The organism is Streptomyces sp. NPDC008125, from assembly GCF_042957125.1.
In the GTDB taxonomy this organism is placed as follows: domain Bacteria; phylum Actinomycetota; class Actinomycetes; order Streptomycetales; family Streptomycetaceae; genus Streptomyces.
This window is the reverse complement of record NZ_JBIBHR010000013.1, coordinates 1-115,343: the sequence shown is the minus strand read 5'-3', so window position 1 is coordinate 115,343 and position 115,343 is coordinate 1. Positions and strand designations below refer to the sequence as shown.

76 protein-coding genes and 3 pseudogenes (1 of these 79 running past the window's edge) are annotated in these 115,343 nt (G+C 71.4%); 46 read left to right on the top strand and 33 right to left on the bottom strand.

Annotated features, from left to right (window positions below):
• The 13 genes and pseudogenes from ACFZAX_RS22655 to ACFZAX_RS22595 form a co-directional block, all read left to right on the top strand.
• Positions 1-781 carry the 3' portion of a Rossmann-like domain-containing protein gene (locus tag ACFZAX_RS22655; RefSeq protein WP_390963734.1) on the top strand. It extends 95 nt beyond the left edge of the window, so only the last 781 of its 876 coding nucleotides appear in the window; its start codon lies off the left edge, out of view; its stop codon occupies positions 779-781.
• Complete coding sequence (locus ACFZAX_RS22650; protein ID WP_390963733.1) at positions 778-1,896, top strand: pyridoxal-phosphate dependent enzyme; 1,119 nt, start codon at positions 778-780, stop codon at positions 1,894-1,896. Before ACFZAX_RS22655 ends, ACFZAX_RS22650 begins: the two co-directional genes overlap by 4 nt.
• A complete protein-coding gene (locus tag ACFZAX_RS22645) occupies positions 1,797-2,255 on the top strand; it encodes a putative leader peptide (protein WP_390963732.1) in 459 nt (152 codons plus the stop codon). Before ACFZAX_RS22650 ends, ACFZAX_RS22645 begins: the two co-directional genes overlap by 100 nt.
• 486 nt (positions 2,256-2,741) lie before the next feature.
• Positions 2,742-3,041, top strand: a pseudogene (locus ACFZAX_RS22640) (acyl-CoA dehydrogenase family protein); the annotation flags it as partial.
• Positions 3,042-3,120: 79 nt separating this feature from the next.
• Positions 3,121-4,269, top strand: coding sequence for an LLM class flavin-dependent oxidoreductase (locus ACFZAX_RS22635; protein ID WP_390963731.1), 1,149 nt, complete (start codon positions 3,121-3,123; stop codon positions 4,267-4,269).
• A 129-nt stretch (positions 4,270-4,398) separates the two neighbouring features.
• Positions 4,399-4,647, top strand: a complete 249-nt coding sequence (locus ACFZAX_RS22630) for a hypothetical protein (RefSeq protein ID WP_390963730.1) — start codon at positions 4,399-4,401, stop codon at positions 4,645-4,647.
• 624 nt (positions 4,648-5,271) lie between these two features.
• Complete coding sequence (locus tag ACFZAX_RS22625) at positions 5,272-6,303, top strand: ABC transporter permease subunit (RefSeq protein ID WP_390963729.1); 1,032 nt, start codon at positions 5,272-5,274, stop codon at positions 6,301-6,303.
• Positions 6,300-7,106: an ATP-binding cassette domain-containing protein gene (locus ACFZAX_RS22620; RefSeq protein WP_390963727.1), complete on the top strand. Its 807-nt coding sequence runs from the start codon at positions 6,300-6,302 to the stop codon at positions 7,104-7,106. Before ACFZAX_RS22625 ends, ACFZAX_RS22620 begins: the two co-directional genes overlap by 4 nt.
• Positions 7,107-7,231: 125 nt before the next feature.
• A complete protein-coding gene (locus tag ACFZAX_RS22615; RefSeq protein WP_390963726.1) occupies positions 7,232-8,251 on the top strand; it encodes a transporter substrate-binding domain-containing protein in 1,020 nt (339 codons plus the stop codon).
• Positions 8,252-8,321: 70 nt separating this feature from the next.
• Positions 8,322-9,431 carry an FAD-dependent oxidoreductase gene (locus ACFZAX_RS22610; RefSeq protein ID WP_390963725.1) on the top strand — a complete coding sequence of 370 codons (1,110 nt, stop codon included), beginning with the start codon at positions 8,322-8,324 and terminating at the stop codon, positions 9,429-9,431.
• Between the two features lie 65 nt (positions 9,432-9,496).
• Positions 9,497-10,270: a GNAT family N-acetyltransferase gene (locus tag ACFZAX_RS22605; protein WP_390963724.1), complete on the top strand. Its 774-nt coding sequence runs from the start codon at positions 9,497-9,499 to the stop codon at positions 10,268-10,270.
• 66 nt (positions 10,271-10,336) lie between these two features.
• Complete coding sequence (locus ACFZAX_RS22600; protein WP_390963723.1) at positions 10,337-11,572, top strand: LLM class flavin-dependent oxidoreductase; 1,236 nt, start codon at positions 10,337-10,339, stop codon at positions 11,570-11,572.
• Positions 11,569-12,918, top strand: coding sequence for an NtaA/DmoA family FMN-dependent monooxygenase (locus ACFZAX_RS22595; RefSeq protein WP_390963722.1), 1,350 nt, complete (start codon positions 11,569-11,571; stop codon positions 12,916-12,918). Before ACFZAX_RS22600 ends, ACFZAX_RS22595 begins: the two co-directional genes overlap by 4 nt.
• 135 nt (positions 12,919-13,053) lie before the next feature.
• Here the strand turns inward: ACFZAX_RS22595 and ACFZAX_RS22590 are convergent, their stop codons facing one another.
• Positions 13,054-16,347 (bottom strand): S8 family serine peptidase, encoded by a 3,294-nt coding sequence (locus ACFZAX_RS22590; RefSeq protein ID WP_390963721.1) that lies wholly within the window; start codon positions 16,345-16,347, stop codon positions 13,054-13,056.
• Between the two features lie 747 nt (positions 16,348-17,094).
• Here ACFZAX_RS22590 and ACFZAX_RS22585 point away from each other — a divergent pair.
• Positions 17,095-18,237, top strand: a complete 1,143-nt coding sequence (locus ACFZAX_RS22585) for a DNA glycosylase AlkZ-like family protein (protein WP_390963719.1) — start codon at positions 17,095-17,097, stop codon at positions 18,235-18,237.
• A 50-nt stretch (positions 18,238-18,287) separates the two neighbouring features.
• Here ACFZAX_RS22585 and ACFZAX_RS22580 read toward each other — a convergent pair whose 3' ends face one another.
• The 6 genes from ACFZAX_RS22580 to ACFZAX_RS22555 form a co-directional block, all read right to left on the bottom strand.
• Entirely contained in the window at positions 18,288-19,361 is a 1,074-nt protein-coding gene (locus tag ACFZAX_RS22580; protein ID WP_390963718.1) for an endonuclease/exonuclease/phosphatase family protein, read from the bottom strand.
• A complete protein-coding gene (locus ACFZAX_RS22575) occupies positions 19,358-19,858 on the bottom strand; it encodes a MarR family transcriptional regulator (RefSeq protein WP_390963717.1) in 501 nt (166 codons plus the stop codon). Before ACFZAX_RS22575 ends, ACFZAX_RS22580 begins: the two co-directional genes overlap by 4 nt.
• Before the next feature lie 688 nt (positions 19,859-20,546).
• On the bottom strand, positions 20,547-21,914 hold the full coding sequence (locus ACFZAX_RS22570) for an NtaA/DmoA family FMN-dependent monooxygenase (protein WP_390963716.1): 1,368 nt from the start codon (positions 21,912-21,914) through the stop codon (positions 20,547-20,549).
• A gap of 10 nt (positions 21,915-21,924) precedes the next feature.
• The gene (locus ACFZAX_RS22565) at positions 21,925-23,040 is read right to left on the bottom strand and encodes an LLM class flavin-dependent oxidoreductase (protein WP_390963714.1); all 1,116 of its coding nucleotides are present in this window, start codon (positions 23,038-23,040) and stop codon (positions 21,925-21,927) included.
• Complete coding sequence (locus tag ACFZAX_RS22560; RefSeq protein ID WP_390963713.1) at positions 23,033-24,484, bottom strand: MFS transporter; 1,452 nt, start codon at positions 24,482-24,484, stop codon at positions 23,033-23,035. The genes ACFZAX_RS22565 and ACFZAX_RS22560 overlap by 8 nt, the downstream gene beginning before the upstream one ends.
• A gap of 211 nt (positions 24,485-24,695) precedes the next feature.
• Complete coding sequence (locus ACFZAX_RS22555; protein WP_390963712.1) at positions 24,696-24,836, bottom strand: putative leader peptide; 141 nt, start codon at positions 24,834-24,836, stop codon at positions 24,696-24,698.
• A gap of 275 nt (positions 24,837-25,111) precedes the next feature.
• Here ACFZAX_RS22555 and ACFZAX_RS22550 point away from each other — a divergent pair, with 275 nt between their 5' ends.
• Together ACFZAX_RS22550 and ACFZAX_RS22545 are read left to right on the top strand one after the other, a co-directional pair.
• Complete coding sequence (locus tag ACFZAX_RS22550) at positions 25,112-25,936, top strand: DUF1684 domain-containing protein (RefSeq protein WP_390963711.1); 825 nt, start codon at positions 25,112-25,114, stop codon at positions 25,934-25,936.
• A gap of 199 nt (positions 25,937-26,135) precedes the next feature.
• Complete coding sequence (locus tag ACFZAX_RS22545; protein WP_390963710.1) at positions 26,136-27,161, top strand: pyridoxal-phosphate dependent enzyme; 1,026 nt, start codon at positions 26,136-26,138, stop codon at positions 27,159-27,161.
• Positions 27,162-27,258: 97 nt separating this feature from the next.
• On the opposite strand, the gene ACFZAX_RS22540 is transcribed toward ACFZAX_RS22545, so the two are convergent.
• The 3 genes from ACFZAX_RS22540 to ACFZAX_RS22530 form a co-directional block, all read right to left on the bottom strand.
• Positions 27,259-28,809, bottom strand: a complete 1,551-nt coding sequence (locus ACFZAX_RS22540) for a polysaccharide lyase family 1 protein (RefSeq protein WP_390963709.1) — start codon at positions 28,807-28,809, stop codon at positions 27,259-27,261.
• Positions 28,810-29,050: 241 nt separating this feature from the next.
• The gene (locus tag ACFZAX_RS22535; protein ID WP_390963708.1) at positions 29,051-29,176 is read right to left on the bottom strand and encodes a hypothetical protein; all 126 of its coding nucleotides are present in this window, start codon (positions 29,174-29,176) and stop codon (positions 29,051-29,053) included.
• Positions 29,177-29,927: 751 nt separating this feature from the next.
• Positions 29,928-31,037, bottom strand: a complete 1,110-nt coding sequence (locus ACFZAX_RS22530; RefSeq protein WP_390963706.1) for a hypothetical protein — start codon at positions 31,035-31,037, stop codon at positions 29,928-29,930.
• Between the two features lie 607 nt (positions 31,038-31,644).
• Between ACFZAX_RS22530 and ACFZAX_RS22525 the strand changes: the two genes are divergently transcribed.
• On the top strand, positions 31,645-33,168 hold the full coding sequence (locus tag ACFZAX_RS22525; protein WP_390963705.1) for a glycosyl hydrolase family 18 protein: 1,524 nt from the start codon (positions 31,645-31,647) through the stop codon (positions 33,166-33,168).
• Between the two features lie 525 nt (positions 33,169-33,693).
• On the top strand, positions 33,694-35,193 hold the full coding sequence (locus ACFZAX_RS22520; RefSeq protein ID WP_390963704.1) for a peptide ligase PGM1-related protein: 1,500 nt from the start codon (positions 33,694-33,696) through the stop codon (positions 35,191-35,193).
• A gap of 68 nt (positions 35,194-35,261) precedes the next feature.
• On the opposite strand, the gene araA is transcribed toward ACFZAX_RS22520, so the two are convergent.
• The gene (gene araA / locus ACFZAX_RS22515) at positions 35,262-36,773 is read right to left on the bottom strand and encodes an L-arabinose isomerase (protein ID WP_390963703.1); all 1,512 of its coding nucleotides are present in this window, start codon (positions 36,771-36,773) and stop codon (positions 35,262-35,264) included.
• A 54-nt stretch (positions 36,774-36,827) separates the two neighbouring features.
• Positions 36,828-38,474 (bottom strand): ribulokinase, encoded by a 1,647-nt coding sequence (locus ACFZAX_RS22510; RefSeq protein ID WP_390963883.1) that lies wholly within the window; start codon positions 38,472-38,474, stop codon positions 36,828-36,830.
• Positions 38,475-39,150: 676 nt separating this feature from the next.
• Between ACFZAX_RS22510 and ACFZAX_RS22505 the strand changes: the two genes are divergently transcribed.
• The 7 genes and pseudogenes from ACFZAX_RS22505 (at position 39,151) to ACFZAX_RS22475 (ending at position 48,033) form a co-directional block, all read left to right on the top strand.
• Positions 39,151-40,146, top strand: coding sequence for a substrate-binding domain-containing protein (locus ACFZAX_RS22505; RefSeq protein WP_390963702.1), 996 nt, complete (start codon positions 39,151-39,153; stop codon positions 40,144-40,146).
• 175 nt (positions 40,147-40,321) lie between these two features.
• A complete protein-coding gene (locus ACFZAX_RS22500) occupies positions 40,322-41,881 on the top strand; it encodes an ATP-binding cassette domain-containing protein (RefSeq protein WP_390963700.1) in 1,560 nt (519 codons plus the stop codon).
• A complete protein-coding gene (locus ACFZAX_RS22495; protein WP_390963699.1) occupies positions 41,878-42,978 on the top strand; it encodes an ABC transporter permease in 1,101 nt (366 codons plus the stop codon). The genes ACFZAX_RS22500 and ACFZAX_RS22495 overlap by 4 nt, the downstream gene beginning before the upstream one ends.
• Positions 42,975-44,000, top strand: coding sequence for a galactofuranose ABC transporter, permease protein YjfF (gene yjfF / locus ACFZAX_RS22490; RefSeq protein ID WP_390963698.1), 1,026 nt, complete (start codon positions 42,975-42,977; stop codon positions 43,998-44,000). Before ACFZAX_RS22495 ends, yjfF begins: the two co-directional genes overlap by 4 nt.
• Positions 44,001-44,056: 56 nt before the next feature.
• Positions 44,057-45,178, top strand: a complete 1,122-nt coding sequence (locus tag ACFZAX_RS22485; protein ID WP_390963697.1) for a galactose-1-epimerase — start codon at positions 44,057-44,059, stop codon at positions 45,176-45,178.
• Between the two features lie 152 nt (positions 45,179-45,330).
• Positions 45,331-47,838, top strand: a pseudogene (locus tag ACFZAX_RS22480) (beta-L-arabinofuranosidase domain-containing protein); the annotation flags it as partial.
• Positions 47,839-48,033, top strand: a complete 195-nt coding sequence (locus ACFZAX_RS22475) for an RICIN domain-containing protein (protein ID WP_390963881.1) — start codon at positions 47,839-47,841, stop codon at positions 48,031-48,033.
• Positions 48,034-48,092: 59 nt separating this feature from the next.
• Here ACFZAX_RS22475 and araD read toward each other — a convergent pair whose 3' ends face one another.
• Entirely contained in the window at positions 48,093-48,812 is a 720-nt protein-coding gene (araD, locus tag ACFZAX_RS22470; protein ID WP_390963696.1) for an L-ribulose-5-phosphate 4-epimerase AraD, read from the bottom strand.
• Positions 48,813-49,255: 443 nt separating this feature from the next.
• On the opposite strand from araD, the gene ACFZAX_RS22465 reads away from it, so the two are divergent.
• From ACFZAX_RS22465 to dhaL, 6 genes are all read left to right on the top strand, one after another.
• A complete protein-coding gene (locus tag ACFZAX_RS22465) occupies positions 49,256-50,293 on the top strand; it encodes a substrate-binding domain-containing protein (protein ID WP_390963880.1) in 1,038 nt (345 codons plus the stop codon).
• A 969-nt stretch (positions 50,294-51,262) separates the two neighbouring features.
• On the top strand, positions 51,263-54,667 hold the full coding sequence (locus ACFZAX_RS22460) for a CARDB domain-containing protein (RefSeq protein WP_390963695.1): 3,405 nt from the start codon (positions 51,263-51,265) through the stop codon (positions 54,665-54,667).
• A gap of 154 nt (positions 54,668-54,821) precedes the next feature.
• Entirely contained in the window at positions 54,822-55,850 is a 1,029-nt protein-coding gene (locus ACFZAX_RS22455) for a bile acid:sodium symporter (RefSeq protein ID WP_390963694.1), read from the top strand.
• 56 nt (positions 55,851-55,906) lie between these two features.
• Complete coding sequence (locus ACFZAX_RS22450; RefSeq protein ID WP_390963693.1) at positions 55,907-56,554, top strand: endonuclease; 648 nt, start codon at positions 55,907-55,909, stop codon at positions 56,552-56,554.
• Between the two features lie 174 nt (positions 56,555-56,728).
• Positions 56,729-57,727, top strand: coding sequence for a dihydroxyacetone kinase subunit DhaK (locus tag ACFZAX_RS22445; protein WP_390963692.1), 999 nt, complete (start codon positions 56,729-56,731; stop codon positions 57,725-57,727).
• A gap of 53 nt (positions 57,728-57,780) precedes the next feature.
• The gene (gene dhaL / locus ACFZAX_RS22440) at positions 57,781-58,455 is read left to right on the top strand and encodes a dihydroxyacetone kinase subunit DhaL (RefSeq protein WP_390963690.1); all 675 of its coding nucleotides are present in this window, start codon (positions 57,781-57,783) and stop codon (positions 58,453-58,455) included.
• A gap of 24 nt (positions 58,456-58,479) precedes the next feature.
• Here dhaL and ACFZAX_RS22435 read toward each other — a convergent pair whose 3' ends face one another.
• Both ACFZAX_RS22435 and ACFZAX_RS22430 read right to left on the bottom strand, forming a co-directional pair.
• Positions 58,480-59,061, bottom strand: coding sequence for a restriction endonuclease (locus ACFZAX_RS22435; protein ID WP_390963689.1), 582 nt, complete (start codon positions 59,059-59,061; stop codon positions 58,480-58,482).
• Between the two features lie 203 nt (positions 59,062-59,264).
• Positions 59,265-59,474, bottom strand: coding sequence for a hypothetical protein (locus tag ACFZAX_RS22430; RefSeq protein WP_390963687.1), 210 nt, complete (start codon positions 59,472-59,474; stop codon positions 59,265-59,267).
• A 481-nt stretch (positions 59,475-59,955) separates the two neighbouring features.
• Here ACFZAX_RS22430 and ACFZAX_RS22425 point away from each other — a divergent pair, with 481 nt between their 5' ends.
• A complete protein-coding gene (locus ACFZAX_RS22425) occupies positions 59,956-61,551 on the top strand; it encodes a hypothetical protein (protein WP_390963686.1) in 1,596 nt (531 codons plus the stop codon).
• Between the two features lie 195 nt (positions 61,552-61,746).
• Here ACFZAX_RS22425 and ACFZAX_RS22420 read toward each other — a convergent pair whose 3' ends face one another.
• Positions 61,747-62,433, bottom strand: coding sequence for an HAD-IA family hydrolase (locus ACFZAX_RS22420; RefSeq protein WP_390963685.1), 687 nt, complete (start codon positions 62,431-62,433; stop codon positions 61,747-61,749).
• 573 nt (positions 62,434-63,006) lie between these two features.
• Between ACFZAX_RS22420 and ACFZAX_RS22415 the strand changes: the two genes are divergently transcribed.
• Complete coding sequence (locus tag ACFZAX_RS22415; protein WP_390963684.1) at positions 63,007-63,693, top strand: ScbR family autoregulator-binding transcription factor; 687 nt, start codon at positions 63,007-63,009, stop codon at positions 63,691-63,693.
• Between the two features lie 114 nt (positions 63,694-63,807).
• Here the strand turns inward: ACFZAX_RS22415 and ACFZAX_RS22410 are convergent, their stop codons facing one another.
• A complete protein-coding gene (locus ACFZAX_RS22410) occupies positions 63,808-64,434 on the bottom strand; it encodes a methyltransferase domain-containing protein (RefSeq protein ID WP_390963682.1) in 627 nt (208 codons plus the stop codon).
• 301 nt (positions 64,435-64,735) lie between these two features.
• Here ACFZAX_RS22410 and ACFZAX_RS22405 point away from each other — a divergent pair, with 301 nt between their 5' ends.
• Complete coding sequence (locus ACFZAX_RS22405; protein ID WP_390963680.1) at positions 64,736-65,416, top strand: AroM family protein; 681 nt, start codon at positions 64,736-64,738, stop codon at positions 65,414-65,416.
• Positions 65,417-65,429: 13 nt separating this feature from the next.
• Here the strand turns inward: ACFZAX_RS22405 and ACFZAX_RS22400 are convergent, their stop codons facing one another.
• On the bottom strand, positions 65,430-66,212 hold the full coding sequence (locus tag ACFZAX_RS22400) for an IclR family transcriptional regulator C-terminal domain-containing protein (protein ID WP_390963679.1): 783 nt from the start codon (positions 66,210-66,212) through the stop codon (positions 65,430-65,432).
• Positions 66,213-66,463: 251 nt separating this feature from the next.
• Here ACFZAX_RS22400 and ACFZAX_RS22395 point away from each other — a divergent pair, with 251 nt between their 5' ends.
• Positions 66,464-68,140, top strand: coding sequence for an OPT/YSL family transporter (locus ACFZAX_RS22395; RefSeq protein ID WP_390963678.1), 1,677 nt, complete (start codon positions 66,464-66,466; stop codon positions 68,138-68,140).
• Positions 68,141-68,196: 56 nt separating this feature from the next.
• Entirely contained in the window at positions 68,197-69,261 is a 1,065-nt protein-coding gene (locus tag ACFZAX_RS22390; RefSeq protein WP_390963676.1) for a DUF917 family protein, read from the top strand.
• A 102-nt stretch (positions 69,262-69,363) separates the two neighbouring features.
• Here ACFZAX_RS22390 and ACFZAX_RS22385 read toward each other — a convergent pair whose 3' ends face one another.
• Positions 69,364-72,225, bottom strand: a complete 2,862-nt coding sequence (locus tag ACFZAX_RS22385; protein ID WP_390963675.1) for a M4 family metallopeptidase — start codon at positions 72,223-72,225, stop codon at positions 69,364-69,366.
• 409 nt (positions 72,226-72,634) lie between these two features.
• On the opposite strand from ACFZAX_RS22385, the gene ACFZAX_RS22380 reads away from it, so the two are divergent.
• Both ACFZAX_RS22380 and ACFZAX_RS22375 read left to right on the top strand, forming a co-directional pair.
• Positions 72,635-73,642 (top strand): LuxR family transcriptional regulator, encoded by a 1,008-nt coding sequence (locus ACFZAX_RS22380; protein WP_390963674.1) that lies wholly within the window; start codon positions 72,635-72,637, stop codon positions 73,640-73,642.
• Between the two features lie 117 nt (positions 73,643-73,759).
• Positions 73,760-74,707, top strand: a complete 948-nt coding sequence (locus ACFZAX_RS22375) for a helix-turn-helix domain-containing protein (RefSeq protein WP_390963673.1) — start codon at positions 73,760-73,762, stop codon at positions 74,705-74,707.
• Between the two features lie 91 nt (positions 74,708-74,798).
• Here ACFZAX_RS22375 and ACFZAX_RS22370 read toward each other — a convergent pair whose 3' ends face one another.
• Together ACFZAX_RS22370 and ACFZAX_RS22365 are read right to left on the bottom strand one after the other, a co-directional pair.
• Complete coding sequence (locus ACFZAX_RS22370; protein ID WP_390963672.1) at positions 74,799-78,476, bottom strand: S8 family serine peptidase; 3,678 nt, start codon at positions 78,474-78,476, stop codon at positions 74,799-74,801.
• Between the two features lie 187 nt (positions 78,477-78,663).
• The gene (locus tag ACFZAX_RS22365; protein WP_390963670.1) at positions 78,664-82,398 is read right to left on the bottom strand and encodes a S8 family serine peptidase; all 3,735 of its coding nucleotides are present in this window, start codon (positions 82,396-82,398) and stop codon (positions 78,664-78,666) included.
• Positions 82,399-82,626: 228 nt separating this feature from the next.
• On the opposite strand from ACFZAX_RS22365, the gene ACFZAX_RS22360 reads away from it, so the two are divergent.
• Positions 82,627-83,517: a helix-turn-helix transcriptional regulator gene (locus tag ACFZAX_RS22360; RefSeq protein ID WP_390963669.1), complete on the top strand. Its 891-nt coding sequence runs from the start codon at positions 82,627-82,629 to the stop codon at positions 83,515-83,517.
• A gap of 33 nt (positions 83,518-83,550) precedes the next feature.
• Here the strand turns inward: ACFZAX_RS22360 and ACFZAX_RS22355 are convergent, their stop codons facing one another.
• On the bottom strand, positions 83,551-87,681 hold the full coding sequence (locus tag ACFZAX_RS22355) for a S8 family serine peptidase (RefSeq protein WP_390963667.1): 4,131 nt from the start codon (positions 87,679-87,681) through the stop codon (positions 83,551-83,553).
• Between the two features lie 316 nt (positions 87,682-87,997).
• On the opposite strand from ACFZAX_RS22355, the gene ACFZAX_RS22350 reads away from it, so the two are divergent.
• Positions 87,998-92,269 carry a S8 family serine peptidase gene (locus ACFZAX_RS22350; protein ID WP_390963665.1) on the top strand — a complete coding sequence of 1,424 codons (4,272 nt, stop codon included), beginning with the start codon at positions 87,998-88,000 and terminating at the stop codon, positions 92,267-92,269.
• 122 nt (positions 92,270-92,391) lie between these two features.
• On the opposite strand, the gene ACFZAX_RS22345 is transcribed toward ACFZAX_RS22350, so the two are convergent.
• On the bottom strand, positions 92,392-93,843 hold the full coding sequence (locus ACFZAX_RS22345) for an MFS transporter (protein ID WP_390963663.1): 1,452 nt from the start codon (positions 93,841-93,843) through the stop codon (positions 92,392-92,394).
• The gene (locus ACFZAX_RS22340) at positions 93,836-94,282 is read right to left on the bottom strand and encodes a MarR family transcriptional regulator (protein ID WP_390963662.1); all 447 of its coding nucleotides are present in this window, start codon (positions 94,280-94,282) and stop codon (positions 93,836-93,838) included. The genes ACFZAX_RS22345 and ACFZAX_RS22340 overlap by 8 nt, the downstream gene beginning before the upstream one ends.
• A gap of 265 nt (positions 94,283-94,547) precedes the next feature.
• On the opposite strand from ACFZAX_RS22340, the gene ACFZAX_RS22335 reads away from it, so the two are divergent.
• The 3 genes from ACFZAX_RS22335 (at position 94,548) to ACFZAX_RS22325 (ending at position 98,212) form a co-directional block, all read left to right on the top strand.
• Positions 94,548-95,288, top strand: coding sequence for an alpha/beta fold hydrolase (locus ACFZAX_RS22335; protein WP_390963661.1), 741 nt, complete (start codon positions 94,548-94,550; stop codon positions 95,286-95,288).
• Between the two features lie 385 nt (positions 95,289-95,673).
• Positions 95,674-97,269: an alkaline phosphatase D family protein gene (locus tag ACFZAX_RS22330; protein WP_390963660.1), complete on the top strand. Its 1,596-nt coding sequence runs from the start codon at positions 95,674-95,676 to the stop codon at positions 97,267-97,269.
• Between the two features lie 10 nt (positions 97,270-97,279).
• Positions 97,280-98,212: a discoidin domain-containing protein gene (locus ACFZAX_RS22325; protein WP_390963658.1), complete on the top strand. Its 933-nt coding sequence runs from the start codon at positions 97,280-97,282 to the stop codon at positions 98,210-98,212.
• A 153-nt stretch (positions 98,213-98,365) separates the two neighbouring features.
• On the opposite strand, the gene ACFZAX_RS22320 is transcribed toward ACFZAX_RS22325, so the two are convergent.
• The 8 genes and pseudogenes from ACFZAX_RS22320 to ACFZAX_RS22285 form a co-directional block, all read right to left on the bottom strand.
• On the bottom strand, positions 98,366-100,816 hold the full coding sequence (locus ACFZAX_RS22320) for a PA14 domain-containing protein (RefSeq protein ID WP_390963656.1): 2,451 nt from the start codon (positions 100,814-100,816) through the stop codon (positions 98,366-98,368).
• A 219-nt stretch (positions 100,817-101,035) separates the two neighbouring features.
• The gene (gene mmsB / locus ACFZAX_RS22315) at positions 101,036-102,280 is read right to left on the bottom strand and encodes a multiple monosaccharide ABC transporter permease (protein WP_390963654.1); all 1,245 of its coding nucleotides are present in this window, start codon (positions 102,278-102,280) and stop codon (positions 101,036-101,038) included.
• Positions 102,277-103,848: a multiple monosaccharide ABC transporter ATP-binding protein gene (gene mmsA, locus ACFZAX_RS22310; protein WP_390963879.1), complete on the bottom strand. Its 1,572-nt coding sequence runs from the start codon at positions 103,846-103,848 to the stop codon at positions 102,277-102,279. Before mmsA ends, mmsB begins: the two co-directional genes overlap by 4 nt.
• A gap of 62 nt (positions 103,849-103,910) precedes the next feature.
• Positions 103,911-105,020 (bottom strand): multiple monosaccharide ABC transporter substrate-binding protein, encoded by a 1,110-nt coding sequence (gene chvE / locus ACFZAX_RS22305; protein ID WP_390963653.1) that lies wholly within the window; start codon positions 105,018-105,020, stop codon positions 103,911-103,913.
• Between the two features lie 751 nt (positions 105,021-105,771).
• Positions 105,772-105,945, bottom strand: coding sequence for a hypothetical protein (locus ACFZAX_RS22300; protein WP_390963652.1), 174 nt, complete (start codon positions 105,943-105,945; stop codon positions 105,772-105,774).
• A 214-nt stretch (positions 105,946-106,159) separates the two neighbouring features.
• Positions 106,160-106,384, bottom strand: a pseudogene (locus tag ACFZAX_RS22295) (hypothetical protein); the annotation flags it as partial.
• Entirely contained in the window at positions 106,366-106,701 is a 336-nt protein-coding gene (locus ACFZAX_RS22290) for an SUKH-4 family immunity protein (RefSeq protein WP_390963651.1), read from the bottom strand. The gene ACFZAX_RS22290 and the pseudogene ACFZAX_RS22295, both read right to left, overlap by 19 nt.
• 105 nt (positions 106,702-106,806) lie before the next feature.
• Entirely contained in the window at positions 106,807-107,259 is a 453-nt protein-coding gene (locus tag ACFZAX_RS22285; RefSeq protein ID WP_390963650.1) for a nuclear transport factor 2 family protein, read from the bottom strand.
• 243 nt (positions 107,260-107,502) lie between these two features.
• Here ACFZAX_RS22285 and ACFZAX_RS22280 point away from each other — a divergent pair, with 243 nt between their 5' ends.
• Positions 107,503-110,583 carry a BTAD domain-containing putative transcriptional regulator gene (locus tag ACFZAX_RS22280; protein ID WP_390963878.1) on the top strand — a complete coding sequence of 1,027 codons (3,081 nt, stop codon included), beginning with the start codon at positions 107,503-107,505 and terminating at the stop codon, positions 110,581-110,583.
• A gap of 287 nt (positions 110,584-110,870) precedes the next feature.
• Here the strand turns inward: ACFZAX_RS22280 and ACFZAX_RS22275 are convergent, their stop codons facing one another.
• Positions 110,871-111,083 (bottom strand): hypothetical protein, encoded by a 213-nt coding sequence (locus tag ACFZAX_RS22275; protein WP_390963648.1) that lies wholly within the window; start codon positions 111,081-111,083, stop codon positions 110,871-110,873.
• A 349-nt stretch (positions 111,084-111,432) separates the two neighbouring features.
• Between ACFZAX_RS22275 and ACFZAX_RS22270 the strand changes: the two genes are divergently transcribed.
• Together ACFZAX_RS22270 and ACFZAX_RS22265 are read left to right on the top strand one after the other, a co-directional pair.
• Positions 111,433-112,764 carry a helix-turn-helix domain-containing protein gene (locus ACFZAX_RS22270; RefSeq protein WP_390963646.1) on the top strand — a complete coding sequence of 444 codons (1,332 nt, stop codon included), beginning with the start codon at positions 111,433-111,435 and terminating at the stop codon, positions 112,762-112,764.
• 222 nt (positions 112,765-112,986) lie between these two features.
• Positions 112,987-115,343 (top strand): AMP-binding protein (locus tag ACFZAX_RS22265; RefSeq protein ID WP_390963645.1); only part of this gene is annotated, 2,357 nt, incomplete at its 3' end.

Genomic DNA, 115,343 nt, shown 5'->3' with positions numbered 1-115,343 from the left:
CGGCGGGGCGTTCGGCCCCTTCCCGGAGACCCTGCGGATCTCCTCGGCGTTCATCACCCACCAGGCCGTACGCCACGACGGGCGGCACACCGGCTACCGCAACGAAGTGCTGAGCCTCCGGCTGGCCGGGGCGGTGGGTTCGTGCGCGGTGGAGCCCGGCTCGCTGCCCGGCGACGTCGTGGCGGAGTGTGCCGGGGCCGATGCCCGGCGCCTGCTCGGGCACCGGCTGCTGCCGGTGCGGGTGGCCGCTCTGGACGCCTACCTGATGCACGTCCGTCCGCACGGGCCCGCCTCCGGGGCCGTGGACTTCCCTCTGCCGGGGGGAAGTTCGCTGCTGAGGTCGCGCGCCCGGGCCCGGGCCGTCGTGGGGTTGCTGCCGCTTCGCCCGGGAAGCACCGTGTTGGTGGTGGGAGTCGTCAACTCGCTGCTGGAGGCGTTGCGTGGGCGCGGACTGGCCTACGTCCCGTGCGACTTCAAGGGCGGCACGACGGAGTGGAGCGAGCCCGTGACCACGGACGCGGTCGAGGCTCTGGAGAGCTGCGACGCCGTGCTCGCGTCCGGAATGACTCTGGGCAACGGCACGTTCGAGGATCTGCGGATCCGCGCCGCACGGCAGGTGAAGCCGCTGGTGATGTTCGCCCAGACCGGCAGCGCGATCCTGCCCCGGCTCCTCGGGGCGGGCGTCACCGCGGTGTGCGCCGAGCCGTACCCGTTCTTCTGGCTCGACGGCGGCCCGGGCTCCGTCCACCTCTACGGCGGGCGCGCCGGAGGCACTCCGTGACCATCGCCGTCCATGCCCCGGTGGGGAACCGCGCGCTGCTCGACCTCGTGGGACGGACCCCGCTGGCGCGCATCACCACCGATCTCGCCGGGACGCACGCGGGATTCTGGGCGAAGCTCGAAGGACTCGGCGTCGGGGGCATGAAGGCGCGCCCAGCGGTCTCGATGCTGCTGGGCGCCCGCGAGCGCGGCGAACTGTCGCCCGGTGCGCCCGTGGTGGAGTCGACCTCCGGAACGCTCGGGATCGGGCTGGCCTTCGCCGGACAGGCCCTGGGGCACCCGGTGACCTTGGTGGTGGATGTCGAACTCGAACCCTCCATAAGGAAGTTGCTGCGCGCCTACGGAGCCCGGCTGGAGTTCGTGGACCGTCCCGCACGCCAGGGGGGCTGGCAGACGGCCCGCCTGGTACGGCTCCGCGAACTGCTGGCACGGACGCCGGGGGCGTACTGGCCCGATCAGTACGGCAACCCCGACAACGTGGCCGGTTACGCCTCGCTCGCGGCCGAACTCGCGGCCCGGCTCGACCGGATCGACATCCTCGTGTGCAGTGTCGGCACGGGCGGCCACAGCGCCGGAGTCGCCGGACCTCTCCGCCTGTGCCGGCCCGGCCTGCGGCTCATCGGGGTGGACGCGGCGGGGTCGACGATCTTCGGCCCGCCGGCCCGCCCGCGCCTGATGCGCGGCCTGGGCAGCAGCATCCGCCCGCGCAATGTCGCCTACGAGGCGTTCGACGAGGTCCACTGGGTCGGTCCGGCCGAAGCCGTGCACGCCTGCCGCCGTCTCGCCACCGGGAACTTCGTCAGCGGCGGCTGGAGCACCGGAGCCGTTGCCCTCGTGTCCGCCTGGGCGGCCCGCACCCACCCGGACGCGGTCGTCGTCACGGTCTTCCCCGACGGGCCCGAGCGCTACCTCGACACCGTGTACGACGACGGCTTCACCGCCGCCCAGGGCCTCGGCGAACCGGTCGGCCGCCCGGTGGAAGTCCCTCACCCGTCAGTGGCGTCGGGGTCGGGGGGATGGACACGCTGCAGGGCCGTCGGCGGACCGCGCGTCCCGCGTACCTGGAGCGGGCGGCCCGAGTGGGACTCGCCCGGAGCCACACGTCCCGTCTCGTAAGAGGGGCGCCGCCGCGGAGGGCGGCAACCGCCGCTTCCGAAGGAGCAGGTGGGAGGAGAACCCAACCAACCGTTCGCCGATACCGCCTCCCGCCGACGGCCCGGCTGCCGGTACGCTCCTTGACGGGAGCGGACAGCGGGCGGCCGGGAAGGCCGCGCGGACCCCGTTCCCCGGTGGCCCGGGTTCCCCGTTCGGCGGGTGGAGCGGGGCCCGGCCGGACAGCTCCACCCCCTCCCAGCGGATCGGTGACCATGGACAAGCGAGTGGACCTCACGCGGCGGCGGCATGTCGACCTCGCGCGTGTTTCCAGCGCCGTCTGTCGCCTCTGCCACGGCTGTCGTCCCGGCCACGGGTGCTGACCACTTAGCCGTAGCGAGTCCCGCTGGGCTTCCGGGCTTCTTCCGCCCGTTCCGTCTCCTTGGCCGCACTCTGCTCGTGCGTCCCGTCGGCCCCTTCGCGTGGAGGTGCGGCGGGGGCGGAGCATGCCTGTCGTGGTCAAGCGCGACGTCCGGTGACGAACCGGCCGGTGAAGGCGTTCCGGTAGCCCGGTGCGCCGCGACGCGTCCTCACCCTCGCCGCGGGTGCACAGGTTTCCCGATCGCCACGGCACGGGAGCCCCCGTGCTCTCCCCGCCCGAGTTCATCGCTCCCACGCCACCGCCCGCACGTCCGCGCCCGACCTCCGGAGTACCGATGACCGCTTTCGCCGCCCCTCCCCCCGTCTCCGCCGACGGCCCGGCCGCCGGTGGCGCGTCCGCCGATGGCCCGTCCGCCGCCCATGTGGTCCGCGACGACGCGGAGGCACTCGCCCTCGTGTCCGAACTGGCCGCCGAGTTCCGCACGGGCGCCGCCGCGCGGGACGCGGAGCGCCGTCTGCCGCACGCCGAACTCGCCCGCCTCTCCGCCGCCGAGGCCTCCCTCGCGGTCGCGGCGGCGAAGGTCGTCGCCGCGGAGGCGGCGGTCGAGACCGGCTCGGCGCTCTTCGAAGTGGCGGGTACCCGTGCGGCGCTCGACTCCCTGAATCTGCACCGGCACTGGCGCGACGCCCGGACCCACACCCTGCACGACCCGACGCGCTGGAAGGTGCAGCATCTGGGCCGTTGGACGCTCAACGGCACCCGCCCACCCCGCCACGGACTCCTCTGACCGGCGCCCGTTCCCCGCCCCGCACCCCCCCGCCCCGCCCCGCCGCATCCGGCTCCCCGCACCGAAAGGGCCCTCCCCCATGTCTCTCACGTTCCACTGGTTCCTTCCCACCAACGGCGACAGCCGGCACGTCGTGGGAGGCGGTCACGGCACGCCGGTCACGGCGGCGGGCGGCGACCGCCCGCCGAGTGTTCCCTACCTCACGCAGATCGCGCTCGCGGCCGAGCAGCTGGGCTTCGTCGGTGCGCTCACACCGACGGGCGCCTGGTGCGAGGACGCCTGGCTCACGACGGCGTTGGTCAGCCGGCACACCGAGCGCCTGAAGTTCCTGGTGGCCTTCCGTCCCGGATCGGTTTCGCCGACCCTCGCGGCGCAGATGGCGTCGACGTACCAACGACTCACCGGCAACCGGCTGTTGCTGAACATCGTCACCGGTGGTGAGAGCCACGAGCAGCGTGCCTACGGCGACTTCCTGGACAAGGAGGGGCGGTACGCGCGCACCGGCGAATTCCTGCACATCGTGCGGGAGTTGTGGAAAGGCGGCACCGTCGACCACGCGGGCGAGCACCTGCGGGTGGAGGATGCCAAGCTGGCACGGGTGCCCGACCCCGTCCCCGAGATCTACTTCGGCGGTTCGTCCCCCGCCGCCGGTGTGGTCGCGGCCCGGCACAGTGACGTCTACCTCACCTGGGGCGAGCCGCCCGTGGCCGTCGCCGAAAAGATCGCCTGGATCAGGAAGCTCGCCGCCGAGGAAGGGCGGACCGTACGTTTCGGCATCCGGCTGCACGTGATCACCCGGGACACCTCCGAGCAGGCGTGGGCCGAGGCCGGACGACTGCTGGACGGCTTCGACGAGCAGACCATCCGGTCCGTGCAGGAGGGCCTCGCGCGCAGCGAGTCGGAGGGGCAGCACCGGATGCTCGCGCTGCACGGCGGCGGCCGGGACGGACTGGAGATCCATCCGAATCTGTGGGCCGGCATCGGGCTGGTGCGCGGGGGTGCGGGCACGGCCATGGTCGGTTCGCACGAGGAGGTCGCCGATCTGATCACCGAGTACCGGGCCCTGGGTATCGAGGAGTTCGTCCTGTCGGGATACCCGCACCTGGAGGAGGCGTACTGGTTCGGGGAAGGCGTCCTGCCGGTCCTGGCGCGACGCGGGCTCTGGAAGCACCCGTTCGCGAGCGCAGCCGCGCTCTCGGCCATCGTTCCGTTCGCCGGGCGGCAGTGAGCCGGGCCGGTTCCGCACCCGAGGTGGCGGCGCCGGGGGGGTCGGTCCCGTGCTGCTCGCCCAGGTGCCGGTCCCCGCGGCGGCGCCTTCGGTGATCGGGGCTGCGGCTGGGACAGGCCAAGGTGGCTCTTGCTGGTCGCGGCCGAGCTCATCGCCTCGTCGATGGCTCCCGGGCTCCTCCTGATGGGTAGTCAGGACACCGGGCGGACCGACGTCCCGCTGCTCGCGATCGTGCTGCCGACCCTGCTCGGCAAGGCGACGGACGCGGTCCTCGGGGCGGTGGAGGGCCGTGGCCAGGAGATGGACGTGACCGCACGGTCCGGCGTCGTGCGCCGGGAGGTGCTCCGGCTGCCGTGGTCGCCGTATGACCGGGCATGAAGCCCGTGTTACAGGATCACGAAATGAACGCCGTGCGACGCGGCGTCCGGCATCGTTGCGGACGTCGCGACAAGGGACTCACCTGATGCCGTTTCCGCTGGTCAGGATGGTGTCAGCGGGTCCACCCAGCACGGTGGAACCACCCCTTTACACCTGTTCACACGACTCCGGATCATATTGACGCCTTCTCCCTCGGATGGATTAACTGACGCCGGACCGGCCCGGTGATTCCCCGGCGGTCCGGCGGCCACGGTCCCGTGGACCGCCCGTTCCACCGAACGTGTCCCAGCGGCGCGCTCACTGCGGCAGAGAGACCAGGATGACCAGCATGGAGAGCGCACCGGAGAGGACGGCAGGCGTCCGCGGCCTCCGCTCCGCCGTGCCGTCCGCCACGCTGTCCCCTTCCTCCTCGCGTACGCAGTCGCACGAGTGCGGTGCATGCCGCTCGTGTACCTGCGGGCTGCCGGCCTGCGCACCGCACTGCGGCTGCTGACCGGCCGGACCACGTCCGCCCGCCCCCTCCGCGTCTCCCCCGCACCCTGCCCGGACTCCGGCCGGGGTTCCCGACCCGGCCCGACCGCGTGCCGCACGCCGTCCGGCCGCCCTTTGACCGCTGGAGCACCCATGCCCGAGACGTCCGCGCCCCCGGAAGATCCGGTCACCGCCGGGTCTCCCTCCGCCCCGCCCGGAGAGCCCCCGGCCCCGAAGGCCGCCGCCCGCGCCGCCTCGGCACACGATCCGCGTCTTGCGGCCGAGCGGGTGCTGCCGCTCCGCCACCCGTGGCGGTGGGTACTCACCGCGGTGGTCGTCGTCCTGGTGGCGCAGTTCGTCCACGGGCTGGTAAGCAACCCGTTCTACCAGTGGAGCCGGTTCTCGTACTGGTTCTTCCGCCCGGTGGTGCTCGACGGCCTGCTGATCACGCTCGAAGTCGCCGCTCTCAGCGCGGTGTTCGGCCTGATCGGCGGAGTGATCCTCGCGCTGGGACGGCTGTCGCCCAATCCGGTGCTGCGATCGGTCTCCTGGGTCTACATCTGGCTGCTGCGCTCGGTACCGCTGATCGTCGTGCTCCTCTTCCTCTACAACTTCAGTGCGCTGTATCAGACGTTGAGCCTCGGGGTTCCGTTCGGGCCCGCCTTCTTCGAGTTCGACGAGTCCCGGCTCGCCACCGACATGACCGTCGCCGTGGTCGGCCTCAGCCTCAACGAAGCCGCGTACGCGGCCGAGGTGGTCAGGTCCGGCGTGCTCTCGGTGGACCAGGGCCAGCACGAGGCGGCCTCGGCGCTCGGGCTGCCGCGCGGATACCAGTTCCGCCGCATCGTCTTCCCCCAGGCGCTCCGGGTGATCGTGCCCTCCTACGTCAACCAGCTGATCGGCCTGGTCAAGGGCACCTCGCTGGTCTTCTACGTCTCGCTGCTCGACCTGTTCGGCACCGTCCAGAGCCTCGGCTCCACCTACTCCGGGGACATCGTCCCGCTGCTGCTGGTGGCGACGCTCTGGTACGTGATCCTCACCAGCGTCATCTCGGTGATCCAGTTCTACGTGGAGCGCCACTACTCGCGCGGCGCGCTGCGCACCGTACCCCCGACCCCGTTGCAGAAGCTCCGGGCCGGTGTTCGCGCCGCCCGCTCCAGGATCGCGATCGGATCGAGCATATGAGCGTCATCGCCCCCCGGAGCACGAAGAGCCCCGCCCGCGCCGAGCCGGTGGCGGTGGAGATCCACCAGGCCCACAAGTGGTTCGGTGAGCACCAGGTCCTGCGCGGTATCGATCTGACGGTCGAGCCGGGATCGGTGACGGTGATCCTCGGGCCGTCCGGGTCCGGCAAGTCGACGCTTTTGCGTACGGTGAACCACCTGGAGAAGCTGGACATCGGCCATGTGACCGTCGGCGGCGAGCCGATCGGGGTACGGCATCACCGCGGCCGGCTGAAGGAACTGCCCGAGCGCACCATCCGGGCGCAGCGCAGCCGGATCGGTTTCGTCTTCCAGAACTTCAACCTGTTCCCGAACCTCACGGTGCTGGAGAACGTGGCCGCCGCGCCCACCGCCATCGGTCTCGCCGACCGCGACGGCGCCCGCGAGCTGGCCCGTGCCCTGCTCGACCGGGTGGGGCTGGCGGACAAGGCGGACAGCTATCCCCGTCAGCTCTCCGGGGGTCAGCAGCAGCGGGTGGCCATCGCCCGGGCGCTCGCCCTGGAACCCGGAGTGATCCTCTTCGACGAGCCGACCTCGGCGCTCGACCCGGAACTGGTCGGGGAAGTCCTGTCCGTCATCAAGGAGCTGGCGACCGGCGGCACGACGCTGATCGTGGTGACCCACGAGATCGGGTTCGCCCGCGAGGTCGCCGACCAAGTCGTCTTCCTGGACCAGGGCGTGATCGTCGAGCAGGGCAAGCCCTCCGACGTGCTGGACAACCCGCGCGAGGCCCGCACCAGGGAGTTCCTGGGCAAGGTCCTCTGACTCTCCGCACACCGGACCGTGAACCGATCGAACGTCAGCCGCCTGTCGGAGTAAGGCCCCTGCGCCGATACTCCCCTCCCCCACACGTCCATTCACCTGTGCTCCATCACCCTCAAGGAACCGACATGTCCCGCCGCAGATCCCGTCTGTCCACCCTCGCCACCGCCGGCACCGTCCTGGCCCTCGCCGCCGGGCTCAGCGCCTGCGGTGACAGCGACACCGAGGACTCCGTCGGCGCTTCGGCCGCCGCCAAGGGATCGGTCGTCATCGGCGCCGCCTCGAACGGGGCGGCCGAGGAGATCACGCTGGACGTCCCCGAGGTCGCCGCGATCCGCGCCCAGCTGCCCAAGTCCGTCATCGAGGACGGGAAGTTCACCATCGGTCTGGGGATGCTTCCCGCCGGCTCCGCGCCACTCGGTTACGTCGGTGACGACCAGAAGACGATCACCGGCTCCGAACCCGACCTCGGGCGCCTGGTCGCCGCCGTCTTCGGCCTGAAGGCCGAGCCGAAGAACGCGACCTGGGAGAACCTGTTCGTGGGGATCGACAGCGGGCGCACCGAGGCCGGCTTCTCCAACATCACGGACACCGAGGAGCGCAAGAAGAAGTACGAGTTCGCCTGCTACCGCCAGGACAACCTCGGGTTCGAGGTGAGCAAGGAAGCGAGCTGGGACTTCGGCGGCGACTACAAGAACCTGGCGGGCAAGACCATCGCCGTGGGCTCCGGCACCAACCAGGAGAAGATCCTGCTGGAGTGGCGGGACAAGCTGAAGGCCGAGGGCAAGAAGCTCGTCGTCAAGTACTTCGCGGACAACAACAGCGCGTACCTGGCGCTGAACTCGAAGAAGATCGACGGGTACTTCGGCCCCAACCCGGCCATCGCCTACCACGTCACCCAGTCCGCGAGCACGCCGCAGGCCACCCGCAGCGGCGGTACGTACTCGGGTGCCGGGGCTTCGCTGCAGGGGCTGATCTGCGCCACGGCGAAGAAGGACAGCGGGCTCGCCAAGCCGCTGGCGGATGCCATCAACTACCTGATCGAGCACGGCCAGTACGCGAAGTGGCTGGAGGCGTGGAACCTCAAGGACGAGGCCGTGCAGAAGGCCGAGGTCAACCCGCCGGGCCTGCCGATCACCAACTCCTGATCCATCGGGGCCGGACCCCGGCCGCACCGGGGTGCGGTCGCACGCACGACAGCAGAGAGGAAGACCCGTCATGGCACCCAGTGTGGTGATCGTCGGCGGCGGAGTCATGGGCGCGGCGGCGGCCTGGCGGCTGGCGGCACGCGGCCATCGGGTCACGGTGCTGGAACGGTTCGGACCCGGCCACGACCGGGGAAGCTCGCACGGCAGTTCCCGCATCTTCCGGCTGACGTACGCAGACCCCTGGTACGTCGGACTCGCCCTGCGGGCGCTGCCGCTGTGGCAACGGCTGGAGGAGGAGTCCGGCCGGCCGGTGCTGACGGTCACCGGGGCGATCGACCACGGGTCGCCCCGGGTCGTCGGGGAGCTGGCCGCCACGCTGGCGGCGGCGGGCCGTCCGGGGCAGGTGCTCAGCCCGGCCGAAGCGGCCGAGCGCTGGCCCGGGCTGCGCTCCGACACGGCCGTGCTGCATCACGCGGAGGGCGGGCGGCTGCACGCCGACGACGCCGTGGCGGCGCTGCTCGCGGCGGCGTCGGGCCTCGGCGCGGACGTCCGGCACGGGGTACGGGTGCGCGGCGTGCGTCCGACGGGAAGCGGCGTCACCGTCGGGACCGACCAGGGTGGCCCGGTCGTCGCGGACGCGGCCGTGGTCGCGGTCGGCGGCTGGTCGCCGTCCGTGCTGCCCGACGTGGTGGACGGGCTGCCGCCGCTGCGGGTCACCCAGGAGCAGCCGTTGCACTTCGCGGTGGACGGTGCGCTGGAGTGGCCGGCCTTCGTGCACCACCCCGGCGCCGGGTTCGACGAGCCGGGCGGGGTGTACGGACTCGGCAGCGCGGACGGCGTCAAGGTGGGGTTCCACGCGGTCGGTCCGGTCGTCGACCCCGACCTCCGGGACCGCACCCCCGATCCGGTGGCGGTCGACCGGCTGGAAGCGTACGTACGCACCTGGCTGCCCGGCCTGGCTCAGGCCGTATCCGAACCGGTCACCTGTCTCTACACGTCCACCCCCGACCACGACTTCGTGGTCGACCGGCGGGGCCCGGTGACGGTGCTCGCCGGTTTCTCGGGTCATGGATTCAAGTTCGCCCCCGTCATCGGCGAGCTGGCGGCGGACCTGGTCGAGGGCCGGCCGGGGGCCCGGCGGTTCGCCCTCGGTCGCGCCCTGCCCGGCACCGTCGGTTGACCCGGCCGACCCCGCCCACCGTGCCGGAAGACGGCATGGTCCCACCGAAGGAAGAACGGCCTCACATGTCCACCGATGTCCAGCCACCGCACATTCTCCCCAGGTCCGAACCCGTTTCCGCCCGGCCCACGCCGTCCGAACCGCACGTGCTGGACAACGCCGCCTGGGCCGCTCTGACCGGAGCGCACCGTCGCTTCGCGGAGATCGTCGGCTCCGCCGCCCGCTACCAGACCGACGTCGCCCCCTTCGTGGCGCTGAGGGACTCCTCGGACCCGCGGGCCTGGGACGACCTGGCGGCGCTCCTCGGGCCCGGCGCACAGACGGCGGTGACCGGGCTCGGCAGCGTGCCGGACCACTGGGAGACCGTGGAGGAGGCGGGGGGTGTGCAACTCGTCGCGGACACCCTGGTCACGGGCTCCGATCCGGAAGCCGTCCGGCTGACCACGGCCGACGTCCCCGAGATGCTGGACCTGGTGGGGCGGAACAGACCGGGGCCGTTTCTCCCGCGCACCATCGAGCTCGGCGCGTACTGGGGAATCCGGCGCGGCGGAAAGCTGGTGGCGATGGCCGGGGAGCGGCTGCGGCCCCCCGGCCACACGGAGATCAGCGCGGTCTGCACGGACGCCGAGCACCGCGGCGAGGGCCTCGCGACCAGGCTGGTCCGCCATGTGGCCGACGGCATCCGGGACCGCGGGGACGTTCCGTTCCTGCACGCGGCGGCCACCAACGAGAACGCCATCCGCCTCTATCTCTCGATCGGCTTCGCCCTGCGCCGGCGCAATCTCTTCGCCGTGGTCCGCGTCCCCGGCGGTGACCCCGCCGTCGCGCCGGGGAACTGACCCCCGGAGCGGACCGGCCGCGCCTCCCCGTACTTCACAGCCGATCAGGAAAGGCACTTCCCCGCCATGTCGCAGTCTCCCTCCTCACCCCCCGAACCCCTCCATCTCGCCGTGGCACTCGACGGCACGGGCTGGCACCCCGCGTCCTGGCGCGAGCCGGGGGCCCGCGCCTCCGAGCTCTTCTCCGCCGGGTACTGGCTGGACGCCGTGCGGGAGGCGGAGCTCGGCCTTCTCGACTTCGTCACCTTCGAGGACGCGCTGTCCCTCCAGTCCACCGACCCGACCGCCGACGACCGGCGCACCGACCAGGTGCGCGGCCGTCTCGACGCGGTGCTGATCGCCTCCCGGGTGGCGCCGCTGACCCGGAACGTCGGGCTGGTGCCGAGCGTGGTGGCCACCCACACCGAGCCGTTCCATCTGGCGAAGGCCATCGCGACGCTGGACTTCGTGAGCGGTGGCCGTGCCGGGGTCCGGGTCAAGGTCTCCGCCTCGCCCCACGAGGCGGCCCACTTCGGCCGCCGGGACCTGCCGCCGTTCCGTCCCCAGGACTATCTGCTGCCAGAGACGCAGGTACTGGTCCGCGAGCTGTTCGCCGAGGCCGCCGACTACGTCGAGGTGCTCCGCAGGCTCTGGGACAGCTGGGAGGACGACGCGGAAATACGCGATGCCGCCACCGGCCGGTTCATCGACCGTGAGAAGCTGCACTACATCGATTTCGAGTCCACGCACTTCAGCGTCAAGGGCCCCTCGATCACGCCGCGTTCGCCGCAAGGGCAACCGCTGGTGACCTCGTTGGCCCACACGTCCCTTCCGTACGAGCTGGTGGCCGGATCCACCGACGTCGGTTACGTCACCCCGCACGACGCCGCCGAGGCGCGGGCGGTGACCGAGGAGATCCGGGCCGCGCAGGAGGCGGCCGGGCGGGACGAGGAGACCGTCCATGTCTTCGGGGACCTGGTGGTCTTCCTCGACGAGACGGCCGGCAAGGCGGAGGAGCGCCGACGGCGTCTCGACGACGTGGCGGGCGCTCCGCTGACGAGCGACGCCGAGATTTTCACCGGCACCCCCGCCGGGCTCGCCGATCTGCTGCTGGACTGGCAGCGGGCGGGCCTGAGCGGGTTCCGGCTCCGTCCGGCGGTCGCGGCCCACGACCTGCCGGCCATCAGCCGGGGGCTGGTGCCCGAGCTCCAGAGCCGTGACGCGTTCCGCCGCGCGTACGAAGCCGACTCGCTGCGCGGCCTCCTCGGCCTCTCGCGTCCCGCCAACCGTTACGCCCGGGTCCGGGCCGGAGGACAGTCATGAGCGACAACCTGAAGCAGATCCACCTCGCGGCCCACTTCCCCGGGGTCAACAACACAACGGTCTGGTCGGACCCGGAGGCCGGCAGTCAGATCGACTTCGCCTCCTTCAGCCATTTCGCGCGCACCGCGGAGCGTGCCAAGTTCGACTTCCTGTTCCTGGCCGAGGGGCTGCGGCTGCGCGAGCAGGGCGGTGCGATCTACGACCTGGACGTGGTGGGCCGTCCGGACACCTTCGGCATCCTCGCCGCGCTGGCGGCGGTCACCGAGCGGATCGGCCTGGCCGGCACGATCAACTCCACCTTCAACGAACCGTATGAGGTGGCACGGCAGTTCGCCTCCCTGGACCACCTCTCGGCCGGCCGTGCGGCGTGGAACGTCGTCACCTCCTGGGACGCGTTCACGGGCGAGAACTTCCGCCGCGGGGGCTTCCTCGCGGAGGAGGACCGCTACACCCGCGCCGAGCAGTTCCTGCGGGCCTCCTGGGAGCTGTTCGACTCCTGGGCCGAGGACGAGGTCCTCGCGGACGCGGAGAGCGGGCAGTTCCTGCGCAGCGCGGACGCCGGTACGTTCGCCCACCGCGACCAGCACTTCGACATCGCGGGCCGCTTCAACGTGCCGCGCTCCCCGCAGGGCCGCCCGGTGATCTTCCAGGCCGGCGACTCCGACCAGGGCCGGGAGTTCGCGGCGGCCACCGCGGACGCCATCTTCAGTCGGCACTCCGCCCCGGAGCCCGGCCGTGCCTTCTACCAGGACGTCAAGGGCCGGCTCGCCCGCCACGGACGCGAGCGGGACGACCTGTTGATCCTGCCCGCGGCCACCTTCGTACTGGGCGACACGGACGCCGAGGCGGAGGAGCGCGCGCACGAGGTGCGGCGCAGTCAGGTCAGCGGCCAGACCGCGATCAAGTTCCTGGAGCACGTGTGGAACCGGGACCTGTCGGGTTACGACCCGGACGGGCCGCTGCCCGAGATCGACCCCGACACCGGTGAGCACACGGTGACCCGGGGCCGGGCGAGTGTGCGGATGGTCCGCGATCCGCTGGCGACCGCGGCCGAGTGGCGGCAGCGTGCGAAGGCGGAGGGCCTCTCCATCCGGGAGCTGGTGATCGAGACCAGCGCCCGGCAGACCTTCATCGGCTCGCCCTCGACGGTCGCGCGGGCGGTGAACGACTCGGTGCAGAGCGAGGTGTCCGACGGCTTCATCCTCGCCCCGCATCTGGTGCCCGGCGGTCTGGACGAGTTCGCCGACACGGTGGTCCCGCTCCTCCAGGAGCAGGGCGTGTTCCGTACGGAGTACGAGGGGACGACGCTCCGGGACCACCTGGGGCTGCGTCCGCCGAAGGGCTGACCGGCCGGCGGGCTCCGGGCATCGGCCACACCCCGTGTCGGACCGCGGCAGTATCAGCAGCGGGGGTGCGCCGCCTGTTCCTGCTCCGTCGGTGCGAGCGGGCCGGTTTCCTCGGACACCGGCCCGCTCGACGCCCTACCGGCCGGACTTGTTGACCTGGAAGGCACGGGTGACGGTCTGCTCCACCGCGCTGCCGTCGCTCGCCGTGGCCGTCGCGCGCAGCGTCGCGTGCGCGGCACCCGCGGGCGCTGTCAGGTCGGCGTGGGCGGGTGTTCCGTGCCCACCCCGGGTGAGCCCGACGCGGCGCCAGGTGACGCCGTCGTCCCAGCTGACTTCCAGCCGCGCCGGACCGACCGTGGCCGCCGTCGCCCCCGGGGCCCGCTGGACCGCCACGTCCACGCGCGTCGTGGCGTGGCGGGCCGCGCCGCCGGACGCGTCGAGGCCGTGCGGCGTGAAGCGGACGGCCATGAGCGGCAGGATGGTTCCCGCGCCGTCGTCGGTGTCCGAATCGAAGGTCCACTCCGACCGCACACGCGTCGACAGCGCGGCATAGGACTGGTCACGCGTGAGGTCCGCGGTGAGCGTGTAGTGACCGGGACCGGCCGGAACGGCGGTGGACCTGCCGGTGCCGACGGCGTTCCAGGTGTTCACCTTCTCACCGTTCCTGGCCAGCGTGAGCGTGCCCGACGCACCCCAGTCGCTGCCGCCCCTGCTGCCGTCGCCGTCCACGAACCATGGTGTCGCCGTCCACACCATGCTGTCCCCGACCCGGTAGAAGGGCGCGGCCGGGAGCGCCGGTCCGACCACCGCGGCCGCGAATTCCAGGCGGTCCACGGCGCTCCGGCCGAAGGCCCGCGCCGGGGTCGCGATGGACTGGCGGCCGGCGATCGTGGCCCGGTCGAGCCACTCGCCGGCCGTACGGTAGTCGTGCACGGCCGAGGGGAAGCGGACCTGCTGGTCGATGAAGAGCGGCAGCAGGCTGTCGTCGTCGGGGGCGGCCGCCGTGGTGCCCGCGGCGGGGGTGCCCTGGGCGTCGAGGTGCACGCGCACGTCGGTCAGATCGCGGCGCCCTACGGAGAAGGAGGGCCGGGCGGGGACGCCGTGGCTCCAGTCGCGCGTCACGTGGTAGAAGAAGGGGCTCGGCGCCGACGAGGAGGCGCCTTCGGCCGCGAACACGGCGAACGTACGGTATCGGGCGTCCGCCTCGTCGAACGGTGTCGCGTACAGCGACTGTCCGGCGAGCGCACCGGTGGTGACCACGCTCAGCGTGTACGTTCCGGCACCGGCGGGCAGTGCGAGCGCGGCCTGCACGGCCGTGGCCCGGGCCCGTGGATCGTGGACGTCCGCGCCGACCGGGGCCGCGGTGCGGGCGTCGAGACCGACCGCGGTGTCCGTGACGGGCGTGACCGAGGTGACTGCCATCGTGGTGGTGCGTTCGGTGCCGGTGCCGCTGGTGATGGTCATTCCGATCCAGTACTGCGCCTCGGGTACGGAAACCGATCCGGTGCCCGCGTTGACACGGACCGGGTAGCGGTCACCGGTCCAGCGGTTGACCACCAGGGCGGTCCCGGTCGCCGGGGTGCCGTCGCGCTGCTGTGCGTGGAGCGTGAGCCGGTGCGTGGGTATCGGGCTGTCGACGCCGAGGATCGTACGGGTGACGGGCGTGCCGTCCTGCGAGGCGGTGAGGATCGCGGACCACGGGCCGTGGGGCAGCAGAGCGGCGCGGGTGGTGACGGTCGCGGTCGCGGTGCCGTGTGCGGGGACCGTGACCTTGTCGCGGTCGACGGCGAACTGTTCGGCGTTGCCGGGCTGGGCGGTGGGCGACAGCGGCCGGTCGAGGGTGAGGTCGAGCGTCGTGTCGCTGTCACCGGAGTTGGTGAAGGTGACGGTGTGCTCGGCGTTCCTGCCTGCCCCCTCCGCCCAGTCAGGAGTGGTCGTCAGGTTCGCGGGAGAGGCGAGGACGGTCTGCCGGACGGCGCGGCCCGCGTCCACCCGGCCGGTGCCCTGTTGGTGGGCCGAGCGCTTCGCATCCGGTTCGGCGCTGTTCATGAGTGCCGTCTTGATCTGCTCACCGCTCCAGCCGGGGTGCGCCTGGGCGACGAGCGCGGCGGCGCCCGCCACGTGCGGCGTCGCCATCGACGTACCGCTCTTGGCCGTGTGACCGCCGCCCGCCTTGGCCGCGACGATGTTGACGCCGGGCGCGGTGATGTCGGGCTTCACGGCGTTGTCGCCGACGCGCGGACCCCGGCTGGAGAAGGCGGCCAGCTGGTCGTCGGCGTCGACCGCGCCCACGGCGAGCGCCGCGTTCGCGATGGCGGGCGCGCCGACCGTGGCGGTCCCGTACTCGCCGTCGTTGCCCGCGGCGACGACGAAGAGCGTGCCGGTGCTCGCCGACAGGTCGTCGATGACCGCGATCGCCGGATCCGTCTCGTCCGCGGGGCCGCCCAGGCTCAGGTTGACCACCTTGGCGTGGACGGTGTTGACGGCCCAGTCGATGCCGGCGAGAAGCGCGGACGTGGGGCAGGAGCCGGTGCTGTCGCAGACCTTTCCCACAGCGAGTGAGGCGTCCGGCGCGACACCGCGGTACGTGCTGTCGACACCGGCGATGGTGGACGCCACGTGGGTGCCGTGGCCGTTGTCGTCCTCGGCGGTGGCGCCGCCGAGGAAGTTGGCCGACACCGTCACCCGGCCGGCCAGGTCGGGATGGTCGGAGTCGTAGCCGCTGTCGAGGACCGCGACCGTGACCCCTTTGCCGGTGTATCCGTCTCCCCAGGCCTGGGGAGCGTTGATCTGGGGGACGCTTCCGTCCAGGGCGATGTGCATCCGGCCGTCCAGCCACAACTTGTTCGCCCCTCCCGCGAGCGAGCGGCCGGTACCGGACGTCAGGCGCTTCCAGGTGGTGGCGGCGTCGGCGCTGCCGCGCGGGTCGAGTGCGGTCAGACCGAGGCGGGAGATCGCGCTCCCCGGGCGTGCCGCGCCGCCGGCCGCCGCGCGGGCCTTGTTCGCGGCACCCGGGCCCTTGGCGTGCTGGACGATCAGCCGCACCGCGCCTCGTGCTCCGGTGCCCTGGGTGCCGTATCCGGCTTCCAGCAGTGCTTTGACGTCGAAGAGCCGGGGGTCGAGCCGGCCGGCGGCGAGCAACGGCTCGGCGTCGGCCGGAACGACGCTGACATCGTCGGACCCCGTGGAACTGGTCGTGAAGGTGACGTTCGCACGCCCGGGTGCGGGGGTGACGGTGGCCGAACGGATATCCGCACCGGAACGCTCGACCGTCACGGCGTCGCCGGTGGGCAGTGGCACCGTGAGGGTGGTGACAGCAGGTGTGCGGGGACCGGCGGCCGGAGCGGCCGGACCCGCCGCGTGGGCGGCGGAGGCGGGTACGAGTGCCGCCATCAAGCCGGCGACGGCTGCGATGGATCTGACATGCACGGAGAGGACCCCCAAAGATCACGGAAGCGGGACGCGTCCGATCGTGACAGCGGGTGTTGCCATCAACTCCGCTTTTTGAGTGGCGACTTGGCGACGCGTCGCAGATCCGCCACCGCAGGGTGCGCCGGGAAGGGCCGCAGAATCGCCCGCTGCCCCGCGTACGGCCGGCGTCGGCGGGAGGCACTCGACGCGGGCGGCCTGGAGGGATGCGACTCCGTCCCGCCGTCCACGAGAAGAGATACTCGCCGCGCACACCTGCGGTCTGCTGCGCCGGAAGCTCTGCACACTGCTGGGTCAAGTACGCCACGCCCGGGGCCGGTTCGGCGCGATGATGTGGGCCCCGGTCCTCAACGACCTCGTCGTGATCGCCGTCTTCGGCCTGCGCCGCAGGCCGGCCGCGCCGGGCGGGCGGGGCCGAGCGCCCTGGCGGTCAGCGACGTCGTGGGCGCGGGTCCGGCTGGTCGTGGCCTCTCTGCCCGCCGCCGCGCTCGCCTTCGGTACGGCCAGGGCCTGCGCCGGGGCCGGCGATCCGGTGGCCGCCCCGGCCGGAGCGGCAGCCCTGGTGCAGGGGGGTCGCCCCGCTGACGCGCCCGCCGCGCCTGCGGGAGACCGGCGCGCTGCTCGCGTCCGCGCGGAAGCGGCTTCACCGTTGAGGGGATGCGGCGGAACCTGGCCGTGACGGTCCACGAGACCGTGCCGCGAGCGGCACCTGCCCGCGCCGGGGCGGAACCCGGCACAATGCCCGCCATGAAGATCACCGCGCGCGAACTGAACCGGGCGACCCTCGACCGCCAACTGCTGCTGCGGCGGGAGCCGCTGGACGCCGCCGAGGGGGCGCGCCGGGTGCTCGCCCTGCAGGCTCAGCAGCCCGCCTCGCCGTACGTCGCCCTGTGGAACCGGCTGGCGGGCTTCGATCCGGCGGAGCTGGACGCGGCGTTCACCGAGGGCGTGGTGGTCAAGGCGACGCTGATGCGGATCACGCTCCACGCGGTGCACGCCGAGGACTACCGGGTGCTGCGCGAGGCGATGCAGCAGACGCTGTACGCCTCGCGGCTCGGGTTCCGGTTCGCGGCGGCGGGCCTCACCCCGGACGACGCCTTCCGACTGGTGCCAGAACTGCTGGAGTTCGCCGAACGGGCGCGCACCGTGAAGGAGTTGGAAGCATGGCTCGAAACGCGGGTGGGCGCCGGCAAGAAGGCCGGGGCGCTGTGGGGGCTGCGAGGTTACGCTCCCCTGCTGCACGCCCCGGCGGGCGGGCCGTGGTCGTTCGGGGCCAGAACGTCGTACGTGGCGGCGGCGTCCCTCCCGGCGGCCACGGGGCAGGAACACGTGCCGGAGGCGATGCGCCACCTCGTGCTGCGCTACCTGAAGGCGTTCGGCCCCGCTTCGGTCGCGGACGTGGCGCAGTTCGCCATGGTGCGGCGCGGACCGGTGCGGGAGGCGCTGCGGGCTCTCGACGGTGTCGTCGAGCAGCTCGAAGGGCCGGACGGGACGGTGGTGTTCGACGCCGTCGGGGCCGGTCGTCCGGAGGCCGGAGTCCCGGCACCGCCCCGGCTGATGGCGATGTGGGACAGCGTGCTGCTGGCGTATGCCGACCGCAGCCGGGTGATCCCCGAGGAGTACCGGCGCGAGGTGATCCGTGTCAACGGTGACGTACTGCCGACGGTGCTGGTCGACGGTTACGTCGCGGGGGTGTGGCGTCCGGTCGACGGCGGTGTCGAGGTGACGGCTTTCCGCGATCTGGATCCCGCCGTCTGGGAGGCGCTCACCGAGGAGGCCCGCTCCTTGAGCACTCTGCTGGCGGACCGCGATCCCCTGGCCTACAGCCGCTACCGCCACTGGTGGACCAAGCTGTCCGGCTCGCAGGTCCGGGTCCTGGCTCCCCGGTGACCCGTCCCGGACCCGCCGCGGTCCCGGGCGGGGCGGGGCGGTCCGGCGGGTCAGCCCGCGACCGGGGCGGCCGCCCGTTCCGGGAGGACCGCGAGCTCCGCGACGACGGCCCGGTGGTCCGTCCCCGGCAGGGTGCGTTCGCGGACGGAGACCCCCGCGAGTCCGGAGCCGTGCAGCACGTGGTCCAGCTGGACGAGAGGAGGCACGATCCCCGCGCCGACGGGCCAGGTCGGCGCCCAGCCCTCGCCGAGTTCGGCATGGGTGTCGGTGAGTCCGGCGGCCAGCAGGGACCGCATCGGGGCGTGGTCGAGGGTGGCGTTGAAGTCACCGAGAAACACGGCGTCGGGTCCCTCGTCGCGTGCCAGAACGGCGAGGGAGTACATGTCCCTACTCCATCGCCCAGGGTTCCCGAGCGGGTAGTAGGTGTGGACGGCGACGAGCCGGACGGTGCGTCCGCCGACGGTGGTTCCGGCGATGGTCTGCGGCCACACGGTGTCGATGTCCGTGGTGTCCGCACCGGTCAGCGGGGTGCGGGAGTAGATCGAGGAGTCGTACTCGGGGTGCAGCGCGTGGTACGGCAACAGGGCATCGAGGCCCGCCCGGTCGAGCGCGTCGAGCCCTCGCGCCGGTGTCTGCTCCACGGCGAGTACGTCGATCCGCTCGGCGCGGACCATCTCCACCACCGCTGCCGGGTCCACCGCCCCCTCGTCGGTGTTGAGGGTCGCCACCCGCAGGCGGGCGGCCGACGGCGGGACGGTGACGGAGTCGGAGACGAACCTCGGCGCCACCAGCCAGACGTGGGCGACGATCAGGAGCAGCGCCACGGCCGCCGCACTCCAGGACCGCACCGCCCGAACGGAGGTGGTGAGGACCAGTACCAGCAGTGCCAGGACAGCCGTGTGGGGGAACAGCACCATCGGGACGGCGAGGTACGTGCCCGCGTCCCGTCCCGTCAGCCGTACGGCGAGCAACGCGGCGGGGACGGCGAGGACGACCCCGCAGGCCGCGAGCGCCCAGAACCGGCCGCGCGCCGTGCGCCGCCGGGGCCGCCCACCGGGGCGGTGTGAACCGGCCTCGCCCGCAGGGCCCGTGCTGTCGGCGCCCAGCGCCGTACCGCTCCTCACGAGCTCTGCTCCGAGGCATCCAGCACGCGCCGGAGCAGCGTGGTGAGGGTCTCCCGTTCGTCCGGGGCGAGGACGGCGAGAAAGACGTCCTGGGAGGCCTCGGCGACGAGCCGCACCCGGCGCTGGAGGTCCGCCCCTTCCTCGGTCAGCGCGACGAGCTGGCGGCGGCGGTCGGCCCGGTCCCGCTCCCGGCGCACCAGCCCCCGCTCCTCGACGGCGTCGAGGTACCCGCCCAGGTGGCTGCGCTGGAATCCGAGCCGGTCCGCCATGACGTGCTGGGGCAGCGGGCCGAAGTCGGCGAGCGCCGTGAGGGTGGCGAAATGCGGAAGCCGCAGGCCGTGTCGGCCCACCGCGTCCACCAGCGCCTCGTGCCCGAGGCGCGCCACGTGACTGGCGAGATAGGAGGGCAGCGCGAGGAGGCCGGGCGGCCGTGGCACGGGTGTCGCGCCCGTTGCCGGAGAGCCCGTGCCGCGCCCGCGTACGAGGTGTTCGCTCATGTGTGCACGATACAGGGGCAGTTGCCGACCGTAAGAATGACGTCGCGCGATGATTCCTTGGCGACATCGATGCGGCGTCCGACCGCCTCGACCACTCGACCGCGAACTGGTCGCCCGCAGCGGAGGGGATGACCGACGGGAAGGGGCTGGCGGCCGTGGTGCTTCACGCCCCCTTCCTCCCCCTCTCGCGTACGAGGAAGGCGCACCGATCGAGTCGACGGCGGGGTTCGGCACCGGCCGGCGACCTCCGGAACCTGGGGGCGGACAGAACGGATGACGCGGGCGCCCGGCAAGCGCGAGCACTACGCGCTCCCGCGTACCTGGGCCGGGTCCCGGCCGCCTCCGGACTGTTCTCGCCCGGACTCGCTCCGCTGACGTACTGCCTCTCGGGCGTGGCCGCCGCCACCTCGGGAACGCGACCGGTATGCGTCGCCGGCGCCGCGACGGTGGCGGGCGGGTCCGTCGCCGGGCTGTGCTTCCGGTCGCCGCGCCGCACTGCCGCACTGCCGCACTGCCGCACTGCCGCACTGCCGCACTGCCGCACTGCCGCACTGCCGCACTGCCGCACTGCCGCACTGAGAAGGTTGATCCGGACGCCCCCTGCCGCTCGGTCATGCCCCGTCCTGGCCGGCGGCGTCGGGTACGGTCCCGCCGGCCCGTGCCCCGCGGGCCGGCGGGACCCGCCCGGTCAGCCGCCGATCGCGGGGAACGGCGGCAGGTCCAGGTGCTCGCGCAGGGTGGTACCCCGGTACTCGGTGCGGTAGATGCCCCGTTCCTGGAGCTCCGGGACGAGCTTGTCGACGATGTCCGTGACGGAGGCCGGAAGCAGGTGCGGCAGGAGGTTGAAGCCGTCCGCCACCCCCTCGCGCACGTACCGGCTCCACTCGTCGGCGATCGACGCGGGGGTACCGACGAAGGAGGGGTGCCCAGGTGACACCTCTGTCACCAACGCGCGTATGGAAAGGCCGCGTTCGGCGGACAGCTCACGCCACTTCCTGATGGTCGCGAGCTTGCCGCTGCGCTGCTCGACGGCGAGGGTTCCCCGGGAGGGGTCGAGTTCCTGGTCGCTCGGTTCGATGTCGGGCAGCGGGCCGTCGGGGTCGTAGCCGGACAGGTCGGTGCCCCAGTACTGCTCCAGGAAGGCGATCGAGCGGGGGCCGTTGATCTGTTCGCCGCGTACCCAGCGGGCCTTCTCCTCCGCGTCGGCCGGGGTGTCACCGATGACGACGTTGGCGCCGGGCAGGATGCGCAGCGAGTCGGGGGTACGGCCGTGGCGGGCCAGCCGGTCGCGGAGATCGGCGGCGTAGGCGGTGGCCTTGCCGAACTCGGCGTTGGCGGAGAACACCACGTCGGCGTGGCGGGCGGCGAGTTCACGGCCGCCGGGTGAGTCACCGGCCTGGAAGAGGACCGGCCGGCCCTGGCTGCTGCCCGGGACGGTGGCGGTGGCCCGGAACCTCACGAGGTCGGTTCCGCGCTCGACCGGGCCGATGGCACCGGGCACCGCCCAGTGCGCGGCGCTCCCGTCCCGGGCGATCGCGTCCGGCGCCCAGGAGGCCCAGAGCTCCTTGGCCGCCTCGACGAACTGCCCGGCGCGCTCGTAGCGGCGTTCGTGCTCCAGCCAGCCGCCGTGCCGGAAGTTGGCTCCGGTCCAGGCGTTGTCGGTGGTGACGATGTTCCATCCGGCGCGGCCCTCGGAAAGCAGGTCGAGACCGGCCAGTCGGCGGGCGAGGTCGGCCGGGTAGTTGTACGTGGTGTTCTGGGTGGCCACCAGCCCGATGCGGGTCGTGACGGCCGCCAGCGCGGAGAGCTGGGTGATCGCGTCGGGCCGGCCGGCCACGTCCAGGTCGAAGACCCGGCCCCTGTTCTCCCGTACGCGCAGCCCCTCCCCCAGGAAGAACGCGTCGAACAGACCGCGTTCGAGGATCTGGGCGATCTCGACGAAGGTCTCGACAGCGGTGTGCGAGGGGGCGTCCGGGTCGGACCAGATCAGTTGGGGTCCGACGCCGGTGTAGAACACGCCGAGGTGGAGCTGGGGTCGGGGGTTGGGTACGGTCATGTCGGTCACCTCAGGCGTTTGTGGCCGCCGGGGCGGCGGCGAACCGGTTGGCGGGGCGGGGAAGGCCGAGCGTGTCGCGCAGGGTGTCGCCGGCGCGCGGTACGGGCCGCTCCCCGGTCTCCGCCAGGGCCGGCAGCACCCGCTCGGTCAGGACCGGCACGTCGACGGCGAGCACGGCCGGGTGCAGTCTGACCCCGTCGACCAGTCCGGACAGTTCGCGCAGCAGACCGACCAGGGCCTCGGGCGAGCCGACGTGGCGCAGCCGACCGGTCTCCGGCCACGGGGCGGCCCCGTTCAGGGCGGCGAGCCGGCCGGCCGCAGGGGCGTCCGCGTCGAGGACCACCTCCACCTCGGCGAACACCAACGGCGCTCCGGCCTCCTTGGCCGCGGTGGCGCGCTCCGCGAGGGCGGGGAGGCCGGGCCGGCCGACGAGTACGACGTCGGCGCGGGCGTCCGCGTCCAGCTCGTCCGGGACCAGCACGACGAGTCCGCCCTGCGGGGGGCGTGGGGTGATCAGGGGGCCCTTGACCGAGAAGGAGGGGCCCTCGAAGTCGACGGGGTGCACCCGGTCCGCGTCGAGGAAGCGCCCGGTGGCCAGGTCCTTGATGACCGCGTCGTCCTCCCAGGAGTCCCACAGCGACCGGGCGGTGTCGATGACGTCGGCGGTCTCGCGGGCCAGCTCGGCGGCGGAACGTACCGGCTCGCCGACGGTGGCGGCGGCGTCCGCTCCGTTCGCCGCGCCGACGACCCAGGCGCCCCGGCCGTGCGAGGCGTGGTCCAGGCTCGCGAGCTGGGTGGCGAGGTGGAACGGTTCCGTGGTGGTGATGTGCAGGGTGGGCGCGAGACCGATCCGGTCGGTCAGCGGCGAGACGTACGCGGCCCGGGTCCCGGCCTCCACCCGGCCGGCCGGTCCGCCCGGCGCGCCCGGCGGCAGCGGCGAATCCGCGAAGGTGACGAGGGCGAAGCCCGCGTTCTCGGCCGTGGTCACCACGTCCCGCAGGGCCCGCGGTCCGAGGACCGCGGCGGGCGGGCGTCCCGAGTACCGCCAGGACGCGGGGTGGGCGCCGTCGCCGTCCGCCTCCAGGGCGAGGTACAGGCCGAGGGGCCCGGTGTCGTGATCAGTCATGAGGATTGCCTCCGGTCGAAGGGGGTCTGGGAACGCACGGGTCGGCGTGCGCCGACGAGAGGGACGGCGCCGGCTCCCGGGGCGGGGAGGCGGTACGGGTACGGGCGCGGAGGGAGGCCACGGCCGGACCGGCCGCCACCCACGCCCGGGAGGCCGGGCCGGGGGCGGCGATTCCCCGCCGCCGGGAGAGCAGGAGCGCCACCGCCAGAGCGGAGAGCACGGCGACCGTGGCTCCCGAGGCGAGCCCCCACCGCACCCCCGCATGCTGGGAGACCCAGCCGATCGCGGGGCCGCCGAGCGGGGCGCCGCCCATCGAGACGACGGTGTAGACGGCCATCACCCGGCCGCGCATGGCGTCGGTGACCTCCGACTGGACGAAGGCGCTGACCGCGGTGTTGAGGGTCATCAGAGCGAATCCGGTGGGCAGCAGCAGGATCAGGAAGGTGGTGTAGGAGGGCATGAGCGCGGCCACCGCCTCGCTCGCGCCGAACAGGACGGCGCCGACGACCACGGTCCGTACCCGGGGCGCCGCGCGGCGGGTCGCGGCGAGCGTCCCGGCGACGGTGCCCACGGACAGTGCGGTCGACATGAAGCCGAGTCCGCCGGAGCCGACGTCGAAGACCCGCCCGGCGAACAGGGTGAGCGTCGTGGGGAAGTTCACCGCGAAGGTGGCCACCAGGCCGAAGAGGGCCAGCACGCCCGCGAGTTCGGGCCGGGCGGCGACGTACCGCAGGCCCTCGGCGCCCGCGCCCGACCATCGCGCGCGCTTCACGGTCCCCTGCCCGCTCACGAGCCCCGGTCCACGCGACGGTCCGGCCCCGAAGGTGCCGGGCGGAGGTGCCGGACGGGGCCGGATCGTCAGCAGCCCCAGGGTCACGGCCACGAAGGAGACGGCGTTCACCGCGAACACCCCGCCCGGGCCGATGAGTCCGATCAGCACTCCGGCGATCGCGGGTCCGATCAGCCGGGCCGCGTTGAGCGACAGGATGTTGAGCCCGGCCGCGTTCGGTATCAGCGAGAGGCCGACCAGCTCCGTGACGAAGGAGAGCCGTGCGGGGTTCTCCACGGTGAACACGCAGCCGAGGCCGAACGACAGCAGATAGACCGACCAGAGGGGCGCGTGGCCGGTCAGCACCGCGACCGTGAGGAGTACCGCCTGGACCGCGTACAGGGACTGCGCCCACAGCAGGAGGGTGCGACGGTCGTACCGGTCGGCGAGTACCCCGCCCCACAGGCCGAAGAGCAGGACCGGGGCGAACTGGAGACCGGCCGCCCAGCCGACCGCCGTTCCACTGTGCGTGAGGTCGAAGACGAACCAGTCCAGGGCCACACCCTGCATCGCGGAGCCGATGTTGGAGACCAGGCCGGTGCTCCAGTAGATCCGGTAGTCGCGGACACGCAGCGCGGTGAACACCCCTGTTCGTGCGGTGTTCTCGGGCACCATGATCCTCTCGTTCGGGGCGCGCGGGAAGCCGGGCGCGGCGGTCGCGCTTTCGCGTGACCACGTGAAAAGTGACGGAGCATCACGACAGCGGGAAGGTCGCGCGGGAGCACCGGCGGACGCGGAGAATGTTCAGCCCTCGCCGAGGGACCTCACGGTCGGCGGGGTACGAGGAGCGGACACGTGTCGCGCGGGACGGCCGCGGAGGGCGCGCTCAGCGGCGCGGGACGGGGCCCGTACACAGCGCGCTGCTCACCCTGAGCAGATCGACGTGGCGCCGGACGACGCGGAACGCGAACGACCCGCCTGGGTGCGGAAGACGGCTGCCGTGATCCCTGAGGAGTCGCGCCCGCACGCCGGTCACCTCGCACTCTTCGGGTCGGTCGGCGGTCCGGTCCGGCCGCCGATGCGCGGGATCACCACGTGGGGACTCGGGTGATCTCGTTGCAGGCTAACCCCTGGCGACTCGCCGGACAATGCCGCTCCGGAGCACCGCACCGGTTCGCGGAATCCGTTCATACTCCGTTCGCAGAATCCGGGAATGAAGCGCGTACCGGGAGGAGTTGCGCTCTGGAGAACCGCACAGCCGCCCCGCGGGCCCTGCCCGCCGCACAGCACGAGGGAGCGCACATGACCGTCCCGCAGACCGACCCGGAGACGTTCGCCGAGGAGTGGGAACTGTGGCACCGCGAGAAAGAAGAGCAGCTCGCCGGCCCCCACGGGTTCCTCGCGATCACGAGTCTGCGCTGGCTGAGCGCCGAGCCGGAGCGCTTCGAGGATGCCCCGGGCGCCTGGTCCACCTCGGCCGAGGGAGTGGTGGTGGAGCTGGCGGACGGCGAGGAACTGATCTTCGACGGTGCGACGGTGACGGGGCGTCACTCCTTCGGGGTCATCGCTGAGCGCGACAGCCTGTACCCGGCGTACGGCGATGCGGTGATCGAGGTCGCCAAGCGCGGCGGGCACGACATCGTGCGCCCCCGCCACCCCGAGAACGTCCTGCGCACCGCTTTCACCGGCACCCCCGCCTTCGCCCCCGCCGCACGGTGGGTCCGCCCCGGCACGTTCATCCCCTTCGAGGAGCCGCGTCCGGTGACGGTCGGTGCGGCGGTCGAGGGTCTGGAGCACGTCTACGACTCCCCCGGCCAGGTCGAGTTCGAGCTGGGCGGCGAGACGCACCGGCTCACGACGTTCAACGGCAAGCGTCCCGGCTCGCTGATGGCGCTGTTCACGGACCGCACCTCCGGTGTGACGACCTACGCGGCGAACCGCTCCGTCCAGATCGGTGCTCCCGACGAACAGGGCGCCGTCCGCATCGATTTCAACCGTGCCGCCAACCTTCCCTGCGCCTACACCGACCTGGCGACCTGCCCCCTGCCGCCGAAGGAGAACCGTCTCCCGGTCGCGGTCGAGGCCGGCGAGCGCATCCCCGTGGAGCGCGGCGGACCGGCCGCCTGATGCCCCGCCCGGCCCGCCCAGGTCTCCTTCTCGTCGCGGCGTCCGGGCTGCCACGTTCGGGGGCGTCGCCGACGGGTGACGCCCCGGCCCCCGCACGCCCGGCCTGACGCGGGATGCCCGGCGCGGCGTGCGTCGGCCGCCCGCGCCTTCCCGGATCATCCGGTGGCATCAGCTTCAGCAGACGCAAGGAGCACCGCAGATGGACGTCCACGACTCACTGGCCGACGCGGTCGGCAACACCCCGCTGGTACGCCTCAACCGCGTCACCGGCACGGCTCTCGCACCGGTCTACGCGAAACTGGAGTACGTCAATCCCGGCGGGAGCGTGAAGGACCGCATCGCGCTCTCCATGGTCGAAGCGGCGGAGAAGCAGGGGCTCTTGGGGCCCGGCGGGACCATCGTCGAGGGCACGTCGGGCAATACCGGGGTCGGCCTGGCCATGGTCGCCGCGCAGCGGGGCTACCGGTGCGTGTTCGCGATCCCGGACAAGAGCAGCGCGGAGAAGGTCGCGGTACTGCGCGCGTACGGCGCCGAGGTCGTCGTCTGCCCGGGCAACGTACCGCGCGAGCATCCCGAACACGTGCACGCCACGGCCGTCCGCATCGCTGCCCGGACTCCGGGCGGCTGGCTCGCCAACCAGTACGACAACCCGGCGAATCCTCAGGCCCATTTTCGCACGACCGGGCCGGAGATCTGGCGGCAGACGGAGGGCCGGATCACCCATCTGGTGTCGGGGGTCGGTACCGGCGGCACCATCACGGGAACCGGCGAGTACCTCAAGGAGGTCAGTGGCGGGAGGGTGACGGTCGTGGGCGCCGACCCGGAGGCCTCGGTCTACTCGGGCGGCGACGGCGGCCCGTACCACGTGGAGAGCATCGGCTACTTCCGTCACCCGGAGACGGTGGACGACAGCTGGCCCGAGTCCTTCCACCCCTCGGTGGTCGACCGCTACGAGCGGATCAGCGACCGGGACTCGCTGCTGACCGCCCGGCGCCTGGCGCGTGAGGAGGGACTGCTGGTCGGCGGTTCCGCCGGTACGGCGGTGGCCGGCGCGCTGCGGGTGGCGGCCGGTCTGGGCCCGGACGACCTGGTCGTGGTCCTGCTGCCGGACTCCGGGCGCAACTACCTCTCCAAGGTCTTCGACGACGACTGGCTGCGGCAGCTCGGCCTGCCGGAGGACGAGGGGGTGTCGGCCGACGCGCGCACGGTCCCGTCGCAGGGCTGAGCCGGGTCTCCCGCGCGTTCACGGCGTCACCGGCGGGAACGCCGGTGGGGGCCGGGACCGTCGTGTTCGACGGTCCCGGCCCCCACCGGTCCCTCTGTCAGGCGTACGTCTCGAACTCGGCGACCTTCGGGGTGCCGCTGGAGCTGGTGATCTCGAAGGTGACCTTGCGCAGCGAGGCCGAGGCGAACGAGATGGTGCCCACTCCGCTGCCCGAGGTCAGGACAGCGCCGGTGTCACCGTTGAGGACCCGCCACGAGCCGATGCTGGAGCCGGACGCCTCGCGGATGTTGACCGAGGAGACCGTGGTCGCGGCGTCCCACTTGACCGAGACGGAGCCCGTCGAGCCGGAGGGCGACCAGTAGGTGCTCAGGTTGCCGTCCTTGACGTTGCCGTAGCTGGTTCCGCTCGCCTTGCTGGAGCCGTCGGCACCGCCGGAGAGGCTGAGGTTGGTGCCGCTGGGCTGCGTCGGTCCGGTGGTCGGCGACGGCGTTGCCGTGGTGGGGCTCGGCGTGGGCGTGGTGGGGTTGCCGGTGGGGGTGGTCGGCGTGCAGTTGCCGTCCGAGACCTGGAGGCCCTTGTTGGCGCCGGCCGTCTGGGTCACGATGCTCGGCACGCAGCCGGCCGCGTCGAGGCTGTAGGAGTACGGGATACTGACCGTGGTGTTGGAGGTGGGGTTGGGCCCGGCCGGGTTGTTGTCGGAGGCGTGGGCGGACCAGGTCACGTTGTCGAAGGTGTTGCCGCTCACCTGCCAGTAGCCGGCCGCGTCGGTGTAGAAGGTGCCCAGGACGTCCTTGGAGTCCTTGAAGTAGTTGTTGTCCACCTTCGCCTTGGCCCCGGCGCGGGAGTTGATGCCCGACTCGTTGAGGTTGACGTAGTAGTTGTTGTAGATGTGCGCGATGCCGCCACGCAGCAACGGGGTGCGGGAGTCGAGGTTCTGGTACAGGTTGTGGTGGAAGGTGATGAAGCCGTTGGAGAGTTCGGTCTCGCTGGACCCGATGAGGCCGCCTCGCCCGGAGTTGCGCAGGATGCTGTAGGACAGCGTCACGTACTGCGTGTTGTCCTTCATGTCGAAGAGGCCGTCGAACCCTTCGGCCTCGCCGCCCGAGGCCTCCAGGGTGGAGTGGTCGACCCAGACGTTGCGGACGTCGCTCTCCATGCCGATGGCGTCGCCGCCGTTGGAGGTGGGCGAGCCGGACTTCTTGACGTTCTTGACCGTCACGTTCTGGATGATGATGTTGCTGGACTGGCGTATGTGGATGCCCAGTTGGTCGAAGACGGCGCCGCTTCCCACACCGACGAGCGTGACGTTGCTGATCTGCTTGAGTTCGATCACACCGGCCGCGGTGTTGCAGCTGTCGCCCGACACCTTGGCGGTGTTGGCGTGGTTGATCGTCCCCTCCACCTGGATGGTGATCGGGGTGCTGCTGGTGGCGCGACCGCACAGGGCCTGGTGGATCTGGGTACCGGTGGTCGCCTTCACGACCTGCCCGCCGGCCCCGCCGGTGGTCCCGCCGTTCTGGGTCGCGTAGCCGGTGACACCGCCGGTCGCGGCCGATGCCGAGGGCATCGACACGATGACGCCGGTCGCCGCCGCCAGGGCCGCCGTGGCCACTGCCGCGGAGAGTCGCAGTGCGACTGCTTTCCTCATTCTGGTGTCTCCCTGTTCGTCTTCGAATACGGGGTTGAGCATTGACATGCTCATGCCATTCATGAAGCCGTACCGAGCCCGCCGACACACACCGGTTACGCTCCGACCACCCCTGGCGCGGGCTCGATCGCGCCGGTCGGATCGATTCGGCCGTTCTGCCGCGACCCATAGGCCTGCACTGCCGGCGGCACCGGCCGCGGGGTCTCCGCGTCCGCACCACCGCCCACTCCCGCCGCTCACGTCACACCGGGGCGAGAACACCGCCCGGTGGACCACCGCCGGGAACTCCGACGGCGTGACCGGCCATCCGCTGCAGGAAGTCGTCGCTGCCCGAACCGTGACGGACGGCGTGGCGGGCATGGATCATGGCGTACACCCTTCACTCCGTGGCGCGGCGACGTCCTGGATGCGGCACCGTTCCGGATCGGTGGCGGCTCGCCGGTGAAGTCGCCTGCGGATGAGGTGACTTCACGTTCACCGGTGCGGGGCCCTGGAGAGGGAAAGCGCTTTCTGAACGCGAGGATAGGGCGGCCGTCGCGAGGCTGGCAAGGTTCTGGACGCGTACGGAAATGAGCGCCACCGCGACCGGCGACCGAAGCCGGCCCACCCGCCGGGCCCATGCAAGGTCGTCCCGCACCACGAACCGGGTTCACACCCCTGAACGCCCCTGGCGTGCCGACCGATCCTCACCAGGAGGGCGCGGACCAAGATGTCCGCAGCTCACGACCGTGATCCGACCGTTCTTCGCGAAGGAACGCGACACCTCGCCCGGCGGCCGGAATCAACGCCTCCGCTCTGCCTGCTGGACGAGCGGGCGCCCCTCGGAACCAGTCGTCCGAAGATCCCGGACTCCCGAAAATTTCCGCCGGCGCGCTCCCTGGTACATGCCGAGGGGCGCGCGGATCGCCGCCGGGGAGGCCGCGCGAGGGCCGCTCGGCCCGTCCGTCCGCCCCGGCCCGTGGAGAGCGCGCGCCCCACGGGCGACCCGTTCTCGGCTGCCGTCCATGACGGGCTCGGGCGCACGGCACGACGTCGGTCCCGGGAGCCTGACCGCTCCCGGGACCGACGCAGTGGCTGGGTGGTGTCCGGCCTTCGTCCGCCGGAGACCGTCTACGGCGTCAGAACGCCGAGGTGTACGCGGTGAAGAACGGGGCCTTCACCGGAGTCCCGCCAGGACCGAAGCAGTTGACGGGGAGCTGCACGGTGCCGCCCGACCTGGCCCAGGGGGCGTACAGGCCGCAGTATCCGGGCCCGCTGCCGTAGGCGGTGGCGTGCGCGGTGTCCGAGGGGACGGCGACCGACGGGAGGGTGACGACGAAGGGCGCTCCCGAGCCGCCGAGGGTGTTGGTGGCGCCGGTGGAATTGTAGTTGGTGAGAGCGGGCAGCGATCCGTTGTACCAGAGGTAGCCGAACGACTTCGGCGGGAAGGCCGGCCCGTGGACCGCCCGCAGGTAGGAGTAGCTCAGCGTCCACTTGGCGTCGTACGGGGCGTCCGACGCGTCGTAGCAGGCGACCACCGCCGTCTGCCCGGTGGCTCCCGGCGCCCAGTCGGCCACCTTGCAGTGCGCGCCCTGCCTCGGGTCGACCGCGGTGACCTGGAAGTCGCCCGCGTAGCTGGACTGTCCGAGGCCGGGGAGCCACGCCTTCCAGATGCCGGTCGAGCCCTTGCTCACCGTGTTCACGGCGGAGGTGGAGTTGTACTGGGTGAGTACCGCGCCGCTGGTGTCGGAGTAGATGTAGCCGTACGAGCCGCTCGGTGTGGCGGGCGCGCCGCTGCTGGTGGTGTACAGGACGGTGAAGGTGGAGTTGTCCGGTGCGCCGCTCGGGAGATAGCAGTTCACGAAGACGTCTTCGCCGGTGCCCACCTGCTTCCAGGCGGCGATCTGGCACCAGTGGGCGGTGCTGTTGACCGCGGTGGCGTGGGCGATCCCGCCCGTGCCGCCGATCAACGGGAAGTGCGCCACGTACGAGCCGAGGCCGAGCTGGTCGACCTTGACGGGGTTGGCCGACGGCGAGGTCCAGCTGCCCCACTGGCGGGTGGGGTCGGGCACGTAGCCGGAGGGCGGCGTCGGGTTGTCCAGGTAGGCGAACCCCCAGCGGTCGGGGACGGCGGCCTGCGCGGCTCCGGCGGTCGGAAGGGCTGCCGCCAGCAGGGCGGCCAGCATCCCCATGATGAGCAGAACGGCTCGAACGCGTCTGTTCGTCGGTGCTGCGGTGCGGACGTGCATGGGCGTGCCCCCTGTGGGTGAGGTCGGTGCTGCCTGCGCGGTCCGTGCTGTGGCTCGGGTCGGGCGTACGCCGGCGCGCCGCAGCGAACGCGGCATGATCCCGCGCCCGCCGGTGAGCCGACGAGGTGTCACCGGTTCGGAGCCCGGCGCTCAAGGTGCCAGAAGAAGGGTCCGCCGCAGCCTTGCCGCGTCAGCCGTTCTGGGAACCCGCACATCCGCCCCGGGCACCCCGGAGGCCACTCCCCCACCGTGGGCCGCCGTGCGCGCCGGGCCGTCCGGCCGATTCCGGGTGGTCTCCCGTCGCAGTGCCTCCATCCCGTCCCCCCACCCCCTCCGAGCGCCACCGCCCGCCGTGGCCGGAACAGGCACCTGGACCCCGAACCAGCCTCCCCGAAGGCCAAGTTGGCCAAATGCCGGTAAAAACGCGGTCGAGTGGTCCAGCCCCCGGGGCACCTCCCACCAGCGAAAAGCCCACCCCGAGAGAAATTGGTCCACTCCCGACTTGGTCCAGACCATTGACGTGCATCTGCCACCGCCGATTCCATGCACCATGCCGCTACCGGAAGGCCGTCGGCGGCTCTTGCCCCTCCTCACAGCTGGGACATCCATGAGACTCACGCGCTCGCTCCGCACGGTCGTCACCGCCACGGTCACGGCGGTGGCCGCCGCCGGCCTCACGCTGATCGGGGGGCCGGCCCAGGCGGCGACGCCTCTCCCCTCCCACGTCTTCGCCCCGTTCTTCGAGACGTGGACCGGCGACAGCCCCGCCGCGCTGGCCGCGCAGTCGGGCACCAAACACCTCACCATGGCGTTCCTCCAGACCGCCACGCCCGGTTCGTGTACGCCGTACTGGAGCGGGGACACCGGGATGCCGATCGCCACGTCCTCCTTCGGCAGCGACATCAAGACCATCCAGGCGAACGGCGGCGACGTCATCCCGTCCTTCGGCGGGTACACGGCAGACACCACCGGCACCGAGATCGCCGAGAGCTGCACCGACGTCAACCAGATCGCGGCGGCCTACGAGAAGGTCGTCACCACGTACGACGTGACCCGCCTCGACATGGACATCGAGGTCGACTCCCTCGGCAACACCGCGGGCATCGACCGCCGCAACAAGGCCATCAAGATCCTCCAGGACTGGGCCGCCGCCAACGGGCGCAAGGTCGAGATCTCCTACACCCTGCCCACCACCACCTCGGGCCTGGAGTCCAACGCGCTCGCCGTGCTGCAGAACGCGGTCAAGAACGGGGCGCGCGTCGACGTCGCGAACCTCATGACGTTCGACTACTACGACAACGCCACGCACGACATGGCGAACGACACCCAGACGGCGGCCCAGGGACTCGTCAACCAGCTCGCGGTCCTCTACCCCGCCAAGACCTCGGCCCAGCTGTGGAACATGGTCGGCATCACGGAGATGCCCGGTGTCGACGACTTCGGCCCGGCGGAGACCTTCACCCTCGCCAACGCCACCCAGGTCTACAACTGGGCCGTCTCGAAGGGCATCAACTTCCTGTCCTTCTGGGCCCTCCAGCGTGACAACGGAAGCTGCCCCGGCGGCGCCGCCGCGGACGGCTGCTCCGGAATCCAGCAGAACACCTGGGACTTCTCGCACATCTTCGCGCCCTTCACCGGCGGCACCACCACGACCCCGGCCAACGACTTCTCGCTGAGCGCCACCCCGGCCTCCGGCTCGGTCACCGCCGGCGGCTCGGTCACCAGTTCGGTGAAGACCGCAGTGACCGCGGGTTCGGCGCAGTCGGTCGCCCTCAAGGTCACCGGCGCCCCGGCGGGTGTCACCGCGTCGCTCAGCCCCGCCTCCGTGACGGCGGGCGGCAGTTCCACGCTCACCCTGGCGACGACGTCGGCCGCCGCCTCGGGTACGTACACGATCACCGTGACCGGCACCGGCGCGTCCGGAAGCCGCACCGCGACCTACTCGCTCAAGATCACCGGCGGTGCGACGACCCCGTGCACGGCCACCCCGTGGGCCGCGGCGTCGATCTACACCGGCGGCCAGACGGTCTCGTACCAGGGCCACACCTGGAAGGCCCAGTGGTGGACGCAGGGCGAGGTGCCCGGAACCACCGGACAGTGGGGTGTGTGGGTGGATCTCGGCGCCTGCTGAAAAGGCGGGACGATCGCCCGTCCCGAGCCCCGGGGCCCTGAAAGTTCCTGAGGTCCCGAGCGCACGCGAACAGATCCGGACAGGGTCGGCAGCACGTCTGCCGGCCCTGTTTCCGTTGTTCTCCTTCAAGCACCCGCGGAAGGAGTCGGCGAAAAGCGGCCTTGTACACACGGGGCCCCTGGGGCAAAGTTAAGTGGTTGTTTCCTCCGTTTCACGGAAGGGGCAGAACATTCACGGAACCGCCGCTCACCGTCTCGTTCCGGTCGTCCACATGCACGTCCGAGGCCTTTTCCCGCGCGTTTCGTACCCTGTCGCGTTCTGCTCGATACGGCTCGTCACCGCACGCTTCGAGGCCGCGGGGCCCGTCCCGCCGGGATTTTCCGCGCCCTCCGAAAATTTCGTCCGGACATTTGATCATCGAACACGGATTCCTCTTCGTCGATTTCCCCACCCGTGCCCCCGAGGCAGTCTCCCGAGTTGTCGCCTTGCACAGTCCCATCCGGCACCCGTAGCTTCGAGGACGCTGTGACCGAAACGCATCGACGCCCCACGGCCCGAATCCACATCGAGAGCCGGGAATGCAGCCCCGAGGTGCTGGAGCGACTGACCGGCGCGACGTACTTCCCCGAACGGCTGCTGGGGCCCGCGATCGTCACCACGGTCTGCCGTGCCGGTGGCCATCTTCTCTACGTGACGGCGCCGAGTGTGATCGACGGCGAGGAACAGATCGACTACTACCTCGGGCTCCTCCTCGGCGGCACGCCCGCCGCGGACCGTGAGCACGTGCGGCGCCTGCGCGAACTCGTAACCGTACTGCCGCTCGACGACGCCACCACCCGCTGGCTCAGCACCAAGGTGCTCGACCCCGTCAACCCGCGCGCAGCCGAAGTACGCTCCGAACTGCGGAAGTTCGCCGATCAGCACCGGAGCTCCGGGGCGGACGTACGGCTGAGCTACTTCGAGCCGTCCGAGCCGCTCGAAGAGCTGGCCCGCGAGCTGGACCTGCCGGGTACCCAGCCCTCTTCCGTCCATATCCCGCTGGGAACCAAGCACTCCGGCCGGCAGATCTTCGCCGCCGCCGGGATCCCCGTACCGGCGGGCAGCGGGGTGTGCCACGACCCCGGGGCACTCGCCTCGGAGGTCGCCCGCCTCGCCGCGACCGGGCTGCGCGAGCTGGTGCTGAAGCTGGACAGCACGGCGTTCGGCGGGGGCCTCGGCAACGCCCTGCTCACCCTCGACGACGGCATCACCTCACCGGGTGGCGACACTGTCGAGGGCCGGGTCGCGAAGGCGCTGCCCGGGGCTGCGCTCATGGACCAGAAGCTCACCTGGCAGGAGTACGTCACCCTGATGAAGGAGGACGGAGTGATCGTCGAGGAGATGATCGCCGAAGTGCCCCTGCTCAGCCCGAGTTTCCAGGGACGCATCACCGAACGGGGCACCGTCGAGGCCGTGTCCACGCACGACCAGGTCCTCGCCGACGACGGGCAGACCTATCACGGGTGCACCTTCCCCGCCGCCTCCGGCTACCGGCAGCTGCTCATCGGCCACGGTCTGCGGGTGGGCGAGGTGCTGAGGGAGCGGGGCGTCGGCAGCGGTGACTACGGGGTGGACTTCCTCGCCACCCGGTCCGGGGACGGATGGCGTCTGCTGGGCTGCGAGATCAACCTCCGGGCCACCGCCACCAAGCACCCCTTCACCATGGCGGTGGGGCTGCTCGGCGCGGAGCCGACGCCGGACGGACGGTTCGAGGTGGAGGGCGTCGAGTACGTCTACGAGGCGTCGGACGTCATCATGGACCGCCGCTACCGGGGGCTGCGTCCGGCCCAGCTCATCGAGGCCGTCACCGGTTCACCGATCGGCTTCGACCCTGTGCGCAGGACGGGCGTGGTGCTGCATCTGATGAGCCCGGTCACCGAATTCGGGAAGTTCGGCGCCCTGTGCATCGCCCGGAGCCGCGAAGAGGCGTCCTGGCTGATGCGGGAACTCCGTTACCTCGTGGACGGGTTGACGCCGCAGGACTGAGCGGGATCCAGCACGTGGCCGGCCCGCCCTGCCGGGCCACTCCCCGCATCCCGGTCCGCCGGGCCCTGTCACAGACCACCGGCGAGCCGGTGGTAGGCCTGGTTCCAGCGCAGTTCACGGGCGAACTGCCGGGGTGTGGTGGACGCGTCGATGAGGACGAGTTCGGTACGCAGCATCTCGGCCAGGTCGTCCAGGTGCTCGGCTCCCAGGGCGGTGGTGAGCACCGTGTGGTGCGGACCTCCGGCGGTGAGCCAGGTCTCGGTGGAGGTCCGCAGGTTCGGCCGGGGCCGCCACACGGCGCGGGCCACGGGCAGCGCGGGCAGCGGCTCGGTGGGGGCGACCACGTCGATCTCGTTGGCGACGAGCCGGAACCGGTCGCCGAGGTCGGTGAGCCCGACGACGACGGCCGGGCCCGCCGCGGCGTCGAAGACCAGGCGGACCGGGTCCTCCCGGCCGCCGATGCCGAGCGGGTGGATCTCACAGCTCGGGACGGAGTCCGCGAGCGACGGGCAGACCTCCAGCATGTGGGCGCCGAGGATGAGTTCGTTGCCGGGCGTGAGGTCGTAGGTGTAGTCCTCCATGAAGGAGGTGCCGCCGGGCAGGCCGTCGGCCGCCGTCTTGAGGGTGCGCAGCAGGACGGCTGTCTTCCAGTCGCCCTCGCCGCCGAAGCCGTATCCCTGGGCCATGAGCCGCTGCACGGCGATACCGGGCAACTGCCGGAGTCCGCCGAGGTCCTCGAAGTTGGTGGTGAAGGCGCCGAACCCGCCGTCGGTGAGGAAGGTGCGCAGGCCGGCTTCGATGCGTGCCGCGTACCGCAGTGCCTCGTGACGTTCGCCGCCGGCCCTCAGCGGGGCGGCGAGCCGGTAGGTGTCCTCGTACTCCTTGACGAGTTCGCCGACTTCCGCGTCGGTGGCGGCGTCGACGTGGGCGACGAGGTCGTTGACTCCGTAGGTGTTGACGGAGACCCCGAAGCGGAGCTGGGCGTCGACCTTGTCACCTTCGGTGACGGCGACGTCCCGCATGTTGTCGCCGAACCGGGCGACCTTGAGCGTGGCGAGTTCGGCGCGCCCGGCCGCGGCCCGTGCCCATGCGGCGATCCGCGCGCGGGTGGCCGGGTCGGTGACGTGGCCCGCGACGGTCTTGCGCGCGACGCCGATGCGCGACTGGATGTACCCGAACTCCCGGTCTCCGTGGGCGGCTTGGTTGAGGTTCATGAAGTCCATGTCGATGGTGGCCCAGGGCAGGGCGACGTTCGCCTGGGTGTGCAGGTGCAGCAGCGGCTTGCGCAGCGCGTCCAGCCCGGAGATCCACATCTTCGCCGGTGAGAAGGTATGCATCCAGGCGATCAGGCCGATGCACCGCTCGTCGGTGTTGGCCTCCAGGCAGATCGCGCGGATCGCGGCGGAGTCCGTCAGTACGGGTTTCCAGACGATCCGGGCGGGCAGCGCCGCGGAGTCGGCGAGGGTGGCCGCGATGGTGCCGGACTGTTCGGCCACCTGCCGGAGCGTCTCCTCTCCGTAGAGGCCTTGGCTGCCGGTGAGGAACCATATTTCGCGGACGGAGGGGGCCTGGCTGGGCACGGGGACTCCCGGTGGGTGAAGTGTGGCGGGCGAGGTGGCGGGGTGTCCGGCGGGTCAGCCGGCCGGGGTGCTGGTGAGCGCGTGGTTGCGGATGCGGCGCAGCCGGTGGAGGAGACCGTCCTGGACGCCGAACTCCTGGTGGAGGAGGCGGTATTCGGCGAAGAGCGCGTCGTAGGCGTCGGCGCGGGAGGGGTCGGGGACGTAGACGTCCCGGTGGAGCCTGCCCATGGCGGCGGTCGCGGTGCGAACGTCGGGGTGGGCTCCGGCGGCGACGGCGGCGTGGATGGCGGAGCCGAGGGCCGAGCCCTGCTCGGAGGCGGCGAGGGAGACGGGGCGGCGCAGGACGTCGGCGTAGATCTGCATGAGCAGGGCGTTCTTCTTGAGGCCTCCGGTGACGATGAACTCGTGCACCGGCACCCCGCCGGATTCCAGCGTCTCCACGATGACCCGGGTGCCGAAGGCGGTGGCTTCCAGCAGGGCCCGGTAGACGTCCTCGGGGCGAGTGGTCAGGGTGAGACCGACGATCACACCCGAGAGGTGATGGTCCACCAGCACGGACCGGTTTCCGTTCATCCAGTCCAGGGCCACCAGCCCGTGGCCGCCCACTGGCTGGGCGGCGGCCTTGCGGGTCAGCAGGGTGTGCAGGTCCTCGCCCCGGGAGGCGGCCTCGGCCGCGTAGCCGGCGGGGACGCCCTGGCCGATGGCCCAGCCGAAGATGTCGCCGACCGCGCTCTGGCCGGCCTCGTAGCCGTACGCACCCTCGACGATTCCGCCGTTGACCACACCGCAGATGCCCGGTACGTCGGCGAGGGCGGGACCGTTCACCACGTGGCAGCTTGAGGTGCCCATGATGGCCAGCAGCCGGCCGTTCTCCACCGCCTGGGCGGCGGCCGCGGCGACATGCGCGTCGACGTTGCCCGCTGCGACGGCGGTCCCCTCGGGCAGACCGGTCCACTCCGCCGCCCGGGCGGTCAGCGAGCCGACGCGTGAGCCGAGGGCGGACAGGGGGAACTCCAGCCGCGTGCGGGCGAAGTCCGCGAAGTCCGGGTGCAGGGCGCCGAGGTACTCCTCGGTGGGGTAGGAGCCGTCCTGATGGATGCCCTTGTACCCGGCGGCGCACGCGTTGCGGGACTCGCTGCCGGTGAGCTGCCACACGATCCAGTCGGATGCCTCGATCCAGCGGGCGCACCGGGCGTAGACCTCGGGGTCCTCCTCCAGCACCTGGAGCGCCTTGGCGAACTGCCACTCCGCGGAGATCTTTCCGCCGTAGCGGGCGATCCACTTCTCGCCCCGCTCGTGGGCGAGTGCGTTGATCCGGTCGGCCTGGTCCTGTGCGGCGTGGTGCTTCCAGAGTTTCGGCCAGGCGTGGGGCCTGCCGGAGAGTTCCGTCGCGGCGAGCGGGGTGCCGTCGGCCAGCGTCGGGAGCACGGTGCAGGCGGTGAAGTCGGTGGCGATCCCGACGACGTCGCGGGGGTCGACGCCGGCCGCCTCCACCGCGGCGGGCACGGCACGGCGGAGTACCTCGCACCAGTCCTCGGGATGCTGCAGGGCCCAGTCCGGTGGGAGGGGCTGTGTCCCGCCCGGCAGTTGACGTTCCAGCACTCCGTGCGGGTACTCGTGCACGGCGGAGGCGAGTTCCTCGCCGTCGCGCACCCGGACGACGACGGCACGTCCGGACAGGGTGCCGAAGTCGACGCCCACGGTGTACTGCTCGGCACCGGCCGGACCTGACGGGCCATAAGGCGTACGGGGCGGTTGGAAAGTCACCAGGGTTGCCCTTCGGGAAAGGTGGCCGACAGACGGCCCACCAGCGGCAGCGATGTGCGGAGCCGGATGAGCGGACCGCCGACAGCCGAAAGTGTGAACGCTAACAATTGCGAAATCAAGAGCGGTGCGGCCGCTTCGCCTTTCGTGTTCCGCGTCAACCTCTTCGGCGCAGTCCGCACCGCACGTGGTGCGCGCCGGCGCACCGCGCCGCGGTTGCGTGCCGCCCCATGACTGCCCGACCGCAGCGGGGGCGGGCACGGCGCACCCCGAGGAGATCACTCGCCGATCCGCAACTCCTCTGCGTGTTAAGCGACTTGACTGCCACCCTCCCGGGGCTCGCGACGCGTCGAGGGCTCGCAACACCTTCGCCCCCGCGCCCACCACGCACCCTCGATGTCACAAATAGGTAACTCGCGCACAGGGCTTGAGATAGCGCAGTGTTAGCGCTCACACTGCTCGCGGCGCACCCCATGAACCTCCCGCCGTCACCACCCGGGCTTCCGGCCTCGCCGGAGCCCCGCACTGTCTCCGGCCGGGCCCACTCCACGTGCGGCGTACCGGATCGCACCACCTCGGCACCGACGGCATCCCTCCGAGAGGACACACCACCATGGCCCGCAGAATCCCCTACGCCCTCGCCGTCGGCATCCTCGCCGCGTCGACGATGACCGCATGCTCCGCGGAGACGACCCCCTCCGGCGGCGGCGCCGGCGGCAACAAGTCCGACGGCAAGCTCGTCCTCGGCTTCGCCCAGGTGGGCGCGGAGAGCGGATGGCGTACCGCCAACACCAAGTCGGTCCAGGAAGCGGCCAAGAAGGCCGGGATCACGCTGAAGTTCTCCGACGCGCAGCAGAAGCAGGAGAACCAGATCAAGGCGATCCGCACCTTCATCCAGCAGCGGGTGGACGTCATCGCCTTCTCGCCGGTGGTGGAGTCCGGCTGGGACACCGTGCTCAAGGAGGCGAAGGACGCCGGCATCCCGGTGATCCTGACCGACCGGGCCGTGGACTCGCAGGACACCTCGCTCTACAAGACCTTCCTCGGCTCGGACTTCATCAAGGAGGGGAAGTCCGCGGGCGAGTGGCTGACCGCGGAGTACAAGAGCGGGACGGGCCCCGTGAACATCGTCGAACTGCAGGGGACCACCGGGTCGGCCCCGGCCAACGACCGCAAGGCCGGCTTCGGCGAGGTCATCAGGACCGACCCGAAGTTCAAGATCGTCGCCTCCCAGACCGGCGATTTCACCCGCGCCAAGGGCAAGGAGGTCATGCAGGCCTTCCTCAAGTCCCAGAAGGACATAGACGTGCTGTACGCCCACAACGACGACATGGCCCTGGGTGCGATCCAGGCCATCGAGGAGGCGGGCAAGAAGCCGGGCAAGGACATCAAGATCATCTCGGTGGACGGCATCAAGGACGCCTTCACCGCCATGACCGAAGGCAAGATCAATGTCGTCGTGGAGTGCAACCCCCTCCTCGGCGACCAGCTGATGGAACTGACGAAGAAGGTCGCGGCCGGCGAGACCGTCCCGGCTCGCGTGGAGACCGTGGAAGGCGTCTTCCCCCAGGACAAGGCCGCGGCGGCCCTCCCGTCCCGTAAGTACTGACGACCCGCGAGTACGGGCGGCCGGCAGGAGCTGCCGGCTCGCGAGCTGAACTTCCCCGAGGTGCACCGGCGTCGGCCGGCCACGCCCCGGCCCACCGGACCGAGCCGGCGGAGAGTACGCGACGGGGCCCCGGCCTCGGCGGCTCCTCCGGCCACACCCGACGAGAGGAGGGCGGATGGCAGCCCCACCCACCCTTGAGACGAACCCCGCCGACCGTCCGCCACCGGTTCTCGAAGCCCACGGCATCCGGAAGGAGTTCCCCGGCGTGCTGGCCCTGGACGGGGTCGGCCTGCGGCTCTACCCGGGTGAGGTCCACGCCCTGATGGGAGAGAACGGCGCCGGGAAGTCCACCTTGATCAAGGTGCTCACCGGAGTGCATCCGGCCGACGGCGGCACCATCCTGGTCGACGGCGAGGCCCGTGCGTTCGGCGATCCGCTCCAGGCGCAGAACGCCGGGATCAGCACGGTCTACCAGGAGGTGAACCTCTGCTCCAACCTCTCGGTGGCGGAGAACATCCTCATCGGACGCGAACCGCGCAGATTCGGCATGATCCACTGGTCCGCGCTGCGGCGCCGGGCGGGCGAGCTGCTGGCCGAGCTGGAGCTCGATCTCGACGTCACCGGTCCGCTGGACTCGCACTCCCTCGCGGTCCAGCAGCTGGTGGCCATCGTCCGGGCGGTGGACGTCTCGGCGAAGGTGCTCGTGCTCGACGAGCCCACCTCCAGTCTCGACCGCGAGGAGGTCGCCCAGCTCTTCACCCTGGTGCGGCGGCTGCGTGACCGCGGGGTGGCCATCCTCTTCGTGACCCACTTCCTGGACCAGGTCTTCGAGATCTGCGACCGGGTGACGGTCCTGCGCAACGGCAGGCTCGAAGGCGAGTACCCCATCGGGGAACTCGCCCATGTCTCCCTGGTGCAGCGCATGATCGGTGGCGAACTGGCCACCCTGGACGAGCTCTCGGAGGCGGCGCACGAGGAGGCCGAGGAACGTACGGCCGAAGAACCCTTCATCGAGGCACGGCAGTTGGGACGGACCGGTTTCATCGAGCCGTACGACCTCGACATCCGGCCCGGCGAGGTCATCGGGCTGGCGGGGCTCCTGGGCTCCGGCCGTACGGAAGCGGCGCGACTGCTCTTCGGCGCCGACGCCGCGGACGCCGGGGAACTGCGCGTCCAGGGCGAGACGGTCTCGCTGCGCACCCCCCGCGCCGCCATCGCCCGCAAAATCGCCTTCTGCTCCGAGAACCGCAAGTCCGAGGGGCTGGTGGGCGAGCTCACGGTGCGCGAGAACATCGTGCTGGCGATGCAGGCGGCGCGCGGCTGGACGAGGCCGATCTCCCGGACCAGGCAGGAGGAGCTGACGCGGCGGTGGATCTCCGCGCTGGACATCCGCCCCGCCGATCCGGAGGCGCAGGTGCGCCACCTGAGCGGCGGCAACCAGCAGAAGGTGCTGCTCGCCCGCTGGCTGCTGACCGACCCCAGGCTGCTGATCCTGGACGAACCGACGCGGGGTATCGACATCGGGGCCAAGGCCGAGATCCAGAAACTGGTCGCGCGGCTCTCGGCGGAGGGCACCGCGGTGCTGTTCATCTCGGCGGAGCTCGATGAGGTCCTGCGGCTGAGCCACCGCATCGGCGTGCTGCGGGACCACCGCATGGTCGCCACGCTGACCAACGACGACACCGTCACCCCCGAACGCATCCTGGCCACCATCGCCACCGGAGAGGACTCATGACACCGCACCCCGCCAAGGGCTCCCCGGCCGGCGGCGTCGGACCACGGCTGCTGCGCCACCGGCTGTTCTGGCCCTCGGCCGTCCTGGCCGCCCTGCTGCTCGGCAATCTCGCCTTCACCCACGACTTCTTCGCCGTCCACGTCCGGGGCGACCACCTCTACGGCAGCCTGATCGACATCCTCCAGTTCGGCGCCCCGCTCATCCTGGTGTCCCTCGGCATGACGCTGGTCATCGCGACCCGCGGGATCGATCTCTCGGTCGGCTCGACGGTCGCCATCGCCGGCGCGCTGGCCTGCGACCACATCGCCGGCTCGTCGAGCCCCGGCAGCGTCTCCACCGTGCTCGGGGCGGTCGCGATCGCGCTGGGCGGCGCGGTGGTGCTCGGCCTGGTCAACGGCATGCTGGTCTCCCGGCTGGGCGTCCAGCCCATCGTGGCGACGCTGATCCTCATGGTCGCGGGCCGGGGCATCGCCCAGCTGGTCTCGGACGGCCAGATCATCACCGTCACGAGCAGCCCGTACAAGATGATCGGTGGCGGCTACTGGCTGATGTTCCCCTTCGCCGTCCTGCTGGCGGCGGTGATCGTGGTCCTCACCTCGCTGGTGACCCGGCGCAGCGCGCTGGGGCTCCTGATCGAGTCGGTGGGCGGCAACCCGGTCGCCAGCCGGCTGGTGGGCATCCGGGCGGCGGGTCTGCTGGTCGTGGTCTACGTCTTCTGCGCCCTGTGCGCCGCCGTCGCCGGTCTGATGATCAGTTCCAACGTGTCCAGCGCGGACGGCAACAACGCGGGGCTCTGGATCGAGCTCGACGCCATCCTCGCCGTGGTCATCGGCGGCACCGCGCTGACCGGCGGCCGGTTCTCCCTCGGCGGGACGGTGCTCGGCGCCCTGATCATCCAGACCCTCTCCACGACGGTCTACACCCTGGGTGTCCCGCCCGAGACGACGCTGGTCTTCAAGGCCTTCGTGGTGATCGCGGTCTGCCTCATCCAGTCGCCCGTGTTCCGGGCGAAGGTGCTGGGACGCCGCGGACCTGCACCCTCCCGACAGCACGCCGAAGCGGACGACAGCCCGCTCCCGCAGGAGGTACGTACATGAGCACCGGCATCGCGGGTGTCGCCGACACCCTCGCGCGGCCGTTCCGCGCCCCCCTCTCCCCCCGCGCGCGCACCCGCGTCCCGCTGGTGGTCACCGCTGTTCTCCTGGTGGCGATGTTCGCCGTCGGTTCGGCGCGCTACGACGGGTTCTTCTCCGCCCAGGTGCTGCTGAACCTGCTCATCGACAACAGCTTCCTGTTGGTGGTCGCCATCGGTGTCACCTTCGTCATCCTGACCGGCGGCATCGACCTGTCCGTGGGCTCGGTCGTGGCGTTGTCGACCATGCTCACCGCCTGGCTGGTGGAGCGGCAGGGCTGGCCCCTGTTCGCCGTCATTCCGCTGGTCCTGCTGGTGGGCGCGGGCGGCGGCGCCCTGATGGGGTGGGTCATCCACACCTTCGAGATCCAGCCCTTCATCGTGACGCTGGCCGGCATGTTCCTGGCGCGCGGCCTCTGCTACACGATCAGCACCGAGTCCATCTCCATCAGCGACCCGACGACGGTCACGCTCGCGCAGACGCGGCTGGTGATGCCCGGCGGGCTGTTCGTCTCGCCCGCCGTGGTCATCGCGCTGGTCGTGCTCGCCGTGGCCTTCGTGGCGCTCCACCACACCCGGTTCGGCCGCAACGTCCACGCCCTCGGCGGAAACGAGACCTCGGCCCGGCTGATGGGGCTGCCGGTCGGCACCGCCAAGGTGGGCGTCTACGCGGTGAGCGGGCTCTGCTCCGCGCTCGGCGGTGTGCTGCTGACGTTCTACATGCTCTCCGGCTACGCGCTGCACGCGGTCGGCATGGAGCTCGACGCCATCGCCGCGACCGTGATCGGCGGCACCCTGCTCACCGGCGGCTCCGGTTTCGTCCTCGGCACCGCGCTCGGCGTCCTGGTCCTCGGGATGATCCAGACGGTCATCAACTTCCAGGGCACGCTGAGCTCCTGGTGGACCCGGATCGTCATCGGCGCGCTGCTCTTCGTCTTCATCGTGCTCCAGCGGGTCCTGGGCGGAAACCGGAAACCCACGGGCTGACCCGGACACCACCGCTCGACCGCCCGGACCACCGAAACCGAGACCGAGGGACACACATGCGCCACCCGCCCGAGTCACCGGCCGCCCCTCCGTCGGCGCCCGACGAACATCCGGACCCGACGGGCCGCCCGTACCGGCTCCCCGACACCGGCACGGGCGACCGCTGGGTGTTCGGCTTCCCCGGGCAGGCCCGCGCCGAGGTCCACACCCTCGGTGCCCGGCTGCACTCGCTGCTGCTCCCGGACCGGTGGGGCCGTTTCGCCGACGTGGTGCTCGCGGCGTCCGACGCCCGTACGGTGCGCGGGCCCGCCTCCTACTTCGGTGCGACGGTGGGCCGCTACGCCAACCGGATCGCCGGTGGCCGGCTCGTGATGGACGGTGTGGTCCGGCAACTGGACACCCAGGACACCGGCCACACCCTGCACGGCGGACCGGACGGCTTCGACCGCCGGGTGTGGCGCGCCGAGCCGGTCCACAGCTCCGACCGCACCGGCGTACGGCTCCTCCTGCGCAGCCCCGACGGCGACCAGGGCTTTCCCGGCACCCTGAACGTCCGGCTCACCTGCACCCTGGACCGGGACGACACCCTGACGTTCGACTACCACGCGGTGAGCGACGCGCCGACGGTCGTCAACCTCACCAACCACGCCTACTGGAACCTGGAGGGAGAGGGCGGCGGTGACGTGCTCGGCCACGAGCTCCGGATCCACGCACCGCGCTGGACCCCCGTCGACGCGGCGCTGATCCCGGACGGCCCGCACCGGCCGGTCGAGGGGACCCCGTTCGATCTGCGCCTTCCCCGCCGCCTCGCCGCGGTCTTCGCCCGGGACGACGAACAACTGCGCCTGGGAGGTGGCGGTTTCGACCACAACTGGGTAATCGGCGACGCGCCCGGCGCAGGTCTGCGCAGTGCCGCCGTGCTCCACGCACCCACCTCGGGGCGGCGCCTTGAGGTGCACACCACCGAGCCGGGGATACAGGTGTACACCGGCAACCTCCTCGCCGGCGAGATCACCGGCAAGAGCGGACACCCGTACGGCCCGCACGCGGGGGTGGCCCTGGAGACCCAGCACTTCCCGGACTCCCCGAACCGCGCCGACGACCCCAGCACCCTCCTCCGGCCCGGCGAGGTGTACCGCTCCCGCACCGAACTGCGCTTCTCCGTCGCGCGGGAGTGACCGCGTTCCCCCCGGCGACCGCCCGGCAGAGCGCGCACCCCCCGGTCACCAGCCGGTCCTGCCCCGTCCGCCCCCGTACGACGCGTCGCGCGCGGGGCGGACCGGCAGACCCCTTGCTGCCGCGCACACTCCTCTCGGAAGGACGACCACCCATGACCGCCATGAACCGCCGGCTCTTCTTCTCCGCCTCGGGAGGGGCGGCCCTCGCCGCGCTCGCCCCGGCGCTCGCGGCCTCCCCGGCAGTGGCGGCCTCCGCGACCGCCGACGCGGCCGCCCCGGTCCGCGCCGAGACCGGTGCCCTCGTGCAGCCCTTCCCGCTGGGCAGCGTCCAGCTCACGGCGGGCCGCTGGCGGGACAACATGGACCGCACGCTCGCCTATCTTCGCTTCGTCGACCCCGACCGGCTGCTGTACAACTTCCGCGCGAATCACGGACTTTCGACCAAGGGTGCCGAGCAGTGCTACGGCTGGGAGGCGCCGGACTTCGAGTTCCGCAGCCACAGCCAAGGCCACTTCCTCAGCGCGTGGGCACAGGCGTACGCGGTCACCAAGGAGAGCGTCTTCCTGGACCGGCTCGTGTACATGGTCGCCGAGCTCGCCAAGTGCCAGGCGGCACCCAAGGGTTACCGCGCCGGCTATCTCTCCGGGTTCCCGGAGTCGGACTTCGACACCGTCGAGACGGGCGTGCGCAAGGGCGTGCCCTACTACTGCGTCCACAAGACGCTGGCGGGTCTGCTGGATGCCTGGCGGCTTGCCGGTCTCCTCCAGGCGCGCGACGTGCTGCTCGCGCTCGCCGGGTGGGTGGACGTACGGACGGCACGCCTCACCACCGCGCAGATGCAGACCACGATGAAGACCGAGTTCGGCGGTATGAACGCGGTCCTCACCGACCTGTACCTGCAGACGGGCGACAGCCGCTGGCTGACCGTGGCGCAGCGCTTCGACCACGCGGCGGTCATCGACCCGCTGGCGGCGGGCACCGACCGCCTGGACGGACTGCACGCCAACACACAGATCCCCAAGATCGTGGGCAGCGCGCGGGAGTACAAGGCGACCGGGACCACCCGCTACCGGGACATCGCCGTCAACTTCTGGAACATCGTCACGACGAACCACTCCTACGCCATCGGCGGCAACAGCGTGGGCGAGTTCTTCAAGGCTCCCGGGGCCATCGGCCAGTACCTCACCGACAACACCTGCGAGAGCTGCAACACGTACAACATGCTCAAGCTCACCCGGGAGTTGCTCACCCTCGATCCCAGCCGGGCCGCGTACGGGGACTATTACGAGCGGGCACTGACCAACCAGCTCGTCGGGCAACAGGATCCCACCGATCCGCACGGGCACGTCTGCTACTTCACGCCGCTCAACCCCGGTGGCCGGCGCACCTACAGCAGGGACTACGACACCTTCACCTGCTGCCAGGGCACGGGCCTGGAGACCCACACCAAGCTGATGGACTCGGTGTACTTCTCCGACTCCGCGGGGCTCTGGGTGAACCTCTACGTGCCCTCGGTCCTCACCTGGGCCGAACGTGGTGTCACGGTCACGCAGACCACCACGTTCCCCGCGTCGGACACCACCGTGCTGAAGGTGACGGGCGCCGCGGGCCGGTGGTCACTGCGGGTGCGCGTGCCGGGCTGGACGTCGGGCGCCTCGGTCGGCGTCAACGGTACCGCCCAGAACCTGCCCCTGACGCCCGGCAGTTACGCCACGCTCGACCGGACCTGGGCGTCCGGGGACACCGTCACCCTGCGGTTCCCCATGCGGCTCGCGCTGAACGGCACCCCCGACCGGCCCCAGGTGCAGGCGGTCTCCTACGGCCCGGTGGTCCTCAGCGGCGCGTTCGGCAGCACCGCGCTCGGCGGCGTACTCCCCCTGCTCACGACCTCGTCGATCGCGGCGACGGCGACGCCCCTGACGTTCACCGCGCAGGCGAACGGCGCCCCGGTGACCCTGATCCCCTTCTACGACAACCACCACCAGAACGCCGGCGTCTACTGGGACGCCGACGGCAAGGCCGGTGTCCCCGGCTTCCGGCTCGTCAACGCGCGGAGCGGCCTCGTCCTGGGCATCCAGGACATGTCGACGGCCGACGGCGGCGTCGCGCTCCAGTGGGACGACAGCGGCACCGCCGACCACGACTGGCAGCTCGTCGCGGACGGCGGAGCGCTCAAGCTCCGCAACGCCAACAGCGGCAAGGTGCTGGGCGTGCGGGACATGTCCACCGCCGACGACGCGGACGTGCTGCAGTGGAGCGACTCCGGTACGGCCGACCATCTCTGGACGCCGCTCGACTCGGGGGACGGTACGCACCGTCTCCGCAACACCCACAGCGGCAAGGTACTCGGGATCAGGGCCGGTTCCACCGCCGCGGGAGCGCGGGCCGTCCAGGACAGCGACAACGGCGGTGCGGACAACGCCTGGTGGTTCGTCCCCAGCGGGTACCACCGCATCCAGAACCTGCGCAGCGGGCTCCTGCTGGGCATCAGCAACATGTCCACCGCGAACGGCGGGCTCGCCGTCCAGTGGGGCGACAGTGGCACCGACGACCACCTCTGGCTGGCCGTACGCGACACCGCCGGGCGGTTCCGGCTCCGCAATCTCCACAGCGGCAGGGTCCTGGGGGTCGAGGGGTCGTCCCAGGCGGCGGGGGCCCGGGTGGTCCAGTGGGACGACAACGGGACCACCGACCACCTGTGGCAACTGCGCCACGGTTCGGCCGGCTACTTCCGCATCAGGAACGCCAACGGCGGCCGGGTTCTCGGGGTGCTCGACGCGTCGACCGCCCAGGGCGCGCAGCTCGTCCAGTGGGACGACAACGGCACGGACGACCACCTGTGGCGCTTCGTGTGACGGGCCGGTGCCGGGCCGGTGGCATCCACCGGACCGGCGCCGGGCCCGCCGACCCGGGATCAGGGGTTGCCGTAGTAGGCGTCCGGCCCGTGCTTCCGGGTGAAGTGGCGGTCCAGCAGATGCTGCGGCGGGGGTGTCGCGCCGGTTCCGCCCGGCCGGAGGGCGAGGGTGTGCAGCGCCATCCTGGCCACCGCCTCGCAGATGATCGCGTTCTCCAGCGATGCGGTCGCGGTGGCCCCCCAGGTGAACGGGCCGTGGCGGGAGACGAGCGCGCCCGGCACCTCGCGGGCGCGGCGGTCGTCGCCCTCCAGCAGGGCGACGATGACCTGGCCGGTGTTGTACTCGTAGTCCCTGGCGCACTGTTCGGCGGTGAGGTCGGCGGTGACGGGAACGGGGCCGTTGAAGGTGTCGGCGTGGGTCGTGCCGAGTACGGGTATGGGCACGCGGGCCTGGGCGAAGGCGACGGCGTGCTCGGAATGGGTGTGGGTCACCCCGCCGACGGAGGGGAACGCCCGGTAGAGACAGCGGTGGGTCTCGGTGTCGGTGGACGGCCGCAGCCGCCCCTCCACCACGCTGCCGTCCGCGAGGGAGACCACCACGAGGTCCCTCTCGGTGAGTTCGGCGTAGGAGACGCCGGACGGCTTGATGACGAAGACACCCGATTCGCGGTCCACCGCACTGACGTTTCCCCAGGTCAGCGTCGCCAGGCCGGCCTGCGGAATCCGCAGGTTGGCGGCCAGCACCTCACTGCGCAGTTCGCGGAGTGTGGTCTCGCTCATGACACGTTCACCGTCTCTCTGGACCATCTCTCCGGCATGGACAACAGCAGTCGCTTCCGGAACCGCCGAAGGGTGATCCCGGACCACACGTCACGTACGTCCCCCACGCCATGCACGCCCCGCAGGGCCCGCATGTCCCGCGGCGTGCCGCCCCGAACGCACGAGTCGGCCGTACGCCGCGACCTGACGCGTACTGACGCAGCTAGATTGTGAGCGCTAACATGACAGGAACTCAAGCCCCAAGCGGTAACTGAAGAGCAACCGGGCGAGCGGCCGGAGCCACGATGTGAGCGCGCACTCTCTCGGGACGGGTGCTTGACGGCAGCGGCGTTCGTACACCTGCGCAGGGCAGGTACCTTGAGGTCGCACTACGTCCGACGCCCCGGACTCCACAGAGAGGAAATGGTTTGCCCCGGCCCGCAGACGCCGCGAGGGCACCCACGATGGCGGACGTGGCACGCGTGGCAGGCGTGTCGCACCAGACCGTCTCGCGGGTCCTCAGCGACCACCCGAACGTGAGCGTGAAAACCCGCGCCCAGGTGACCGAAGCCATCGAGCGGCTCGGCTACCGCCGCAACTCGGCGGCCCGGGCGCTCGCGACCCGGCGCACCCACACGCTCGGCGTCATCGCCGTCAACACGACGCTCCACGGACCGGCGAGCACCCTCGCGGGAGTCCAGGAGGCGGCGCGCGACCGGGGGTACCTCGTCTCGGCCGTCACCCTGCGGGTGGCCAGCCGGGCAGCCCTGACCGAGGCGATGGAGCACCTCAGCGCGTGGGGCGTGGAGGGGATCATCGCCATCACGCCACAGCGCGACGCGGTGCGCGCGCTCACCACGCTCCAGGCTCCGTGTCCCGTGGTGACCGTGGAGGGCGGGCACGACCTCGACCTGCCGGGAGTCTCCCTGGATCAGGCGCTCGGGGCGCGCATGATCACCGAACATCTGCTCGCCTCCGGCCACTCCACGGTCTGGCACGTCGCCGGCCCCCGCGACTGGCTGGAGAGCGAGGCGCGGACCGCCGGGTGGGAGGGCGCACTCCGTACGGCGGGGGTCGAGATCCCGACGCCCTTGCGCGGCGACTGGAGTCCGATGTCCGGGTACCGGGCCGGGCAGCAGCTCGCCGGGCGGGTCGCCGCGTCGCCGCAGGGTCCCGGGCTCACCGCGGTCTTCGTGGCCAACGACCAGATGGCACTGGGAGTGCTGCGCGCCCTGCGGGAGGCGGGTTTCCGGACTCCCGCGGACGTGGCGGTGGCCGGATTCGACGACATCCCGGAGGCGGAGTTCTTCCCCCCGCCCCTCACGACGGTCCGCCAGGACTTCGCCGCGCTCGGCCGCAACAGCATCGCGCTGCTGCTGGAGCACATCGAGGGGACGGCCACGGGCATCGAGCACCTGACCGTCACACCCGAACTCATCGTGCGGGCCAGCACGGCACGCCGGCAGGGGGCGCGGCCTGCCGCGCGGGAAAGCGGTACGTGAGCGGGCCGGCGGTACGTGAGCGGGCGGGCGGTACGTGAGCGGGCCGGCGGCATGTGAGCGGGCCGGCGGTATGTGAGCGGGCGGGCGGCATGTGAGCGGGCCGGCGGTACGTGGGCGGCCGGCCGGCTCTCGCCCTCGTCCGAGGTGCGGCGAAGGTGAGCGCCGCACGAGGCGGTCTCGCCGCAGGGCGTCGCCACGCCGAAGCCTGCAGAGGCGTTGGCTCCGGATCGACGAGCCCTTCACCTCGCCTCCTCGGCCGCGGCGCCTCGGGCACACCCCGCTCGGGCCCCTCTCGCCCCCGCCGTGGGCGAAGCGCGGCCGCATCGTGGTGAAGTAGGCGCCACCTCCTCCCGGCGGGTGCGGCGCCCGGTCCAGGGCAGCGCGTCACCGTCGGGAACGTGCCGGTCGAACTCCTCGGTGAATCGTTCCTGGACGCCGTTCCATCCTGCCTGCCGAGGTGTTCCCCGAGCGCCTCGGCCAGGTGCCGGGGCCCGGCATTCCGGCCGATCCCGCGGGAGTCGCTGCTACGCGAAGGTGGCGCGGCCGGCCGGCCCACCCGCGCATCACCTCTTCGCCGCCGCACGCTCAAGCACCTCCCGCACCCACTCCGCCGCCCCGGCGAGCCACGCGTGATCCCGTTGCGTCACCGGGCCCACGCTGAGCTGCGCGAACATGCCAAGAGCCGTCGCGCCGTTGCGGGACCCGTTGACAAAAGCGGGGCCTGCTAGAAACCTGTCACCTCGGCACCGCAAAAAATCAACTAGATCTCTCAAATTACCAATCAAGGAACGCGAGTTCACGGCAGGCAGCCTGCTCCTCGCTCCTGCCGATGTCCCGATCGACTCCCCACCGGCGTACCGGCAGCCCGCACGCGGCCGTCGCCGGGCGTACGACGCCGCGCGTCGGACGGCCGGCGCATGCGCTCTCCGTGTCCGGCCGGCGCCGCAGGCCCACGGAACTGAGGACAGCATGAGAGGGAAGCAACGCGGATGGCGGCGGTTCGTCATCGGTGCGGTGACAGCCGCGCTGATGGCCGTCGGACTGCTGCCGGTCGCCGCCTCGGCGGCCGGACGGACCACCGACCTGGCGCTCGGCAGGCCGGCGTCGGCCGGCGGTTCGCTCGGCACCTACCCGGCGTCGAACGTCACCGACGGCAGTCAGCAGACGTACTGGGAGAGCCCTGGAACGTTCCCGCAGTGGGTCCAGGTCGATCTGGGCGCCACGTCCGGCGTCGACCAGGTGGTACTGAAGCTGCCGAACACCTGGGAGGCACGCACCCAGACGCTCGCCGTCCAGGGCAGCACGGACGGCTCCGGCTTCAGCACCCTGTCCGCCTCGTCCGCCCGGTCGTTCACCCCCGCGGCGAACAACACGGTCACCGTCGACTTCAGCGCGACCCAGGTGCGGTACGTACGCGTACTGGTGACCGCCAACACCGGCTGGAACGCCGCGCAACTCTCCCAGTTGGAGGTCTACGGGGAGGCGGCGGGCGGCACGGATCCCGGCACCCCGCCCACCGGCACCAACCTCGCGCTGAACAAGCCGATCGAGGCGTCCTCGTACGCGCAGACCTACGTGGGCACCAACGCCGCTGACGACCGGCGCGACACCTACTGGGAGTCGAACGGCTACCCCGCCACGCTGACGGTGAAGCTCGGCTCCGACGCCGACCTGTCGGCCGTCGTCGTCAAGCTCGCGCCGGACGCGGCGTGGGGAGCCCGTACACAGAGCCTCCAGGTGCTGGGGCGGGCACAGTCCGCCACCGGGTTCACCTCGCTGAAGAGCCAGGCCGACTATGCCTTCTCCCCCTCCGGCAACGGAAACACGGTGACGGTCCCGGTCAGCGGGCGGTACGCCGACGTACAGCTGAAGTTCTTCTCCAACACCGGCGCTCCCGGCGCCCAGGTCGCCGAGGTCCAGGTGGTCGGCACGGCCGCACCCAATCCGGATCTGGTCCTCTCCGACCTGGCCTGGTCTCCCGCCTCCCCCTCCGAGAGCGACGCGGTGACCGTGAACGCCACGGTTCGCAACACGGGTTCGGCCGCCTCGCCCGCGACGACGGTCAACGTCAGCCTGGAAGGCCAGGTCGTCGGCGGCGCCTCGGTGAACGCGCTCGCGGCCGGTGCCTCCGCCACCGTCCCGGTGAGCGTCGGCAAGCGCCCGATGGGTACGTACTCCGTCTCGGCGGTGGTCGACCCGACCGACACCGTCGTCGAGCTGGACAACAGCAACAACAGCCGCACCGCCGCTTCCAAGCTGGTGGTCGCGCAGAGCCCCGGACCCGACCTCCAGGTCACCGGCATCTCCTCCAGCCCGTCCAGTCCCGCGGTCGGTGCCGCCGTCACCTTCACCGTGTCCGTGAACAACCGGGGTACCACAGCGGTGAGTTCCTCGACGGTGACCCGCCTCCAGGTGGAGAGCACCACCCTGAACGGAACCACCGGCGCCATTCCCGCCGGAGGCACGGTCACCGTGCCGATCAGCGGTACCTGGACCGCGAAGAGCGGTGGGGCCAATCTGACCGCCACCGCTGACGCGACCGGTGTCCTCGCCGAGACCAACGAGAACAACAACGTCTTCTCCCGTGCCATCGTGGTGGGACGCGGCGCCGCGGTGCCGTACACCGAGTACGAGGCGGAACAGGGCACCTATCAGGGCACCTTGCTCACCGCCGACCAGAAGCGCACCTTCGGGCACACCAACTTCGCGACCGAGTCCTCCGGCCGGCAGTCGGTGCGGCTCAACTCCACCGGCCAGTACGTCGAGATCACCTCGACCGTGCCCACCAACTCCCTCGTGGTCCGCAACTCCATCCCCGACGCGCCCGGCGGCGGCGGTACGGAGGCCACGATCAGCCTCTACGTCAACAACACCTTCGCCCGGAAGCTGACGCTCTCCTCCAAGCACAGCTGGCTGTACGGCGACACGGACAGTCCGGAGGGACTGACCAACCAGCCGCAGGCGGACGCGCGCAGGCTCTTCGACGAGTCGAACGCACTGCTCGGCCAGACCTACCCGGTCGGTACGAAGTTCCGCCTCCAGCGCGACGCGGGCGACACCGCGTCCTTCTACATCATCGACCTCGTGGACCTGGAGCAGGTGGCGGCACCGACGGCACAGCCCGCCGGCTGCGTCTCGATCGCCTCGTACGGAGCCGTGCCCAACGACGGCATCGACGACACCGACGCCATCCAGCGGGCGGTGACGGCCGACCAGAACGGCGAGATCGGCTGCGTGTGGATTCCGGCCGGGCAGTGGCGGCAGGAGCAGAAGATCCTGACCGACGACCCGCTCAACCGGGGGCAGTACAACCAGGTGGGCATCAGGAACGTCACGATCCGCGGCGCGGGCATGTGGCACTCGCAGCTGTACTCCCTCATCCAGCCGCAGAACGCGGGCGGCATCAACCACCCGCACGAGGGGAACTTCGGCTTCGACATCGACGACAACACCACCATCTCCGACATCGCGATCTTCGGCTCCGGCACCATCCGGGGCGGTGACGGCAACGCCGAGGGCGGTGTCGGTCTCAACGGGCGCTTCGGCTCCAACACCAAGATCACGAATGTCTGGCTGGAGCACTCCAACGTCGGGGTGTGGGTGGGCCGCGACTACGACAACATCCCCGAGCTCTGGGGCCCCGGAGACGGTGTCGAATTCACCGGAATGCGCATTCGCGATACGTATGCAGACGGCATCAACCTCTCCAACGGTACCCGCAATTCGACCGTCTTCAATTCCTCCTTCCGGAACACCGGCGACGACTCGCTCGCCGTCTGGTCGAACAAGTACGTGAAGAACCAGTCGGTGGACATCGGCCACGACAACCACTTCCGCAACAACACGATCGCCCTGCCCTGGCGGGCCAACGGCATCGCCGTCTACGGCGGTTACGGCAACACCATCGAGAACAACATCGTCTCCGACACGATGAACTACCCCGGCATCATGCTGGCGACCGACCACGACCCCCTGCCCTTCTCCGGGCAGACCCTGATCGCCAACAACGCCCTGTACCGCACGGGCGGGGCCTTCTGGGGCGAGGCGCAGGAGTTCGGCGCCATCACCCTCTTCGCGGCCGGTCCCGACATCCCCGGCGTCACGATCAGGGACACCGACATCCAGGATTCGACCTACGACGGCATCCAGTTCAAGACGGGCGGGGGCTCCGTTCCCGGAGCGCAGATCTCCAACGTCCGGATCACCGACTCGCGCAACGGCTCGGGCATCCTCGCGCACGGAGGCGCCAGGGGCAGCGCCACTCTGACCCATGTGACGATCACCGGCTCGGCCCAGGGCGACGTGCTGATCGAACCCGGATCGCAGTTCGTCGTCAACGGCGCCGCCAACACCTCCGCGGCGTCCGTCCGGTAGCAGCCCGGCAGGCCGCCGGCCGGTACACGCGCAAGGCGTACCGGCCGGCGGCCCCTGGCCGCAGCAGGTCCCCGGTGCGACACATGATGGATGCAGTGACCACATATCGAGACGGGTTTGCGGGCGCACACGGAAGAAGAGTCTTATCGCGGCTGTGCGAAGCGAACAGACGACACCGGATCACACGGGCACCGACGGCACGGGCTCCGACAGCAAGGCGGCGAGGCGCGCCGTCACGGTCTTCCCCGTCCTCGTCCTCCTGGCGGGCGCGGCAGGACTCCTCACGCCCGGGAGCTTCGAGGGCTGGACACAGGCGGTGCCGTATCTGCTCGGCGTCGTCATGTTCTGCATGGGCCTGACGATGACGCCCCACGACTTCAAGGGCGTGGCGAAGCGCCCCTGGGCGGTGGCCATCGGGCTGGTCGCGCACTACGTGATCATGCCGGGCCTCGGCTGGATCATCGCCCATCTGCTGGGGCTCCCCCCACAACTGGCCGCGGGCGTCATCCTGGTGGGCTGCGCCCCCAGCGGTACCGCGTCGAACGTGGTGACCTTCCTGGCCCGCGGCGACGTGGCGCTCTCGGTCTCCGTTGCCACCGTCTCCACCGTGCTCGCCCCGCTGGTGACGCCCCCGCTGACTCTGCTGCTTGCCGGTGCGTACCTGCCGGTGGACGCCGGCTCCATGGTGACCGACATCCTCAAGACCGTGCTGCTCCCGGTGATCGGCGGGCTGGCGGTACGCCTCGTCGCGGGCAAGCTCGTCGACCGGGTGCTGGGCGCCATGCCGTGGCTTTCCTCACTGGCCATCGCCGCGATCGTCTGCGCGGTGGTCTCGGGGAGCGCGGGCGCGATCAAGTCGGCGGCTGCCACCGTGCTGATCGCCGTCGTCCTGCACAACGGTCTCGGACTGGCCCTGGGTTACGGCGCGGGCAAGCTCACCCGCCTCGGCCCGCCCGCCAGCCGCGCCATGGCCTTCGAGGTCGGCATGCAGAACTCCGGTCTCGCCGCGTCGCTGGCGACGGCCCACTTCAGCCCGCTGGCCGCACTTCCTGCGGCTGTCTTCTCCGTGTGGCACAACATCTCGGGCGCCCTGGTGGCGGCCTGGATGTCGCACCGCGCCCGGCGGACCGAGCAGGTCCTCGCCTCGCCGTCCGCCGCGGGTGCGGCAAGCGCCGCGCCCTGAGCCCGTCCCGCTCGGACGGGCGTGCGTTCCCGTACGGAGAGGAGGACGGTGGGCGCATGAGCGATCGCAAGACCATGGGCCTCCTCCTCGACACGTATGGGCGGACGTACGCCGACGAGGCCGGCATCCGCCTGCGGGACACCCCTCAGCCCCTGTACCAGCTCCTGGTCCTGAGCCTGCTGCTCAGCACCCGCATCCGGGCCTCCGTCGCGGTGGCGGCGGCGAAGGCGCTGTTCGCGGACGGCCTGCGCACCCCCGGGCGGATGGCGGACGCCACCTGGCAGCAGCGTGTCGACGCGCTGGGCGAGGGTGGCTACCGGCGGTACGACGAGCGGACTGCGACACAGCTCGGTGACGGAGCGCTGCTGCTCCTCGACGACTGGCGCGGTGACCTGCGAAGGCTGCGCCAGGAGGCGGACGGCGACACGGCGGCACTCCGCGCCGGGCTGCGACGCCTGCCCGGGCTGGGGCCGACCGGGGCGGACATCTTCGTACGCGAGGTGCAGGCCGTCTGGCCGGAGACCCGTCCGTACATCGACGCCAAGGCGTTGCAGGGCGCGGAACGCCTGGGTCTGCCCACCTCCGCCGACGCCCTGCTGGCCCTCGCCCGCGGCACCGGACCGGCGGTACTCGCCGCGGCTCTGGTGCGCGCCGCGCTGGACAAGCACGCCGCCGAGTCGATCGGGCTGTCCGCCGGGGCGTGATACGGCGCACGGCGCACAGGAGTGATCCATCGTGCTGCTGTGCGCCGTCACGTAATGGGCTGAGTTTGTCTCTGCGAGTTGCCACATCGGGCACCTCCCTTCAGCATGAAGTGACCTGTCTGGAGGGTCGTCTCACCCGGCCGCACAAGGCCCCGGGACGAAAGGGCGCCACGTATGGCCGCGTACTTCGAGAACAGCACTGACGACCTGGTTCCGAACGCGCTGGCCGGCTTCGCCCGGGCCCATGCGGATCTCGTCGTCCACGACGTGGAGAACGGCTATCTCGCCGCCCGCCACACCGCACCGTCCCGCCGTGTCGGACTGCTTTCCGGCGGCGGCTCGGGGCACGAGCCGATGCATGCCGGGTTCGTGGGCGCGGGCATGCTGGACGCGGCGTGCCCGGGGCGGGTGTTCGCGTCGCCCCACAACCGGCAGGTGTACCAGGCCTCGCTGGCGGTGGCCCGCGCGGAGGGCGTCCTGCACATCGTGAAGAACTACACCGGCGACCGGATCAACTTCGGTATCGCCGCCGAGCGTCTCGCGCACAGGGGCGTGCCCTGCGCACGCGTCCTCGTCGACGACGACCTCGCGTCCGACTCCGAGGACATCGCCGCAGGGCGCCGGGGCACGGGCGGCACGGTGCTGGTCGAGAAAATACTCGGCGGAGCCGCCGACACGGGTCTCGGCCTGGACGAGCTGGCCGCGCTCGGGGCGGCGCTGGCCGGCCGCTGCCGGACGCTCTCCGTCGCGTCCACCGCGCACACCGCACCCACCACCGGCCGCCCGGCGTTCGAACTGGCCGCCGGAGAGCTGGAGTACGGCGTCGGCATCCACGGCGAGCGCGCCAACCGCACCCGGCAGGAGGGACCCGTCTCCGCCCTGGTGGAGGAGATGACGGACTCCCTGCTGGCCGCGATCCGTCCGGGCCCGGCGGAACCCGTCGTGGCGCTGGTCAACGGCCTGGGCGCCATCACTCCGCTGGAGCTGTACGGCATCTTCGGGGAGCTGGGCCGGGTGCTGGACGACCGAGGGGTCCACCTCGCCCGCCATCTCGTCGGCGACTACGTCACGGCCCTGGACATGCGCGGGTTCTCCCTCACTCTGCTGGTGGCCGATTCCCGGACGCTGGGCTACTACGACGCACCGGTACGGACCGCGGCGCTGCGCTGGTGAGCGGCGACGTCGACGACCGGTGATCGGGACGCGTGGAACTGGAGGAGAACGCCATGGCGACAGCTTTCGACAGCACCTTCACGAGTGGCTGGATGGACCGGTTCGCGGCTTCGGCCCATGCCACTGAGACCGAGCTGACCACGCTCGACCAGCAGGTGGGCGACGGCGACTTCGGCGTGAACCTCAGCGCCGGGGTACGGGCCGCGCAGCGACTGCGGAGCGCGGTCGGCGACACCGAGGAGGGCGATCCCTCGGCTGCCCTGGGGAGCACGGCCAGTGCCTTCCTGGACGAGATCGGAGGCACCAGCGGTCCGCTCTTCGGACTGTTGTTCCAGGCACTCGGCGCGGCCGTCGCGGCGGAGGGCCCGGCTCTCACCACGGCCGGTCTCGCCGCGGGTACGGAGAACGGCCTCGCCGCGATACGCCGGGTGGGTGACGCGAAGCCCGGTGACAAGACGCTGGTGGACGCGCTGACGCCGGCCGCCGAAGCGCTGCGCGACGCTCCGGACGGGACCCCGCCGGACCGCGCTCTCGCCCTCGCCGCCGACGCCGCCTGGGAGGGCGTGCGGGAGACGGCCGCGCTCCGGGCGCGGATGGGCCGCGCCAGCTACGTCGGCGAGCGCGCGTCCGGCATACCGGATCCGGGAGCCGTGGGTGTCGCCCTGCTCTTCGCCTCGGCGGCCGGGACCATACGCTCCCTGGGCCCCCATCTGCGGATCACCGGCTGAGGCCGGCCGGACGGCCTTCGGGCTTCAGGAGAGCGCGGTCGGCTTGCGGGGCGGCGGCACGGCCCGCAACAGCTCCCACAGAGGACGGGAGCCGGACGCCCACACGGCGAGGGTGTGGCGGTCGACCACGTGCAGCCGTTGTTGCGCGGCGAAGGCCACGGCAGGGGCGGTCACCCGGCCGTTGGTCACGATCACGGCGACGTCGGCGCCGTGCACCTGCCGGGCGGTGCCGTTGAGTACCTGCAGGTCGGGCGTGCCCACCGCGGAGCCGGCCAGACCACTGCGCTGGTGCTTGCACTGGATCACCCAACGGCGCCCGTAGGGGTCGGTGGCCTTCACGTCGGCGCCCAGGTCACCGCCGCCTCCCACCCGGACCGCTTCCCGGCAGCCGTCGCGGCGCATCAGATCCCGTACCGCGTCCTCGAACCGGGAGTGGTGCAGGGCGTCCAGGTGGGCAAGCCCGTACCGCAACCCCTGCCGTCGGACCGCCTCCCACCGCGAGCGCCGCCGCCTGTGGTGGAGCAGGCCGCCGCCGGCCGACCCCGCGAGCGCGCCGAGGAGAACCAGCACCCACCCGTGTGCCAGCAGCCAGTTCACCACCGTCACCGCGAGAGCGACGCAGAGCACCGCGCCCCCGAGGGATGCGCTCAGCCGGTCCCCGGTACGCCGACGCCCACCGCCCGGCTTCCGGCCACTCGATCGCCGAGGACCCGACCGCTGAGGACCGGACCGTCGCGGACCGGGCTTGCGGGGGGTTCGCCGCCTCGGCGGGCGTCCGGTCGCCGACCGGTCGTTCCGCGCGCGGGGGCTCATCCGCCGTCCTCCCCGAAGCCGCCGACGAGTTCGCCCAGGAAGTCCAGGATTCCCCTGCCCACCGGGGTCGGAGCGATCAGCACCCCGAGCGCCAGGACGATGACCACGGTGAACCTCTCGTCCAGCCGGCTCCGGGCCTCCGTACGCCGCCGTAGCCGGAACAGGACGATGACCGCGAGCAGCACAGCCACATTGATCGTCAGCAACCGCCGAACCTCCCGCAGAACACGACCGCCGCCCGGGGGACGGCAGACCCGCCCCCGCGTCCTGTCTAGTCGGAGCCCCCCGTCGGCGCGGACGGATTGCATGCGAATGGCAGTAAAACGATCCCCTTGGCCGGAATGTGCGGCACCGCTTGGACGGACGCCCAGGGGCCGGGCCGCAAGGCGGCGGCCGTTCCGGTCGCTCACCGTCGTTCGTGGTCGTTCGCGGTCGTTCGCGGTCGTTCGTCAAGGCAGCTGGAACCAAGCACGCATTCGAAAATATGGACGAGCATCGCGCGTGCGCTGGCTCTCACCGGCGCCCGGCACGGGCAGCCCGGCGCCGCGCGCCCAAGATCGGTTGCACCTGGCGGAGTTCCCGGGTCATGGGGCCGCACCGACACGTACGGTGGGTCCGTTGTCGTGCCCGTCCGTCGTGGCAGGTACGGCGACGGGCAGTTGGAACGGCGGGAAAGGAAAGAGCGGGATGACGAAGGCGGCCGGCGGACTGGACGAGCGCGTGGTGGGACGCAGGTGGACGGTGCGCCTGGACGCGGCCGGCCGCAGCGGTACGACGGTACGGGTCACCTGCAGCCGGCCGTCCTGCCCCGAGCAGCGGCTGCCGACGCCGCCCGAGGGACGTGCGGCGGCGGTCGCGCATCTGAAGGCCCACCTCAAGGCAGCCGTTGAACCCCGGGCCCAGGCGTACTGCGCCTGCAAGTCCGAGGAGTGCGTCGCGCACATCCGTCCCGCCACCGGGCGGCACGAACACGCACCGTCCTGGCGGTGCGGCGGCGCGGTCGTCCTGGCCGTGGTCGCCGACCGGGAAGGCCGCTGGTGGCGGGCGATGGAGTGCTGCTCCCGCTGCGCCGCCGCCACACCCGGTACGAAGATCGTCGCCACCGCTGCCACCGTCTTCGTCCCGACGGCGGCTGTCGCGGCGGCTGCGGTCCCGCAGGCCGTCGCGGGTGAATGCCCCCCGATGGCGGCACAGTTCTCCCACAGTCCCGCGTCCGGGTCCTCTCCCGTGCCGGACTCCGCGTCCACGCCCGCGCCGCGGCCCGGACCCCGGAAGGTACCGAAGCCACGTCCCACGCCCCGACGCCGCCCGCAGGGGTACGAGAAGATCGCGCAACGGGTCATCCCCCACGACCTGCGCCCGGTCGTCCTGCGTGACGAGCTCGTCGAACTCGGTCGCATGTTCCGCGCCTACCAGAAGAGCGCCGAACCCGACTTGGCGCTGCTCGCGGACCTCCACACGCGCAAGGCGCAGGCCTTCATGACCTGGTCGGACGTCACGGGCGACGTCACCCTGCGGCTGGAGGCCCAGCGCGCCGCGCACGCCGCCACCGCCGCCCGTCTCCAGCACCTGCAGCGCACCGGCGCCAGCGCGGACGGTGAAGGGCCGGCGGTGGAACGGTTCCTGATCGGACCGACGCAGTGGACCAACGCGCGCTCGGTCCTCGCGCACCTGGCCGACAACGCCCCACTACCCGGCGCGGAGGCACGCCTCCTGACCGTGATGCTGACCCTGCGCACCGCGCACACCGGCAGCGGCAATGTCGTCGGGCAGGACCTCAACGCGTTGAACCTGACCGATCCGGAAGGCCTGCTGACGGAGCTGACCGAGTGCGGCTGGCTGTCCCTGCCCGGCTCCGCCGGTGACATTCTCACCGCCCGGCCGGAGAATCCCGTCCCCGTCACCGTCCCCAGCCTGGTGCCGCGTGAAGACGGTACGGGCCCGCTCACGTTCGGCAGGAAGATGCGCCCCAAGCTCAGTGGGTGGGCGCAGCGAGTCGTCTCGGACAAGAAGCTCCGCAAGTCGAAGGCCTCCCCCGCCACCCGGGTGCTGGCCCTGACGCTGGCAGCCCGAACCAGCTTCGACGGGCGTTTCGGCGCCGACGGCGAGGGCGTCGATCTGGAAGACGTCCTCGACTGGTGCCCGGTGGACCGGGATGAACTTCCGGAGCTGGTCGAGAAGTTGTCGGCGACGAACTGGCTGGCCGAGGCCTCCCTCACAGACACCGGCATCACCGGCCGGGTGGCGGAGCGCGTTCTGCCGCTCACCTGCCCGTATCCCTGATGGCTGTCCCGCAACTCCTGGTGGATCAGCGTGCGGCGTCGGATGCGGCGCATCACACGGCGGAGGGACGCCCGCATACTGGATGTATGCGGACGTTCCGACAACGCGGCGAGGTGCTGTGGCTGGTGCCGACCCGTTCCGCCGGGTCATCACCCGCACGGTGCCCCTGTGGCGGGCCGTTCGTCCGCGGGGTTGTCAGTCCTCCCCTGCGATGCGCGTCTGCGCCCAGGCCACCAGGTCCGGATCGGCGAGGTTCGCGACCCAGGAGTCTGCGTGCTCCGCGCCCGGCCCGTCGGGGAACGGTCCGGTGCCGAGGACGCGGAGACCGGCCTTCCGCGCGGAGACGATGCCGGTGACGGAGTCCTCCACGGCGAGCGCCTCCTGCGGGGGGACCCCGCAGAGTCCGGCGGCGACCGTGTAGACGTCCGGATGCGGTTTGGGCCGTACGCCGTCGCCCGCGACGACCACATGGTCGAAGTGGGTGAGCAGGCCGGCCCGGTCGAGGCTCGACTCCACCATGTCCAGGGGGCAGTTGCTCGCCACCGCCAGCGGAAGGTGGCGGGCGGCCAGCCGTACGAGCGCCGTCGCGCCCGGCATGGTGACCGGGTCGTCGGCGACCAGTGCCGTGAAGTGTCTGAGCAGGCTGTCCGTCATGTCGTCGACGAAGTCGGGCTTTCCGCACTCCTCGGCCATGAGGGCGCCGCATTCGGTGTAGTGAACGCCCTTGGCCCGTTCGGCGAAACCGGCCGGGGGACGGAGGCCGAACTCGCTGAAGACCCGCTGACGGGCGTCCTGCCAGTGACTTTCGGTGTCCATGAGGGTTCCGTCGCAATCGAAGACGATCGCCGACGGAGACCAGGAGAAAATGCGATGAGCTGTCATTTCTCTGCCGTTCTCAAAGAGCGCGCCGACCCCACCCGGTCGGCGGGTGCAGTGACATGGAGCTGCGGGAAAGGCGCACTCGACCGCTGAGATCGCGATGGCGAAACGATCTCGGTGAACACACGCGAAGGCGAACGGTGTCGCCTCCCGGGCACGCCGCGACGGACGGATTTCCGCCTTGTACGAGGTAAGCCCGAAAACATCGTAGGGGCTACGTTAATTTCGGGATCTCGCGTCCCGCAATCACTACTTCGAGTGTTTGGTGGCCGATCAGGGTCGGCACGAACCCCCGGAAGAACACCGCGCCGAGCCATCGAAAGAGCGGCATCTCGACCATCAACCATGCTCAATGCAAGGCAAGTTGAGCATTCGGGAACCATACGGGCGGGGTGGCGCGCACGGGCGGGGCGACCGGTGCGGCTGCGAACCGGTTTACGAATTAATCAATGCCGCCCACGCACGGGCACAGTCGAAGAATAATAAAATCTCCGCGTGTCGAATCTCCGGCACTGGACCCCAGGGTGCAGCTCTGCGCCCTACGCGGTCGGACATGTGAGCGAAGGCAGAACACCCGTGCAAGACCGAGCGCAAGCAACCAGGAAAGTGCTCCTGGAATCCGCGGCACACCTCTTTGTCGAACAGGGATACGCGGGAACCAGTATCAACGAGGTCGGTGACCGTTCAGGCCGCACCAGCGGAGCGATCTACTTCCACTACTCCAGCAAGGAGAAGCTGGCGCTGGCCGTCGTCCGCGCGCAGTTCGCCAGCTGGCCGCAGCTGAATGCCCGGTACACCGCTCCGGGCATTCCTCCGCTGGAGAAGCTGGTCGCCCTCAGCTTCGATGTCGCCCACACCCTGCGCGAGGACGTCATAGCCCGCGCCGGCGCGCGCCTGTGGAACGAACGCCGCAGCATCGACGCGGCCGTACCCGCGCCGTTCGCCGGCTGGACCGCCGCGGTGACGCGGCTGCTCGCCGAAGCGCGGGCGAGAGGCGAACTCGCCGGAGGCATCGACCCGTCGGGCACGGCCACCACCCTCGTATGCTCCTTCTTCGGGCTCTACACCCTGACGGACGAGGTGGCGGGCGAGCGGGAGCTGGGGGCCCGGCTGAACCAGTGGTGGCTGCTGGTCCTGGGCGCGTTGCAGGCCCGGCCCGATCCGGCCGCCCTGCTCGCCCGGGTGCGCGCGCGCCTCGCCGTGACCGGGGTCCGCATCCCGGCGAGGACGCGCCTGCGGGAACCGTCGGACACGGCCCCGTGACCTGGTACCGGTTCACCGGGGCCGCGTGAGCCGGTTTCCGCACGAGGGCCGACGCCGGCCCTCCGGGCCCGGCTCGCCGGTGCGGCCTCTGTGCGATGCCGGAACGGCGCGGACTCACATGACGGGACGGGAGTGCACGCTGACCGCGTATCCGCAGCCCGGGGTATAGGTGTCGCCGCTCCACGTGGCGTAGCGCTGACGCAGGACCAGCCCGGCCTCGGCGCTCCAGTGGTCGAACTCCTCGATGGTCACCGGCGGTTCCGGCAGCGGCAAGTGCGCCGCGTCCAGTCCCATCCCCGTCACCAGCAGGCCGCCGGGGCGCAGCACGGAGGCCAGCTGCCGAACGACGGCCGGTTCGGTGCCGGGGGCCAGCAGGGGAATGACGTTTCCGGCGGCGAGTACCAGGTCGAAGCCCGCCGTCAGTCCGAGGCCGCTCAGGCGGGCCAGGTCTCCGAGGAGCCATTCCTGCGCAGGGGCGTCGTGGCGGGCGACGGCGAGCATCGAGGGATCGACGTCCACACCGGTGCAGCGGTGGCCCAGTTCGGCGAGCCGGATCGCGATCCGGCCGGTTCCGCAGCCCGCGTCGAGTACGCGGGCCGCGCGCTTCAGCCGTGCGTCGCAGAAGGCGGCTTCGCCGTGGATGTCGTGGCCTGATTCCGCGAGCCGTGCGAAGCGCCGGGCGTACTCCTCTCCTGCCTGTCCGCCGGTCAGTTCCGCCCAGCGGTCCTGGTGCCCAGTCATGTTTCGGGTGTGCCTTCCGGTCGGCCCGTCCAGCAGGGCGCGGACGGCGTCGTCGTGAATTCTCGCAGCCCCGAGGCGCGACGGACGTCCGACGATCGGCGGACCGGGGTGCGCCGGACCGGCGGACCGGCGGACCCGGCACCCGGCACCCGGCACCCGGCACCCGGCGGATGAACGGTCCCCCTCGCGGCGGGCGGGAGTCGGACCCCTCCCGGTCAGCCCTTCCGCGCACCGGCGGATGCGGTTAACGTTTTACGGAACCCATGTCCATAATCCGGAACTCCCAGGAGAACGAGGCACCGTGAGCACCTTGGCGTTTCTCACCATCGGTCAGGCACCACGCCCAGACCTGTCCGGCGCCATCGAGGCACATCTGCCGCCGACGACGCGCGTGCGGCACGCCGGGGCGCTCGACGGCCTGACCCGCGCGGAGGTCATAGCCCGCTTCGCGCCGGTGGACGGCGGGGCCACGCTGCTGAGCAGGCTGGCCGACGGCGGCCCGGTGACGCTCGACGCCGCGGCCGTCGGGACGGGTCTGCAGACCCGCCTGGACCAGGTGGAGCAGGAGGGCGCCGATGCCGTGGTGCTGCTGTGCACCGGCGCGTTCCCGGGGCTGCGGACCCGTCGGGCGCGGCTCGTCGAGCCGGACGTGCTGGTGACGGGGTACGTCTCCACGGTACTGCGGGGCAGTCGGGTCGGGATGGTCGTGCCGCTGCCCGAGCAGGTCCCCGAGGCCCGCGAGAAGTGGCGGGCCGTCACTCCGGCGCCCCTGTTCGCCACGGCCTCGCCGTACGCCGACGACGTTTCGGCGCTGCGCTCGGCGGCTTTCGCCCACCTGGAAGCGGGCGCGAGCGCGCTGATGCTCGACTGCATGGGCTACGGGGACCGGCACCACCGGGCGCTCCGCGCCGCCGGTGTCACCGTGCCGGTCCTCACACCGGGTGCGGTGGTGGGTGCGGCCCTCGGACCGCTGCTGAGCTGAGCGCCGTTCCCGCTCAGCGGGCGGCGCCGCTCTCCGCGTAGCGCAGCCAGTACGGGTCGCCGATGCGCTTGCCCACGCGCAGGGCGGCGTCCCGTACGGCCCGGCCGAAGCGCGCCTCGTTCTCGTCGCGCAGTTCGGGGGCGGGCAGCGCGATCCCTATGCCGAAGACCTGCCCCGTGTCGCCGTCGAGGACGGCGGCGGAGATCCCGGCGACGTTGGGCACGTACTCGCCGCGCGAGGACTCCCAGCCGTCGGCGCGCACGCGTGCCAGACAGGAGACCAGCTCACCGGGGGTGCGGGGGGCGGTGCCCGTGCTCTGTTCGAGGCGGGGGTCCAGGAGCCGGAGCACCCGCGCGTCGTCGAGGCGGGAGAGCAGAGCGCGCCCCATGGAGCTGGCGTAGGCAGGCGCCCTGGTACCCGCCGGCGTGTACGCCTGGAGGGCGCCGACCGTACCGATCCGCATGTGGAGTACGAGCGACTCGGCGCCGTCGAGCACGTCGACGTACCCGGTGTATCCGATGTCGGCGACCAGCCTGGCCAGCTCTTCCTCCAGGAGGGAGGCGGTGCTGCGCGAGACCCGGAAGTGGTACGAGGCCTCCATGACGAGCTCGCCCGGGCGGTAGGCGCGGCTCATCGGATCGCGGTCGAGGAAGCCGTACTCGGCCATCATGCTCAGCGTCCGCGACACCGAGCTCTTGGGCAGGTCCAGCGCCCCTGCGACATCCGTCACGGTCAGGTCGCGCTGCAGGCGCGCCATCAGGCGCAGGACGTCGCGCGCGTTGGCGAGTGTGCTCACCGGTTTTTCCGCCTCCCCCGAGCTCCCCCGAGTCGTGTCGTCCGATCGTAAGGGGCGCCGGACCTCATGCGTGACCGGCCCTCGTCCGCTGTCGCGGACTGCCCGTATGTCGAGAAATCCGGCTTCTCCCTTGACGGCTGAGTGCGCCGTATGGATGATCCAGAGATCTACATATTAAGACCTGGTTCCAGATTATGGAACCTTTCGGTGGCCGAAACAGTCCGCCGCCCGATCAGGAGCACGGGAGAACCATGAGTACCGACGCCGCTCCCCAGGCCGTCACGGACACTTCGCACACCCCGGGTGATGCGCACGGCGCCGGTGAGGCGCGACGCCATCCCCGCGCCCTCGCGCCCGGCAATCTGATCCTCACCGTGGTGCTCAGCGTGTTCGGCGCCGTCGTGGGCGTACAGCTGCTCGCCACGCTCGGCGTCACCCCCAGCACCTCGCTGATCGGGGCGCTGGCCGCGATGACGCTCGCCCGGGTGCCGCTCGTATGGTTCCGGGGGTTCCGCTCGGTGCACGCCCAGAACCTGGCGCAGACCAGCATCTCCTCGGCCACCTTCGGCGCCGCGAACAGCCTCTTCCTGCCGATCGGGATCCCGTTCCTCTTCGGGATGGACAACATGATCGTCCCGATGCTGATCGGCGTCTCCGCCGCGATGCTGGTCGACGCCTGGCTGCTCTACCGCATGTACGACACCCCCGCCTTCCCCGCCAAGAACCCCTGGCCGCCCGGGATCGCCGCAGCCGAGGCCATCAAGGCGGGCGACGAGGGCGGCCGTCGCGCCAAGGTGCTCGGCCTGGGCCTGCTCACCGGGATGGCCGGTGCCGCGTTCGCGCTGCCCATGTCGGCCTTCGGCGTGGCCCTCATCGGCGGGTTCGGCGCCATGGCCGCCTTCGGTGTCGGCCTGCTGTTCACCGAGTACGCCGACCCGCTGTTCGGGCTCGACCTCAACGCGATGTATCTGCCGCACGGGATGATGATCGGTGCCGGTCTGGTCGCCCTGGTCCAGGTCGGCCGCACCATCGTCACGACCCGGCGGAGCTCGGCGGACGAGTCCCGGACCGCCCGCGCGACCACGACGGCCGACGCGCCGGAGGACACCCCGGACGGCGCGAAGCGCCTGGGCCGCTCGATGCGCCTGGGCTTCGGCGCCTACCTGGTGATCTCGGTCCTGCTGGCGTTCGGCACGGGTGCCGCCACGCACATGAGCCCGGGCATGCTGATCGGCTTCCTCTTCTACGCCACGGTCGCCGCGTTCCTGCACGAAATGCTCGTCGGAATCGCCTCCATGCACTCCGGCTGGTTCCCCGCCTTCGCGATCGCCCTGATCACGCTGCTGCTGGGCATCCTCATCGGCTTCCCGCCCGAGGCGCTCGTCGTGCTGTCCGGCTTCACCGCCGCGACCGGCCCGGCCTTCGCCGACATGGGGTACGACCTCAAGGCGGGCCACCTGCTGCGCGGGGAGAACGCCGACCCGGCCTTCGAGCTGGAGGGCCGCCGCCAGCAGCTGATCGCCGCGATGATCGGCTTCGGCGTCGCCATCGTGGTCGTCGTCGTCTCCTACCGGATGTTCTTCGACAACGGGCAGACCGCCCCGATCGACGCCGCGTACGTCGCGGCGATCAAGGCGGGCCCGTCGGTGGAGACCGCCAAGCACCTCGCCCTGTGGGCGATCCCCGGCGCGCTCGTGCAACTTGTCGGCGGGTCCAAGCGCCAGCTCGGCATCCTGCTCGCGACAGGCCTCCTGATCACCACGCCGATGGCCGGCTGGATGGTCGCCGCCGGCATCGCGGTCCGCATCCTCGCCCCGCGGGTGCTCGGACCGAAGGCCAAGGAGGACCTCGACGTCTTCGCCGGCGGAGCCATCGCCGGTGACGCCCTCTACTCGTTCGGCAACGGTCTGTTCAAGGCCGCCAAGTAGCCGGACACCCGCTCGACCATTCGTACGTACCGCACAGAACCACCCTGGGAGACCCCGTGAAGCGACAGCTGACCCACGACGACATCCGCGCGGCCGTGTACGGCGGTGCCGTACTGGGCGGAGGCGGCGGCGGGTTCGTCGAGCGGGGCCTGCGCACCGCCGAGCTGGCCCTCCAGGTGGGCACGCCCGAGCTGTGGACCGCCGACGAGTTCCGGGACGAGGACCTGACCGCGACCGTCGCCCTCGTCGGCGCCCCCGCCGCGCCCGACCCGCAGGTGCTGCCGACCCACCTGCTGCGCGCGCTGGAGCTGCTCCGACGCGACCTGCCGGGCGAGCTCGTCGCGATCCACACCAACGAGAACGGCGCCGAGACCACGATCAACGGCTGGTTCCACTCGGCGATGACCGGTCTGCCCGTCATCGACCTGGCCTGCAACGGCCGCGCTCACCCGTCGAGCGTGATGGGCGCGATGGGCCTGCACCTGGCGGACGACTACCGCTCCAGCCAGGGCTACGCGGGCGGCAAGCCCTACGCCTATGTCGAGGGCGCGGTCTCCGGACACCTGGAGGCCACCTCGAACGTGGTCCGGCGCGCCTCCGTCGAGGCCGGCGGCTGGGTCGGCGTCGCCCGCAATCCGGTCGACATCGGCTATGCCGTCAAGAACGGCGCTCCCGGTGCCATCGGCTTCGCCATCGAGCTGGGCCACCGCTTCCTGGCGGACGGCCCGGTCGGCGCGGCGCAGCACCTCGGCGGCGAGATCGTCGCGAAGGGACGTGTGCGCGAGTACCGGTGCGAGCAGCGGGAGGGCCTGGACGTCGGTGTCGCCGTCCTCGACGACGCCGACGGCACCACGCTGCACTTCGTCAACGAGTACATGGCGCTCGACCTGGCCGGCGGGCGACGGGCCTCGTTCCCCGACCTGATCACGACGTTCGACGAGGCGGGGCAGCCGCTCGCCTCCGCCGACGTCGCGGTCGGCGAGCAGGTCAGCGTCCTGGTGGCCCCCGCCGCGAACCTGCTCCTCTCCACCACGATGTACATGCCCGAGGTGTACGCACCGGTGGAGTCGCTGCTCGGCGTCACGTTCGCTCCCAAGGCGCGGGTCCTCGCCGACGCCTGAGCCCAGCAGCCGCACAGGACCTCTGGTGCACGTCTCCCCCGGCACGCACGACGGCCGGACCCCCCTCGGGTCCGGCCGTCGTGCGGTCTCAGTGGGTCCGCGTCAGCAGGATCCCGCCGGGCGGTCCCGCTTCACGAGGTTCGTGTAGCCGGTGGTGCCGTCCAGCCACAGGACGCGCTGTCCCTCGTCGGCGATGGCGTAGGCCTGGTCGCCGCGGTTGCAGGAGACGCGCTGGGCGCCGCCCCCGCCGTCGGGAGCCGCCTGGTAGAGCTTCGGCAGCGTGTCGTTGGCCCACGACGTGGCCGGCGGCAGCGTGGTGACGGTGACCGCGTCGTCCGAGGCGGTCAGCGTGTACGCGTACAGGGAGCCGTCGCCGCCCTCGGGCGTGACGGTGACGGGGTTCGAGCCGTCGGTGCCGGCGCGGCGCACCGCGGCCTGTCCGGTGTCGGTGGCGTCGTTGTCCTCGATCCAGTAGACCCCGTCGTCGGTGATCGCCGTCTGGCCGATGCTCACCGTGTTGACGCTGTCGGCGACGGGCATCTCCGTCTTGACGCCGGTCGCCGCGTCGAGGACCTCGACACCGAGCGTGAAGTTGCCGTTGGCGTCGGGGGCCAGCCTGGCGTAGGCGATTTTGCCGTCCCTGACGGAGGCCAGACCCGAGACGTTGTACGGACGGCCGCCGTCGACCAGGGCGGCCGCTCCGGTCTTCATGTTCACGTACCGGACGTTGGTGACGCCGAACTGGGGGTTGAACGCGGTGTAGGCGACGTAGTCGCCGTCCACGACGAGCCCGGAGACATCGCTGCCGATGGCGTCGACCATCCTCGTGACACCGCCCTTGACCGGCCGCGCCATGATCTTGATGCCGCTGCTGCTGTAGTCGGCCCAGACCACCGTCCTGCCGTCGGTGTCCGCGTAGACGTTGTAGTCGCCGTTGTTGGCGCTCATCAGCTGCGGCGTGCCCTGGCCGGAGGTGTTGCCCACCCACACCGAGTACGGCTCGCTGCCGTCCTCGTTGGAGCGGGAGACGGCGTACTTGCCGCCGCCGGCGCCGACACCCGTGTTGTAGACGTTGACCTTGGACAGAATCGTGTCGGTGTCGACGCCGAGCGCCTTCTCCCAGCCCGGCACGATGCCGTGCGCGTCGAAGGACCGCTTGACGGTCTTCAGCTGGGCCTTGGTGACGCCCAGTTCCTGCGCGGCGGCGATGACCGCGGCGCGGCCCTCGGTGAAGCCGTCGAGCGGCGTCATGTACGCGGACAGGGCGCGGTAGACGATCTTGTCGGCGAGGTCGCCGCCGAGGTCCTGGCGCATGTCCCACAGGGCGCCGGAGAAGATCGTGGAGTTGAGGTGCACGCCGCCGTTGTCACCGCGGTAGGTGACGCCGATGAAGTCCTTCGACGTGGTGGCGCCGTCGTTGAGGTCGCGCAGGGCGCACTCGCGCGGGCTGAGGGTGGTGCACAGGTCCTCGCCGAGCAGACCGGCGTCCGGGTCGTCCATGGAGACGTTGTTCGCCTCCAGGTCGATGGCGTTGCCGAAGTAGTCGGCGAGGGCCTCGTTCATGGCGCCGGACTGCCCCGCGTAGACGAGGTTCGCGGTGTTCTCGACGACGCCGTGGGTCATCTCGTGGCCGACGACGTCGGTGTCCGCGGAGAAGGTGCGGTAGTCGCCGCCGCCCTGGCCGTAGACCATCTTCTGGCCGTCCCAGAAGGCGTTGTTGTACGGCTGGCCGTTCGCGACCACGCCGACCAGGGAGTAGATGTAGCCGTCCTTGCCGTCGAGGCTGTCCCGGCCGAAGTGGTTCTTGTAGTAGTCGTAGACCTTGCCGGCCGCCCAGTGGGCGTCCACCGCACCGGAGTTGGTGAAGTCCTCGCCGAGCTCGGGGGTCGTCGACTGGAAGGTCTTGACCCCGGTGGGCCAGGCACCGGACGCGGAGGCGACTTCGCGACCGCGAGCGTCGTAGGTCGCCAGCATGGGGCCCACGTACGGGGAGTCGGCGGCCCGCTTGCTGTAGTCGATCATCTGGTAGATGCCCTTGGTGTCCTTGTACAGGTTCACCTCGGTCTTCTCGCCGTTGTAGCGGACGGCGGAACCCTTGACGACGAGCTGGTCGGCGGCGGCCGTGGACGCCTCGGGTGCCTCGCCGGTGGCCCCCGTGGCGGCGGTGCCGGTTCCCGTGGCGCCGAACGTCTTGATGCCGCTGTACTGCAGCAGCGGGAAGCCGGAGCGCGCGTCGACGTACACCTCCTGCTTCACGGGCTGCCCGTCGACGGGGCTGACGCCGGTGACGGTGACGTGCCGGGTCAGCACGCCCGTGCCCTGCGGGAGGATCGTCAGGCCGTCGGTGGTGCCGCTCAGTCCGGCCTTGACGGGCCCCTCCCCCGCCGCGGGGCGCTTCAGCGGCGCCTGGCCCAGTTGCGAGACGACGGCGCCGACGGCTCGGTCGATCGCGGTCCGCTCCGAGACCTCCGGGGAGACGGTGTCGAGCTTGAGGTCGGTGAAGTACTTGCCCGAGGTACCGGTGACGGCGCGCTTGCCGCCCTTCTTCTCCATGCGGACGACGTACTCACCGCCCAGGACCGGGACACCCTGGTACTTCTGCTGGAGACGTACGGTCTCCCGGCCGCCCTCGCTCTGCGTGCTGACGGTCGACAGGTCATTCGAGGAGGTGTCCGCTATGTGGTAGCGGCTCTGCTTCCCCTTGAGGTGGGTACGGGCGGCGTCGGCGGCGCTGCCGGTGGCCGGGACCTCCTCGTGCAGGCCGGCGACCAGGGCGGGGGTGTCGGTGTCGGAGGTCACCCCGCTCGCCGCGGCCGGGACGTCGGCGGTGGCAGCGGCCGCTGCCGGGATGCCGGTCACCAGCAGCCCGGCAGCGGCGAGGAGCGCCGCCGTGCCCCGGCCGACGCCTATGCCACCAGGTGCTCTCGTCGGCTTGACCGCTCTCCTGCGTACTGAGCTCCGCACGGTGTTTCCCTCCAGTGGCACGAGTGTGTGAACCGTTTTCCGATGCGGCCATGCAAGTACCGGCACGGAGGATGAACAACGCGTCCCCTGTACACACTTGTGTGCGTGCCCACATGTGTGGCCGGAGCTGTCCGGCGAACCGGCGCATACCCGGCCTGCGCCCTCCGGGGAGAGGTCGGCGTGTAATGCCCGAGTAACGGCGACGGACTAGCGTCCGGGGTCCGTCGCCGTTCCCGGGAGAGCGCCTCCGCACATCGGCGCGGACCGTCGTACCGGGCTCTGCCGACGGGCCCTGCGGCGACGGTCCGCGTGGCGGAGCCGTCGGCTCGCGCCTGCCCCCGCGCCGGACGGCACGACAAGCGCGACGGCCGATCACGAGCGGCCGGTGAAGTCAGGATGTGATCAAGGCATGGAGCAGACACGGGATCTGTGGCGGTCCCTGGGTCTCGGTGACGACGAACTCGCCGTCTACGAGGTGCTGCTGGGAACGCCACACCACGAGGACCGGGTGGAGATCGCCCGGAGTCTCGGCATGACGCGGCGTCGACTCGACGCGGCTCTGACCCGGTTGAAGGTCTGCGGCTTCGTCCGCTCCAGCTCGGCCGGCGGCTCGCTGCCCGTCGCGGTCAACCCCACCACCGCCATCCGCAACCAGATCCACCTGCGCCGCGCACAACTCCTCGACGCCTCCTCGGAACTGGAGGTGCTCACCGCTTCGGTCGACCGCCTGGCCGCCGAGGTGCTGGGTCGGGCCGCACCGCCCCGGGGCGCGGGCATCGAGACGGTGAGGGGCCAACAGGCCATATCCGACAGGGTGAGTGCCCTTCTCACCTGCGCACAGACCGAGGTCAGCCTGCTCGACCGGCCGCCCTACGCCAGGAGCGCACCGGACGGTGTGCCGGCCCCGCTGGCGGTCGGCGATCTCGTCCGGCGTGGTGTGCGGGTGCGTGTGGTGGTGGACCGCGCGGGCCTGGAATTCCCCGGGCGTGCCCGCGGGCTCGGCGAACTGGCGGAGCAGGGGGTGGAGATACGCGTGGCGCCGGATCTGCCGACCAAACTCATCACCGTGGACCGCCAGGTCACCCTCCTCCCCCCGAACGACGTCGCCGACCCCTCCCAGGCGGCCGTGGTGGCCACCGACTCTCTCCTGAGCAACGCCCTGGTGCCCCTGTTCGAGGAGATCTGGGAGCGCGCTCTGCCGATCGGGGCCGGTGGCACGGACGCCGTCACCGACGAGGACGGCGAGCTGCTGACGATGCTGGCCGCCGGGCTGAAGGACGAGGCCATCGCCAGACGTCTGGACCTGCATGTGCACACGGTCCGTCGCAGGATCAGCCGCCTGATGGCGAGTCTGAGCGCCGAGACCCGTTTTCAGGCGGGCATCCAAGCGGCGCGCAGGGGCCGTCTGAGCTCCTGATCCCGTGCCGATGCGCTTTCCGGGGCGTCGGTCCCGGTCACGGGCCGACGCGGCGACGTGCGGCGCTTTGGTCCCTGAGGTTCGGCGCGTGGAAGAAGAGCGGAATCGGGAGCTGCGGTGGGCCTGGAGGATCTCGGACTCGAAGCGGACGAGAACGCCGTCTACGAGGTGTTGGTGGAGCGTCCCTCGTCGGGATATGCAGAGCTGGCCGAAGCGGTCGCGCTGCCGACGCGGCGGATCGGCGCCGCACTGCGCACCCTGGTGGACCGGGGGCTGGTCGTACGGGCGGCCGACGGCCCGCGCTGGACGGCGGCTCCTCCCGCCGTGGCACTCGGCGCCGAACTCGCGGCGCAGCGCGAACGCCTTCACCGTGCCGAACTCACCGTCGCACGGTTCGCGGAGACCTACCGTCTGGCGACGGCCGATCCGACCCAGCGCGATCTCGTGGAGATCGTCGAGGGCACCGCCGCGATCCGCGCGCGCTACCTCCAGCTCCAGCTCTCCGCCCGCAGTTCCCTCGACATCTTCTCCGCGGGCGCGCCGGAGGCCGTCGTCCCGGAGGACAGCCGGGAGGTGACGGCCCTCTCCCGGGACGTGCGGGTGCGGGCCGTCATCGACCAGGGGTTCCTGGGCGAGGAGGGTGCGGCGGTCCACGTGGCGCAGTCCCTCGCCGACGGCGTCCACGTGCGTACCGTCGCCGAGGTCCCCTACAAGCTGATCCTCTGCGACCGGGCCGTGGCGATGCTGCCGCTGCGCGGAAGGGATGCCGGTGTCGACCCGGCCGTCGTGCTGCGCGGTGGACTCGCACACGTGGCCCGGGAGCTGTTCGACCAGGTGTGGGAGCGTGCCCGTCCCTACGGGGAGCTGCCGCACGCGGACATCGACACGGTCGACGCGCACATCCTGCGGCTGCTCTTCGCGGGCCTCACGGACACGGCCGTCGCCGGTCAGCTGGGGATGTCGGTGCGGACGGTGCAGCGCAGGCTCCAGGCGCTCATGACGAGGGCCGACGCGACCACGCGGCTCCAGCTGGGCTGGCACGCCAGGGACAGGGGCTGGGTGTGACGGAGGCGGGGCGGTCCGGCGTGCCGAGCCACCCGCGCCTCTGTCATACCTGACCCCCGTCGTTCCTCTCCCCCGGTCGGCGCCCTCCCGGTCAGCGCAGAGTGAGCGCCCTGATGACGTCCTGCTGGACCGAAAGCCCGCCGGGCGCGGTGGCACCGGCGCGCAGAGACACCGACCCGGCGTGGCGCGGCGTGCGCAGCGTCGTCGTCCACCGGCCGTCGCCGGCCCGCTTCAGCTTCGCGTCCTGCCAGGTCGCTCCGTCGTCGTAGGACACCTGGAGGGTTGCCGCGTCCGCCGTCACGTCACCGGGGAACGTGGCCGCGTGCAGGCCGATGCCGAGTTTCTTGCCGGCCCGTGCCGAGCCCTGCAGGTCGGTGTCGACGTCGTAGCCGAGGTCGAGCAGGGGCAGGTTGGCGCGTGCCGCCGGAACGGCCGGCAACGGCTGGTAGTCGAACCCCCACGTGGTGTTCGTGGCTGTCGACGTGGTCCAGGCCGAGCCGGTGCGTGCCCCGGTCGCCACCAGCCGGTACGCGCCCCGGGTCAGGTTGTACGCCCTGCCCGAGCGGGAGTTGGACGCCGCTACCTGGGTGTCGCCGCGCAGCAGCGCGGTCCTGGCGGTTCCGCCGAACCCGGTGTGTCCGTCGTCGCCGCCCGAGAGCATCGGGATGTTCCACTGGAGCGTGTTGGAGCTGGTGAAGTAGGTGGCGTAGTCCTGACCGGGCCGCGGAGCCTGGACCGGCTTGAACCATGCCCCGTCGTAGGAACGCCCGGGCGCGTAGGGGGCCGAGTGGCCGCTTTCGCGGTAGCCGGCCGCGTCGCCCAGGCCCTCGTGCTGTTCCCACCAGGTACCGAGCTTCTCCGTCTGCGGGGTGACGTACTCGGTGACGGTGCGGCCGTAGCGCTCGTACGAGTCCCCGCCCAGGGCAGGGCCCCACGCGGGAACGAAGTAGCGTCCGCCGAAGCCGAGGGTGCCCGGCGCCGCGTAGAAGCTGTTCTCCACCCGGGCGAGGTCCTTGTCGCGGGGCGCGTAGCGGAGGGCCTGCGCCGAGATGCGGCCGTCGAACTTCTGCACCATGTCGTAGGTGTAGTCGGGGTACTGCCGCTGCGTCACCTTCAGTGTGCCGCGTCCCGACCGTGCCTCGGCGATCAGCCGGGCGCCGGCCGCGTGACCCACCGAGGCGACGGTGACGTCACCGCCGCCGCTGTAGCTCTGGTACAGCTTCCCCGCCGTGTCGTTGACGACGAGCAGCATCGCCGCCCCGGCGTCGGCCGCGGCCTGTGCTCGTGCGCTCGCCGTGACCGCGTCGCCGCGGTCGATCACGACGGCCTTGCCCCGGGCGTCGAGCCCGGCGTAGTCGGCTGCCGCGCCCCGGCCCGCGTACACCGTCCGCAGGGTTGTGGTGCCGTCGTGGAAGGTGGTGTTGGGCTGGGCGGTCAGGGTGACGTCCTGTCCGCTCCCGGTGCGCGCGTCGAGCGTCTTCTGCCGCATCCGCCAGTGCAGGAAGGCGTCCTGCGAACCGTCGGTGACCTTCTCCGTCGGCGTCAGGTAGACGGAGTCGTACGCGGCCGGCAGCATCATCGACGTGGTCCAGTCGTGGTCCGCCGGATCGGCGTAGTCCCGCGAGAGGCCGAAGACCGCCGTGGTGGTCTCGCTCTCCCGCTGCGGGGCCGCGTACGCCTTGCGCGCCGTGCTCGCGTCGAGCGTGGACGTCGCCCGCGGGTGGGCCGCGTCGAGCCGGACCTCGGGTGCCAGCAGCAACGCCTTGCCGAGGGAGTCGGGGTCGTCGCCGGGGATGTCCGCGTACGACGAGACGGAGTAGCGGCCCGGCGGGAGACGCAGCGTCCGCTCACCGGCGACGTCGAGGTACGCGGGCTCCGTCGCGGCGGGGTCGTGGAGGGCGACGGTGTCCCTGACCGGGTTCCCTTCGCGGTCGCTCACCTTGATCGTGTAGTCGTACATCTCCCGCTCCTTGAACAGAGCGAAGCCGGTGTGCGCGACCACGGCGCCGGTGGCGACGTCGGTGGCGGCGACCTGGCCGGAGAAGGTGGTGCCCGCGGCGGCCTTCGACGGGTCGAGCGTGAGGGTGACCTCGGCGGTGCCGTTCGCCGCGACCTTCACCCTCGGGGCCGACAGGGTGTAGGCGTCGTCGTCGGTGCCCGTGGTGAGGTCGAGCGTCACGTCGGTGTCGCCGTCGTTGCGGTAGGCGATCGTACGGACGGCCTGCTTCGCGTCGGCGTTCGGCCAGTCGTAGGCGGCGGCCGCCACCGAACCGGTCGCCTCGACCGTGGCGTCCACGGCGGCTGCGGCGTCGACCCGGCCGGTGCCCGCCTCGTACGGTGTCGGCCGGGTGCGGGCGGAGGTGGTCATCAGCGCGTTCTTGATGCGCTCACCGCTCCAGTCCGGGTGACGCTGCTTCAGGATCGCGGCGACGCCGGAGACCAGCGGGGTGGCCATCGACGTACCGCTCATGGTCCGGTACAGGCCGCCGGTCCAGCCGGGCACCGACTGGGAGGCGGCGGCGGTGACGTCCACGCCGGGCGCGGAGACGTCCGGCTTCAGCGCGTGGCTGACGGAGAGCGGGCCCTGGCTGGAGAAGTCGGCCCGCTGGTCGTTCCCGTCGACGGCGGCAACGGTGAGCGCGGCGGCCGCGGCCCCCGGTGCGCCGATGGTGCCCGGGTCGTAGGCGTTGCCCGCGGCGATCACGTACAGCGGACCGCCGTCGGCCGACAGCGCGTCGACCGCCTGCGACATGGGGTCGTCTCCGTCGGACGGGTCGCTGGAGCCCAGGCTCATCGACACGATGTCGGCGCCCCGCTCCTTGGCCCACTCCATACCCGCGATCGCGTCGGAGTCGTTGCCCGAGCCCGAGTTGCCGAGCACCTTGCCGACGAGCAGGCGTGCGCCCGGCGCAGCGCCCCTCTCCTTGCCGTCGGAGGCGGCGCCGGTACCCGCGATGGTGGACGCGACGTGGGTTCCGTGGCCGTGGCCGTCGTCCACGGCCTGACCGGCGACGAAGCTCTTGGACTCCTCGATCCGGCCCACGAGGTCGGGGTGGTCGAGGTCGGCGCCGGTGTCGAGCACCGCGACCTTCACGCCCTGCCCGTCGTAGCCCTGCTGCCAGGCTTCGTTCGCCTTGATCTGTGCGGTGTCGTCGGCGAGCGAGGCTTCCACCCGCGCGTCGAGCCACAGCTTGCCGATGCCGTCGTCCAGTGCGCGCGGAGCCTCGCCGGGGGCGATGTCCTGCCAGAAGGTGCGGGCTTCGTCCTTGTCGGTGCGCAGGGCGGACGCGTCGATCGAGGCGAGTGTGCGGACCTTCGTGGCGCCTTCGGGCGCCGCCGGGGGCCGTGCGGAACGGCTCTGCTCCGAGGCCGTCGCGATCAGCGGTACGGAGTCCTGGCGGGCGTCGTCGTACCCCATCGCGACCAGCTCGGTGACGTCGAAGAGGCGCGGGTCCAGCTTGTCCGCGGCCAGCAGCGGCATCGCCCGGGTCGGCACCACGTACGTGTGGTCGCCCCGGGTCTCCACCCGCACGCCGCTGTCCGCGTCGGCGGGGTCGACCGTCACGACGTCCCGGGCGCCGGGCAGGTCGGTGTAGTGGACGACGTCACCCGTGACCAGGGTGATGTCGTACGCCTTGCCCGGGAGGCTGCTCGCCGGGGTGGCCTGGACGGGGGCCGCCGTCGCGGCCGACACCCCCGTCCATCCGGTGAGCGCCATGGTCAGCGCGGTGGCAGCCGGCAGGAACCGGCGGGTGGTTATCGATCTCATGGACGGATTCAACCGGCGGAACAGCGCCCCGACGTCGAATGTTCATGTCGTCTTACCGACATGGCGGAAGTCGGACATCGCCGCTCCCCGCCGACGGGCGGTCCGGGCGAGGCGCGGGAGGCGGCCGGACCGCCGGCCCGGTCCGGCCGTCCGCGGGTGCGGAGCCGGACCGGGCCAACGCCCGTTGTCAGCGAACCTCGTACGCCCGGACGGTGCTCTGACTCACCGTCGCTCCCTCCGTGTCCGCGAGGGTCACGCGCAGGTGGACGAACGCTCCTGCCGGTATGCCCGCCGGGATCTCGCCCTGCCACGCCCCGTGGGCGCGCTCGACGTCCGCCGGGTGCCAGTCCGTGACGGCGTCCACGGTGGCCTCGGTGCCGTACGCGTACTCCAGGCGTACGTCGTCCAGCGCGACCGTGCCGCTCACGCCGTCGAGGACGGCGCTCAGGCCGACGGTCGTCGCCTCGCCCGCGGGCCGTGTGTTGCGCAGGTCCGACGGGACGTCCACGACCGGGACCAGCAGTCGCTGTGCGCCCTGCGAGGCGGCGCTCGACGGGAACGTCCACTCCGTGGCGTACGCGAGCCCCAGGCGGTCGGCCACGGAGGCGGGCCGACGCCAGGTCTGCCGGAACGTCACCTCCGCATCGCCCTGCGGGAGCGTGAAGATGCCCGCGGTCGATGCCTGGGGCTCCCCGTCCACGAGGAGTTGGCGGGTTCCGTAGTCGCTGTACCCGCCGGTGTTGTCGTGCCCGCCCGCGTCGCCGAAGGGTGCGAGGACGAAGGTGAGGCGGTCACTGTTGCGGGTCGTGAGCGCCCGGTCGTAGGTGTTGCGGACCGGGCCGTAGGGCGTCTTGTACCACTGGGCCGTGGTCCGCCCCCGGCCGACGGTGTGCGGGCCGTCGTAGCCGGTGCTGGTGTACGGGCCGAGGTCGCGGCGCATCAGGGTCGTCCAGGTGAGGCCCTCGTCGCCGGACGGGGTGAAGAACTCGGTGCGCTGCTGCGGCGCGCGCAGCGGCAGCGTCGTGCCGCCCGCCCAGACCGAGCCGATGCCGGGCAGACCCACCTGCGTGTCCGACCAGTACGTCGTGTCCGCGGCGCTCTGCACGTGGTAACGGGCGTCGGTCCGGGCGAGGGCGGAATCGTGGACGCGGATCCTGCCCGGTCGTATCGAACCCCGCGAGAGGGAGGCGAGGTTGTAGACGTACGGGCTCCGCGCCGTCGCGGTACCGGACCAGGAGACCGTGGCCGTGCCGTGCTCGGCCTCCGCCTTGACGGCGAGGGCGTCGGCCCAGGTGATGGTGGCCTGCGGGACACCCTCCGATCCGGTGACCTGGAAGCGGCCCTGGCTGTCGGGGACGGCAGCGAGCACTCCGGCCGCTCCGGCGCGGGCCGCGGCCGCCGCCCAGGTGTAGCCGTTGCCCCCGCCCGTACCGGCGTCCACCAGGGCGATCTTCCCGGTCAGGTCGTGGGCGGCGAAGTTGGCTTCCGTGCCCTTGCCGACGGGGACGACCTCGGCCGTTCCCGCACCGTCGAACTCGGTGGCCTTCTGGACCGGCAGCGGGTCCAGGGTGCGTCCGCCGCCGGTGGTGAAGCCGGCCTGCGGGGCGGTCTGTCGCGCCGCGGCCAGGAAGGTGAGGCCGGGCGCGTGGCCGACCCGCTGTGCGTAGACGCCCTTCACGTAACTGGGGACCGAGGTCAGGTAGCCCGCCTCGATCCGCCCGCTGTCGTCGAGGCCGACGGCAAGTCCCATCGCGAAGCCGTTCGCCCGGCTGGGCCGGTCGGTGCTCCAGGAGATCTCCTGCGCGTCGCGCGCGTCCAGCGTGACCGTGGTGTCGCCGGAGACCGTCACGGCCGGGTCGTAGAGCTGGGAGACGGAGGCGACGCTGCCGATGTCGCCGGGCTCGTCCCGCGTCATGATCATGCCGCTCAGGGAGTACGCGCCCAGGGGCACCCGGATGGTGGTGCTGCCCGGCTGCGGATAGCCGAGGGTGTACCGCCTCGCCGTGTCCCGGTGGGTGTCGAACAACTGGAACGCGGACGGTGTGACCGTCGGGTCGCCGTGCCGGTCGAGGCCCTCGACCGTGAGGTCGGCCGACGGCTCCTCCATGTGCGCGCCGAACGGGACGGTGACCCGGACGCCGTGCGCTCCCACGGCGACGAGACGGCCGGTGACCGTGCCGTAGTCGCCCGCGTCGAGGCGCGCGCCGGGGTCGATGCGGAGCGCGACGTCGGCGGAACCGTTCGCGGGCACGGTGACCGTGCGCCGGACGGGCGAGGCGAACCCCGACAGCCGGGAACCGTCGTCGCCGCGAACGTCCCGGACGGTGAGGGCGAGGACGACGTCCCTGCCGGTGACGTTCGTCAGGGTGACCGGCTCGTCCACGGGGGCAAGGCCGGACTGCGGGTACGCGAAGTCCCCCAGAAGCGGCGCGGGTTCGGCGACCACGGGCTGCGTCACCGCCCGGGCCACGTCCATCGGTCCCGCACCCTGCTCCAGGACGGGCACGCCGGTGGTGGCGGCGGACGAGGTCAGCAGCGCCTTCACCCGGGCCGGGGTGGCGCGGGGATACCGCTGGAACAGCAGGGCGGCGCCTCCCGCCACGTGCGGGGTCGCCATCGAGGTGCCGGACATCTCCTGGTACGCCAGGTCTCCGCGCCCGCCCGCCCGTGCGGCGACGACCTCGACGCCCTGGGAGGCGAGGTCGGGCTTGGCGGTCCTGCCGTCCACGGACGGGCCGCGGCTGGAGAAGGAGGCCGTCCGGTCCTTCCGGTCCAGTGCGCCCACGGTCAGCGCGCTCGGGGCGCAGCCGGGGGTCGACACGGTGCCGTGCAGCGAGGCGTTGCCGGCGGCGATGACGAACAGCGCCTGCCCGCTGAGGCGTTCCACCGCGTCGACGTCGGGGCCGCTGCAGTCAGCCGAGCCGTCGGCGCCCAGCGACATGGAGACGACCTGGGCGCCCTCCGCGACGGCCCACTCCATGCCGGCGACGATGCCGCTGAGGGTGCCGGAGCCGTCGTCGCCGAGGACCTTGCCGACGAGCAGCTCCGCTCCGGGCGCCATGCCGGCGTACTTTCCGTGCGAGGCGGCCCCGGTGCCCGCGATGGTCGAGGCGGTGTGGGTGCCGTGTCCGGTACGGTCCTGCGCGTCCGCGCCGGTGACGAAGACCTTGGTCTCCGAGATGCGTCCGGCGAGGTCGGGGTGGGCGGCGTCGACGCCGGTGTCGAGGACGGCGACCTTGACGCCGGTGCCGTCGAGTCCGGCGCGACGGGCGGCTGTCGCCCCGGTGAGCGGCACGGTCGGGCTGCCGAGGCCGGTGACCGCGCTGCCGTGCACCTTGGCGTCGAGCCAGATCTTGCGCACACCGCCGGTGGCGGCCCGGGGCCGTCCGCCGGCGGACTTCGGTACGAGGCCCGGCCAGGCGGCCCGGGCGGACTTCTTGTCGACGGCGAGTCCGGCGCCGCCGATCGAGTCCAGGCCGGCGGTGGTCCGGACGCCCGGGACGGAACTGCGGGGCGCGCGCCCGCCTTCGTACTCGACGACGACGGGGACGGTCTCGGAGTGGGCGTCGTCGTATCCGTCGGTGATGAGTTTGCCGATGTCGAAGAGCGCGGGGTCGACCAGTCCGGCGTCCACCAGCTCTTCGACGCCCTGCGGGAACACGTAGGTGCTCTCGCCGTCCTGCCAGGTGGCGGCGGGATGGTCGGTGGCGTCGGCGGTGCGCGGCGCCGCCGAGAGGACACGGCCGCGTGCGTCGACACGGGCGTCGACCACGTCGCCGGTGACGAGCGTGACGGTCCGGGTGGCCGCTGCCGCATCGGCGGCCAAGGGAGTACCGGTGTAAGCAGGTTCGACGGCGGATGCGGCGTGGGTGCCCACGGCCAGCAGGGCAACGGACAGGAGCCCGAGGGCTGTTTGCCGCACAGGGGTATTTCTGCGTCTCACAGGTGTTCTCCAGAGGGACGTGAGGTGATGCGTCGATGGGAAGAACAGACTGGCCAACACGGTTGCCCCGTAGGGAAGATGGAGGTGGCGGGCCGTCGCCATGACGTGTTTCCGACAGTCGGTGGAGGACAGCGGGGGCCGCCGCGTCGGCCTGGTGGCGAGCGAGGGTGAAGTGACAGCGGGTCGTGGTGTGACGACACTGGTGCCATGTCGTCCGATCTTGGAACATCACCCCGGCAGCCGCTCGCCCCGGCCTCGGCCGCCTCGGAGCGCGCCCTCGACACGGCGCGGGAGGCTGATTCCCTGCGCTCACGGTTCGCCGGCCTCCGGACGGAGCTGCGTGACGCGGACGCCGCGCTGACCCAGCTCCTCGCGGCCTGGCGGCCGGGCGGAGGCGCGACGGAGGAGTTCGTCGTGGTGTGGGAGGGCCGCGAGGCCCAGGCCCGCCGGTTGCTGGAGCTGGAGTACGGGGCGCGTACGTCGCTGCTGGTCTTCCAGTCGGGCGCCAACACGGTCGCTCCCGTCCCGACGACACTGCTCGACGACGACGGGCTGCCGGACGCGACGGCGGAGGATTCGGACGACCCGCCCCAGCCGGCCCACGAGCCCGCCGGGGAGCCGGCGCGCAAGGACGGAAACCCCGATGTCTCCTACCGTGTGGTCGTCGACCGGGCGTTCCTGTCCGAGCCGGCGGCCGTCCGCGCGCTCGACGAACGCGTATCGGCGGGGAACGAGGTGCGGGTGGTCGACCAGCCCCTGCTCAAGCTGGTCGTCGCGGACGGGGAGACGGCGATGGTCCAGCTCGACCAGGGGCGTTCGCTGGAACTGCGGCCGCCTCTGGTGCTGCTGGCCACCGAACTCTTCGAGTCGGTCTGGCGGCGCTCGCGTCCCTATCTCCGTGAGGACGGCGACCTCAGCCCCACGGACCGCAGAATTCTCCAGCTGATGCTCTCCGGGCTGACGGACACGGCGACGGCCCATCAACTGGGCGCGTCGCCGCGGACGATCCAGCGGCGGGTGCGCGCCCTGATGGACGTGGCCGCCGTCTCCTCGCGTGTGCAGCTGGGCTGGTACGCGATGCGCAACAACTGGGTGTGACGGCGGGAGCGCCCCCGGCGCTCCCGCCGACGGTCACATCCGGCCCACGTAGAACTCCAGGGTCCGGCCGTGCAGCCGTTTCACCGGGTCGGCCCAGTGGTCGGCGGTGCTGTTCTGCGCCAGGTAGTTCTGGACGACCCAGCCCAGGTCCCGCGCGTCGACCGTGCCGTCGTGGTCGATGTCGGCGGACCGTTCGGCGGTGCCGCGGGCCGCGTAGACGGCGGCGGCGTCCCGGACGTCGATGACGTCGTCGCCGTTGACGTCGCCCGCGACGAGGGTGGCGTCGGACGCGGCGCTGGTGCCGGCCGTGCCGAAGTCGCCGTGCGCGGCCAGGTCGACGTCCTGGTACCAGGTGAAGTGGCCGGGCACGGAGACCTCGAACCGGTAGGGCGCGCCCGCCGGTTCGAGCCCGGAGGCAGCCATCCGGGCGGCGGCGTCGGCGTTCAGGGTGTGCCGGGTGCCGTCCGGCGCGGTGAGCGTCGCCCGGAAGCCGTCGGCGCTGTAGTCGCGGCCGGTGTCGTACGCGTAGTTCTTGGTGAGCAGGGCCTCCGCGGCGGGGCGTGCGTTGAAGGTGGACGTGGGGTTCAGCATGCGTACGGAGCCGTAGAACTGGATGTTCAGCGGCACCTTGGTGCCCGAGGTGTCGGTCGCGGAGGTGGTGCCGGTGCTCAGGCCCGCCGAGGCCGTCCAGGTGTTGCCGGTGACCTCGTAGGTGACCTTGAGCAGCGGCATGGAGTCCGCGTCCAGGCCCTCGGGGTCGGCGACGTCGAAGGCCACGGTGCGGTAGGAGGACGCTCCGGCGGAGACGTCGGCCGTGGTGCGGATGTCCGACGGTTGGTGGGCGGCGAGTTCACTGGTCGGCTCGACGGCGAGCAGTTTCAGGTTGCCCGCGTGGTAGCGGATCTGCGTGGAGAAGCTCTTCCAGTGCTTCAGGTCGTGCGCGGTGAACGTGTACGTGACCTTGTCGCCCGCGCGGGCGGATGCCGCGCTCGCGTCGCCGACGACGTAGGGCACGCCCTCCTTGATGGTGTTCAGGACGCGGACGTCGCCGATGTTGCCCGCCGCGTCGGTGGGCCACAGCTTGAACATCGCGGTGGGCGGACCGGCGCTGTACGGCAGCCGGGCGTCGACGGTGCCGTCCGCGCCGACTCCGGTGTGTCCGGTGGGCGCGTTGTAGTTGGCGTAGGAGTAGTAGAGGACGTTGTCGTCCTGTCCGATGTCGAGTCCGGAGGCGCGGATCGCTGCCGTCTGGTCGTCGACGAGCTTACCGGTGACGGGGAACGACGTGTCGGCCGCCGGGTGTTCGACGACGGTGGGGTGGGCGGGGTTCCACGTGCCGTACGCGTCCTCGTAGGTGGGGACGGTGGAGTCGACGTAGACGTCGCGCAGTTCGGTGTCGGTGCCGCCGTCGGCGTCGGTGCCGACGATCCGCAGCTTGTAGGCGCCGTCCTTCATCCAGCGGCCCCGCGGGTCGATCGGGGTCGCCTTGTCGCCGGTCAGCGGGAAGTACCAGGCACCGACGGTGGCGGGGCCGTAGAGGACGCCCTCGGTCAGTCCGACGGTGTTGATGCCGCCGACGTAGCCGATGTCCTTGCCCTGCTTGTCGGTGAGGAAGATGTCGATGCTGCGGAGCTGTCCGGCCATCTTCAGGTTGAAGGTGGCCGCGCCGCCGCCGACGGCGCCGTCCGGTGAGTTCTGCCCGGTCGAGAGGACCGACTTGGTCATGTCTATCTCCTCGAACCCGGACTTCGCGAGCCGCATGCCGAACGGGACGCGCAGACTGTGCGTCTGCGTCCCGCGCGCGGGCGTCAGGGTGAGGTAGCCCTCGTAGTACCCGGCGGGCGCGTCGGCGGGGACGTGCAGCGTGGTGCGTACGGTGGCCTTGCCGCGGGCGCCGACGCTCACCGTGTCGTCGGTGCTGAGCGTGACGTGGGCGGCGGCTGCGTCCTGGGACGTTCCGGAGCCTCGGGTGAATACGGTGCTCACCCGGTAAGTGCCCGGGCGGGCAGCGTCGTTGACCAGGCGCAGGGTGTGCCCGGCGTCGGTCCTGCGGCCGAGCGGCAGGACGCCGAGGTCCAGGGCGCCGGTGCGGTGGCCGAGCTGGGTCTCCGCGCCTTCGAGCGTCAGGTAGGGGGTGTCGCCCTCGACCTGGAGCGCCGCGGTGGTGTGCACCGCGGCGTACGGGTCGACGGCTCCGGCGCCGGCCTCGAAGACGCTGACGTCACCGGGCATCGGGGCCGCGGTGTTCATCAGGGCCGTCTTGACGTCGTCGGGGGTGAGGCCCGGATCGTGCTGGAGGAGGAGGGCGGCGGTTCCGGCGACGTAGGGGCTCGCCATCGAGGTGCCGCTGAGGCGGGCGTAGGCGTACGTGTAGTCGCCGCCGGCCGGGTCGACGATGTCGGCGGGCACGGAGGACAGGACACTCACGCCCGGCGCGGTGACCTCGGGCTTGATGTCCCCGGTGCCGTAGACGGGGCCGCGCGAGCTGAAGTCGGCCAGGCCTCCGCCGCCGAGGCGGAAGGTGCCCGCGGCTGCGAACGACACCTCGGTGTTGAGGCCCGCGGCGGCCAGGGCCGCTCCGTCGGCGGCGGTCACCGAGAACGCCGGGACGTAGGAAGCCGCCTCACCTATGTAGAACGGGATGTGTCCCTCGTCGGCGTTGTCGTTGACGAGGAGGACGGCCGCGGCGCCCATGCTCCGCGCGCGCCGCACCTTCTCGTCGAGGCTGATCGCACCGCGTTTCACCAGGACGGCCCTGCCGGTGACGTCCTTGCCGGTGTAGCCGGCCGCCGTGCCGGTGCCGACGTCCGCCACGGGACGCGGCCGGTCGGCCAGCCGGTCGAGGGCGTCGCCGTAGGGCTGGGCCAGCAGCCGGACCCCGGCCGTGGTCCCGCCCGTGCTCACCGTGTAGGCGGGCAGGGTCAGCGGCTCGTCGTGGGCGCCGACGGTCAGTGGCAGGGCCGCCGCGCCCGGCGTGCCGAGCGTGCCGGCGGCCGGGCCGCTGTTGCCGGCGGCGATGACGGTGGTCACCCCGGCGAGGACGAGGTTGTCGGCGGCGACGGCCTGCGGGCTCAGCGGGTCGTTGAGCGCGGCGCCGAGCGACATGTTGACGACGTCCATGCCGTCGGACGCGGCCCTGTCCATCGCGGCGAGGATGTCGCTGGTGTTGCCGGTGCCGTAGGGGCCGAGCACGCGGTACGCGTGGATCTCGGCGCCGGGCGCCACACCGTGCGCGGCGCGCGCCTCGGCGGGGTCGCCCTGCCCGGCGATGATGCCGGCGACGTGGGTGCCGTGCTCGGTGTAGTACGTCGATCCGGCGTTCGTCTCCGCCTGGCCGGAGGCCTTCCAGTCGGCGTACGTGGTCTCCATCGGGTCGTCGTCGCCGTCGACGAAGTCGTAGCCGCCGGCGTAGACCGCCTTCAGATCGGGGTGGTGGTAGTCGATCCCGGTGTCGATGACGCCGATCTTCACGCCCTTGCCGGTGACGCCTTCCAAGTGGAGGCGGTCCACGCCGTCCGCCGGTTCCGGCGCGTCCGGTGCCGGGGCGGTGGCGGGGGCGCCGGTGGCCGCGCCCCCGGTGAGTGCCTTGACCTCGGTGTCGGGCCAGACCGCCGCGACCTCGTCGTGGTCGAGCAGTTCGCCGACGCGGTCGCCCGGCAGGGTCAGACTGACGCCGTCGAAGCTCCGGGTGTAACTGCGCTGCACCCGCGCGGCGACGGCGCCCTTGCCGGCGCTCCGGCCCGCCGGGTCCGATGCGTCGGCCACCGCGTCGGAGAACATGGTGTCGAGGGTGGCGCGGAAGGTGTCGTGCGCCTTGCCGACGGCGCCGCGGGCGTCCGCGTCGCTGAGCGTGCGGCCGTCGGCGGCGGCGAGCAGGCGGGCGGTCCGGGCGGGCGGCGTACGCAACTGCACGATCACGTCGACGGGTTTGCCGGAGCCGAGGGCCGCCTCGTCGGTGACGTGCAGGCCGCCGATGTCCAGCGAGGCCATCCGGTGCAGTGCCTGGATCTCCTGCTCGTCCAGGCCCGTGAGGACGTCGCCCGCGCTCACCGGGGCCTTCGGGGCGGGTGTCGCGGCCTGCGCCGTGACCATGGCGGTCAGGGTGGCGAGCACCGTGGCAGCGGCGACCGCGGCGAGGCGCGCGCGTCTGGGTACGTGTGTCATGTTCCTGCTCCTCTCCGGACGGATCGTGCCGTCGGGTGCCCTGCCGTGGGACGCCGGCAGTCGTCCGAGCATGGGCGTACGGCTGACCGGCACGGAAGCGCGGAAGGTGGCGGGATTACGACGTGTCGTCAAAACGCCAGTTCACTCGTGGTGTTCGACGCCCTCACCCCCAAGCGTGCGACGACCGCTCCGGCCCATCGCGGGTGGCGCGTGTCGTCTTCACGCCGTGTCGCAGTCCCGCCAGCGGCTCGCGCCGCTCCCGGCAACGCGGGGTCGGTATACGTGGCGTGAACTCCCGTCCACCGAAGGGGAAAACATGCCACCGACCGTCCCCCGGCGCCGACGCCGGCTCACCGCCGCCGCCCTCGCCGCAGGCCTGACCGGTTCACTGCTCGGGCTCTCGACCCTGCCGGCCCGGGCGGCCGAAGTGCCGCATCCGCTGGGTGCCGCCGTGCCCCACACCGCCAAGGAGGCACCCCGGTCCGGGGACGACAAACTGGGCGCGCACGACCGGGCGTTGCTCCAGACGGCCGAGAGCAAAAAGCGGAAGACCGTCACCGTCCTACTCGCCACGGACGAGGGCGACACCGCGAAACTCCGCGCGAAGGTCACCGAACTCGGCGGCCACACGGGCACGTTCGACGACGGTCTCGGTTACGTGCGCGCCACCGTACCCACCGACGAAGTGGCCCGGCTGACCGCACTCTCCTCCGTCCGCGCCGTCGACCTCAGCGAGACCTTCGAGCTTCCCGACCCCTCACCGGTCGACGCCGGGGACGCCGAGGCCGCCCGGGGCGCGGGTTCCGGCAGCGGTCCCGCCGCTCCGGGCCGGCTCACCCCCGCCGACAACCCCTACCTGCCGACCGGGGAGACCGGAGCCACGGACTTCACGGCGTCCCACCCCGCGTGGGACGGCCGGGGCGTGACCGTCGGCATCCTCGACACCGGTGTGGACGTCTCCCATCCGGCGCTGCGGACCACCACCACGGGCGTGCCGAAGATCAAGGACTGGGTGACGGCGACCGACCCGGTCGGCGACGGCGACCCGACGTGGCTGGAGATGCGGCTGAAGGTCACCGCGGTGGACGGGGGCTTCCGGTACGGCGGGGTGGACTGGAAGGCCCCGGACGGAGCCTACGAGTTCGCGGTGTTCGACGAGTCGAAGACCTGGGGCAGCGAGCTCGCCGGTGACGTCAACCGTGACGGCGACACCAAGGACTCCTTCGGCGTCCTGTACCGCGAGTCGGACCACACCGTGCGGGTGGACTCCGGCCTCGACCACGTCTTCGGCGACGACGACGTCGTCGAGCCGTACGCGGAGAGCGGGAAGTGGGCCGTTTTCGGGACCGACGACCCCGCCACCGCGGTGAGCGAGTCGATGCCCTTCACGGTCGAACACCGCGACGACGTCGACCTGTCGGCGCGCGGCGGCACGAGCACCGGCAAGACCGCCGACTTCGTGAACATCGGCATCGTCTCCGGTGCGCACGGCACCCATGTCGCCGGGATCGCGACCGGCAACGGCCTGTTCGGCGGGCGGATGGACGGCGCGGCACCGGGGGCGCAGGTCGTGTCGGAACGCGTCTGCCTGTTCGCCTCCGGCTGTACGTCGTACGCGCTCGCCGAAGGGATGATCGACGTCGTCGTCGACAAGGGGGCCGACGTGGTCAACCTGTCGATCGGCGGTCTGCCCGCGCTCAACGACGGGACCAACGTCCGTGCCGTGCTGTACAACCGGCTGATCGACGAGTACGGGGTGGAGATCGTCTCGTCGGCGGGGAACGACGGACCGGGCATGAACACGGTCTCCGACCCGTCCGTCGCCGACCGGGTGATCTCGGTGGGCGCTTCGGTCAGCAAGGACACCTGGTGGGCCGATTACGGCTCGCGTGTGTCCGCGGGCCAGGGCCTGTTCCCGTTCTCGGCGCGCGGTCCGCGCGAGGACGGCGGGATGAAGCCCGAGATCGTCGCACCGGGCGCGGCCGTGTCGTCCGTACCGACCTGGATGCCCGGGGAGAGCGTCCCGCAGACCGGTTACGCGCTCCCCGCCGGGTACGCCATGTACAACGGCACGTCCATGTCCTCGCCGCAGGCCGCGGGCGCCGCCGCTCTGCTGCTCTCGGCCGCGTACGGCTCCGGTGTGAAGGTGACGCCCGAGGCGCTGCGTACCGCGCTGACCGGCTCGGCCCGCTTCCTGGACGACACGCCCGCGTACGCGCAGGGTGCCGGCCTGATCTCGGTGCCGGACGCCTGGAAGCTGCTGGCGAAAAAGGTCCGGCCGACCTCCTACGCCGTCGAGGCTCCGGTGTGCGGGGTGCTCGCCTCGCGGCTGGCCACCCCGAAGTCCGGCTCCGGTGTGTACAACCGCTGTGCCCCGGGCGACGGCGGCCAGACCCTCGGCCGTCCCCGCGACTACGAGATCCGGCTGACCCGTACCGGCTCCGGGAGCGGTACGGCGACGCTGTCGTGGGTGGGCGACGACGGTACGTTCGACGCCCCGCGCTCGGTCCGCCTGACCGAGGGCCGCGCGTCCGTCGTCACCGTCCGCGCGCACGCCCGGTCGGTCGGAGCGCACTCGGCGCTGCTGCGCGTGGACGACCCGGCCACGCCCGGTGTCGACCGGCTCGTACCGGTCACCGTCGTCGTCGCGGCCGAGCCCGCGAAGCCGTCGTACGCGGTGTCGGACCGGGGGTCCGTCGACCGCAACGCGACCCGGTCGGTGTTCGTGTCCGTGCCCGAGGGGGCGGCCTCGCTCAAGGCCGGCCTGAGCGGGATCGCCGACGGGAGCCAGACCCGGTTCCTCGCGATCGACCCGCAGGGCATGCCGGCGGAGGACACGGTGGCGGCCCGCTGCTACACGGACTACTCGGACACCGAAGACTGCGACCCGGCCTCACGCGTCTACGAGCACCCGATGGCGGGGGTGTGGGAGTTCGAGGTGGACGCACGGCGTACCTCTCCGGTCCTGGAGAACCCGTTCCGGCTGGCCGCCACCGTGCTCGGCGCCGGGTTCGACGCTCCGTCGTCCGTGATCGCCGAGGCCGCGCTGCACGCCCCGGCGGAGAAGTCCTTCACCGTCGTCAACCGGTTCGCCCCGGTGACCGCGCACCCCGTCGGCGGTTCCCTCGGGGCGCTGTCCGAGGCGACCCCGACCCTCGGTGACCAGCAGATGACCGGCAAGACCCTGACGGTGCCGCGCGACGCGACCCGCCTGGAGGTGTCGATGGGCAACGCCTCCGACCCGGACGCCGACCTGGACCTGTACCTGCTCACCCAGTCCGGCGCGGTCGTGGCCTCGTCGGCCAACGGCGGTGCGCGCGAGTCCCTGACGATCGACGACCCGAAGCCTGGGTTCTACCTGCTCTACATCGCGGGGACCGACGTACCCTCCGGCAGCACCACCTTCGACATCCAGGACACCGTGTTCTCCGCGTCGCTCGGCTCGGTGACGGTGGACGGCGGACCGGTGCACCTGCGCTCCGGCCAGTCGGCGAAGGTCGCCGGCCGGCTGGTCCCGGACGTGGTTCCGCCGGCCGGCAAGCGCCTGGTCGGCCGGTTCTCACTGGCCACGGACGAGGGCACCACGCTGGGCAGCGCCGATGTACTGCTGGGCAAGGTGACCCAGCCACAGGCCGAGGTCACCGGTTCGTTCGGTCCGGCGATCGGCTTGAGCCTGGACGACGCGGGCCGGGTGGCGGGTTCTCAGCAGGTGTCCGGCAGAAGCCGGCCGATCCGCTGGGACCCGGAGAGCGGAATCACGCTCCTCGAACAGGCGGACGCCCATGACGGCCACGTCCTGGCCCAGAGCCCGTCGGGTGATTACGCCGCCGGTCAGCTGACCCTCCCGGACGGCACCCGGGGTGCCGTCTGGTCGCCGGACGGGAAACTCACCACCCTGCCCCTGCCGGACTGGGAGGCGTACAGCTTCGACCGGGCCTACGCCGTCAACGACGCGGGGTCCGTGGTCGGCAACGCCACCGGCTACCTGAAGGACCCGGCGACCGGCCGCAGCCTCCAGGTGAACGACCCGTTCGTGTGGACGGCGCAGGACGGCTTCCGCAGGCTGCCGCACCTGACCGCCAGCCGCACGCAGACCGAGCCGCTCGCGCTCAACGGCGCCGGTGTGGTGGTCGGGCACTCCGCCAAGGACGGCGCGCGGCGCGCCGTCCGGTGGGACGCCGACGGAACCATCACCGACCTGGGCGTCCTGCCGGGCATGACCGACAGCTACGCCCGGTCCGTCAACGCCACCGGGACGATCGTCGGCACCAGCGGCGACGACGCGTTCGTCCTGAAGCCGGGCGGCACGATGACCCGCCTGCCCGACTTCGGGTACGACGCCCACGCGCTCGGCGTGAACGACGCGGGCTGGATCACCGGCACCGCGGAGGTCGAGCCGGACTCCACCACTGCCGTGGTGTGGGACCCCGAGGGCCGCATGTACGACCTGGGCGCGATGGTCGACCGCTCCCACTGGGCCCCCTTGGAGGGGATCGCCATCAACAACCGCGGTCAGGTGGCGTTCTACGCGATGGACGTTACGGGCGGAGGTTCGACGAAGATCGTCGTGGCCGGTCTGCCCGTCTGACGTCGAGGCCGGTCCGCCCGCCTGACGACCGGTTCGCCCGGGGAGCCGCCCGGTGGTGTGCCCGCATCCGGCACGGCGCACCACCGGTTCCCCGGCCCGGGGCACTGCTTCGCGCCGCCGGCCTACTTCCCTGTCCGGGCGGTGTCCGTGGCCGCGGCGGCCTTGCCGAGAGTGCGGTCGCAGACGGTCAGCAGGAGGTAGACCACCCCGGCACCGAGCATCACCCGGGCGAGCTGGTGCATGCCGCCGGTGCCGGCGTGTTCCCCGAAGGACGCGGCGGTCGCGGAGGAGGCGACCATCGAGCCGATGTAGGCGAAGGTGCGCAGCAGACCGGCCGAGGAGGCGGTGCGCTCGGGATCGGCCTGGAAGTAGACGGAGTTCTGCAGGGCCAGGTTGTTCAGCCCCTGCGGGACGCCGAAGATCAGGGCGACCAGGAGCAGCAGCCACACGGGGCTGGTCCCGGAGAGCGTCAGGATCAGCAGGCAGGCGACGATCTGCCCGGCGGCGCCGACGACCAGTTTGCCGCGCACGCTCTTGCGCCGCCCGGTGACCACGGAGATGCCGATCGCCATCAGGAACATGGGGATCTGCACCAGCCCGGCGTGGAAGGGCGACAGCCCGTAGCCCTCCTCGGTCCACTGGCTGAAACCGTAGAGGAAGGCGTACGCGACGACGTACGCGACGAGCGCGCGCGCGTAGGTGGCCAGCAGCGGGGTGTTGCCGCCGAGCACCCGCAGGTCGATGAAGGGGGTGGCGGTGCGCAGTTCGCGTACGGCGAAGGCGGCTCCGGCGGCGGCGACGATCAGCAGCAGGTACCAGTTGCGCAGGTGCAGGTTCATCAGGAAGAGCAGCAGCGAGGTGAGCGTCGCGGCGAACAGCCCCATGCCGGGCAGGTCGATCCGGGCGGCCACGCTCCCCCGCCGCGGGGACCCGCCCGTGGCCGGCTCGTCCCCCCGGTCGCCTGTGGCGCCGGCCTTGGGCAGTCGCCAGAGCCCCAGCAGTACGGCCGCGACGGCCAGCGGGATGTTCAGCGCGAAGGTCGCACGCCATCCACCCACTCCGATCAGCAGTCCGCCGAGCAGCGGTCCGATGACGGCGACGGTCTGGTTGGCGACCGCGAGGGCGGTCAGTACCCCACCGGGGTTGTCCTGTCCGGTGCGCTTGCCCTCGCTGCGCAGCAGTGCCATCGCGGCGGGGTACCCGGCGCAGGTGCCGAATCCGAGCAGGACCCGGGAGGCGATCAGTACGCCGAGGTTCGGCGCCAGGGTGCCGACGACGCCGGCGACGCCGACGAGGCTCGTGCTGACCAGGAAGAGCCTGCGCGGCCCGAAGATGTCGATGAGCCGGCCCACGACGGGCTGCCCGAGTGCCGTGGCCAGGTAGAGGGCGGAGACCAGCCACGCCGTCTGCGAGGCCGGGGCGCCCAGGGCCTTGGCGATGGGGACGAGCGCGACGGAGATGATCGTCGAGTTGACCGGGTTCAGGACGGAGCCGAGCATCATGGGCGGCAGCAGCCGCCGGTCGAACGCCGGTTTGTCCCTCCCGGCTATGGATTGCGTCTTGGCGTCAGTCATGGGTCAGCCGCTCCAGTACGGCCAGGGCGGCGATCACTGCCTGGCGTTCTTGTTCCGTGCACCTGTCCTGCAACCGTTCGGCCAGCCACTCCGTACGGATCTGCCGGCCTTCCTCCACCCGCCGCCTGCCCTCAGGAGTCAGCGCGATCAGCAGGCGCCGCCCGTCCGACGGGTCGGGGCGCCGCACCACGAGCTCCCTCGCGGCGAGTGCCGCGACGGTGGCCGTCATCGACTGGTGGCGCACGCCTTCCGCGGCGGCGAGCTCGGTCGCGGTGACACCTTCCTCACCGGCCAGCCGGGCCAGGACCGACGACTGCCCGAGGGTGAGGTCCTCGACGGCGGAGGCGTTCAGGATGCGACGCCGCAGCCGGCTGATGACCGCGCGGATCTCGTACGAAGCCTGGACCGCCGAGGGTGACGGGTGCGAGTTCTCGCTCATGCCCGCCACGGTAGCTTCTACAGTTTGGGCTGTACAGTTTCACCTGTATGATCCCGGCGCCACCTCATCCGCTGCCACCGCCACGACACGGTGAGGCACACGACGACGCCATGGCGCGCTCGCGCCGACGGGACCCACTCCCACAGCCCCCGGCAACGCGCCCCGCAGCGAACGCTGGCGATTTCACCGATGGCGGCCGGCTCCCGCTCCGAGACTCTGGTCCGGCCAGACACCGAGCCCCCCGCATTCTTGTCAGGAGCATTCCATGCGCCGTTCCCCCCGCCGCCTTCTCGGCGTTCTCGCCGCTGCCGCCGCCGCGTTCACCTTGTTCTCCTCGGCGTCGACCGCCGGCGCCGCCGACTCCGCGTCCGCGCCGGCCGCCTCCGTGAGCCGATCGGCCTCCGCACAGGTGCTGTCGACCAGCACCCCGGTGGTCTTCGTCCACGGGTACACCGGCAACGCTTCCAACTGGGTGACCGCCAAGAGCGTCTTCCAGCTCAACGGCTGGTCCGGCTCCAACCTGTTCGCCTACGAGTACGACTCGTACGGCAACAACATCACCAACGCGCAGGGCCTGGCCACCTTCGTCAACAACGTGAAGGCCCAGACCGGCGCGAGCAAGGTCGCCATCGTCAACCACTCGATGGGCGGCCTGGTCAGCCAGTACTACCTGAAGGTGCTGGGCGGCAACACCAGCGTCAGCCACCTCGCGTCGATCGCCGGCGCGAACCACGGGACGACGTACGCCGGCGCCTGCCTGATCTACACCACCTGCCAGCAGATGTACCCGGGCTCCTCGTTCATCTCCCAGCTCACCTCGGGCGACGAGACCCCCGGCACCACCAAGTACGCCACCTGGTACTCGGCGTGCGACGGCATCATCCTCCCGTACACCAGCACCAAGCTGGACGGCGCGACCAACAACAACGTGGCCTGCCAGACCCACATCGGGTACCTGACGGACACCGTCGTGCTCGGCCAGATCGCGAGGTTCGTCGCCTCCTGACCGCGAGCGGGCCGCCCCTCGCCCCGACGTGGCGCGAGCGGGCCGCCCACGCCACGGTCGACACGCATTCCGCCCCCGGCATCCCTGCCGCCGGGGGCGGCACGCGTGCACGGCCGGACCGCCCGCGTCCGGTACGGGACGGCCGTACGGAGAGTCCGGAAGCGGAGTTCGTGGCCCACCGGTTGCGCGTCCTTCATCGGGGGCGCCACGCGCGACCCTATAGTGCACGAGGGCCGACGCCCCCGCAGGCCGGGGTCCACGGGGGCGCGCCCGTGGCGCATCCCGCAAGACTGTCGGGTCCCTGACAATAAGGAGTCGGCTCATCGCCCGTCGACGGACTCCCGGCGGACGCCCCGTGTTCACGGCGCTCCGCTGTCGTGAAGAGGTGACTTCCAGACTCGCTCCACCTACGGCGCTCACGGCAGCCACACGCCGACGGTTCGTCACCGTCACCGCCGCCGCTGCCGCCCTCGCCCTCTCCGGCGCCCTCCCCAGCGCGGGTGAGGCCGCCGCCGCTCCCGCCGCCCGGCTCAAGGACGATCCCTTCAAACTGGGTGTCGCCTCCGGTGATCCGCTGCCCGACGGGGTCGTCCTGTGGACCCGGCTGGCTCCCGATCCCCTCGCCCCGTTCAGCGGAATGGACCGGCGGACCCACCCGGTGCAGTGGGAGGTCGCCTCCGACGAACGGTTCCGCAGGATCGTCCGGCGCGGAACCGCCCAACTGACCCCGGAGTTCAACCACACCGCCCATGTCGACGTCCGCGGCCTGGAGCCGTGGCGCGAGTACTTCTACCGGTTCCGCTGCGGCGGGTTCATCAGCCCCGTGGGGCGTACGAAGACCGCGCCCGCCGCCCATCAGCTCGTGCCCCGCCTCTCCCTGGCTTTCGCCTCCTGCCAGGCCATCTGGGAGGGCTGGTTCACCGCCCACCGCGACCTCGCGGCCCGCCGCCACGACGTGGTGCTGTTCCTCGGGGACTACATCTACGAGTTCGGCATCGACCGGGGTGTCCGGCCGGACGACGGCGACGAGCACCACACCCGCCAGGCGGTGACCCTGGACGACTACCGGCAGCGGTACGCCTACTACAAGCTCGACCCCGACCTCCAGGCCGCCCACCACTCCGCCCCGTGGATCGTCGTCTTCGACGACCACGAGGTGGTCAACAACTGGGCGAACCTCGCCGCCGACGGCTCCACGCCGGACGACCTGCTGATCCGCCGGGCCAACGGGTTCCGGGCGTACTGGGAGAACATGCCGCTGCGCGCGCCCCAGTTCCCGCAGGGCCCGGACATGCAGTTGTACCGGCGTCTCGGGTACGGGCGCCTCGCCGAGTTCTCGATGCTCGACACCCGCCAGTACCGCGACGACCAGGCGAACGGGGACGGGACCAAGGCCCCGAACGCGGCGACCGCCGACCCGGCGCGTTCCATCCTCGGCTTCCCGCAGGAGCGCTGGCTGCTCGACGGGCTGAGCGGTTCACGGGCACGCTGGAACATCCTGGGCCACCAGACGGCCATCACCCTGCTCGACACGGTGGCCGGACCGGACGTCGCCGTCCCCATGGACACCTGGGACGGGTACAGCGCCTCCCGCGACCGGCTGCTCGGCGGCATCGCGGACCGGGGGGTGCGCAACGTCGTCAGTCTCGCCGGCGACCTGCACCGCAGCGTCGCGAGCGATCTGGCGCTCGACTTCCACGACCCGGATTCCCGCGTCGTGGCGACCGAGTTCGTGGGCACCTCGATCGCCTCCGGCCTCGACGGCCAGGACCTCGATGCCACGGGACAGGTGCTCCTCTCCGAGAACCCGCACATGAAGTTCGGCAACTTCCAGCGAGGTTACGTCAGTTGCGAGATCACCCCGGACCTGTGGCTGGCCGACCACCGCGTGTGCGACCGGGTCACCGTGCCGGACGGCACCGTGAGCAGCAGGACCGTCCTCGCCGTCGAGAGCGGCGTCCCCGCCATCCAGCAGGTCTGAGGAGCGCGCCATGAAGACAGCCGTGAAGAGCGCCCGCACGGTCACCACCGTCGCCTTCGTCGCCATCACCGCGTCCACCCTCGCCACCGGCGGTTCGGCCCACGAGGCCCACGCCGCCATCCGCCCGCAGGCGGAGGCACCGGCCGCCGGGCAGACCTCCGCCAAGTCGTCCGCCGGCCCCGTGGTGCTCTCGGCCTCACCGACGAGCCTCACCGGTTCCGAACTCCCCTGCATGCCGACGAAGTTCAGCGTTTCCCTGACCAACACCGGTACGACGGCCCTGTTCGCCGACGCGACGCTGACCGCCGAGGCGCCGATCACCCTCTCGGACCAGGTGTTCTCGACCTATCTGCCGGTCGCCGACCCCGACCGTCCGGTGACCCGTTCGGTGGGCGTACGGGTACCGCCGGGCACGGCGCCCGGCACCTACGACCTGACCGCGGTCTCGGGCAGGCAGCGCGTCGTGGTCCCCCTCACGGTCCAGGCCCCGCCCGCGCCCGGTCCGGGCGTCGACCTGGCCTACGGCAGGGCGGTGACCGCCTCCTCGACCCACGGGAACTTCACCACCTGCGCCGCCGTGGACGGGGACAGCGACTATCTCCACTGGGGCTCGGGGTACGGCTGGAACGACGCCGACAAGGGCGTCTTCCCCGACTGGCTCGCGGTCGAGTGGCCGCAGCCGGTCGAGCTGGGACGGGTCGAGACCGTCACCTACGGCACACCGGCCCGCCCGGCGGCCGTCCAGGGCATCAAGGACTTCGACGTCCAGGTGCGGTCCGGGGGCGAGTGGCTGACCGTCGGGTCCTACCGGGGCAACACCCTCGACCGGATCGTCACCACCTTCGAACCGGTCACCACGGACGCGGTCCGGGTGTTCGTCCACGCCTCCAACAGCGCCGACTACTCGCGGATCCTCGAAGTGGAGGCGTACGCACCGGAGTAGGGCCTGCCCAGCGGCAACGCGCCTCGGTCCGGAGCGGGCGGAAGCGCTCCGGACCGAGGGGGCCGTCCCGTCAGCGACCGCGCCGGACCACGATGTCGCCGAGGCGGAAGTGGCTCCAGGTGGCGCGGAAGGCGAAGTACCCCGCCGCGGGTTCTACACGGCGCGGCCCCGGGCTCCGGCGACGTACGCCGTCGCGAGTGCGGAGCCGTCGGCGAGGATGCCGGTGATCCGGAAGTGCGAGGTCTCACCGAGCGGCAGGGGTACGTAGCCCAGGTATTCGGCGCCCTTACCGCTCGCCATGACGGTCCGGACCGGGGTGTAGGCGGAGGTGACCGGGTTCCAGACGTCCACGTGATAGGCCGTGACACCGGCGCACACCGCCTCGTCGGAGCACGTCCATCGCACGGCAGCGGGGCTCTCGCCCACCTTCTCCGGGTCGATGATCGTGATCGGCCCGGGGATCGCCGCGCGCGCTTCGTCGGGCCGGGTGTCGAGTTCGGTGGCCGTGATCGTCGGCGCCGAGGCCACCGGCAGATGGTTCTGCCACTCGTCGGAGGTCATGACGAGGAAGGTGACCGTCTCGCCATCGGCGGGCCCGACGCAGAGCATCGTGTTCGGCAGGTCGCCGGGCTGCGCGGCGTCGTGGCATCCCGTGCTGTCGTAGTGGACGGTTCCGTCCAGGCCCTGAACCACGCGTGCGGCCGTGAATCGCACGCCGCTCTCGGCGGGTGCGTCCCAGCTCAGCAGGGTTCCGTTGACGGCGGGTGCGGAAGTCAGGCCGGTGACCGGAGCGGGCGGCACGCTGTCGGGAGTCACCGAGTCCGGCGCGGACATCGGCGACGTGTTGCCCGCCGCGTCGGTCACCGTGACCGCGTAGGTATAGGTGGTGCCGTCGAAGACCCGCGTGTCGTCCACGTACACGTAGACGGCGGAGGTCGTCGGCGAGGAGGTCGTGGCGATGAGTTCAGGAGTGTCGCCGAGGGTGTCGCCCGTGGAGCGGTAGACCCGGAGGGTGCCGCCGTTGCGCAGTTCGTCCTCGGTCGAGGCATCCCAATTGATTTTCAGGGAGTGCGGGGTGTTGTCCAGGTGCGACACATGGACCACGGGAGTCTTCGGGGTGACGGTGTCGACCGGGGTGATCTTGACGAGGGGGTCGTTTGCGGAAAGGTTGCCGCTGCGGTCGGTCACGGCCACGTAGAAGCCGATGGGCTTGCCGTTGCGGGGAAGCCCGGTCGCGGTCCAGGTGGTCTTGTCGGTGAGCACCATGACCATGTAGTCGCCCGATGCGGTCTCCCGGTAGACCCGGTAGTAGGCGAGGTCCATCTCCTTGTTGGGTGCCCAGGAGACGGTGGCGGAGTCGGTGGCCCCGTCGTACCTGACCTTGACACCGGTGGGGGCCAGTGGGGCGACCTTGTCCACGGCAGGGTCGGTACGGGGCGTGTAGGCGAACTTGGCGGCGGCGGCACCGGTCCAGTTCACGTAGTCGATCCGCAGGGTGTGCGTGCCCTTCGGAACCGTGAGGTTGACCGTCTTGGAGACGGTGGCGGACCCGTTCTTCCACAGGTCGATCTTGCGCACCCCGTCCAGGTACACCCGGATGCCGTCCTGACCCGACGCGGCGAACGCGAACGGACCCCCGGAACCGAAATCACGGGTCACCTGCCAGCGCACACCGAAGTTGTCCGCACCCACACCCGAGACCCCGGGCGACTTGGTGCCCCAGTTCTCATTGACCGAAGCATCCGTGTCCGTGCTCCTGGGCGTACCGGTGAAGGTGGTGTTCGCGAAGAACTGGCGCAGGAAGACCGGGTTCTGCGTGACCGAGACGTCGGCCGTTCCCGCCGACAGGTTGCCGGACTTGTCGGCTGCGCGGATCTCGTAGAGGTGGGTGGCCGTTCCCGCCGTCGTGTCGGTGAAGGACGTCCCGGTGACCGTGGCGACGGGACTGCCGAAGGAGGTCTGCCCCGCGGCGCGACGATAGACGCGGTAGCCGGCGAGGTCCATCTCCTTGTTCGCCGACCACCGCAGGAAGTTCCGTCCGGTGCCGGCGTCCCTCGCTATGGACGGTCCCCCCGGCGCGAGCGGGGCGACGCGGTCCGGAGCCGCCCCGGAACGCGGTGTGTAGGCGAACTTGGCGGCGGCGGCACCGGTCCAGTTCACGTAGTCGATCCGCAGGGTGTGCGTGCCCTTCGGAACCGTGAGGTTGACCGTCTTGGAGACGGTGGCGGACCCGTTCTTCCACAGGTCGATCTTGCGCACCCCGTCCAGGTACACCCGGATGCCGTCCTGACCCGACGCGGCGAACGCGAACGGACCCCCGGAACCGAAATCACGGGTCACCTGCCAGCGCACACCGAAGTTGTCCGCACCCACACCCGAGACCCCGGGCGACTTCGTGCCCCAGTTCTCATTGACCGAAGCGTCGCAGTCGGTGCGTTTCGCCGCGCCCGAGAAGCCGGTGTTCGCGAAGAACTGCCGGGTGAAGGTGTTCGTCGCACATGTTGCCGCCGAAGCCGACGTGGTGGCGAACGCCACCAGACCTCCCGTCAACGTGACCACCACCGCGGTCGCGGCGGCCAGACGGGATCTGCCGACACTGATCACTGAATTCCCTTCGATGCCCCGATGGCTGCCGCTCGGACAGCCTTACGCGACGTTTGATCAATGAGTGTCGCCTGTGGTTGTACGACCGAGCGCTCGTTCATCGACGCGCCAACTCCGGTTCGCGAAATATTAGTTCGGCATTCTGGACACGCCGGACTCCGTGACACGGCTGTGCCCGCCGGCGAACCAGCCGGCGGGCACAGCCGTGTCACAGCGGGATCAGGCCCCCGCCCTCCGCTTGTTCCACACGTCGAAGCCGACCGCCGCCAGCAGCACGAGGCCCTTGATGACCTGCTGCCAGTCGGTCCCCACCCCGACCAGGTTCATGCCGTTGTTCAGCACGCCGAGGACCAGGCCGCCGATGATGGCTCCCAGTACGGTGCCGACGCCACCGCTCATCGACGCACCGCCGATGAACGCCGCCGCGATGGCCTCGAGTTCGAAGTTCACGCCGGCCTTCGGCGAGGCCGCGTTGAAGCGCGCCGCGAAGACGAGGCCGGCGAGCGCCGCGAGCATCCCCATGTTGAGGAACACCGCGAAGGTCACCTTCTTGTCCCTGACCCCGGACAGCTTCGCGGCGGGCAGGTTCCCGCCGATGGCGTACACATGGCGTCCGATCACGGCGTTGCGCATCACGTATCCGAAGCCGACCAGCAGCACGGCCAGGATCAGCAGCACCACGGGCGCGCCCTTGTAGCTGGCGAGCAGCAGGGTCGTGACCAGGACCGCGGCGACCAGCGCCGTCGTCTTCAGCACGAACAGGCCCGTGGGGAGCGTCTCCAGGGTGAACTCGCGCTGGCGCCGGCGGTCGCGTACCTCCTGGAGCACCACGTACGCGGCCAGACCCAGCCCCAACAGCAGGGTGATGTTGTGGTAGTTGGTCTCCGGGCCCACCTCGGGGAGGAACCCGTTGGCGGCCTTCTGCAGCCCTTCGGGGAACGGGCCGAGCGTCTGGCCCTTGAGGAAGATCTCCGTGAGTCCGCGGAAGAGCAGCATGCCCGCGAGGGTCACGATGAACGACGGAATGCCGACGTAGGCGATGAAGAAGCCCTGGAGCGCGCCGGCGGCGGCCCCCAGCAGCAGGGTGAGCACCACCGCGACGGGCCAGGAGACGTGGTGCTCGACCATGAGCACGGCCCCGATGCCGCCCACCAGGGCCATCAAGGAGCCCACCGACAGGTCGATGTGCCCGGCGATGATGACGATCATCATGCCGATGGCCAGGATGAGGATGTAGCTGTTCTGCAGCACCAGGTTGGAGACGTTGCGCGGCAGCAGGAGGTCGCCGCCCGTCCAGATCTCGAACAGGAGCACGATCAGGCCGAGGGCGAAGAGCATCCCGTACTGGCGCATGTTGCGCCGTACGCCGTCCAGGAGGACCCGGCCCGTCGATCCCGCGGTGGGCCGGGTGCCGCCGCCCGGTGGTGCCTGCGTGGTCGTGTTCGTGCTGACGTCGGCGCTCATGCCTGGTGTCCTTCGCTGGGGGTGGCACCTGCCGTGACTGCCGGTGGTGCGGGGGTGTCCCGGGTCATGTGCCGCATCAGCACTTCCTGGGTGGCGTCCTCGCGGGACACCTCGCCGGTCAGCCGCCCGGCGGCCATGGTGTAGATGCGGTCGCACATGCCGAGCAGCTCGGGCAGCTCGGAGGAGATGAAGAGGATCGCCTTGCCCTCGGCGGCAAGCCGGTTGATCACGGTGTAGATCTCGAACTTCGCTCCGACGTCGACCCCGCGGGTGGGCTCGTCGAGGATCAGTACGTCCGGCCCGGCGAGGATCCACTTGCTGAGAACGACCTTCTGCTGGTTGCCGCCGGAGAGCCGGCCGACCGGTTCGAGGACGTTCGGCGCCTTGATGTTCATGGTCCGCCGGTAGCGCTCGGCGACCTTGCGCTCCTCGTGCGCGTCCACGACGCCCCGCCGGGCGAGGGAACCGAGAGAGGCGAGCGAGATGTTCCGGCTCACCGTGTCCCCGAGGTCGAGGCCGTAGTGCTTGCGGTCCTCGGTGACGTACGCGATGCCGCCCGCGACCGCCTCGGGAACCGTCCGCGTCCGCACCTCGCGGCCGTCCCTCAGGACGGAGCCGTGCTCGTAGTGGCCGTAGGAGCGGCCGAACACGCTCATCGCCAGCTCGGTCCGGCCCGCGCCCATGAGCCCGGCGATGCCGACGATCTCCCCGCGGCGGACTCTGAGCGAGACTCCGTCGACCACCTTGCGGCTGCGGTCGAGGGGGTGGCGCACGGTCCAGTCGCGGACCTCCAGGGCCGGTTCGGTGTCGGCCGCACCCTCGTAGGGCGTGCGGTCGGGGAAACGGCTGTCGAGGTCCCGTCCCACCATGCCGCGGATGATGCGTTCCTCGGTCGTGGCCGGGTCCCTCACGTCCAGGGTCTCGATGGAGCGCCCGTCGCGCAGGATGGTGACGGAGTCGGCGATCTTGGCGATCTCGTTCAGCTTGTGCGAGATGATGATCGAGGTGATGCCCTGCCCCTTCAACTCCCCCATCAGCCGCAGGAGTTCGGCGCTGTCCTCGTCGTTGAGCGCGGCGGTGGGTTCGTCGAGGATCAGCAGCCGTACGTCCTTCGCCAGAGCCTTCGCGATCTCCACGAGCTGCTGCTTGCCGACCCCGATGTCGGCGACCCGGGTCTCGGGGTGTTCGTCGAGTCCGACCCGCTTGAGCAGGGCGGAAGCGCGGCGCAGCGCCTCACGCCAGTCGATGATGCCCCGCCGGGACGGTTCGTTGCCGAGGAAGATGTTCTCGGCGATCGACAGGTAGGGAACCAGTGCGAGTTCCTGGTGGATGATGACGATGCCGCGCCGTTCGCTGGCCCGGATGTCCTTGAAGCGGCACGGCTCGCCGTCGAAGACGATCTCACCCTCGTAGGTGCCGTGCGGGTGGACGCCGGACAGCACCTTCATGAGCGTCGACTTGCCGGCGCCGTTCTCGCCGCACAGGGCGTGCACCTCGCCGTGCGCCACGGAGAGGGTCACCTCCGACAGCGCCCTGACCCCGGGGAAGGTCTTGACGATGGACCGCATCTCCAGGACGGGTCCGCTCGGGGTCGGGGCGGGCGCCTCGGAGGGGTGGGCAGCGGCGGGGCTCACCCCAGCTCCTTGGCGTCGATGTAGCCGGAGTCGACCAGGACCTTCTGGTAGTTCGACTTGTCGACGCTGATCGGGTCGAGCAGGTAGGCCGGCACGACCTTCTTGCCGTTGTCGTACGTGGTGTCGTCGTTGGTCTCCGGCTTCTTCCCGTCGAGGACGGCGGACACCATGTCGGCGGCGACCTTGGCGAGGGCCCTCGTGTCCTTGTAGACGGTCTGGGTCTGCTCGCCGGCGATGATCGACTTCACGGAGGCGACCTCCGCGTCCTGGCCGGTGACGATCGGCAGCGGCTTGGCGGTGCTTCCGTAGTCGTCGGACTTCAGGGCGGACAGGATACCGATGGAGATGCCGTCGTACGGGGAGAGCACGGCGTCCACCCGGGCGGTGGAGTAGGCGGAGGTCAGCAGGTCGTCCATGCGCTTCTGAGCCGTCCCTCCGTCCCAGCGCAGTGTGGTGACCTGATTGAGCTGCGTCTGCTTGGAACGGACGACCAGCTGCTTCTTGTCGAAGTAGGGCTTGAGCACCTTCATGGCGCCGTTGAAGAAGTACTTGGTGTTGTTGTCGTCGTTGGATCCGGCGAACAGCTCGATGTTGAAGGGGCCCTTCTTCGCGCCGTCCTTCAGACCCAGCTTGTCCACGATGTACGTGGCCTGGAGCTCGCCGACCTTCTCGTTGTCGAAGGAGGCGTAGTAGTCGACGTGGTCGGAGCCCAGGATGAGCCGGTCGTAGGAGATGACCGGAATGTCGGCGTCGGCCGCCTGCTGCAGGACATTGGAGAGCGCCTCGCCGTTGATGGCGGCCACGACGAGGGCGTCGACACCCTGGGTGATCATGTTCTCGATCTGTGCGACCTGCTGGTCGGGGTCGTCCTCGCCGTACTGCAGCGTCGTGGCGAAGCCGGCCTTCTTCAGACTCGTGGTCATGTTCTTGCCATCGGCGATCCACCTCTCGGAGGACTTGGTGGGCATGGCGATGCCGATGGTCAGGTCCTTCTTGTCCTTCGACTCCTCGCTGCCCCCCTCGCCGCTCTGCCCGCAAGCGGTCAGGAGCAGGGCACAACCGGTGGTCACGGCCAGCAGGGCGTATGCGGAGCGGAGTTTCGTCATGGGCGTTACCTGGCATTCCCGTCGTCGAGGCGGCTCGGTCCGGAACGGCCTCGGCGACAGCAAGCGTGCTCGCGCCACTGGACGGCGTCGTCCCGGCTTGGCGGCCGAGGTTCATCAGTCCCGGCAGAGCTCGATTGTTAGCGCTCACAACAGGGTCGTACAAGAGGCGTTGGGGTTTTTCTCGCGTCGATACACAGCCGTAAGCAGAGAGGGGGGAGGCAAACCGGCGCATCCCGCAGAAAGCGTGCGCCCGCCGACGGCCGATGGGCGCACCGAAGCGACGGCGCACCCCGGTGGACCGTCACCGGATGCGCCTGGCACCTCGAAGTACAGTGGGATGCGGGGGACATGCACAGGAACCCGCCGAACGCCTGCTCCGCCGGGCCGACTTCGCTCCCGCCGTGGCCGCCCGGTGCGGTCACGAACCAACCAACCACCCTCGGAACCGTGTTCGCGGCCGTGCTCCACCATCAGCCGCGCGAGCAGGTGCTCGGCGCACGCGTACCCTCGGGCGCTCCGCGGCTGACGAACCGAAGCGGGACTCCACGAGCGGCCCGTACCCCGGCTCGCCGGGACCCGTCTCTCACCCGGCGCGTGCCGCCGATCGTGCATGCGCCCGCCCATGAGCGCGGTCCGTTCCGGCCGACCGGTATCTGCTGATCACTGCGCTCGCAGCCCTCGCGGGCCCGTTCCCCGTGACCAGGAGGGCGCTCGTGACCGCGCCCGTCCCTCCTGGCCGCGCCGGCGGCGGTCAGTCCGTACGCTCACCCTCGGCCTGTGAGGGCTCCGTCCTGGCCGCCATCGGATGAACAGCGTCTTTGGAACGGGCCGCCTTCCCGGACTCGTCGCGCTCGCCCTCCGCCTGGGAAGGGGTGTCTTCGTAGAGACCGTGCTCATCGCTCTTGCCCTTTTCCGTGTTTCCCACGGCCCTTCCTCCTTGGCTCGGCTCCCCTCCATCCTCCCCCAGCATCGGGGAGCCCGCACGGAGGAGGCCCGACCAGGAGTCGGGTGCCGAGCGCCTCGGACGGCAGCACCCGTGGGAACAGGTCCGACGTGGCTCGGGCGGCGCCCGGAGCGACATTCGAGGGCGAGGAAGGCGAAGGAACTCGTTCAGGAAAAGAATGGAGAAGGAAGCCCCTTCATGGCCTCGCCGCGGGGCACGCCGGCACTCGGCCCGGGATCAGGTCGCGCAGATTTCCGAGCGTGATGACCTGGGAGTCCGGGTGCAGACCTGCGGGGCGTTGGAGGCCGATGTACGTCAGAGGTCCGTCCGGGACCGGCCCGCCGTCCCACAGGTCCACGACCGTGGTGCCGCCGGACATCAAGTCGGTCAGGTACCCCACCGTCAACTGCTCGCGCCCCACGCGCGGGCCGGCCGCATCACATCGGTGAGGGTGTCGGGGAGGAGGGCCGCGCCGACGCAGCCGAAGACCATCCACCCTCCGCACCCGGGCGGGGCCTCGTACGTGCCGGGCTCGATCCGTTCGGCCACGAGCGGAAACCGGCCCGAATCGTTGCGCTTCTGCGGCTGGAACACTCCCGTCGGGATGCCGACCGAGGTCAGCAGCCGGGCTGCCGGAGAACTCCCGGCCGCGGGCCCCAGAGAACCGGACGGCGCCACGAAGACGGCTTCCTCGCCCAGGGACGCGACCAGTTCTTCTCGTGAAAGCGCGAACAGCATCGAACCCTTGTCAGTCTCCCGTCCTTGCCCGGCCGTCCCGCCGAAGGCTCCGGCCCACACATCGTGGAACCCGTGCCCCGCACGACGAACCGGCTGATCGCGGTGTCAGCGGGAGGGCGGCGGGAACCCGGCCGGTCTCCACGACTTCGCCCCAGTGCCTCCCGGCTCCGCGTGGTAGTAGCGCGTACAGGACTCGACCATGCCGTCGCCGGCGATTCGGAAGAAGTCCACGAAGCGCAGACTGACGTCCTCCTTGCCGGGGGTGATGCGGCGGCCCGCTGCGACAATGCTCCTGTCCCGGGCGACGACGCGGTCGATCTCGTGGCGGGTGTCGGACCCGTTGTGGTCACGATGGGCGCGCAGCACGGCGGTCCGTCCGCGGACCGTGGGAACGCCGGGCAGTTCCAGTTCGACGTGGTCGTGCAGCAGGGATGCGCACGCGTCGAGGTCACCGGCGTCGAGGTAGTCGTACACGAGGCGGACGTGGTCGGTACCGGCTGCGGTGACCAGGTCGACCACCGAATCGGGGGCTGCGCTCGTCCAGACGTCGGCGTGCATGGGACGCCTCCTTTCTCCTCCGCCACCCACTCTTCCGCAGTGCGCCAACCTTCCCTTATCGCGCCGCTATTCGCCGAGTGATCACGCTCGGCACGCGGAAGGATGGACAGACCGTGACGGTTGTGGAACCTTTGGGAAAGTTGATCCCGAGTTCAAGTCGCTTACGAGGTCGGAGGCTCGGTGACCGAGGGCACGCCGCACACGGTCGAGCATGTCCCCGGCGCGTCGCGGCCGCCCTTCCAGTTGCTGGGTCCGCTCCAGGTGCGGGGCAAGAACGGGCCCCTGCGGGTGCCACCCGGGCGGCAGGAGGTGATCCTGGCCGCGTTGTTGCTGGAGGCGAACCGGGTTGTCGGCACCAGCTATCTGGTGGATCTCATCTGGGAGGACAACCCTCCGGAGACCGCGCGCACCCAGGTGCAGATATGCGTGTCCCGGCTGCGGAAACTGCTGGCCGGAGCGGACAGCACGGTCTCGATCTCGACCCGGCCACCTGGTTATGTCCTCCAGGTCGACACCGGAGACGTCGACTCGCTCCTGTTCACCGGACTGGTCGCGATGGCTCGACGCCATCGTGACGAGGGCGAGCCGGAGAAGGCGGTCACGCTGCTGAAGTCGGCGGTGGCCCTCGGCCAAGGCGATTCGCTGACCGGGCTCGCAAGCGGACCACTCGCCAACAAGGCCCGCAAACTCGACGAGGAACGGCTGAGCGCCGTCGAACTGCGTCTGCAGATCGAATTGGAGCTGGGACGGCACGACCGGCTCGTGGGCGAGCTCCAACTGCTCACCCACGAGAACCCGTTGCGCGAGCGCCTGCGCGAGCAGCTGATGTGCGCCCTGTACTGGTCGGGGCGCCAGGCGGAGGCACTGGAGGCCTACCGCACGGGGCGCAGGATCCTCGACCAGGAACTGGGGCTGGCGCCGGGCAGGGAGCTGCGGCGGCTGGAAGCGGCGATCCTCGCGGGTGAACTGCCTCCGCCTGTACGGGCGATACGGCCCCGCGAAGAGGCGGCCGGGAGCCGTCCGGGTCCGGCACCGGCCTCCGATGCCGGGCCCGCGGGGGGCGGTAGTCCGGCAGGGTCCGGAAGACCCGGGCCGCACGGCGGTGACGCGTACGCCGCGGGCCGGAGCGGTGCCGGCGAGCCGCCCCGGGTCACCGTCCGGGACGACTCTCCCAATCCGGCCGAACCGCAGCCGCACGACGCCCGGCCGCAGCAACTCCCTGCTTCGACCTCTGACTTCGTCGCCGACGAGGCTCAGATCGCCGCTCTGGAGCAGGCATTGGCCAACGACCGGGACCGCAAGGCGGTAGGACTCGCGGTGATCACCGGCAAGCCGGGCACCGGCAAGTCCACGCTCGCCGTGAACGTCGCGCACCGGCTCGCGGAATCGGGGTTCCCGGACGGTCAGCTCTACTGCGACCTGCGCGGCACCGGCACACCGGCCACCGCGCTTGAGGTGCTGGGCCGCTTCCTGCGAGCGCTGGGCATCCCCGGTCAGCTCATACCGGACTCGCTGGACGAGCGGGCGGAGATGTACCGGACGCGGCTCGCCTCGCGCCGCCTTCTGGTGGTCCTGGACGACGCGGCCACCGAGAGCCAGGTGCAACCGCTGCTGCCCGGCAGCCGCGACTGCGCGGTCCTCGTCACCAGCCGGGCCAGGCTGACCGCACTGCCGGGCGCGCACCGCGTGGAGCTGGACGTCCTGGACGAGGACCGCGCACTGAGACTGCTGGCCAGCATCATCGGGCCGGAGCGGGTCGAGGGTGAGACGGCGTCCGCCAAGGCTCTGGTCCGTACCGTCGGACGGCTGCCGCTGGCCCTGCGGATCGCGGCGGCCCGGCTCGCCGCCCGCCCGCACTGGACGCTCGCCTCGATGGTGCTCAGGCTGGCCGACGAACGACACCGCCTGGACGAACTGGCCCACGGCGAGATGACGATGCGGGCCAGTCTTTCGCTCACGTACAACGGCCTGGCACCGCAGGACCGCGCGCTGCTGCGGATGCTGAGCATGTCCCGGACGCCGACGCTGCCGAGCTGGCTGGCCGGCGCTCTGCTGGAGGACGACCGTCCCGTACCGTCGGACCTGATGGAACCACTGGTGGACATGCAGATGCTGGACGTCGTCGGTGTGGAGCGCACCGGCGGCTACCGGTACCAGTTCCACGAGATCATCCGGGTCTACGCCCGCGAGCAACTGGCCTTGCATGACGCCCCGGAGACACAGCGGGCCGCGCTCACCCGCATGGCGGGCGGCTGGATGTACCTCGCGCAAGAGGCCCATCGCAAGGTCTACGGCGGTGACTTCACCGTGCTGCACGGCGACGCTCCGCGCTGGGTACCGCCCGAGTCCTGCACCAAGGAGTTGCTCGCCGACCCGCTGGCCTGGTTCGACGCGGAGCAGGCGGCCCTCTGCGGAATGGTGGAGCACGCCGCCGACGAGGGCCTGCACGACGTCAGCTGGAACCTGGCGACGACCCTGGTCACCTTGTTCGAAGTGCGCGGCCATTACGACCTGTGGGAGCGGACCCACGTGCGGGCGCTGGCGGCCGTACGCAAGGCGGGCAATCTGCGGGGAACCGCCGCCGTCCGCGCCTCGCTCGGCTCGTTGTACCTGAGCCGCAACGAGTTCGGCATGGCACGCCAGGCGCTGGGGTCGGCTCTCGACGTCTTCCAGGCACTGGACGAACCGCAGGGCGAGGCGCTGTGCCGCCGTGACATGGCCCTCATCGCACGGACGAGCGGCGAGGACGACACCGCCCTCGATCTGTACGAACGGGCCCTGGCCGACTTCGACCGTGCCGGAGACGTGGTGGGACGGGCGATCGTGCTCACGCAGAGCGCCCACATACGGATGCGCCGGGGTGACAAGGCCGCGGCCCAGGCGCAGTTGGACGAGGCCCTGGAGATCTACGACGGGGTCGGCTATGTGGGAGGCAGGGCACGGACCCTGCGCAGGGTGGGACAGCTGCTGCTGGAGCGCGGTGAGCTCGACCTCGCGGTGCTGACGTTCACGGAGGTCCTGGAGCTGTGCCGGGACTCCGGCGACGTGATCGGCGAAGGACATCTGCTGCGCGATCTGGGCCAGGCCTTCGTGCTGATGGAGCGGCCCGACCGGGCCAGGTACTTCTTCGACCGGGCCGTCGCGGCCCGGGAGCAGATCATGGACTTCAACGGTGGGGCTCTGGCACGCCTGGATCTGGCACGGCTGCTGGAGGACGAACCGGTGCGTCGCCGGGAGCTGCTGGCCCCTGCGTTGGGAGTGTTCAGGGACCGGGGCATGACGCGGGAACTGGCGGAGACGCGGCAGCTGCTCGGCGCCGGCTGAGTCGGGCGGGCGCGGAGGCGTCGCCGGTGCGACTGGGTTCGACACCGGCCTGAGATGTCACGGGCACGGGGGCGAGTTCCGCCGGTGCGCGGGCCGCGAGGCCGGGACCGGGCCGGTGACGGCGTCGGCAGGAGCCGGGACCGGATCGGAGTCGGCAGGAGCCGGGACCGGATCGGAGTCGGCAGGAGCCGGGACCGGATCGGAGTCGGCAGGAGCCGGGACCGGGAATCCGGCGGGCGCGGATCGGGTTTTGGGCCGGGGAGCAGGGGCGGGGCGCCCCGGGTCCGTCAGTCCCAGGGGTTGTTGTCCGTGGAGCTGCTGGGGCTGGGGGTGGGGGTCGGAGTGGCTGCGGTCGAGGTCGAGGTCTCGGTCGACCGGGTGCCGGTCCCGGACGTGTCGTCGGCCCAGCCCACCTGGACACCGATTCCGGTCACGACGACGACCGCGACGGTGGCGAAGGCGGCGCGGATGGTGTTGCGGGCAGTGGTGTTCTTCGACATCGGACTGTCCTCTCGTCGGTGTTCCGTTTCCTTCTGGACACCAAGTTAGGAATGACCGGATTCACCGCACCGGTCCCGGTCCTATCGCCCCGTTATCACGGCCCCACACCCCCTATCACCTGTGGCGCGTGCCGGTCCCGGAAGGGCATGGCAGCTTCTCGTCCGCGCCTCGCCGCTATCTCCGGGCGGGCCCGGCAGGCCGCGGACCGCGTTGGTCCCGCGATGCCCCCCGGATAGGGCGCGTGGGGAGGATTCCGGCAGAAGCAAGGCACGACAGCCGTCCCGCACAGCGCCCCGGCCCGCAGCCGCTTCCGGGGTTGGCTCTCCCCGACGAGCAGGAGTCCTTATCATGACGCTCACCCTCCCCCAGCAGGACAGCCCGGCGACCGCCCCGCTCGGTTCCCTGATACGCCGCCACCGCCTCCGCATCGGGCTGACGCAGCGGGAGCTGGCGGACCTCTCCACGATCAGCGTGCGCGCCATCCGGGACCTGGAAAAGGGGAAGGCCCAGCGGCCCAGAACGGAGACGGTGCGTCTGATCGCCGACGCGCTGAGACTCGGTCCGCGGTCGCGTACGGAGCTGGAGGCTGCGGCCAGAGGGGGCTCAAGGGCGGGCGACGCCGTCCGGCGTCTGTCCGTGGAGCGGGCGGCGCCGCCCGTACCGCTGTACCCGCAGGTTGGCCGGGAGGCGGAGACCGGCGTGGTCGTGGAGGAGTTGGGGTCGGGCGCCGAACGGCTGGTCACCGTGGTCGGACTGAGCGGCGTCGGCAAGACCCGGCTCGCGCTGGAGGCGGCTGCCCGCCTGCACGATGCCGGTCTGCCCGTGCTGTGGCACTCCGGTGACGGGGCCGCCGCCGACTGCCTCGGGGCCGGCGAAGACCCGCTCCCCCGGCTGGCCGACGCGTGCGCGCGTTTCCTGGGGGGCGGCGGAGAAGCCGGAAACCTGCTGCCCGAGCTGGCGGATGTCGTCGAGGCCATCGGCGGACAGGGCACCGTGCTCGTCCTCGACGGCGTCGACACCGGCTCCCTCGACTTCGGCCGGTTGAGCCGTCTGCTGCGGGAGTTCCCCGGCCTGAGGTTGCTGATCACCGGAGAGCGGCCGTGGAACGTACCCGGTGAACGCCTCTTCCTGCTCTCCCCCTTGGAGGCGCCCGCGCCCACCGCCGGGTCCACGGACGCGGCGGCCGTCCGGTTCTTCCTCAGCCAGCTCCGCCGGGTGCGCCCCGACATCGTGCCGGACGAGCAGGCGCTCGCCGATGTCGCCTGGATCTGCCACCGCCTCGACGGCCATCCGGCCGCGCTCGAAGCCGCCGCCTCCTGGCTCGCCGTGTGCGATCTGTCCACCCTGCGCGACATCGTCGAATCGGACCCGGCCCCGCTCTTCGACCACCTCGCCGGAGACCCGCACGGCTCCCGCCTCCAGGAGCGGGTCGGTCGCACCCTTGCCGCGCTGTCCGACCCGTACCGGACGCTCGTCGGTGACCTGTGCCGCGCGGCCGGCGGGGAGTTCCTGCTCCAGGACGTCGTGCGGCTCACGGGACGCACACTGCCCGAGTGCGGCCGGCTGATCCGTGAACTGCTGATCAACGGCGTGATCCGGTCCAGCGCGGACAGCGGGCGGTCGGGGTTCCGCGTCCTGTGCGTGGTACGCGCGGCGGCCGACGCCACGGCTGCCGTCTGACTGCCGCAGCCCCCGCCGAACTGCTGGCCCTACCGCCGGAGCAACTGCCGCTCCGCACCGGGCTCCGGCGGTTGTATGGCTCTACCGGCCCGGCGCCGACGGACAGGCCGAGGACGGCCGGTCCGACCTCATCCTTCCGGCCCGTCGCCGGCCCCGCTCACGCTCCAGGCTCCGCACACCCAGGACCCGCTCGTCCCCACCGCGACCCACACAGGAGATCCCATGCCGTCCGACGCGACCGTCGCACCCGCTCCGGCCGTCCTCCGGCTGCCGCTCTCGGAAGCCCAGCGTGACATCTGGACGGCCCACGCGCTGGACCGCACCGGCCTGAAGTACAACGTCGGCGAGTGCCGGGACATCCTCGGCCCGGTCGACCCGGCGCTGATGGGAGCCGCTTGGCGCCGCCTCGTGGAAGAAGCGGACGTCATGCGCACCCTCCGCTTCGAGGACGACGGCGAATCCGTGTGGCAGCTGATCGACGCCGAACCGGGGGCCCGCTCCCTCCCGTTCACCGACGTGAGCGCCGAGGACGACCCGGAGCGGGCGGCCTGGAGCCTGGTGGACGCGGCGATAGGCGCCCCCTTCGACCTGACCCGTGAGTCCCCGGTCCGCTGCGCGCTGATCAAGCTGGCGGAGGACCGGTACTTCTACTTCTACGGTTTCCACCACCTGCTGGTCGACGGCGTGAGCGTTTCGATGCTGCTGAAGCGGCTGGTCGAGCTGTACGAAAAGGCGGTCGCCGGCGAGCCGTGGGACGATTCCCCGTTCGGCCGGCTGGCCGACCTCCACGCCGAGGACGCCGCTTGGCGGAGCTCGGCGGAGGCGGACGCCGAACGGGCAGCCTGGCACGAGCACTTGGCCGGTGCGCGGGAGACGCCGGACAGCCTGGTACGGGGCACCGGCCGCGCGGTTGCGGCCCGAGGCGCACTGCCCTTCGCCCGGCGCACGGTCCTGGTACCGGCGGCGGAGGCGGACCGGCTGCGGACCGTCGCACGCGCCGAGCGGGTCTCATGGCCGGTCCTGGTGATCGCCCTGTTCACGGTGTACCTGCACCGGGTCACGCCCCAGGACGAGCTGATGCTCGCGCTGCCGGTGACGGGCCGGACCACGAAGGCCGCCCGCAGTACGCCCGGCATGACCTCCAACGTCGTACCGTTGCGGCTGCGGGTGACCGCCGAGGAGACCCTCCGCACGCTGGTGCGGAGCGTGTCCGCCGAGGTCAAGCACGGTCTGCGCCACCAGCTGACGCGTTACGAGGGTCTTCGGCGGGACGCCCGGGTCCTCACCGGATCCCGCACGCTGACCGGGCCGGTGCTCAACATCATGGGCTTCAACGCCGACATGACGGTGTGCGGCCACCCCACGGTCAACCACAACGTGAGCAACGGCCCGGTGGACGACCTCAGTGTCGCGGTGTACGACCTGGGCGCGTCGGACGGCCTGCGGATCGACTTCGACACCCCGGCCGACGGCGTCGACCCGGACGCCGTCGCCGCCCACCAGGACCGCTTCGTCACCTTCCTCGCAACTGCCCTCGCTCCGGCCGAGGGGCGGGGGGAGCCGGCTGATCGCAGGGTCGCCGAACTGGAGGTGCTGTCGGGGGCGGAGCGGGAGCTGCTGCTCGGCCCGTGGGCCGGGCCGGTGGCCGACCGGGACGACGTCTCGCTCGTGGAACGGTTCGAGGCACAGGTCACGCGCGCACCGGAGGCCGTCGCGCTGATCGACGGCGAGCGGCGAATCACCTACGGAGAGCTCAACGCGTCCGCCAACCGCTGGGCCCACCACCTGCGTTCGCAGGGACTCCGCCGCGGCGACCTCGCCGGCATCCTCCTCGAACGCGACACCACCTTCGCCACCGCACTGATCGCCGTCCTCAAAACCGGCGCAGGCCACGTACTCCTCGACCCCGACTTCCCCGACGAACGCCTCCACACCGCCGCCACCGACGCCGGCATCACCCACCTCGTCACCCACACCGGACTCGCCCACCGCCTCCACGGCCCGTGGACCACCACCGTCGAAGGACCGGACGACGTCCGGGACCACTCACCGCAGAACCCCGGCCTGCCCATCCACGGCGACGACCTCGCCTGCGTGATGTTCACCTCCGGCTCCACCGGACGCCCCAAGGGCATCCTCTCCTCCCACCGCAACCTCGTCTCCACCCTCGTCGGACAGACCTACCTCCCCACCAGCCCCGACGAAGTCTTCCTCCAGTCCTCACCCATCTCCTGGGACGCCTTCAGCCTCGAATTCTGGGGGCCTCTCCTCCACGGCGCCCGCGTCGTCCTCCAGCCCGGCCAGAAACCCGAACCCGCACTCATCGCCGAACTCGCACAACAGCACAAGGTCAGCACCCTGCTGCTGTCGGCCACCCTCTTCAACTACCTCACCGACGAACACCCCGAGACCTTCACCACCGTCACCACCGCCTACACCGTCGGAGAAGCCGCCTCCCCCGCACACGTCCACCAACTCCAGCAGTCACACCCCGGCATCCACGTCATCAACGGCTACGGCCCCGCCGAAGCCATGATCTACGCCACCACCCACACCATCGAACCCACCACCCGACCCCA

Bases quoted from the DNA above. Each gene is read 5' to 3' on its own strand.
- ACFZAX_RS22645 (WP_390963732.1), top strand. From the start codon at position 1,797: ATGGACACGCTGCAGGGCCGTCGGCGGACCGCGCGTCCCGCGTACCTG.
- ACFZAX_RS22635 (WP_390963731.1), top strand. From the start codon at position 3,121: ATGTCTCTCACGTTCCACTGGTTCCTTCCCACCAACGGCGACAGCCGG.
- ACFZAX_RS22625 (WP_390963729.1), top strand. From the start codon at position 5,272: ATGCCCGAGACGTCCGCGCCCCCGGAAGATCCGGTCACCGCCGGGTCT.
- ACFZAX_RS22620 (WP_390963727.1), top strand. From the start codon at position 6,300: ATGAGCGTCATCGCCCCCCGGAGCACGAAGAGCCCCGCCCGCGCCGAG.
- ACFZAX_RS22615 (WP_390963726.1), top strand. From the start codon at position 7,232: ATGTCCCGCCGCAGATCCCGTCTGTCCACCCTCGCCACCGCCGGCACC.
- ACFZAX_RS22610 (WP_390963725.1), top strand. From the start codon at position 8,322: ATGGCACCCAGTGTGGTGATCGTCGGCGGCGGAGTCATGGGCGCGGCG.
- ACFZAX_RS22605 (WP_390963724.1), top strand. From the start codon at position 9,497: ATGTCCACCGATGTCCAGCCACCGCACATTCTCCCCAGGTCCGAACCC.
- ACFZAX_RS22600 (WP_390963723.1), top strand. From the start codon at position 10,337: ATGTCGCAGTCTCCCTCCTCACCCCCCGAACCCCTCCATCTCGCCGTG.
- ACFZAX_RS22595 (WP_390963722.1), top strand. From the start codon at position 11,569: ATGAGCGACAACCTGAAGCAGATCCACCTCGCGGCCCACTTCCCCGGG.
- ACFZAX_RS22585 (WP_390963719.1), top strand. From the start codon at position 17,095: ATGAAGATCACCGCGCGCGAACTGAACCGGGCGACCCTCGACCGCCAA.
- ACFZAX_RS22575 (WP_390963717.1), bottom strand. From the start codon at position 19,858: ATGAGCGAACACCTCGTACGCGGGCGCGGCACGGGCTCTCCGGCAACG.
- ACFZAX_RS22570 (WP_390963716.1), bottom strand. From the start codon at position 21,914: ATGACCGTACCCAACCCCCGACCCCAGCTCCACCTCGGCGTGTTCTAC.
- ACFZAX_RS22565 (WP_390963714.1), bottom strand. From the start codon at position 23,040: ATGACTGATCACGACACCGGGCCCCTCGGCCTGTACCTCGCCCTGGAG.
- ACFZAX_RS22560 (WP_390963713.1), bottom strand. From the start codon at position 24,484: ATGGTGCCCGAGAACACCGCACGAACAGGGGTGTTCACCGCGCTGCGT.
- ACFZAX_RS22550 (WP_390963711.1), top strand. From the start codon at position 25,112: ATGACCGTCCCGCAGACCGACCCGGAGACGTTCGCCGAGGAGTGGGAA.
- ACFZAX_RS22545 (WP_390963710.1), top strand. From the start codon at position 26,136: ATGGACGTCCACGACTCACTGGCCGACGCGGTCGGCAACACCCCGCTG.
- ACFZAX_RS22540 (WP_390963709.1), bottom strand. From the start codon at position 28,809: ATGAGGAAAGCAGTCGCACTGCGACTCTCCGCGGCAGTGGCCACGGCG.
- ACFZAX_RS22535 (WP_390963708.1), bottom strand. From the start codon at position 29,176: ATGATCCATGCCCGCCACGCCGTCCGTCACGGTTCGGGCAGCGACGAC.
- ACFZAX_RS22530 (WP_390963706.1), bottom strand. From the start codon at position 31,037: ATGCACGTCCGCACCGCAGCACCGACGAACAGACGCGTTCGAGCCGTT.
- ACFZAX_RS22525 (WP_390963705.1), top strand. From the start codon at position 31,645: ATGAGACTCACGCGCTCGCTCCGCACGGTCGTCACCGCCACGGTCACG.
- ACFZAX_RS22505 (WP_390963702.1), top strand. From the start codon at position 39,151: ATGGCCCGCAGAATCCCCTACGCCCTCGCCGTCGGCATCCTCGCCGCG.
- ACFZAX_RS22500 (WP_390963700.1), top strand. From the start codon at position 40,322: ATGGCAGCCCCACCCACCCTTGAGACGAACCCCGCCGACCGTCCGCCA.
- ACFZAX_RS22495 (WP_390963699.1), top strand. From the start codon at position 41,878: ATGACACCGCACCCCGCCAAGGGCTCCCCGGCCGGCGGCGTCGGACCA.
- yjfF (WP_390963698.1), top strand. From the start codon at position 42,975: ATGAGCACCGGCATCGCGGGTGTCGCCGACACCCTCGCGCGGCCGTTC.
- ACFZAX_RS22485 (WP_390963697.1), top strand. From the start codon at position 44,057: ATGCGCCACCCGCCCGAGTCACCGGCCGCCCCTCCGTCGGCGCCCGAC.
- araD (WP_390963696.1), bottom strand. From the start codon at position 48,812: ATGAGCGAGACCACACTCCGCGAACTGCGCAGTGAGGTGCTGGCCGCC.
- ACFZAX_RS22465 (WP_390963880.1), top strand. From the start codon at position 49,256: ATGGCGGACGTGGCACGCGTGGCAGGCGTGTCGCACCAGACCGTCTCG.
- ACFZAX_RS22460 (WP_390963695.1), top strand. From the start codon at position 51,263: ATGAGAGGGAAGCAACGCGGATGGCGGCGGTTCGTCATCGGTGCGGTG.
- ACFZAX_RS22450 (WP_390963693.1), top strand. From the start codon at position 55,907: ATGAGCGATCGCAAGACCATGGGCCTCCTCCTCGACACGTATGGGCGG.
- ACFZAX_RS22445 (WP_390963692.1), top strand. From the start codon at position 56,729: ATGGCCGCGTACTTCGAGAACAGCACTGACGACCTGGTTCCGAACGCG.
- dhaL (WP_390963690.1), top strand. From the start codon at position 57,781: ATGGCGACAGCTTTCGACAGCACCTTCACGAGTGGCTGGATGGACCGG.
- ACFZAX_RS22425 (WP_390963686.1), top strand. From the start codon at position 59,956: ATGACGAAGGCGGCCGGCGGACTGGACGAGCGCGTGGTGGGACGCAGG.
- ACFZAX_RS22420 (WP_390963685.1), bottom strand. From the start codon at position 62,433: ATGACAGCTCATCGCATTTTCTCCTGGTCTCCGTCGGCGATCGTCTTC.
- ACFZAX_RS22410 (WP_390963682.1), bottom strand. From the start codon at position 64,434: ATGACTGGGCACCAGGACCGCTGGGCGGAACTGACCGGCGGACAGGCA.
- ACFZAX_RS22395 (WP_390963678.1), top strand. From the start codon at position 66,464: ATGAGTACCGACGCCGCTCCCCAGGCCGTCACGGACACTTCGCACACC.
- ACFZAX_RS22380 (WP_390963674.1), top strand. From the start codon at position 72,635: ATGGAGCAGACACGGGATCTGTGGCGGTCCCTGGGTCTCGGTGACGAC.
- ACFZAX_RS22370 (WP_390963672.1), bottom strand. From the start codon at position 78,476: ATGAGATCGATAACCACCCGCCGGTTCCTGCCGGCTGCCACCGCGCTG.
- ACFZAX_RS22360 (WP_390963669.1), top strand. From the start codon at position 82,627: ATGTCGTCCGATCTTGGAACATCACCCCGGCAGCCGCTCGCCCCGGCC.
- ACFZAX_RS22355 (WP_390963667.1), bottom strand. From the start codon at position 87,681: ATGACACACGTACCCAGACGCGCGCGCCTCGCCGCGGTCGCCGCTGCC.
- ACFZAX_RS22350 (WP_390963665.1), top strand. From the start codon at position 87,998: ATGCCACCGACCGTCCCCCGGCGCCGACGCCGGCTCACCGCCGCCGCC.
- ACFZAX_RS22345 (WP_390963663.1), bottom strand. From the start codon at position 93,843: ATGACTGACGCCAAGACGCAATCCATAGCCGGGAGGGACAAACCGGCG.
- ACFZAX_RS22340 (WP_390963662.1), bottom strand. From the start codon at position 94,282: ATGAGCGAGAACTCGCACCCGTCACCCTCGGCGGTCCAGGCTTCGTAC.
- ACFZAX_RS22335 (WP_390963661.1), top strand. From the start codon at position 94,548: ATGCGCCGTTCCCCCCGCCGCCTTCTCGGCGTTCTCGCCGCTGCCGCC.
- ACFZAX_RS22325 (WP_390963658.1), top strand. From the start codon at position 97,280: ATGAAGACAGCCGTGAAGAGCGCCCGCACGGTCACCACCGTCGCCTTC.
- mmsB (WP_390963654.1), bottom strand. From the start codon at position 102,280: ATGAGCGCCGACGTCAGCACGAACACGACCACGCAGGCACCACCGGGC.
- mmsA (WP_390963879.1), bottom strand. From the start codon at position 103,848: ATGCGGTCCATCGTCAAGACCTTCCCCGGGGTCAGGGCGCTGTCGGAG.
- chvE (WP_390963653.1), bottom strand. From the start codon at position 105,020: ATGACGAAACTCCGCTCCGCATACGCCCTGCTGGCCGTGACCACCGGT.
- ACFZAX_RS22290 (WP_390963651.1), bottom strand. From the start codon at position 106,701: ATGCTGTTCGCGCTTTCACGAGAAGAACTGGTCGCGTCCCTGGGCGAG.
- ACFZAX_RS22285 (WP_390963650.1), bottom strand. From the start codon at position 107,259: ATGCACGCCGACGTCTGGACGAGCGCAGCCCCCGATTCGGTGGTCGAC.
- ACFZAX_RS22275 (WP_390963648.1), bottom strand. From the start codon at position 111,083: ATGTCGAAGAACACCACTGCCCGCAACACCATCCGCGCCGCCTTCGCC.
- ACFZAX_RS22270 (WP_390963646.1), top strand. From the start codon at position 111,433: ATGACGCTCACCCTCCCCCAGCAGGACAGCCCGGCGACCGCCCCGCTC.